111 protein-coding genes, 4 tRNA genes and 1 pseudogene (2 of these 116 running past the window's edge) are annotated in these 111050 nt (G+C 64.3%); 70 read left to right on the top strand and 46 right to left on the bottom strand.

The genetic code is table 11. From position 1 onward, the window contains the following. The 3 genes from GGD66_RS03025 to GGD66_RS03035 form a co-directional block, all read left to right on the top strand. Nucleotides 1-700, top strand: partial view of a 4-hydroxythreonine-4-phosphate dehydrogenase PdxA gene (locus GGD66_RS03025; RefSeq protein WP_183256846.1) — the 3' portion only. Its footprint begins 305 nt before the window's first position; the window shows 700 of its 1005 coding nt (coding positions 306-1005); its start codon lies beyond the left edge, outside the window; its stop codon occupies nucleotides 698-700. Nucleotides 701-832: 132 nt separating this feature from the next. Next, nucleotides 833-1048 (top strand): hypothetical protein, encoded by a 216-nt coding sequence (locus tag GGD66_RS03030; protein WP_092258494.1) that lies wholly within the window; start codon nucleotides 833-835, stop codon nucleotides 1046-1048. 134 nt (nucleotides 1049-1182) lie between these two features. After that, the gene (locus GGD66_RS03035; RefSeq protein ID WP_183256847.1) at nucleotides 1183-2244 is read left to right on the top strand and encodes a glycosyltransferase family 4 protein; all 1062 of its coding nucleotides are present in this window, start codon (nucleotides 1183-1185) and stop codon (nucleotides 2242-2244) included. Nucleotides 2245-2292: 48 nt separating this feature from the next. Here the strand turns inward: GGD66_RS03035 and GGD66_RS03040 are convergent, their stop codons facing one another. The 3 genes from GGD66_RS03040 to GGD66_RS03050 all read right to left on the bottom strand — a co-directional run bounded on the left by GGD66_RS03040 (nucleotide 2293) and on the right by GGD66_RS03050 (nucleotide 4944). Next, nucleotides 2293-2709: a cupin domain-containing protein gene (locus tag GGD66_RS03040; RefSeq protein WP_183256848.1), complete on the bottom strand. Its 417-nt coding sequence runs from the start codon at nucleotides 2707-2709 to the stop codon at nucleotides 2293-2295. A gap of 50 nt (nucleotides 2710-2759) precedes the next feature. Then, entirely contained in the window at nucleotides 2760-3503 is a 744-nt protein-coding gene (locus GGD66_RS03045) for an SDR family oxidoreductase (protein ID WP_183256849.1), read from the bottom strand. Between the two features lie 364 nt (nucleotides 3504-3867). Next, nucleotides 3868-4944, bottom strand: coding sequence for a methyl-accepting chemotaxis protein (locus GGD66_RS03050; protein WP_183256850.1), 1077 nt, complete (start codon nucleotides 4942-4944; stop codon nucleotides 3868-3870). A gap of 280 nt (nucleotides 4945-5224) precedes the next feature. Between GGD66_RS03050 and recJ the strand changes: the two genes are divergently transcribed. The 3 genes from recJ (at nucleotide 5225) to GGD66_RS03065 (ending at nucleotide 8834) form a co-directional block, all read left to right on the top strand. Then, nucleotides 5225-7066: a single-stranded-DNA-specific exonuclease RecJ gene (recJ, locus tag GGD66_RS03055; RefSeq protein WP_092258480.1), complete on the top strand. Its 1842-nt coding sequence runs from the start codon at nucleotides 5225-5227 to the stop codon at nucleotides 7064-7066. Nucleotides 7067-7131: 65 nt separating this feature from the next. Then, entirely contained in the window at nucleotides 7132-7941 is an 810-nt protein-coding gene (locus tag GGD66_RS03060; RefSeq protein WP_177237194.1) for an SDR family NAD(P)-dependent oxidoreductase, read from the top strand. A 95-nt stretch (nucleotides 7942-8036) separates the two neighbouring features. Then, nucleotides 8037-8834 (top strand): aldolase, encoded by a 798-nt coding sequence (locus GGD66_RS03065; RefSeq protein ID WP_092258474.1) that lies wholly within the window; start codon nucleotides 8037-8039, stop codon nucleotides 8832-8834. 110 nt (nucleotides 8835-8944) lie between these two features. Here GGD66_RS03065 and GGD66_RS03070 read toward each other — a convergent pair whose 3' ends face one another. Further along, entirely contained in the window at nucleotides 8945-10174 is a 1230-nt protein-coding gene (locus GGD66_RS03070) for a lytic murein transglycosylase (protein ID WP_183256851.1), read from the bottom strand. Nucleotides 10175-10322: 148 nt separating this feature from the next. Between GGD66_RS03070 and GGD66_RS03075 the strand changes: the two genes are divergently transcribed. The 3 genes from GGD66_RS03075 (at nucleotide 10323) to GGD66_RS03085 (ending at nucleotide 11177) form a co-directional block, all read left to right on the top strand. Then, nucleotides 10323-10583, top strand: coding sequence for a hypothetical protein (locus GGD66_RS03075; protein WP_026202873.1), 261 nt, complete (start codon nucleotides 10323-10325; stop codon nucleotides 10581-10583). A gap of 73 nt (nucleotides 10584-10656) precedes the next feature. Next, nucleotides 10657-10908 carry a hypothetical protein gene (locus GGD66_RS03080; protein ID WP_183234191.1) on the top strand — a complete coding sequence of 84 codons (252 nt, stop codon included), beginning with the start codon at nucleotides 10657-10659 and terminating at the stop codon, nucleotides 10906-10908. A gap of 83 nt (nucleotides 10909-10991) precedes the next feature. Further along, entirely contained in the window at nucleotides 10992-11177 is a 186-nt protein-coding gene (locus tag GGD66_RS03085) for a hypothetical protein (protein ID WP_183234192.1), read from the top strand. 7 nt (nucleotides 11178-11184) lie between these two features. Here the strand turns inward: GGD66_RS03085 and GGD66_RS03090 are convergent, their stop codons facing one another. Next, nucleotides 11185-11712: a MarR family winged helix-turn-helix transcriptional regulator gene (locus GGD66_RS03090; RefSeq protein WP_183256852.1), complete on the bottom strand. Its 528-nt coding sequence runs from the start codon at nucleotides 11710-11712 to the stop codon at nucleotides 11185-11187. Nucleotides 11713-11766: 54 nt separating this feature from the next. Between GGD66_RS03090 and GGD66_RS03095 the strand changes: the two genes are divergently transcribed. Then, complete coding sequence (locus GGD66_RS03095) at nucleotides 11767-12246, top strand: carboxymuconolactone decarboxylase family protein (RefSeq protein ID WP_183256853.1); 480 nt, start codon at nucleotides 11767-11769, stop codon at nucleotides 12244-12246. 20 nt (nucleotides 12247-12266) lie between these two features. After that, a complete protein-coding gene (locus tag GGD66_RS03100) occupies nucleotides 12267-12770 on the top strand; it encodes a cupin domain-containing protein (RefSeq protein WP_183256854.1) in 504 nt (167 codons plus the stop codon). 7 nt (nucleotides 12771-12777) lie between these two features. Here the strand turns inward: GGD66_RS03100 and GGD66_RS03105 are convergent, their stop codons facing one another. From GGD66_RS03105 to efp, 3 genes are all read right to left on the bottom strand, one after another. Continuing rightward, complete coding sequence (locus GGD66_RS03105; protein ID WP_183256855.1) at nucleotides 12778-13770, bottom strand: DUF808 domain-containing protein; 993 nt, start codon at nucleotides 13768-13770, stop codon at nucleotides 12778-12780. An 84-nt stretch (nucleotides 13771-13854) separates the two neighbouring features. After that, nucleotides 13855-15477, bottom strand: coding sequence for a M23 family peptidase (locus GGD66_RS03110; protein WP_183256856.1), 1623 nt, complete (start codon nucleotides 15475-15477; stop codon nucleotides 13855-13857). A gap of 24 nt (nucleotides 15478-15501) precedes the next feature. Continuing rightward, nucleotides 15502-16068, bottom strand: a complete 567-nt coding sequence (efp, locus tag GGD66_RS03115; RefSeq protein ID WP_018323088.1) for an elongation factor P — start codon at nucleotides 16066-16068, stop codon at nucleotides 15502-15504. A 162-nt stretch (nucleotides 16069-16230) separates the two neighbouring features. Between efp and epmA the strand changes: the two genes are divergently transcribed. From epmA to GGD66_RS03130, 3 genes are read left to right on the top strand one after another with little or no spacing between them, the layout of a single operon-like run. Then, nucleotides 16231-17295 (top strand): EF-P lysine aminoacylase EpmA, encoded by a 1065-nt coding sequence (gene epmA / locus GGD66_RS03120; RefSeq protein ID WP_183256857.1) that lies wholly within the window; start codon nucleotides 16231-16233, stop codon nucleotides 17293-17295. Then, entirely contained in the window at nucleotides 17292-18386 is a 1095-nt protein-coding gene (locus GGD66_RS03125) for a lysine-2,3-aminomutase-like protein (RefSeq protein ID WP_092258453.1), read from the top strand. Before epmA ends, GGD66_RS03125 begins: the two co-directional genes overlap by 4 nt. Before the next feature lie 43 nt (nucleotides 18387-18429). Next, on the top strand, nucleotides 18430-18687 hold the full coding sequence (locus tag GGD66_RS03130) for a hypothetical protein (protein ID WP_092258450.1): 258 nt from the start codon (nucleotides 18430-18432) through the stop codon (nucleotides 18685-18687). Nucleotides 18688-18747: 60 nt separating this feature from the next. Here GGD66_RS03130 and GGD66_RS03135 read toward each other — a convergent pair whose 3' ends face one another. The 8 genes from GGD66_RS03135 to GGD66_RS03170 all read right to left on the bottom strand — a co-directional run bounded on the left by GGD66_RS03135 (nucleotide 18748) and on the right by GGD66_RS03170 (nucleotide 25494). Further along, nucleotides 18748-19833, bottom strand: a complete 1086-nt coding sequence (locus GGD66_RS03135; protein ID WP_183256858.1) for a 3-deoxy-7-phosphoheptulonate synthase — start codon at nucleotides 19831-19833, stop codon at nucleotides 18748-18750. A 233-nt stretch (nucleotides 19834-20066) separates the two neighbouring features. After that, a complete protein-coding gene (locus tag GGD66_RS03140) occupies nucleotides 20067-20645 on the bottom strand; it encodes an HdeD family acid-resistance protein (protein WP_018323093.1) in 579 nt (192 codons plus the stop codon). Nucleotides 20646-20714: 69 nt separating this feature from the next. Continuing rightward, complete coding sequence (locus GGD66_RS03145; protein WP_183234200.1) at nucleotides 20715-21755, bottom strand: PrsW family glutamic-type intramembrane protease; 1041 nt, start codon at nucleotides 21753-21755, stop codon at nucleotides 20715-20717. 497 nt (nucleotides 21756-22252) lie between these two features. Then, a complete protein-coding gene (locus GGD66_RS03150) occupies nucleotides 22253-22510 on the bottom strand; it encodes a hypothetical protein (protein WP_018323096.1) in 258 nt (85 codons plus the stop codon). A gap of 137 nt (nucleotides 22511-22647) precedes the next feature. Next, nucleotides 22648-23637 (bottom strand): acyl-CoA desaturase, encoded by a 990-nt coding sequence (locus tag GGD66_RS03155; protein WP_092258438.1) that lies wholly within the window; start codon nucleotides 23635-23637, stop codon nucleotides 22648-22650. A gap of 122 nt (nucleotides 23638-23759) precedes the next feature. Continuing rightward, nucleotides 23760-24386, bottom strand: a complete 627-nt coding sequence (locus tag GGD66_RS03160) for a pilus assembly protein PilZ (RefSeq protein ID WP_092258435.1) — start codon at nucleotides 24384-24386, stop codon at nucleotides 23760-23762. A 215-nt stretch (nucleotides 24387-24601) separates the two neighbouring features. After that, the gene (locus tag GGD66_RS03165; protein ID WP_312014032.1) at nucleotides 24602-25378 is read right to left on the bottom strand and encodes a hypothetical protein; all 777 of its coding nucleotides are present in this window, start codon (nucleotides 25376-25378) and stop codon (nucleotides 24602-24604) included. A 41-nt stretch (nucleotides 25379-25419) separates the two neighbouring features. Beyond that, nucleotides 25420-25494 (bottom strand) — tRNA-Glu (locus GGD66_RS03170). A 227-nt stretch (nucleotides 25495-25721) separates the two neighbouring features. On the opposite strand from GGD66_RS03170, the gene GGD66_RS03175 reads away from it, so the two are divergent. The 3 genes from GGD66_RS03175 to GGD66_RS03185 are packed head-to-tail and all read left to right on the top strand — an operon-like array spanning nucleotide 25722 to nucleotide 26452. Further along, the gene (locus tag GGD66_RS03175) at nucleotides 25722-25976 is read left to right on the top strand and encodes a PilZ domain-containing protein (protein WP_018323099.1); all 255 of its coding nucleotides are present in this window, start codon (nucleotides 25722-25724) and stop codon (nucleotides 25974-25976) included. Nucleotides 25977-26032: 56 nt separating this feature from the next. Next, complete coding sequence (locus GGD66_RS03180; protein ID WP_092258429.1) at nucleotides 26033-26278, top strand: hypothetical protein; 246 nt, start codon at nucleotides 26033-26035, stop codon at nucleotides 26276-26278. Between the two features lie 6 nt (nucleotides 26279-26284). Next, nucleotides 26285-26452: a hypothetical protein gene (locus GGD66_RS03185; protein ID WP_092258426.1), complete on the top strand. Its 168-nt coding sequence runs from the start codon at nucleotides 26285-26287 to the stop codon at nucleotides 26450-26452. 127 nt (nucleotides 26453-26579) lie between these two features. Here GGD66_RS03185 and GGD66_RS03190 read toward each other — a convergent pair whose 3' ends face one another. Then, the gene (locus tag GGD66_RS03190) at nucleotides 26580-27218 is read right to left on the bottom strand and encodes a glutathione S-transferase family protein (protein WP_092258423.1); all 639 of its coding nucleotides are present in this window, start codon (nucleotides 27216-27218) and stop codon (nucleotides 26580-26582) included. Nucleotides 27219-27519: 301 nt separating this feature from the next. Beyond that, a complete protein-coding gene (locus GGD66_RS03195) occupies nucleotides 27520-27972 on the bottom strand; it encodes a VOC family protein (protein ID WP_092258420.1) in 453 nt (150 codons plus the stop codon). Between the two features lie 276 nt (nucleotides 27973-28248). Here GGD66_RS03195 and GGD66_RS03200 point away from each other — a divergent pair, with 276 nt between their 5' ends. Next, a complete protein-coding gene (locus tag GGD66_RS03200) occupies nucleotides 28249-28413 on the top strand; it encodes a hypothetical protein (protein WP_177237193.1) in 165 nt (54 codons plus the stop codon). Between the two features lie 170 nt (nucleotides 28414-28583). Here GGD66_RS03200 and GGD66_RS03205 read toward each other — a convergent pair whose 3' ends face one another. Continuing rightward, nucleotides 28584-28850 carry a hypothetical protein gene (locus GGD66_RS03205; RefSeq protein ID WP_092258660.1) on the bottom strand — a complete coding sequence of 89 codons (267 nt, stop codon included), beginning with the start codon at nucleotides 28848-28850 and terminating at the stop codon, nucleotides 28584-28586. Here GGD66_RS03205 and GGD66_RS03210 point away from each other — a divergent pair. Next, nucleotides 28837-29034: a hypothetical protein gene (locus GGD66_RS03210; RefSeq protein WP_183256859.1), complete on the top strand. Its 198-nt coding sequence runs from the start codon at nucleotides 28837-28839 to the stop codon at nucleotides 29032-29034. The two genes, GGD66_RS03205 and GGD66_RS03210, sit on opposite strands and share 14 nt — an antisense overlap. Here the strand turns inward: GGD66_RS03210 and GGD66_RS03215 are convergent. Both GGD66_RS03215 and GGD66_RS03220 read right to left on the bottom strand, forming a co-directional pair. Continuing rightward, nucleotides 29031-29333 (bottom strand): hypothetical protein, encoded by a 303-nt coding sequence (locus tag GGD66_RS03215; protein ID WP_018323106.1) that lies wholly within the window; start codon nucleotides 29331-29333, stop codon nucleotides 29031-29033. The genes GGD66_RS03210 and GGD66_RS03215 overlap by 4 nt on opposite strands. A gap of 113 nt (nucleotides 29334-29446) precedes the next feature. Then, nucleotides 29447-29938: a hypothetical protein gene (locus tag GGD66_RS03220; protein WP_179730538.1), complete on the bottom strand. Its 492-nt coding sequence runs from the start codon at nucleotides 29936-29938 to the stop codon at nucleotides 29447-29449. Between the two features lie 346 nt (nucleotides 29939-30284). Here GGD66_RS03220 and GGD66_RS03225 point away from each other — a divergent pair, with 346 nt between their 5' ends. The 6 genes from GGD66_RS03225 (at nucleotide 30285) to GGD66_RS03250 (ending at nucleotide 32623) form a co-directional block, all read left to right on the top strand. Further along, the gene (locus GGD66_RS03225; RefSeq protein WP_018323108.1) at nucleotides 30285-30581 is read left to right on the top strand and encodes an HU family DNA-binding protein; all 297 of its coding nucleotides are present in this window, start codon (nucleotides 30285-30287) and stop codon (nucleotides 30579-30581) included. A 44-nt stretch (nucleotides 30582-30625) separates the two neighbouring features. Further along, nucleotides 30626-30988: a hypothetical protein gene (locus GGD66_RS03230; protein WP_092258414.1), complete on the top strand. Its 363-nt coding sequence runs from the start codon at nucleotides 30626-30628 to the stop codon at nucleotides 30986-30988. 268 nt (nucleotides 30989-31256) lie between these two features. Then, nucleotides 31257-31394 carry a hypothetical protein gene (locus tag GGD66_RS03235; RefSeq protein WP_177237192.1) on the top strand — a complete coding sequence of 46 codons (138 nt, stop codon included), beginning with the start codon at nucleotides 31257-31259 and terminating at the stop codon, nucleotides 31392-31394. A 224-nt stretch (nucleotides 31395-31618) separates the two neighbouring features. Next, nucleotides 31619-31768 (top strand): hypothetical protein, encoded by a 150-nt coding sequence (locus GGD66_RS03240; RefSeq protein WP_177237191.1) that lies wholly within the window; start codon nucleotides 31619-31621, stop codon nucleotides 31766-31768. Nucleotides 31769-31951: 183 nt separating this feature from the next. Beyond that, the gene (locus GGD66_RS03245; RefSeq protein ID WP_177237190.1) at nucleotides 31952-32098 is read left to right on the top strand and encodes a hypothetical protein; all 147 of its coding nucleotides are present in this window, start codon (nucleotides 31952-31954) and stop codon (nucleotides 32096-32098) included. Nucleotides 32099-32425: 327 nt separating this feature from the next. Then, nucleotides 32426-32623 carry a hypothetical protein gene (locus GGD66_RS03250; RefSeq protein WP_018323112.1) on the top strand — a complete coding sequence of 66 codons (198 nt, stop codon included), beginning with the start codon at nucleotides 32426-32428 and terminating at the stop codon, nucleotides 32621-32623. 212 nt (nucleotides 32624-32835) lie between these two features. Here GGD66_RS03250 and GGD66_RS03255 read toward each other — a convergent pair whose 3' ends face one another. Further along, nucleotides 32836-33066: a hypothetical protein gene (locus GGD66_RS03255; protein WP_092258405.1), complete on the bottom strand. Its 231-nt coding sequence runs from the start codon at nucleotides 33064-33066 to the stop codon at nucleotides 32836-32838. Nucleotides 33067-33347: 281 nt separating this feature from the next. On the opposite strand from GGD66_RS03255, the gene GGD66_RS03260 reads away from it, so the two are divergent. Further along, nucleotides 33348-33638, top strand: a complete 291-nt coding sequence (locus tag GGD66_RS03260; protein ID WP_183256860.1) for a hypothetical protein — start codon at nucleotides 33348-33350, stop codon at nucleotides 33636-33638. Between the two features lie 68 nt (nucleotides 33639-33706). Here the strand turns inward: GGD66_RS03260 and GGD66_RS03265 are convergent, their stop codons facing one another. Beyond that, nucleotides 33707-33871: a hypothetical protein gene (locus GGD66_RS03265; protein WP_162832225.1), complete on the bottom strand. Its 165-nt coding sequence runs from the start codon at nucleotides 33869-33871 to the stop codon at nucleotides 33707-33709. 237 nt (nucleotides 33872-34108) lie between these two features. Between GGD66_RS03265 and GGD66_RS03270 the strand changes: the two genes are divergently transcribed. From GGD66_RS03270 to GGD66_RS03290, 5 genes are all read left to right on the top strand, one after another. Then, the gene (locus GGD66_RS03270; RefSeq protein ID WP_183256861.1) at nucleotides 34109-34870 is read left to right on the top strand and encodes a Sir2 family NAD-dependent protein deacetylase; all 762 of its coding nucleotides are present in this window, start codon (nucleotides 34109-34111) and stop codon (nucleotides 34868-34870) included. 197 nt (nucleotides 34871-35067) lie between these two features. Further along, nucleotides 35068-35730: a cold-shock protein gene (locus GGD66_RS03275; RefSeq protein ID WP_026202878.1), complete on the top strand. Its 663-nt coding sequence runs from the start codon at nucleotides 35068-35070 to the stop codon at nucleotides 35728-35730. A 169-nt stretch (nucleotides 35731-35899) separates the two neighbouring features. Next, entirely contained in the window at nucleotides 35900-36385 is a 486-nt protein-coding gene (locus tag GGD66_RS03280; protein ID WP_183256862.1) for a DUF192 domain-containing protein, read from the top strand. A 95-nt stretch (nucleotides 36386-36480) separates the two neighbouring features. Next, nucleotides 36481-36557 (top strand) — tRNA-Pro (locus GGD66_RS03285). A gap of 760 nt (nucleotides 36558-37317) precedes the next feature. Continuing rightward, nucleotides 37318-37512, top strand: coding sequence for a hypothetical protein (locus GGD66_RS03290; protein ID WP_018323121.1), 195 nt, complete (start codon nucleotides 37318-37320; stop codon nucleotides 37510-37512). 110 nt (nucleotides 37513-37622) lie between these two features. Here GGD66_RS03290 and GGD66_RS03295 read toward each other — a convergent pair whose 3' ends face one another. Beyond that, entirely contained in the window at nucleotides 37623-38798 is a 1176-nt protein-coding gene (locus GGD66_RS03295; protein ID WP_018323122.1) for an OpgC domain-containing protein, read from the bottom strand. Between the two features lie 254 nt (nucleotides 38799-39052). On the opposite strand from GGD66_RS03295, the gene GGD66_RS03300 reads away from it, so the two are divergent. From GGD66_RS03300 to GGD66_RS03310, 3 genes are all read left to right on the top strand, one after another. Further along, nucleotides 39053-39358, top strand: a complete 306-nt coding sequence (locus tag GGD66_RS03300) for an ETC complex I subunit (protein ID WP_018323123.1) — start codon at nucleotides 39053-39055, stop codon at nucleotides 39356-39358. Nucleotides 39359-39634: 276 nt separating this feature from the next. After that, complete coding sequence (locus tag GGD66_RS03305) at nucleotides 39635-40126, top strand: Lrp/AsnC family transcriptional regulator (protein ID WP_018323124.1); 492 nt, start codon at nucleotides 39635-39637, stop codon at nucleotides 40124-40126. 243 nt (nucleotides 40127-40369) lie between these two features. Then, the gene (locus GGD66_RS03310) at nucleotides 40370-40663 is read left to right on the top strand and encodes a DUF3551 domain-containing protein (RefSeq protein WP_092258394.1); all 294 of its coding nucleotides are present in this window, start codon (nucleotides 40370-40372) and stop codon (nucleotides 40661-40663) included. A gap of 89 nt (nucleotides 40664-40752) precedes the next feature. On the opposite strand, the gene GGD66_RS03315 is transcribed toward GGD66_RS03310, so the two are convergent. Beyond that, nucleotides 40753-41781, bottom strand: a complete 1029-nt coding sequence (locus GGD66_RS03315; protein WP_183256863.1) for an AraC family transcriptional regulator — start codon at nucleotides 41779-41781, stop codon at nucleotides 40753-40755. A 168-nt stretch (nucleotides 41782-41949) separates the two neighbouring features. Here GGD66_RS03315 and GGD66_RS03320 point away from each other — a divergent pair, with 168 nt between their 5' ends. From GGD66_RS03320 to GGD66_RS03335, 4 genes are read left to right on the top strand one after another with little or no spacing between them, the layout of a single operon-like run. Then, entirely contained in the window at nucleotides 41950-43077 is a 1128-nt protein-coding gene (locus GGD66_RS03320; protein WP_283814455.1) for an isovaleryl-CoA dehydrogenase, read from the top strand. A gap of 25 nt (nucleotides 43078-43102) precedes the next feature. Next, entirely contained in the window at nucleotides 43103-44707 is a 1605-nt protein-coding gene (locus tag GGD66_RS03325; protein WP_018323127.1) for a carboxyl transferase domain-containing protein, read from the top strand. A 4-nt stretch (nucleotides 44708-44711) separates the two neighbouring features. Further along, complete coding sequence (locus GGD66_RS03330) at nucleotides 44712-46715, top strand: acetyl/propionyl/methylcrotonyl-CoA carboxylase subunit alpha (RefSeq protein ID WP_183256865.1); 2004 nt, start codon at nucleotides 44712-44714, stop codon at nucleotides 46713-46715. 1 nt (nucleotide 46716) lies between these two features. Continuing rightward, on the top strand, nucleotides 46717-47628 hold the full coding sequence (locus GGD66_RS03335; protein ID WP_183256866.1) for a hydroxymethylglutaryl-CoA lyase: 912 nt from the start codon (nucleotides 46717-46719) through the stop codon (nucleotides 47626-47628). A gap of 160 nt (nucleotides 47629-47788) precedes the next feature. On the opposite strand, the gene GGD66_RS03340 is transcribed toward GGD66_RS03335, so the two are convergent. The 4 genes from GGD66_RS03340 to GGD66_RS03355 all read right to left on the bottom strand — a co-directional run bounded on the left by GGD66_RS03340 (nucleotide 47789) and on the right by GGD66_RS03355 (nucleotide 51686). Then, entirely contained in the window at nucleotides 47789-48715 is a 927-nt protein-coding gene (locus GGD66_RS03340; protein WP_028144741.1) for a dihydrodipicolinate synthase family protein, read from the bottom strand. Nucleotides 48716-48789: 74 nt separating this feature from the next. Then, nucleotides 48790-49773, bottom strand: a complete 984-nt coding sequence (locus GGD66_RS03345; protein ID WP_183232693.1) for a TRAP transporter substrate-binding protein — start codon at nucleotides 49771-49773, stop codon at nucleotides 48790-48792. Nucleotides 49774-49797: 24 nt separating this feature from the next. Then, nucleotides 49798-51063 carry a TRAP transporter large permease gene (locus GGD66_RS03350; RefSeq protein ID WP_028144739.1) on the bottom strand — a complete coding sequence of 422 codons (1266 nt, stop codon included), beginning with the start codon at nucleotides 51061-51063 and terminating at the stop codon, nucleotides 49798-49800. Further along, the gene (locus GGD66_RS03355; protein ID WP_183256867.1) at nucleotides 51063-51686 is read right to left on the bottom strand and encodes a TRAP transporter small permease; all 624 of its coding nucleotides are present in this window, start codon (nucleotides 51684-51686) and stop codon (nucleotides 51063-51065) included. The genes GGD66_RS03350 and GGD66_RS03355 overlap by 1 nt, the downstream gene beginning before the upstream one ends. Nucleotides 51687-51902: 216 nt before the next feature. On the opposite strand from GGD66_RS03355, the gene GGD66_RS03360 reads away from it, so the two are divergent. Then, nucleotides 51903-52595, top strand: coding sequence for a GntR family transcriptional regulator (locus GGD66_RS03360; protein WP_092258379.1), 693 nt, complete (start codon nucleotides 51903-51905; stop codon nucleotides 52593-52595). Nucleotides 52596-52700: 105 nt separating this feature from the next. On the opposite strand, the gene GGD66_RS03365 is transcribed toward GGD66_RS03360, so the two are convergent. From GGD66_RS03365 to dctP, 3 genes are read right to left on the bottom strand one after another with little or no spacing between them, the layout of a single operon-like run. Beyond that, on the bottom strand, nucleotides 52701-54059 hold the full coding sequence (locus GGD66_RS03365) for a TRAP transporter large permease (protein ID WP_183256868.1): 1359 nt from the start codon (nucleotides 54057-54059) through the stop codon (nucleotides 52701-52703). After that, the gene (locus GGD66_RS03370; protein WP_092258376.1) at nucleotides 54056-54610 is read right to left on the bottom strand and encodes a TRAP transporter small permease; all 555 of its coding nucleotides are present in this window, start codon (nucleotides 54608-54610) and stop codon (nucleotides 54056-54058) included. Before GGD66_RS03370 ends, GGD66_RS03365 begins: the two co-directional genes overlap by 4 nt. Continuing rightward, nucleotides 54607-55629: a TRAP transporter substrate-binding protein DctP gene (gene dctP, locus GGD66_RS03375; protein WP_018323137.1), complete on the bottom strand. Its 1023-nt coding sequence runs from the start codon at nucleotides 55627-55629 to the stop codon at nucleotides 54607-54609. The genes GGD66_RS03370 and dctP overlap by 4 nt, the downstream gene beginning before the upstream one ends. A 334-nt stretch (nucleotides 55630-55963) precedes the next feature. Between dctP and GGD66_RS03380 the strand changes: the two genes are divergently transcribed. Beyond that, nucleotides 55964-56209, top strand: a complete 246-nt coding sequence (locus tag GGD66_RS03380; RefSeq protein ID WP_018323138.1) for a pentapeptide MXKDX repeat protein — start codon at nucleotides 55964-55966, stop codon at nucleotides 56207-56209. Nucleotides 56210-56318: 109 nt separating this feature from the next. Here the strand turns inward: GGD66_RS03380 and GGD66_RS03385 are convergent, their stop codons facing one another. After that, nucleotides 56319-56666: a DUF6481 family protein gene (locus GGD66_RS03385; protein WP_018323139.1), complete on the bottom strand. Its 348-nt coding sequence runs from the start codon at nucleotides 56664-56666 to the stop codon at nucleotides 56319-56321. Nucleotides 56667-56931: 265 nt separating this feature from the next. On the opposite strand from GGD66_RS03385, the gene GGD66_RS03390 reads away from it, so the two are divergent. The 3 genes from GGD66_RS03390 (at nucleotide 56932) to GGD66_RS03400 (ending at nucleotide 58433) form a co-directional block, all read left to right on the top strand. Then, nucleotides 56932-57168, top strand: coding sequence for a hypothetical protein (locus tag GGD66_RS03390; protein ID WP_026202882.1), 237 nt, complete (start codon nucleotides 56932-56934; stop codon nucleotides 57166-57168). A gap of 79 nt (nucleotides 57169-57247) precedes the next feature. Further along, nucleotides 57248-57466, top strand: a complete 219-nt coding sequence (locus GGD66_RS03395) for a hypothetical protein (RefSeq protein ID WP_092258373.1) — start codon at nucleotides 57248-57250, stop codon at nucleotides 57464-57466. Nucleotides 57467-57641: 175 nt separating this feature from the next. Continuing rightward, the gene (locus GGD66_RS03400; RefSeq protein ID WP_183256869.1) at nucleotides 57642-58433 is read left to right on the top strand and encodes a hypothetical protein; all 792 of its coding nucleotides are present in this window, start codon (nucleotides 57642-57644) and stop codon (nucleotides 58431-58433) included. A 454-nt stretch (nucleotides 58434-58887) separates the two neighbouring features. Here the strand turns inward: GGD66_RS03400 and GGD66_RS03405 are convergent, their stop codons facing one another. Continuing rightward, nucleotides 58888-59046: a hypothetical protein gene (locus GGD66_RS03405; protein ID WP_018323143.1), complete on the bottom strand. Its 159-nt coding sequence runs from the start codon at nucleotides 59044-59046 to the stop codon at nucleotides 58888-58890. Between the two features lie 699 nt (nucleotides 59047-59745). Between GGD66_RS03405 and GGD66_RS03410 the strand changes: the two genes are divergently transcribed. Beyond that, entirely contained in the window at nucleotides 59746-59964 is a 219-nt protein-coding gene (locus tag GGD66_RS03410; protein ID WP_018323145.1) for a hypothetical protein, read from the top strand. A 139-nt stretch (nucleotides 59965-60103) separates the two neighbouring features. Here the strand turns inward: GGD66_RS03410 and GGD66_RS03415 are convergent, their stop codons facing one another. After that, on the bottom strand, nucleotides 60104-60331 hold the full coding sequence (locus tag GGD66_RS03415; protein WP_018323146.1) for a DUF2171 domain-containing protein: 228 nt from the start codon (nucleotides 60329-60331) through the stop codon (nucleotides 60104-60106). 116 nt (nucleotides 60332-60447) lie between these two features. On the opposite strand from GGD66_RS03415, the gene GGD66_RS03420 reads away from it, so the two are divergent. Further along, the gene (locus GGD66_RS03420; RefSeq protein WP_183256870.1) at nucleotides 60448-61734 is read left to right on the top strand and encodes a hypothetical protein; all 1287 of its coding nucleotides are present in this window, start codon (nucleotides 60448-60450) and stop codon (nucleotides 61732-61734) included. 33 nt (nucleotides 61735-61767) lie between these two features. Here the strand turns inward: GGD66_RS03420 and GGD66_RS03425 are convergent, their stop codons facing one another. Next, the gene (locus GGD66_RS03425) at nucleotides 61768-62019 is read right to left on the bottom strand and encodes a hypothetical protein (RefSeq protein ID WP_018323148.1); all 252 of its coding nucleotides are present in this window, start codon (nucleotides 62017-62019) and stop codon (nucleotides 61768-61770) included. Nucleotides 62020-62136: 117 nt separating this feature from the next. Beyond that, nucleotides 62137-62213 (bottom strand) — tRNA-Arg (locus tag GGD66_RS03430). Between the two features lie 408 nt (nucleotides 62214-62621). Here GGD66_RS03430 and GGD66_RS03435 point away from each other — a divergent pair. The 6 genes from GGD66_RS03435 (at nucleotide 62622) to GGD66_RS03460 (ending at nucleotide 73838) form a co-directional block, all read left to right on the top strand. After that, entirely contained in the window at nucleotides 62622-67826 is a 5205-nt protein-coding gene (locus GGD66_RS03435; protein ID WP_183256872.1) for an alpha-2-macroglobulin, read from the top strand. A 122-nt stretch (nucleotides 67827-67948) separates the two neighbouring features. Beyond that, on the top strand, nucleotides 67949-70057 hold the full coding sequence (gene pbpC / locus GGD66_RS03440) for a penicillin-binding protein 1C (protein WP_183256873.1): 2109 nt from the start codon (nucleotides 67949-67951) through the stop codon (nucleotides 70055-70057). A gap of 50 nt (nucleotides 70058-70107) precedes the next feature. Continuing rightward, on the top strand, nucleotides 70108-71850 hold the full coding sequence (locus tag GGD66_RS03445; protein ID WP_183256874.1) for a glycosyltransferase family 39 protein: 1743 nt from the start codon (nucleotides 70108-70110) through the stop codon (nucleotides 71848-71850). Between the two features lies 1 nt (nucleotide 71851). Beyond that, nucleotides 71852-72697, top strand: coding sequence for a phosphatase PAP2 family protein (locus GGD66_RS03450; RefSeq protein WP_092258353.1), 846 nt, complete (start codon nucleotides 71852-71854; stop codon nucleotides 72695-72697). 68 nt (nucleotides 72698-72765) lie between these two features. Beyond that, entirely contained in the window at nucleotides 72766-73503 is a 738-nt protein-coding gene (locus tag GGD66_RS03455) for a glycosyltransferase family 2 protein (protein ID WP_092258350.1), read from the top strand. Further along, nucleotides 73500-73838: a lipid-A-disaccharide synthase N-terminal domain-containing protein gene (locus GGD66_RS03460; RefSeq protein ID WP_018323154.1), complete on the top strand. Its 339-nt coding sequence runs from the start codon at nucleotides 73500-73502 to the stop codon at nucleotides 73836-73838. The genes GGD66_RS03455 and GGD66_RS03460 overlap by 4 nt, the downstream gene beginning before the upstream one ends. 9 nt (nucleotides 73839-73847) lie before the next feature. Here the strand turns inward: GGD66_RS03460 and GGD66_RS03465 are convergent, their stop codons facing one another. Beyond that, entirely contained in the window at nucleotides 73848-75539 is a 1692-nt protein-coding gene (locus GGD66_RS03465; RefSeq protein WP_183256875.1) for a Na/Pi cotransporter family protein, read from the bottom strand. Nucleotides 75540-75715: 176 nt separating this feature from the next. Beyond that, nucleotides 75716-76900 carry a cystathionine beta-lyase gene (metC, locus tag GGD66_RS03470; RefSeq protein WP_092258344.1) on the bottom strand — a complete coding sequence of 395 codons (1185 nt, stop codon included), beginning with the start codon at nucleotides 76898-76900 and terminating at the stop codon, nucleotides 75716-75718. Nucleotides 76901-77289: 389 nt separating this feature from the next. On the opposite strand from metC, the gene GGD66_RS03475 reads away from it, so the two are divergent. From GGD66_RS03475 to GGD66_RS03510, 8 genes are all read left to right on the top strand, one after another. Further along, nucleotides 77290-78306: an amino acid ABC transporter substrate-binding protein gene (locus GGD66_RS03475; protein ID WP_028144715.1), complete on the top strand. Its 1017-nt coding sequence runs from the start codon at nucleotides 77290-77292 to the stop codon at nucleotides 78304-78306. A 24-nt stretch (nucleotides 78307-78330) separates the two neighbouring features. Beyond that, nucleotides 78331-79536 (top strand): amino acid ABC transporter permease, encoded by a 1206-nt coding sequence (locus GGD66_RS03480; protein WP_183256876.1) that lies wholly within the window; start codon nucleotides 78331-78333, stop codon nucleotides 79534-79536. Beyond that, the gene (locus GGD66_RS03485; protein ID WP_092258651.1) at nucleotides 79533-81053 is read left to right on the top strand and encodes an amino acid ABC transporter permease; all 1521 of its coding nucleotides are present in this window, start codon (nucleotides 79533-79535) and stop codon (nucleotides 81051-81053) included. Before GGD66_RS03480 ends, GGD66_RS03485 begins: the two co-directional genes overlap by 4 nt. Before the next feature lie 11 nt (nucleotides 81054-81064). Then, nucleotides 81065-81802: an amino acid ABC transporter ATP-binding protein gene (locus tag GGD66_RS03490; RefSeq protein WP_018323160.1), complete on the top strand. Its 738-nt coding sequence runs from the start codon at nucleotides 81065-81067 to the stop codon at nucleotides 81800-81802. Nucleotides 81803-81903: 101 nt separating this feature from the next. Then, nucleotides 81904-84099, top strand: coding sequence for a tetratricopeptide repeat protein (locus tag GGD66_RS03495; protein WP_183256877.1), 2196 nt, complete (start codon nucleotides 81904-81906; stop codon nucleotides 84097-84099). Between the two features lie 159 nt (nucleotides 84100-84258). Beyond that, nucleotides 84259-86532, top strand: a complete 2274-nt coding sequence (locus tag GGD66_RS03500; RefSeq protein ID WP_183256878.1) for a tetratricopeptide repeat protein — start codon at nucleotides 84259-84261, stop codon at nucleotides 86530-86532. 115 nt (nucleotides 86533-86647) lie between these two features. Beyond that, on the top strand, nucleotides 86648-88873 hold the full coding sequence (locus GGD66_RS03505) for a tetratricopeptide repeat protein (RefSeq protein ID WP_183256879.1): 2226 nt from the start codon (nucleotides 86648-86650) through the stop codon (nucleotides 88871-88873). Nucleotides 88874-89035: 162 nt separating this feature from the next. Continuing rightward, nucleotides 89036-91276 carry a tetratricopeptide repeat protein gene (locus GGD66_RS03510; protein WP_183256880.1) on the top strand — a complete coding sequence of 747 codons (2241 nt, stop codon included), beginning with the start codon at nucleotides 89036-89038 and terminating at the stop codon, nucleotides 91274-91276. 61 nt (nucleotides 91277-91337) lie between these two features. Here the strand turns inward: GGD66_RS03510 and GGD66_RS03515 are convergent, their stop codons facing one another. After that, a complete protein-coding gene (locus tag GGD66_RS03515) occupies nucleotides 91338-92372 on the bottom strand; it encodes a cysteine synthase A (RefSeq protein WP_092258333.1) in 1035 nt (344 codons plus the stop codon). Between the two features lie 722 nt (nucleotides 92373-93094). On the opposite strand from GGD66_RS03515, the gene GGD66_RS03520 reads away from it, so the two are divergent. From GGD66_RS03520 to GGD66_RS03560, 9 genes and pseudogenes are all read left to right on the top strand, one after another. Then, nucleotides 93095-94579, top strand: coding sequence for an efflux transporter outer membrane subunit (locus tag GGD66_RS03520; RefSeq protein ID WP_092258330.1), 1485 nt, complete (start codon nucleotides 93095-93097; stop codon nucleotides 94577-94579). Beyond that, nucleotides 94569-95963 carry an efflux RND transporter periplasmic adaptor subunit gene (locus GGD66_RS03525; RefSeq protein WP_183256881.1) on the top strand — a complete coding sequence of 465 codons (1395 nt, stop codon included), beginning with the start codon at nucleotides 94569-94571 and terminating at the stop codon, nucleotides 95961-95963. The genes GGD66_RS03520 and GGD66_RS03525 overlap by 11 nt, the downstream gene beginning before the upstream one ends. Before the next feature lie 37 nt (nucleotides 95964-96000). Beyond that, nucleotides 96001-99150, top strand: a complete 3150-nt coding sequence (locus GGD66_RS03530; RefSeq protein ID WP_092258324.1) for an efflux RND transporter permease subunit — start codon at nucleotides 96001-96003, stop codon at nucleotides 99148-99150. After that, nucleotides 99150-102254, top strand: a complete 3105-nt coding sequence (locus GGD66_RS03535) for an efflux RND transporter permease subunit (RefSeq protein WP_183256882.1) — start codon at nucleotides 99150-99152, stop codon at nucleotides 102252-102254. Before GGD66_RS03530 ends, GGD66_RS03535 begins: the two co-directional genes overlap by 1 nt. 37 nt (nucleotides 102255-102291) lie before the next feature. Beyond that, nucleotides 102292-103029: a tRNA-uridine aminocarboxypropyltransferase gene (locus GGD66_RS03540; protein WP_183256883.1), complete on the top strand. Its 738-nt coding sequence runs from the start codon at nucleotides 102292-102294 to the stop codon at nucleotides 103027-103029. Between the two features lie 199 nt (nucleotides 103030-103228). Further along, a complete protein-coding gene (locus tag GGD66_RS03545; protein ID WP_246788760.1) occupies nucleotides 103229-103945 on the top strand; it encodes an ABC transporter permease in 717 nt (238 codons plus the stop codon). Between the two features lie 163 nt (nucleotides 103946-104108). After that, nucleotides 104109-104714 (top strand): annotated as a pseudogene (locus GGD66_RS03550) (ABC transporter ATP-binding protein); the annotation flags it as partial. A gap of 84 nt (nucleotides 104715-104798) precedes the next feature. After that, a tRNA-Cys gene (locus tag GGD66_RS03555) sits at nucleotides 104799-104872 on the top strand. 200 nt (nucleotides 104873-105072) lie between these two features. Beyond that, on the top strand, nucleotides 105073-105219 hold the full coding sequence (locus tag GGD66_RS03560; RefSeq protein WP_018320409.1) for a hypothetical protein: 147 nt from the start codon (nucleotides 105073-105075) through the stop codon (nucleotides 105217-105219). Between the two features lie 83 nt (nucleotides 105220-105302). Here GGD66_RS03560 and GGD66_RS03565 read toward each other — a convergent pair whose 3' ends face one another. Further along, nucleotides 105303-105500: a hypothetical protein gene (locus tag GGD66_RS03565; protein WP_018320410.1), complete on the bottom strand. Its 198-nt coding sequence runs from the start codon at nucleotides 105498-105500 to the stop codon at nucleotides 105303-105305. Nucleotides 105501-105760: 260 nt separating this feature from the next. Between GGD66_RS03565 and GGD66_RS03570 the strand changes: the two genes are divergently transcribed. Next, a complete protein-coding gene (locus GGD66_RS03570) occupies nucleotides 105761-106021 on the top strand; it encodes a hypothetical protein (RefSeq protein ID WP_026202356.1) in 261 nt (86 codons plus the stop codon). 461 nt (nucleotides 106022-106482) lie between these two features. On the opposite strand, the gene GGD66_RS03575 is transcribed toward GGD66_RS03570, so the two are convergent. The 5 genes from GGD66_RS03575 to GGD66_RS03595 are packed head-to-tail and all read right to left on the bottom strand — an operon-like array spanning nucleotide 106483 to nucleotide 109483. Next, nucleotides 106483-107022: an NUDIX hydrolase gene (locus GGD66_RS03575; protein WP_183256885.1), complete on the bottom strand. Its 540-nt coding sequence runs from the start codon at nucleotides 107020-107022 to the stop codon at nucleotides 106483-106485. Beyond that, nucleotides 107015-107644, bottom strand: a complete 630-nt coding sequence (locus GGD66_RS03580) for a histidine phosphatase family protein (protein ID WP_183256886.1) — start codon at nucleotides 107642-107644, stop codon at nucleotides 107015-107017. The genes GGD66_RS03575 and GGD66_RS03580 overlap by 8 nt, the downstream gene beginning before the upstream one ends. After that, the gene (locus GGD66_RS42340) at nucleotides 107641-108282 is read right to left on the bottom strand and encodes an acetyltransferase (RefSeq protein ID WP_183256887.1); all 642 of its coding nucleotides are present in this window, start codon (nucleotides 108280-108282) and stop codon (nucleotides 107641-107643) included. The genes GGD66_RS03580 and GGD66_RS42340 overlap by 4 nt, the downstream gene beginning before the upstream one ends. 9 nt (nucleotides 108283-108291) lie before the next feature. Beyond that, nucleotides 108292-109011, bottom strand: a complete 720-nt coding sequence (locus GGD66_RS03590; RefSeq protein ID WP_183256888.1) for a hypothetical protein — start codon at nucleotides 109009-109011, stop codon at nucleotides 108292-108294. A gap of 25 nt (nucleotides 109012-109036) precedes the next feature. Further along, the gene (locus tag GGD66_RS03595) at nucleotides 109037-109483 is read right to left on the bottom strand and encodes an NUDIX hydrolase (protein ID WP_183256889.1); all 447 of its coding nucleotides are present in this window, start codon (nucleotides 109481-109483) and stop codon (nucleotides 109037-109039) included. 884 nt (nucleotides 109484-110367) lie between these two features. Between GGD66_RS03595 and GGD66_RS03600 the strand changes: the two genes are divergently transcribed. Further along, nucleotides 110368-111050 carry the 5' portion of a PspA/IM30 family protein gene (locus GGD66_RS03600; RefSeq protein WP_018320412.1) on the top strand. 481 nt of this gene lie beyond the right edge of the window, so only the first 683 of its 1164 coding nucleotides appear in the window; it begins with the start codon at nucleotides 110368-110370; its stop codon lies beyond the right edge, outside the window.

Genomic DNA, 111050 nt, shown 5'->3' on the forward strand with positions numbered 1-111050 from the left:
GGCGAACTATCGGCACGCGCTCGAGCTCGGCCGCGACGGCTATGTCGATGCGGTCTGCTTCACCCCCTTTAACAAGCAGGCGATGCGCCTTGCTCGCGCCGAGTACGACGACGAGATCGCGTTTTCGGCCGAAGTGGTCGGCCTCAAGACCGCGGCGAGCGAGTTCAACGTGCTGGACCGGCTCTGGAACGCGCGGGTGACCTCGCACATCCCGCTGAGGGACGTTGCCGCAAACCTGTCCAGCGAACGCATCCATCGTGCGCTCCAGCTGACCGATGCCTGCATGCGCAACGCCGGCTTCGCGCGGCCGCGCATCGCGGTCGCCGGTCTCAATCCACATGCTGGCGATGGCGGCAATTTCGGTCGCGAGGAGATCGATATCATCGCGCCCGTGGTCGCAGCCGGCCAGCGCGAGGGCATAGCCGCAGAGGGGCCGTTCCCGGCCGACACCGTCTTCCTGCGCGCCAAGGGCGGCGCCTTCGATGCGGTGCTGACGATGTATCACGACCAGGGCCAGATCGCGATGAAGCTGATGGGCTTCGATCGCGGCGTGACCATGCTCGGCGGCTTCCCCTTCCCGATCTGCACGCCCGCGCACGGCACCGCCTACGACATTGCCGGGCAGGGAATTGCATCGATCGGCGCCAGTCGCGCCGCGTTGCTCCTCGCCGCGGAGATGGCCGCCCGCCGCGCCGCCTGATCTGCACGCACTGGCAGTGAGCGCTTGCTGCGCTCGCCTTGCGGGCAGGATTAGACTTTCGGGAAAAACTGGAAACTTCCGCCGTCGCGACGAGTTGGCGTCCCATGGATATCTCCAGTGGGAGCTGGGAAGATGGTCGACGACGACCCGTTACGAACGGCGGTCGATACCGCTTGGCGCGTGTACCGCGCCCGCCATCGCGGTGTCGATGCTGCAGACGGCCGTCGCTGCCTGCTCGAGCGTCATTTGCGAGGGAGACGGGAAGCGCGCCAGAGTAATGGCGATGCCCAGGAGCTCACGGGTTTCGGGCTTGCCTATCTCGAGCGGCTTTCGGACGACTCATGCTGAGCCTGATTGAGAGCCTAGTGTGCCGCCTGGCGAGCGCAAGCGCGAGGCCGCAGTGGACGCTGCTCGCGATCTCGAACCTTCTGTCCGCGGCCATCGTGCTGATCGTCCGGTCAGCGGTATAGCGGCGGGCTGTCATGCGCATCGCTCAGCTTGCTCCCCTGGCCGAAAGCGTCCCTCCAAAGCTCTACGGCGGCACCGAGCGGGTGGTGGCCTGGCTGGTCGATGAGCTCGTCAAGCTTGGACACGACGTCACGCTGTTTGCGAGCGGCGACTCCCGCACGACCGGCAAGCTTCACCCGGTATGGCCACGCGCGCTGCGACTCGGCCGAAAGGGCGCGGATCCTGGTGCGGCCAACGCAATGCTGCTGGAAGCGATCGCGAAGCGGGCGAGGGATTTTGATGTGATCCACGCGCATATCGACTGGCTGCAACTGCCGTTGCTCAGTCGGCTTGGTGTGCCGTTCATGACGACCATGCACGGTCGCCTCGACTTGCCTGGGTTGCCCGAATTGGTTCGGCAATTCCCCGAGGCTGGTTTCGTGTCGATCTCCGATCACCAGCGCCTGCCGCTTCCGGATGCGAAGTGGATGGGAACGATCCAGCACGGATTGCCGTCGGAGCTGTTGCGCCCCTCTTATGAGGAGGGAGCCTATCTGGCGTTTCTCGGTCGCCTGACGGCCGAGAAGGGGCCGGAGGACGCAATCCGTATCGCGCACGCGGCCCGGATGCCTCTGCGCATCGCTGCGAAGATTCCGCGCGCCGAGACTGCCTACTTCAGGAAGCACCTCGAGCCTCAAATCGATGGCGAGAAGATCCAGCTTGTCGGCGAAGTCGATGACGTGAAAAAGCAGGCCTTCCTCGACAGGGCCGCCGCGCTGCTATTTCCGATCGATTGGCCGGAGCCTTTCGGGCTCGTCATGATCGAGGCGATGGCCTGCGGAACGCCTGTGATCGCTTACCGCTCCGGCTCCGTCCCTGAGGTGATCGAGCACGGTGTGACCGGCTTCATCGTCGAGAACGAGGATCAGGCGGTCAAGGCGGTCGGCGAATTGAGCAAGCTGGATCGAAAGAGGGTGCGCGCCCGCTTCGAGGAACGCTTCACCGCATGCCGAATGGCGCGACAGTACGAAGATCGGTATCGCGCGCTGATTGCCGCCACAGATCGAGAATTCAACACGCAGCGGACGGAAACATGAAGACCCTCTCGAATAAGAAGCCGACCCTGGCGGGAGTGCGTCTGCAGGCTATTTCGGCATAGGCATTGTCAGCTCCTTGTCGGCCGTATCCACCACGAACACGGCAAGCAGCTTGGCAGGCTCGGTATCGCTGGCGTTCGCGCTGATGCCGTGGCGGTCGCCGGGTCTTTCGGAAAAGTTCTCCCCTTTGCGAAAGACCTTGGCCGGGCCGTCATTGACCTGACTGCGGATCGCGCCTTCCAGGACGGTGGCATAGATGAAGGCGGAGGGCGCGTGGATGTGGGCCGGCGACGAGCCCCCAGGACCATACTCGACCAGCACGCCCTTCATGCTCTTGCCGGGGACATTGGGCAGCGTTTGGTCAAATACGACGGTCACCTTAGCCGATGGTGCTGCCGTCTCGGCCGCATGGACCGTCAGGACAGACGCGGCGTAAACCGCCGTTGCGATCAGCAATCTGCGCATGGGATTTCCTTCATTGCCGTTTCTGTGTTGATTGCGGGGCTGGCGGGCCCTCAGAGGCGCGCGAGCCATGTTGCGAGCGGCGTCTTCCCGAGCCGAGCCTCGCCGAGCGGGTTCAGCGATGTGTCCTGAATGGAAGCGCCGTAATATTGCGCTTTTGGGTCGCCGACCACCGTACGGCTGTCGCCGGAGGCTTTCTGGCGGCGCGCGACGAACTCATTGAAGGGAGCCTTCTCGGGGCCTGCGATGTCGATGGTGCCATTCAGCGGCCGCCCCGTCGCGATCTCTGCGAGGCAATCGACCACGTCGTCGGCGGCGATCGGCTGAAACAGCGCCGACGGAACGACGATCTTGTCGCCGGCCGCTCCGGCCTCGCCAATGGCGCCGAGGAATTCGAAGAACTGCGTGGCGCGGACGATGGAGTAGGGGACCGCGGAGGCCTTTACGATGGTCTCCTGGGCGAGCTTGGCACGGAAATACGCGATGTCGGGCGAACGATCGGTCCCCACGATCGAGAGCGCGACGTGATGCTTGACGGCTGCGGCGGCCTCGGTCGCGGCGAGATTTCGGCTTGAGCGCTCGAAGAATTCGAGCACGGCGGCGGGCTCCCAGGACGGCGCGTTGGCCACGTCGACCACGACATCCGCGCCGGCCAGCGCCGCCGCGAGGCCTTCTCCGGTCACGGCGTTCACGCCTGATTTCGGTGAGGCCGCTATCGCGTCATGGCCCTGCTGTTTGAGCTTCGCCACGAGCTTGGATCCGATCAATCCGGTTCCGCCGATCACGACGATCTTCATGGCATGTCTCCTTGGCATGTGACGAGCGCGAGATGATTAGCCAGGGCGGACTCGCGCGCTCACGTCGATCAACGTGATGCGAAGCGACTCTATCGATCAAGGGCGCGGGGCTCTTGCCTGTTACGGGCGCGGCTTGCCGGAAAATGCTTCAGAAGCCGGGGTGCGATTTCACAAACCCGCTAGGGTCATTCCCTCGTGCCGCAAACACACTCTCTGCGATGATCGCAGAGTGCCAGTGTTTTGCCCGACTTGTCAAAATGTTTGAGAGAACGAGGACGCAAGCCCGGCTGAAAACACCAATGAAAGCAGCCCTTTGGCTACTGTGCATGGGGTTGTTTTCGGGTTTTTGAATCGGCCGGCTGTCTCACGCCCCGCAGACGATCACGCCGTACCAGCCGAGCCCGCGATAGGTCTCATAGCCCGGCGTTGCATGGAACGCGACCAGGGCACCCGAGCGGTCATGGTAGAAGCCGGAGCGCTGGCCGTTCAGCGAGATCGAGATGCGCTCGCTGAGAATGCCCTGGCCGTCGGACGCCGCGATGATGCGGAAATTCGAATCGACCAGCAGCACGCGGGCCTTGTCGCTGTCGCCGACGCGCACGCCCTGCACGATAGCGCGGGCCTGCGCCTCCCAGTCGAAGTGGATGGCGAGCACGCCGATCGGGGCGCCGTGGGCCTGGCCGCCGGCGCGGACGCTGGCGCAATAGGTCGCCACCTGCGCGTTGCCGAGCAGCGGCTGGTTCTCGACGTCGCCGGCGACGTAGTCGTCACCGGAGCGCAAGGTTCGCGCCTCGCGAAACCATTTGGTGTGGGCGACGTTCTGGCCGACGACGCGGAAGCGGTCGGCGCGGCCGTTGGCGATGACGTTGCCGTCGAGGTCGCAGAGCCAGAGATCGAGATAGACGGTGTAGGCGCCGAGGATCACGCCCAGGCGCTGCGAGGCGTGCGACACCGCTGCGGCGGCCGGCGAGGCCGCGCAATCGACCACGGCGGAATCGGTCGCCCACCAGCGCACGTCGCAGGTGCGCTCATAGAGGTTGCGGTCGATCAGCTCGATAGCGTTGAGCGACAGGTCGACCATGCGCTCGCCGCGCGAGCGCTGGCTCATGCGGTCGATCGAGGCGACGAGATCGCCGGTGCGTTTGGTCAATTGGCTTTCGAGCTCGCGCGCGATGGTCTCGACCTGCTGGCCGACGCCGCGTACCTCCTGTGCCACCACCGCGAAGCCTGCGCCTTGCGCGCCGGCGCGCGAGCTCTCGATCAGCGCGTTCAGTGCCAGCATCTTCATCTGGTTGGTGATCTGCTGGATTGACTTGGTCTTGTCGACCGCGATCTGGTTGACCTCCGCGGTGAGGCGGTTGATCAGCGCCGAGATGTCGGAATCGTCGTCAGCGGGTTCGGTGGCGATCGGCTTGGCCTTCAGACCCAGCGCAGCAGACATCGGGGATTTCCCTTGGCAATGAGGTCTGATCTGCAATGAACCCGGAACAATCGCTTACAGATCGAATACGATTCTTTTTCGAGGATTCCGCCTAACGCCTGCTTAATTTGCTGTTCCGCCGAATGCCCAAATGATAGTCAGTCGGCGCAGCAAATCGGCAATCCACCGCTTTGTGCGACGCGGAGATTGCAAATCCCAGGCGATTCCGGGTCAATCGTCGTCGCCAGCCGAACCGATGCGACAGCTCCGACTTCCGGGTCCCTCTAGCCAGCCCCTCATCATGACGCCGCCCGCCACTGCCTTGCCTGTCGAAGCGCCCCAGGCCTTTCTCGGCGTCGCCCGCTCGCTGACCGACAAGCTCTGGCGCGACCGGCTGGATCCCCGCGGGGCTGCCCAGGCGCTCGCCATGGTGCAGCGGCACCAGCTTCCCGAATTGCTGGCGCGGGTGCTGGCCGGCCGCGGCGTCGATATCGACGCGGTGCCCGACTTTCTCGATCCGACCATCCGCAAGCTCATGCCGGACCCGTTCACGGTGACGGAGATGGAGGCGGCGGCGAAGCGGATCGCGGATGCGGCGGCGAAGGGCGAGAAGGTCGCGATTTTCGGCGATTACGACGTCGACGGCGCGACCTCGGCGGCGCTGCTGGCCTGGCACCTGCGCCATTGCGGACTCGATCCGCTGATCCACATTCCCGACCGCATTTTCGAAGGCTATGGGCCCAATGTCGAAGCGGTTCGTGGGCTGGCGGCCAAGGGCGCCACGCTGCTCGTCACCGTCGATTGCGGCACCACCAGCATCGAGCCGCTCGCCGAAGCCAGGCGGCTCGGCATGTCCGTGGTCGTGATCGACCATCACCAGGCCGGCACCGAGCTGCCGGAGGTTGACGCGCTGGTCAATCCGAACCGGCTCGACGATCTCTCCGGCCTCGGCCATCTCGCCGCTGTAGGTCTCGTGCTGGTGACGCTCGTTGCGGTCAACCGCGAGCTGCGTCAGCGCGGCTTCTGGAGTGCGGAGATGCCGGAGCCCGATCTGCTCGGCATGCTGCATCACGTCGCGCTCGGGACCGTTGCCGACGTCGCGCCCCTGATCGGCCTCAACCGCGCTTTCGTCGCCAAGGGGCTGATCGCGATGCGGCGGCGCGACCATGTCGGTCATACCGCGCTGATGGACGTGGCGCGGCTCAACGGGCCGCCGGAGGCCTGGCATCTCGGCTTCATGCTGGGGCCTCGCATCAATGCCGGCGGCCGCATCGGCCGCGCCGATCTCGGCGTGCGGCTATTGCTGGAAGGCGACGGCGTCGAGGCCGCGCGGATCGCCGCCGAGCTCGACCGCCTCAACGGCGAGCGCCGCGTCATCGAGCAGGCGGCCGAAGCGCAAGCCGAAGCCGAGGCGCTGGCCTCGATCGGGCTCGAGGACAAGCTCGGCGTCATCGTCACGGCGTCCGAAGGCTGGCATCCCGGCGTAGTCGGCCTCGTTGCCTCCCGGCTGAAGGAAAAGTTTTCGCGGCCCGCTTTCGCCATAGCTCTGGAGCCCGGCGGCATCGGTACCGGATCGGGCCGCTCGATCGCGGGCGTCGACATCGGCAAGGCGGTGCGGCAGGCGGTCACTGACGGCATTCTGCTGAAGGGCGGCGGCCACGCGATGGCCGCGGGCGTGACGTTGCGGAAAGAGAAGCTCGCCGAGTTTCGCGCCTATCTCGAGAACGCGCTGGCGCAGGACGTCGCCGAGGCGCGCCACGTCAACGAGCTCTATATCGACGGCGCGGTCTCCGCGCGCGCCGTGACGACGGAGCTTGCGGCGACGCTGAACCGTGCCGGTCCGTTCGGCAGCGGCAATCCGGAAGCCGTGCTGGCGCTGCCGGCGCACCAGCTGGTCTTTGCCGACGAGGTCGGGCAGGCGCATCTGCGTCTGCGCTTCAAGTCGGGCGATGGCGCCATCGTCAACGGCATCGCGTTCCGCTCGGTCGGCCAGAAGCTCGGCAACGCGCTGCTGGCCAACCGCGGCCAGCAGCTGCATGTCGCCGGCTCGCTCTCGGTCGATCGCTACCAGGGCGTCGAGCGGGTGCAATTCCGCGTCATCGACGTCGCGCTACCGGACCAGGGGCCATCCGTGATTAGATAACGCAAGATCTGACCAGCTCAGACGACATAAAATACGTCGCTCAAACAACAAAAAAGGGAGTGAACATGGCAGGGCAGGTTGAGGGCAAGGTCGCGCTGGTGACCGGCGGCGCCTCGGGTATCGGCGAGGCCATCGTCGAGCTGTTCGCGCGCGAGGGCGCGACTGTTGTCATCACCGATATTGACGAGCTGCGCGGGCCCGAGCTCGCCAAGCGCGTGACGAAAGCCGGCGGCAAGGCGATGTTCCTGGAGCAGGACGTCACCAGCGAGGAGCGCTGGATCGATATCGTCGCCGAAATCGCCAAGCGCCATGGTCGGCTCGATATTCTCGTCTCCAATGCAGGCATCGGCATCTCCGTGCCATCGATCGTCGACATGACCCTCGCCGACTGGCGCAAGCAGAATGCGATTAACCTCGACGGCGTGTTTCTCTCGGTCAAGCATTGCCTGCCGCTGATGCGAAAGCATGGCGGCGGTTCGATCGTCATGATGTCCTCGCTCGCGGGCCTGCGCGGCGCGCCGGGCCTGTCGGCCTATTCGGCGACCAAGGGCGGCGTGCGGCTATTCGCCAAATCGATTGCAATGGAATGCGCGGCGGCCGGCGACGGCATCCGGGTCAATTCCGTGCATCCCGGCATCATCGATACCCCGATCTGGGGCAAGATCCCGACGGGGGCGACCGGCGCCGGCCAGAACGCGCCGATCGATCCCGAGGAGCGTGCCAAGGTCGTCACGCCGCTCGCCCGCGCGGGGCAGGCGGCGGAGATCGCCTCAGGCGTGCTGTATCTGGCCTCCGATGCCTCGCGCTACGTCACCGGCAGCGAGCTCGTCATCGACGGCGGCATGAATGCCGGCGGCGTGCCGCGGCGGGCCTGAGCCGCGCAGGGCAGGGTGGCGGTCGCAGGGGCTGACGCGCAGGCGGCGCCCCTGTACAAGACGGCAGCTTTCGACCGACAGAGGTGTCCTTCGCCATGGCGCACAGCCTTCACGCTTCCTCACCCGCGTCAGCGCCATTCCGCTCGAACCGGCCGGACCTCGCCACCGATGCAATCCGCACCGCGCGCGAGGACCTCGCCGCCTGCTTCCGCATGGCGGCGCGCAACGGTTTTGAGGAAGGCATCTGCAACCACTTCTCGGCCGTGGTGCCTGGGCACGACGATCTGTTTCTCGTCAATCCCTATGGCTATGCCTTTCGCGAGATCACGGCCTCAAAGCTGCTGATCTGCGATTTCCACGGCAATGTGCTCGACGGCGAGGGCGTGCCGGAGGCGACCGCGTTCTACATCCATGCCGAGATGCACAAGCGCCTGCCGCGCGCCAAGGTCGCATTCCACACCCACATGCCCTATGCGACGGCGCTGTCGATGACCGAAGGCGATCCCTTGATCTGGGCCGGCCAGACCGCGCTGAAATTCTACGGCCGCACCGCGGTCGACCGCGACTACAACGGCCTTGCGCTCGACAACCAGGAAGGTGCGCGCATCGCATCCGCCGTCGGCGATGCCGACATCGTCTTCATGAAGCACCACGGCGTGATGGTGCTGGCCCCGACCATCGCGGAAGCCTGGGACGATCTCTATTACCTCGAGCGCGCCGCCGAGGTGCAGGTGCTGGCGATGTCGACGGGACGGAAGGTGCTGCCCGTCGATCCCGCGATCGCGGCCGAGACCTACAGGCAGATGCGCGAAGGCGATTCCGAATCCGCCCGGCTCCATCTCGCCGCGATCCGCAGGCAGCTCGACGCGGAAGAGCCGCAGTACCGGCATTAGCGATGAGTGCGTAGCCCGGATGGAGCGCAGCGAAATCCGGGGGCTTCAACAGCGGAGGTATTGTCCCGGATTACGCTGCGCTCCATCCGGGCTACGGGCCAACGCGAGGCCTACGACCCCTGCCGCAGCTTCGCCAGCACCTTCAACCCGCCGTAGCCATCCGCCGGCGTGATCCCCGCGCGCTGCTGGAAATCCTTGATTGCCTTCATGGTGTCGTTGCCGACGCGGCCGTCGGTGCCGCCGGTGTCGAAACCGGCTTTCGTCAAGCGCGTCTGCATCTCCTGCACCTCGGCAAGCGTCAGCGCGCGCTCGGAGCCGGGGAAGGGCTGGATGAAGGGCGGCGCCCCGAGGCAGCGGTCGCCGAGATGGCAGATCGCAAGCGCATAGTTCATGGAAGGGTTGTAGCTCTTCACCGAGTAGAAATTCGGTCCGAGCAGGAAGGTCGGTCCGCCCGCAACCGGCGTCCACATTTGTGCGGATGCGTTCGGCTGCGGGAACGGCTGGCCGTCGGCGCGGGTGACGCCGGCTGACGCCCAGGCCGCATAGGTGCGGCTGCCGCTCATATTGCCGGCGGCGCGCACCTCATAGCCCCAATGCTCGCCGCGATGCCATTTGCCGCGGTTGACGAGATATTTTGCGGTCGAACCCAGCGCGTCGTCGGGCTTGCCGAAGGGTGAGACCTTGCCGTCGCCGTCATAATCGATGCCGACATTGAGCCAGACTTCCGGCATCCATTGCGAATGGCCCATCGCGCCGGCCCAGGATCCCTGCATCTGCTCGGGCGTGCTCCAGCCCTTGTCGACGATGCGCAGCGCATTGATCAGCTCGGTCTCCCAATAGGCCTTGCGGCGCGGCTCGTTCCAGGCGAGCGCGGCGAGCGAGGGAAACACCGGCGTCATGTGGTTCTGCTGCACCAGGGGATCGCCATAAGCGGACTCGACGCCCCACAGCGCCAGCAGCGTGCCCCGCTCGACACCGAAATCCCGCTCAATGCGCGCCAGCAGCGCCTCGTTGTTCTTCAGCGCGATCTTGCCGTTGATGATGCGCCAGTCGGAGACGCGGCGGTTGATATATTGCCAGACCTGCTCGTGGAATTCGGGCTGGCTGCGCATCTGCTTGAACACGCTCATGTCGGGCTCGACCCGTCCCATCGCGCGTTGCCAGGTCGCGGCCGAGATGCCCTTGGCCATCGCGCGTGCGCGAAAGCTCTCGCGCCATTCGTCGAAGCCTGGAGGCGCGGCGAGCACGCGTGTCGGGTATGCGAGCAAAGCGGCTGCACCGAACGTCGATTGCAGCAGGCTGCGGCGAGTCGGATGGAGGGAGGAATCAGCGTGCGTCATGGGCACATTGTAGCCCGAAACATGGCCGGTGTGCGTCGGTTCCTGGAACAGCCGCGCGGCTGATTCTGCGCGGCCCGGGATCATGCTTCTGTCGGAACAAACTGTCGCAGTCCTGCATTCCCTCCGTATCCGGAAGGAGGAAGAGATGATGAGGACATATCTGTTTGCCGCCGCCATGATCACCGCCGTTGCGACGCCCGCGTTCGCTGATGAAGTCGGCGTTCACGTCGGCCCGGTCGGCGCCGGCGTGACGGTCGGTCAGTCCCACGAGTATCGTGAGCGGGATCGCGATCGCGACCGCACCACCGTCATCAGGGAGCGCGAGCCCTCTGATCGCACCACGGTGATCAAGAAGCAGGATGAATTCGGCAATCGCAGCAAGACCGTGATTCATCACGACAACGACTGACGGAGCAGGGCCCCGGCGGAGCGTCGGGGCCCGCCTTGCGCATGCAATCCGTTCATCGAACATTCGGGGTGGAATGAAGATACACACGCATGCGGAAAGCCATGTCGTCGAACTCGACGACGGATCGCAATGGCAGATCTTTCCCGGCGATCTCGCAACCACGCTGAGTTGGAAGCCCGAGACCGATTTGCACCTCGAGCAAAGCGCCGACCGCGTGAGCTCGCATGTGCTGGTGAATGCTGCCGACAACAGCCGCGTACGGGTGATCGCGGCGGACGAGACCTGGGTCGATGGTGAGGTTAAGAAACTGTTGAAAGGCGGGTAGTCGGCTCCCGCGCTTCCCGATATCCCTGACTTTTAGGCCTGTCGTTTTACGGTCGGTTCGCTTCCGTCTGCGTAAGATGCGGCATGCGGGAGCTGTTCGACATCATCCGTGCCAATCCCTGGCCCTTCGGTGCCGGGCTCTTCGTCGTCGTTCTGATGATCATCGCCGAGAACTTTGGCCGCGGTATTCAGGGCGGCGACGGCGGTGCGGGTGGCGATTTCTGGGATGCCGCCGGCTGTGACGGCGGCGACGGGGGAGGCGGCGACTAGGCCTCGCCTAGTCCCCCTGCAGCTCGGTCGCGACGTTGGCGAGCCAGCGGCGAATGCTCACCTCGGCCTTGGCATCGAGGCCATCGGCAAGACGCTTCTCCAGCGCCATCACCCGTTCCCGGCACGCCTTCAACAACGTCGTTCCGCGCTTGGTCAGTGTCCATTGCTGGATGCGGCCATGGACGGGATGAGGCGTCATCAGAATCGCGCCGTCGCGTTCGAGATTGCGGATGATGACCCCGACTGTTTGCGGCGTGAGGAAGGTGAGGCGGGCGACATCGGCGCCTGATAGTCCCGGATAGGCATTCAGCATCGTCAGCACCGCGAATTGCGGCGAGGTTACACCGAGATCGGCGAGCGTCCGCTCGGTCGTCAGACGGACTGCGGCGTGAGCCTGGCGCAGCAGATAACCGAGATAGCCCTGCTCGCCGCGCTTGCCCTCGCCGGGAGCGGGAACACGCACCGCCGCGTCGCCGGCAGGTTCGGGCACCGGGCGGGTTTTCGATCTGGTGACGGCATCGGTCTTGCGTGACATGTCAGAGCTCTTATAAGATGTAAGCACACTTATAATAAGACGAGGTGAACCGCAATGTCACATGCCCGTAGCGAATACGAGGATTTCAAGAAGATCGCGCCCGACGCTTATGATCTGGTGCTGGCGCTGGGTCAGCTTGCGGCCAAGGCCGGCCTCGACAAGCAGCTTCTCGAGCTCGTCAAGTTGCGCGCCTCGCAGATCAACGGCTGCGCCTTCTGCGTGCAGCATCATGTCCTGCTGTCGGAGCGGATCGGCGTTCCCATCGACAAGCTCCATTTGGTCGCGGTCTGGCGCGAGGCGCCGATCTTTTCGCCGCGTGAGCGTGCCGCGCTGGCCTGGGCTGAGGCGCTGACCGTCCTGCCCGACGGCGTCAGCGAGGACGTCTATGCCGAAGCGGCCCGGGAGTTCTCCGAGACCGAACTGATGTACCTGACCTCGGCGGTCGCCTCGATCAATGTCTGGAATCGCTTTGGGGCTGCGTTTCGCTGGACGCCGGCGCCGCGGCCGGTGGCCGCGAATGCTGCGGCATCCTGATCGGCACAAGGGAGGTCATGATGACAGCAATGAGCTTATCTGCCGTACAGCGTCCGGGGCCGTCACGTTCAACGGCGCTCGCCGTCGTCGCAGGGCTGGCCTGTGCGCTGGCGATCGGCAAGGCGCTGCCGGTGACGATGGATGCCGTCTCCGGCGCGCTGGCGCCGCTCTGCGCCACGGCGGCGGAGAGTTCGCCGCTCGACAAGGTCGAACCGATCGGCTCCTACGCATTGCCGAACGTGCCGGGCAAGCGCGTCACCATCGTGCGCGTCACCTATGGTCCGGGCGGATTCTCGCGCCCGCATCGTCACGCAGGATCCGTGACCGCCTACATCACCAAGGGCGAGATCCGCTCCCAGCTTGGCGGCGGTCCTGTCGCGACGTTTGGCGTTGGCCAGTCCTTCTTCGAGCCGCCGGGCTCGACGCATCTGGTCTCGGCCAATGCCAGCCTGACGGAGCCTGCGGAATTGATCGCGGTGTTCGTGGCGGACGAGGGCGCGCAGCTCACAACGTTCTTGGAGTAGAGCACGGCTAGGAGGCGCGATCCCGCGATCGCCTCAGCCGTTTCCATGCCGGCGAGAGACCGTATTGGACTGCCGGAATCGCAACTGCGCCGACAAGAAGTCCAAGCACGCCTGAGATGGCTGCCTCGACCGACCATTCGATGATGCCGGCAATGGATGGAAGGGCGTGTGCGGCCGCCTCGGTTGCGGCATGGACCGTGCGGCCGACCACGGGCGGGCCGTATTTTTCGATGCCGTGCAGGATGATGCCGCCGCCAACCCAGATCATGGCGGCGGTGCCGATGGTGCTCAGCACCGTCAGGAACGTGGGCATACCGCGGACCAGCGCGCGTCCAAGCGAGCGGATCGCGGCGCCAATGACTGAGGCGCCGTCGTAGCCCGCAAGGGCTACGCCGGCATCGTCAGCCTTCACGATCAGGGCTACCACGCCGTAGACCCCGACCGTGATACCGAAGCCGACCAGCGCCAGCACCAGCGCCTGCGTCCAGATGCTGCCTGCCGGAAGGGCCGCCAGCGTGATCGCCATGATCTCTGCCGACAGGATGAAATCCGTCTTGATGGCGCTCGCGACCTTCTCGTCCTCGACCGACCGGGCATTCAGCGCGATCGGTTCGAGCTGGGCTTCATGGTGGTGCGCATGATGCGGCATTACGGCTTCGAGCACCTTCTCGGTACCCTCGTAGCAGAGAAAGGTTCCGCCCAGCATGAGCAGCGGCGTCACCGCGGCGGGAAGGAAATAACCAAGCAGCAGGGCAGCGGGAAGCAAAATCAGCAATTTGTTGCGCAGAGATCCGACTGCAATCTTGCCGACGATCGGCAGTTCGCGCTTCGAGGCAAAACCGATGACGTAGTTCGGCGTGACGGCCGCGTCGTCGATGACCACGCCAGCCGCCTTTGCGCCTGCTTTGGCAGCCTGGCTCGCCACATCGTCGAGCGAGGCCGCTGCCACCTTTGCAATCGCCGCGATATCGTCGAGAAGACCGATCAGTCCGACACTCATCACCCCGATCCCTGTTTTTGTTTGAGCCGGCGGTGCGCGCGACAACAAGCTCTTGCACCGCCCTTCATTGGAGCGAGCAAGCCTTCAATTCTCCTCGCCGCTCGATCCCTCGCGCAGATCCGGCTTGATGACGTCGTCCGGCAGCGCATGGGCGACCGGCTGCGACGTGACGGCGATCTCCGGGCCGACCTCGCGGCCGCGGGCGTGGATCAGGCGTTCGTAGGCGGAGACCAGGGTGACGTAGGGGCTGACCCAGATCCAGCCGTCGCGTGTGAACACCTGCACGTCGAAATGCAGATGCATCGAGGTACCGGCGGGATGGTCGAGATAATTCGAGATCACGCCGATCTTCTCGCCTTCGGTGACGATGCGGCCATTGAGCACGCCATCGGCGTTCATTGCGTGCGGATTCATGTGCATGTAGCGGAAGCGGATGTGCTCGGTGCGGCTGTTGACTTGAAGCGTCGCGGCCTGGTCCCTGGACGCGCGGATTACGATGGCATCGCGCACCGCGACGACACCGCGCTGCTTGGGATCGCAGGGCTCGCGGCCTTCGCCGGGCGGTGGGCAGTCGGCGGCGCGGATGTCCTCGCCCTGGTGGCCGTAACCGCCCGCGCATTGCCAGACCTCGAAACTGCGGGACTCGCAGAAATTGTCGCGCCAGGGATAGGCAGTCGTGCTCTCCGTCCTGTCCCGCTTGGCATAGGATTGCGAGCGGACGAAGGCGGGGGTCTTTTCGAGCGGAAAGCGGATCTGTGCATAGGCCATTGCGTCGGGATGGCCGCCCTGCTTGCGGTAGCCGGTGTTCGGGATGATATCGCCGCTCGGCCGGTAGCTGAAATCCGGTGAACGGCCCGTCGGGCGATCGAGGATGTTGGAGGCGATGTCCGTCAATGGTCGCATGCGCTGACCGCCGGCGACGCGCAGGGCCTTCAGGAAGCGCTCGGCGACCGGATAGGCTTCCTTGCAGGCCAGCCGCCGCGGCTTGGCGACGCTGTCGAGGCACTGGATCGACACCACATAGGCGACGCCGAAACGGGTAAAAGCGTAGCGTACATAGCCTTCCCGGATAAACCTGCGCAGGTCCGGATAGAGCGCTATGAGCGGTTTGATCTGCTCGCCCTTGCCGCCGGTGGGATCGGCGATGTCGTAGACCAGCGCCGATCCCGTGATCTGCACTTCGACCGGCCTTGTGAACACCCGGCTCGGCATGCCGTCGCCGGCGCCGGGCTCGAGCGAGAAGGTCGCGCTGTAACCGGCGGGGCCGGCATCGAACATGTCGACGGGATTGAAGTCCGCCTGATAGCGCGACAGCGCGAGCGTCGCCGTCGCGCCGCTGCGCTGCGCCTCGAGGTAAGCGGCGGCGTCGAACGGCAGCAGCACCGGTACGGGACTGCGGGTGATGCCGGTGAAGAATCGCGAGGATACCGCGTTGAGCTGCACCAATGCGGGCATCGCGCGGGGATCGTAGCGCGGCACCGAACGGCGAGGGGCGAAGATGAAATCGTCCGCGACCCGGGGGCGGCTGTTGATCTCGGTGCGGAGCTGGTCGAGCGCTGCGCGCCAGTCGACGCGCAGGGCCGTGAGCGAGGGGCTGCGGAATTCATCCGCAGCGAGCGGAGTGGCAATGAGGAGCGAAAGCGACGCCAAAAGAAGCGAGACGAAGCGGAAACCCTTCCCAACCACTGTCTCGCCCCCCGGCGGCACCTGCTGCGATTGCTCTGTTCCCCGTCAGTCCTTGGCGCGTTCTGAGTAGGAGCCGTCCTCCGTCATGACGACGATGCGGGTGCCGACTGCGATGTGCGGCGGCACGGTGGTGCGCACGCCGTTGGAAAGCACCGCCGGCTTGTAGGAGGACGAGGCCGTCTGGCCCTTGGTCACCGGCTCGGTCTCGACCACTTCCAGCGTCACGCGCTGGGGCAGCGCGAGCGAGACCACGTTGACGTCGTGGGTCGACAGCTTGACGGTCATGTCCGGTTGAAGATACGAGGCCGCGTCGCCGACGACGTCCTTGGAGACCTGGACCTGGTCGTAGGTCTCCGGGTTCATGAAGTGGAAGCCGTCGCCATCTTCATACAGGAAGGTGTAGTTGCGCTCCTCGATGGTGGCCTTTTCGACCTGGTCGGTGGTCTTGTAGCGCTCGGAGATCTTTACCCCGTCCGAGATTCGGCGCATCTCGATCTGGCTGACCGGGGTGCCCTTGCCGGGGTGGATGTTTTCGGCGCTGACGACGACATAGAGCTTGCCGTCTTGCTCGATCACGTTGCCTTTGCGAATAGAACTGGCGATGACTCTCAAAGCTGTATTTCCTGCTTGCTTGGCCCGGCACCGGCCAGGACGTGATCAATTCGATGGGGGACTTGGGGCCTCAAATCGGACCTCGGCGCCCGTTTCGGGCCGCAACATACTGATTTTGCCGTTAGATGCCAGCATTTTGCTCGGCTGTGGGGCGGTCAGGTAATGGCTGGGGACAAGCCCGTCTCACCGTTCTGGTCGCCCGGGCGGCATCTCGACCGTCGGCCATTCCTCCAGGCCAGGGGGGCCATTACCGGGTCTCTACGGGGCTTTTTCGCCGAGCAGGGGTTCGTGGAGGTCGAAACCTCCGTTCTCCAGGTCTCCCCGGGCAATGAGACCCATCTGCACGCCCCCCGGACCGAGATCGTGCGGCCGGACGGCAGCCGAGCCCTCCGGTATCTGCGGACTTCGCCCGAATTCGCCTGCAAGAAGCTGCTGGCGGCGGGCGAGACGCGGATTTTCGAGCTCGCCCGGGTGTTCCGGGACCGTGAGCGCGGCGACCTGCACCTGCCCGAATTCACCATGCTGGAATGGTATCGGGCAGGCGCCTCCTATGACGCCATCATGGCCGATTGCGTCGTCGTCATCGCCCGTGCGGCGCAGGCGACCGGCATCGGGACCTTCTCGTTCCGGGGGCGGACCGCCGATCCCTTCGCCGAGCCCGAGCTGCTGACCGTAGCGGGCGCCTTCGAACGGTTCGCCGGCATCGACCTGCTGTCGACAATCAGGGACGGCGAGGGTAACCGTGCCGCTCTGGCCGAGGCGGCGAGTAGCAAGGTCCGTGTGGCCGGGGACGACACCTGGTCCGACATCTTCAGCAAGGTGCTCGTCGAGCACATCGAGCCGCATCTGGGGCAGGGGCGTTTGACCATTTTGTTCGAATACCCATCTTCAGAGGCGGCGCTGGCACGGGTGAAGGCTGACGATCCCAGGGTTGCCGAGCGGTTCGAGGTCTACGCCTGCGGCGTCGAGCTCGCCAACGGCTTTGGGGAACTGACCGATGCCGAGGAGCAGCGAAAACGCTTCACGGAATCGATGACGGAGAAGCAGCGCCGCTACGGCGAGGCCTATCCGCTCGACGAGGACTTTCTGGCCGCAGTTGCGGCAATGCCGGAGGCCAGCGGCGTCGCCCTCGGCCTCGACCGGCTGGTGATGCTGGCAAGCGGCGCATCGCGGATCGATCAAGTAGTTTGGACGCCACCTGCAAATCAAGCGTCTAGTGAGACATGACGAAAACGAACCTTGCACGCACTTTGCGCGAGCCGGCTGAGCTCGTCGCCGAAGGTCTGGCGCCTGCAGCAGCGCTGCCGGCGCTCGAACGCGTTGCCGCACGCTATGCTGTGGCGATCACGCCGGCGCTGGTCGAACTGATCGATACATCCGACCCCGACGATCCCATCGCACGGCAATTCGTTCCGAGCGCCGCGGAGCTTGAGATGCAGCCGGGCGAGGACGCCGATCCGATCGGCGATCATCCGCACTCGCCGGTCGCAGGGATCGTGCATCGCTATCCCGATCGAGTGCTGTTCAAGCTCGTTCACGTCTGCGCGGTCTATTGCCGCTTCTGCTTCCGCCGCGAGATGGTGGGCCCCGGCAAGGACAGCGCGCTGTCGGACGGCGCCTATCGCGCGGCGATCGATTACATCCGTTCGCATCACGAGATCTGGGAAGTGATCCTGACCGGTGGCGATCCCCTGATGCTGTCGCCGCGCCGGATGGGCGAGATCATGGCCGAACTCGCGGCAATCGATCACGTCAAGATCATCCGCCTTCACACCCGCGTGCCCGTGGCCGATCCCGCGCGCATCAGCGACGAGTTGGTTGCGGCGCTCAAGGTCGAGGGCGCGGCCACCTGGGTGGCGCTGCATGCCAATCATGCGCGCGAACTGACGGGACCGGTGCGCGCCGCGTGCGCGCGGCTCGTCGATTCCGGAATTCCCCTGGTGAGCCAGTCCGTGCTGTTGCGCGGGGTCAATGACAACATTGCCGCTCTGTCGGATTTGATGCGAGCTTTCGTCGAATGCCGGATCAAGCCCTATTATCTGCATCACGGCGACCTCGCGCCGGGCACGGCGCATCTGCGCACGACGCTGGCGGAGGGGCAGGAGTTGATGCGGCAGTTGCGCGGGCGGGTGTCAGGGCTATGTCAGCCGGACTATGTCATCGACATTCCCGGGGGCGCCGGCAAATCCCCGGTGGGGCCGAGCTACGTCCTGGCGCCGCATAATACCGCACCCCATGCGGGTGATGCGGAAGCCGAAACGCGCTATCGTATCGTGGACTATTGCGGCGACGTTCATCTCTATCCGCCCGAGACGTGAGCGGTGTTGGAGAGCGCGCCGGTTCGAGAACGGAGAAGCAAGAATGAAGAAGATCATGGTGGCAGCATCGCTCGTGGTCTTGCTTGGCGGCACGGCGGCAGCACAGACCGGCGGTTCCAAGGGATCGACATCCGGCGGCAGCGGCGGAACCTCTGGGGTGTTGCCGGCACCGGTCGGTCACCGCCAGCCGCGCGCGGCTGACGTGCCGAGCGAGAAGAATTTGAGCAATCCGAACACCCCCGCGAACAAGGAAGATGCGGAGCTCGATCGGAAGATCAAGAGCATCTGCCGCGGCTGCTGATCCTTTCACCTCTCCCCGTTGGGGGAGAAGTGAGGAGAGCGAACGCGCGTGCGCTCTGAACTAGGCCGAGCGCTCCTGCAGTCCGGCGCGCCGGGCGTTGCGGCGGATTTCCACCGCGTCGGCGAGCTGCTCGAGCGCGGTCGCCGTAGTCGGCCAATCGATGCAGCCGTCGGTGATGCTCTGGCCGTAGGTGAGCGGCTTGCCCGGCACGACGTCCTGGCGGCCGGCAACGAGGTTGCTCTCGATCATCACGCCCATGATGCGGCCTTCGCCGCCTGAGATCTGGCCGGCGATGTCGGCCGCCACCAGCGGCTGGTTCTCGGGCTTCTTGCTCGAATTGGCGTGACTGGCATCCACCATCACCAGCGGCGCGACCCCGGATTTGGTCAGCTCGTTGCAGGCGGCCGCGACGCTTGCCGCATCATAGTTCGGCTTGCTGCCGCCACGCAGGATGATGTGGCAGTCCTCGTTGCCCGCGGTCGAAGCGATCGCCGAGCGGCCGAGCTTCGTCACCGCCATGAAGTGATGCGGATGCGAGGCCGACTTCACGGCGTCCGCCGCGATCCGCACATTGCCATCGGTGCCGTTCTTGAAGCCGACCGGGCAGGACAGGCCCGAGGCCAGCTCGCGATGGATCTGGCTCTCGGTCGTGCGCGCGCCGATCGCGGCCCAGGACACGAGGTCGGCGATGTATTGCGGCGTCGTCATGTCGAGGAATTCCGTGCCGGCGGGCAGGCCGAGATTGTTCACCGCCGACAGCACGTTGCGCGCCAGCCGCAGGCCCTTGTTGATGTCGAAGCTGCCATCCAGATCGGGATCGTTGATCAGGCCCTTCCAGCCGACTGTGGTGCGCGGCTTCTCGAAATAGACCCGCATCACGATTTCGAGCTGGTCGGCGAGCTCTTCGCGCAAGCTCGCGAGGCGCTCGGCATATTCCAGCGCGGCCTTAGGGTCATGCACCGAGCAGGGGCCGACCACGACCAGCAGGCGGTCGTCCTGGCCGGCGAGAATGGCGTGGATGGCGTTGCGCGCCGCCATCACGACGCGCGTCGCGGTGAGCGTGCGCGGGACTTCCCGCATCACCTCTTCCGGCGTGCTCAGCTCTTTCAATTCGCGGATACGAAGATCGTCGGTCGTGCTCAGCACGGCGGGCTCCTGTTTGTTTCGAACCTGCCGGCCAATAAAAAAGCCGCCAGGTCTGGCGGCTTGTTCGGACGTTTGCTTCAATATTCAGATTGAGCGCGATCCTCCTGCCGCCAGCGAGCTGTCGTAGCTAAAGTACCAAAAATAGCTGGTGGCGACGGTGATCATGGAGGGGCATATAGCGCGCCATCAGCGGATTGTCACCCCCCAATCGGCGCGGCAGGCGACGAGGCAGGTCAGGTGTTGCTGTTGCGTGCCGCCAGCGCCAGGCCGATCAGGCTGGCGCCGCCGAACAGGAGGTTGATACCGACGAGGACGCCGATGGCCCATTCAGCCGAGCTCGGCAGTCCCGTGATCACCATGAAGGAGATCGCGATGTCGACGAGGCCCGAGATCAGCAGCCACGACCAGCGGCCGCTGAGCTCGCGGCGGTGCTCCAGTGCGTACATGATGGTGGCGACGCCCTCGGCCAGGAAGTAGGCGCCGACCACGATGGTCAGCGTCAGCACGGCCTGCATCGGCCGGGCCAGCAGCAGCATGCCGGCGAGCACGGCGAGCGCAGCCGAGATCAGCGACCACCAGAAGCCCGGCGTGCTGCGCGCCCAATAGGTCACGATCAGCCCGCCAATGCCGCTGATCAAGAACATCCAGCCGAGGAAGATCGTGATCGCAAGACTTGCCAGCGGCGGCAGGATCAGCGCCGCGACGCCGAGAATTGCGAGCAGGATGCCCTCGAACAGAAAGGCCTTCCAGTGCGCCTTGACCGTCTGGCTCATCATGGATTGCAGCCGTGAAAAATCCTCGGGCGACGTCATCGGCAGGCTCCAGATCGAAAGGTCAGCGCTCAATCTAGTATGCACGCGGCGCGCTCGCCATCCCGCGGCTCACCCGCCGCCGGGCGCCGAGGAAAAACCTTCCGCGCTGGTGCGGATGCGGTTGCGGCCGAGAACATAGATCGCCGTTGTGACAATCAGAAGCGCCAGGCCGAGCAGGATCGAGACGAAGCCGATCGGGATCAGGGCCAGCGTCAGATTGCGCTCGGGGTTGATGAGCCAGTGATGGATCGAGGTCAGCACGAAGGCGAGCCCGAGAAAGCCGACTCCGCCGCCGGCGAGCAGCAGCGCCCACATCCGGCGGAGCTGGCTGAGCCGCTCCCGCGCGATATCGGTCCGAGGTGCGTGGTGGCGGGCGACGCGCCGGACCAGGCGGATCGCGAAGGCGATCGAGCTGAAGCCGATCAAGAGGCTGGAAGCGCCCAGCCACATCCGCAGCGTCGGATCGAGGTCGGGCATTCTTTGCAGGGTCAGCAGCGGAAAGTCGAAGGCAGAATGCAGCGCGAGCGGGCCGGCCAGCATCAGGAGGCGGCTGGAGAGGCGGGCCCAGTCGCGATGGTGCCGGTTTGCGCCCAGCGCCGTGCCGGCGCGCGCGATCGTCAGGTAGGCGCCCGCGATGATGCCGAGCGCGCCGTGGAACGGCACGGTCAGCACGCTGCGCAAGGCGGCCAGCGAGCGCCACATCTCGGCGTGCTGGACCAGATAGGCCAAGTTCTCGTAAGCGGCGAAGCCGAGGCCGACCGCGGCGCCATAGACCACGGTGTCCATCGGATTGGCAAAGGTCCGCCGCTTGGTCGAGGAGATCGCCACGATGGCGATCACCTTGACGGCTTCCTCAGGCAGCGCGACGCCGAAGATCGAATGCATCGCCAGCGCCGCCCAGGGGTCGTCGGGCGCGGCGACCATCTTGGCGAAGGGGGCGCGGGCGAGGCCCAGCAGCGAGATGCTGGCCGCGCCTAACAGGAACGCGGTCCAGACCTGGGCCGGCGGTCCCGGACGCTCCTCGGCGGCGATGACAAGCCACAGCATCAGCAGCGCCGGGGCGATGGCGGCCGTTCCGATGACGGTGGGCAATGCTTCAATCAGGTACATCGGCGCCGAAAATAGGTTCCCTTGATCCGCTTATCTACATTCACCGATGCGACCATGTGTCATGCGCTTGCTGTCGGCTCGCTTAACGAGTGCGACAGCCTTCGTTCATCTGCCGTCGCCCGCCGCGCCGTAGAATGCAAGCGTAATCAATTGCATGACAGAACGTGCTCGTCATCCATGATAACGCCCGTGCCGCCGAGCTGAGGCGCGATTGGCAAGCCGTATCAAGGAAATGCGTGAGTTTCTTCGATTCACGGCGTAGCCGTGCGCCGGGGCAGGCCAGCTAGCTGCGCTTCGTTGGGCCCTCGCGGGGCGGCGAGGCGATCCGGCGCGCCCGCGACTGCTCGAGCTCCCAGAAGGCGCGGACGAGGCACGCGCCGAGACAGACGACGATGAGCAACAACAGGAAAGCCTGGTCGACCGCGGGGACATGTAGCATGGCGATGATAAAGCAACGCCCATGCCATGCGTTCCGCAACGGCCGGCGCTTTCCGCCCTCAGTGCGTGGTGAACGGCAGCGGCGCCCCGGGAGCCACGTCGAAGGCGCCGAGATGGAATTCCTCGCCGACGGATGTGTCAGCCTCGCCCGGTTGCGCCAGCAGCGTGAACGCGGCCTGCGGGTAGATCTTCCAGATCTCCAGATCGCCGGCGGTGATGGTGAGCCAGCCGAACGTGTACATGTAGCGTCCGGGCTCGGTGACCCGGCCGACCCTGTCCCAGGTGATCTTGTCCACCGTAACTTTGTCGACTGCCATTCGGTCCCCCGATCGCAAGTCTGCAAATAACGCCCGGCCTGGAGGCACGGACGTTCAAAAGCTGATCCCGCAATGGGGCCGCGATAGGGCGGCGATGCGGAGGCAAGACGGCCTGTCGGAGGCCGCTGCCTGCCGATTCAGCGCGCCGTCGAGGCCGCCTCTGCTTCGGCCGCCCGCTCCAATTGACGGTGCGAGGCGTGGAAGACGTCGTGGACGAGGCCGATCTTTTCCAGGCCCAGGATGATCAGGCCGTTGAGATCGATCTCCCACCAGGCGTGCGAGATGTAGGCGTCCCGCGGGAAGCGGTGATGGTTGTTGTGCAGACCCTCGCCGAAGGTGAGGATCGTGGTCACGAACTCGTTGGTCGAGGCGTCTTCGACGTCGAAGCGGCGATAGCCGTAGGCGTGGCAGACCGACCCGGTGAGCTGGCTGGTGAGGATCAGCAGATAGGCGCGGAGCAGGCCGGAGAACAGCACGCAGCCGATCATGGCGTGCACGCCGCCGAATGTGTAGCCGATCACGCCGGGGATGAAGACTGCCGACATCCCGTACCAGACCCAGCGCGTGCGCACGAAGAACATCGCGATCGGATCGGCCAGGATGTCCTTGGCATAGTATTCGTTGTCGGTGGTCGCCTGGTCGAACACCCAGCTGCCCTGGGCGTGCAGGAAGCCCTTGAACGCGCTGACATAGCGATTGCCGAAGCCGTCGAATTGCGGGCTGTGAGGGTCGCCGACGTCATCGGCGTAGAGATGGTGGCGGCGGTGGTTGGCGACCCACTTGGCGATCGAGCCCTGCACAGCCATCTGGGCGATGGCGCAGAAGAAGACACGCATGATCGGGCCGGTACGGAAGCTGCGATGGACGAACAGGCGGTGCATGCCGGCACCGATGCCGAACGTCGTCAGCGCGAACATCCAAGCGAACGTGAACAGCTCGACCTTGCCGACGCCTTGCGTCACGGCCCAGATGATGCCGGCGACCGCGCCGACATAGAGGATGCCGAGCAGGAGATAACTCTCGCGCAGCTTGGCCTGGACCAGCGGCCCTTCGGTGACGACGCCGGGTGGAAGCTGCGGCTTCAGCGCGATCTCTGCCGGGGCGAACTCGGCGTCGGCGATGGACATTCCGGGGCTTCCAATACTCAAGGCCCGCAGTGATTGCGGACGTACCGGGTCACACCCTACCGCGCAGGGGTCGCCATCTCCAGTATTTAGTTAAAAAAGAGTTAAGATTGATCGGGCCGGCTTCAGGCCGACTGCAGCAAGGGCGTGCGGACGATCAGGCGGACGAGATCATCGCGTGCCTGTTTTTCGGCGAATTTGACCGCAAAACCGTGCTCGAACTTGCGGATCACGCGCCCGACGCAGGCGCCGACCGCTAGCGGGGTTCCGACCGGCGGATCGTATTCGCAGGAGATCGCGACGCCAGCCGTGGAGACGTCGATGATGAAGCACGGATGGCTGCTGCCGTTGGCGAGCGTCAGGAACGTGTGCGAGACCTGCGGTACGAAACGCGCGTCGTTCCGCAGCTCCTGGACGCTGGCATCCTTCTGCTTCTTCTCGAGCCAGGTCAGCTTTTCCGACATCCAGGCGCGCCGCGCCCGCGTCATGTCGAGCTCCATCAGGAAGCCCGATTTAAGCGTCGCGCTGATCGTGCACTGGAATTCGCCGAAATCCTGGAAGTAGGAGGTGAGGCGCTCGCCGACCTTGCCGACGACGGGCACGTCCACGATCATGCGGAAGGGCGAGACGCGCTTGGTGCGGCAGGCGAAGCTGCGCAGCTTGCCCTCGCAATCATACCAGCGGGGCAGCGAGTAGCTGCCGCTGACCGTGACGTCCACTGCACGCTGCCTGAGGAACTCTGCGACGGACATGAGGTGCCAATGATGTTCGGGATTGCTTCCGTAATTCCACGGTAGCGGTCAAATTCTAAGCAAATGATACTGGCGCGCAGGAGCAGGGGTAAATTTCCGGTAAATGCGCGCCTCGCTCGCCCGGCTGAAAGCGCGGCATAAGGACCCGTTATGCTGCAGGCCGTCTCACAACAACGTCATTGATGGCACAGTGAAGCAACGACGCGCCGCGGCGCCTAGATTGATCCGAACAGCACCAGCAAAGCCAGCGAGCCCATGGCCATGGCGAACTGGATCGTCGTCCAGACCAGTCCGTTCGGGCTGATCTCCAATCCTAACGGCGGCAACGCGCGCCGCATCGCCAGCGCCGTGAAGGCTTCGACAATGGCGAGCAGGAGGGCGATGCCGGCGATGAAAGACCAAGACTCGGCCGGCGGCATCCATGGCGCGAGCCAGGCGGGGACGGAGCCTTTCAAGGCGGCGAGCAACGCGAACCAGCCGAACCAGAATGCCGAGCGCTTGACGATGTCGGGGCCGATCGTTTCGGGTTCGAGGCGAATACCGAATGTTGCCAGCGCGCTTTCGATGCGCTCGCCGTCGGTCAGGACGACGAACGCGCCGAGATAGAGCGGAATGCGCGACTGGAAGAGCAGGGCGAGGATACCGAACAGGATTACGTGGCCGATGACGTCGCCGAGAATATCGCTGATTGCGTTCTTGGCGCTGCTGCTTGATGGCACGAGCGCCGCCGGCGCAGAATCTGCGTGACGCTGCGGCAGCGATCTGTCGCGCGCCATGTGCTCCAGCATTTTGGCGCGCCGGTCCGATGGATGCTGGCGAGGATGGCTTAGCCACGGCGGAAGGCGCGGCGTCATTGCGGACGCGGCGGACGAACGTTCTATCTCGGGGTTACACTGCGCCATGGGCCTGGACCGGTTCCAACTGACGTTGGTCGGTGGCGAGCAGCGGGGAGGTTCATGCGGGAGCGGGGGAAATTGCAGCCGGGCTGTCATTGGCGGCCCATTGCGGCGCCATCTATCGCCGTCGCGTGCACTGGCGCTCCCTAGCGGAATCGAACCGCTCTCTCCACCGTGAAAGGGTGGCGTCCTAACCGATAGACGAAGGGAGCAAACGCAGGGCCCTGCCGTTGTTCCCGGCACGGCCGCTGGCCGGCCGAGTCGGGCCCGGCGGCTTGCAGCGGGCGAACGTATAGTGGCCTTTCCGGCTCCCGGCAAGCCGTCCGGGGCCGGTCTTTTGGCCCCGGTGGACAGCGCCGGCCCCCGGGGTGATCCGGAGGCGATTTCAACGGTTTCTTAGGGTTCCCTGAGTAGCGCTGGAATAGGAGATCTTTCGCCAATGCCACCGCCGAAAAAGCGCGCAGCCCGCAAGCTGCTGTCGCAGCATGCCTGGATCACGCTCGACGGTGGCTTCGCCGCACGGCATTGCCTGGTCCAGGACATCTCGGATTCGGGCGCCAAGATCACGCTGGACGAGGATGCGAGTCAGCTCCCGGGCGTGATCCGGCTCGCCTTCGCACGCGACGCGCGCACCGGGCGGAGCTGCCAGGTGGTCTGGCGCCGCGGCAAATCAGCCGGCATCAAGTTCATCTGATCGCGGCCGCGGCCGCCCCGATGGCGCCCGGCACCGCTCCGGGCTAGAACGCCGCCATGCGCACGCCGCTCCTCATCCTGATCTCCTTGCTCGCCACATCCGCCGCCGCGGCAGAGGCCTTGCGTCTGCCGCCAGCGGAGCGGCCGCAGGCCGGCAAGGCCCTGTCGCTGAAAGGCGCGGCCGGGAAGGCACGGGCGGGCTCCTGCGCCACTTTCGGCCCGCGCTTCGTCATGGTCGAGGGCACCGGGACCTGCGTGAAGATCGGTGGCTCGATCAGCATCGACACCACCGTGAGGCGCTAGAGGCCCATGCCGGTGGACCTGCTGCGCCTCGACCTCATCGTTCCCCTGCTGATGTACTGCGCGCTGCTCTGGTGGGTCGGCCGCGGCTTGAGCTGGACGGCGCGGCTGGCGACCGCGGCGGTGACCCTGGTGCTGATCGTTTGCGTGCTGATGGTTGAGCGCGGCTGGCGGTAAAGCCAAAACTAAAAAACGCGAAAACAACCCCATGCACAGTAGCGTCAAGTGCTGAGCTGACGCCGCAGAATTGCGCCAAAACGCGGATTCATCGCGCTCTCGCCGCAGCTTGCGCAGCGCTGCCGGTTCACGACATCGGTGGTGCGACATGCTGTGCAAAACCGGGCCGTTTGCCGAGCTCGGCGAGCCAGCGCGTCAGATGCGGCTGCGCCGGCCGGGTGATGCCCTCGACGCCGAGCCAGCGCCGTGCATAGGAGCCGAGCGCGATGTCCGCGAGCGTGAACGCATCGCCCTCAATGAAGCGGCGCGAGGAGAGCAGGCGGTCGGCGATCGCCCAGACCTCGGCGGCGGCATCGGCATCGCGCTGCACCTGGATCATGTCGCGCTCGGCGGGGGCCGTGCGCACGATGCCCCAGAACACCGGGCGGTCGACCGGCTGCAACGTCGACAATGTCCAGTCGAGCCAGCGATCGACCGATGCGCGGCTCTTCGGCGCCTCCGGATAGATCGGCGTGCCGCTTCCATGCGCGAGGCAGAGATAGCGCATGATCGAGTTGGACTCCCACAGCACGAAGTCGCCCTCGACCAGCGTCGGGATCCGTGCATTGGGGTTCATCGCGAGATAATCGGCCTCGCGGGTCCGGCCGTAACTCATGCCGGCGTCGATACGCTCATAGGGTAAAGCGAGCTCGGTGAGGCACCACAGCACCTTCTGCACGTTGACCGAATTGGCACGGCCCCAGATCGTCAGCTTGGTGTCAGGCATGAGGCGTCTCCCGCGGCGTTGTCGCTTGCCGCGGGTGATAGCGGAATTCGCCGTTCGGAGCGATGCGCGATTGCGGCGCGCCTCTCATGCAAAAAGCTCCGCCCGAGGCGAAGCTTTCGTTGCAAAACAACTCGCAAACTTGAACCCGTCGTCAGCGGCCGAAGAACAGCCACAACAGAATGATCACCGGGATCGGCACGCCAAGCATCCACAGCAACAGCCCTCTCGCCATCACATCCTCCTCCAATCGGCTTCGTTGAAGAGAGAACGTCGGGCGCGAAAGCTTGTTCCTGCCGGGGCCTTACCAATGGCCGGTATTGGGCATCGATGCCCAGGGCTCCTGCGGCGGCTTCGGCTCGCCCTTCTGCAGCAGCTCGATCGAGTGCAGGTCCGGCGAGCGGACGAAGGCCATGTTGCCGTCGCGCGGCGGACGGTTGATGGTGACGCCGGCCTTCATCAACTGCGCGCAGGTGGCGTAGATGTCGTCGACCTCATAGGCGAGATGGCCGAAGAAGCGATCCTCGCCGTACTTCTCCTCGTCCCAATTCCAGGTGAGCTCGACCAGCGGCGCACCGCGCGTCTGCGGCTGCGTCTTCAGCGCCTCGAGATCGTCCGCCGAGCACAGGAACACCAGCGTGAACCGCCCCTTGTCGTTCTCGATCCGCCGCACCTCCTTCAACCCGAAAGCATCAACATAGAATTTCAGCGCGACATCGAGATTGCGCACGCGCAGCATGGTGTGGAGGTATCGCATGGTTGTTGCTCCCTAACGTTCGGAGGGTTTTGCTTTGGGCCGGGGCGGCGGGAGTAGGAGATAGCAGGAAAGTGGGAGGAGGGGCAGGGGGCGGGGCAAATGTGTGCGAAGGGGAAAGGTTGGTGAACCGAGCCAGCCGAGCATGGACTGGAGCCGCGGAGTAGGCGGGCTAGCGATGGCAAATGACCTGAGCAGCCCTATCGCGGCCAAGGTCCCTCTGGACTGCTCTGCGACGGTTGCGGTTGAACCCCAACTCCGCCGGCGCGACCCATCCATATGCTCCAAGCCGTGCTCAGCGCGATCGTGGATATCCTCCTGTCTGCCGCATGGAGCGCCGTCGTCAGATTCTTCGGTCTGGAAAACGTCGTCGAGATCGTGACGGCGATCTTCGGCTTTGGCTGTATTGTGATCGGCACTGCGGTCTTGTTGCTCGGGCACTGACGAGGGCAATCGTGAGAGATCACCGCAGGCGAGCTTCTCGCCACGTTGATCTTCGGATGCGATTGCCCTGCCTCGACAGGACTCGACCGCAACGGCCGCTGAAGCAATCGGTACGAGATGGCCGCGCCGTTCCGTGGGGAGCGACGCAGTCAGCCGTGCCGAACGCCGGCTTACTTCACGTTGCTGCGGGTCTTCGTGCCGCCCTGGTCGCTACCCGGGCCGGAGCCGCCCTGGCCGGAGGCGTCGGGCTTCACCATTCCGCCCTTGCTCATGCCGTCCTTGCTCATCCCGGTCGTGCCCTTGGTCATCGAGCCCTTGTTCGGGTTTTTCATGCCGGGCTTCTGCATGTTGTCGGACTGCGGGGCGGGGCCGGTCTGGGCAAAGGCGGAGCCGCACATGAGACCGAGTGCGGCGGTCGCGATCATGAACTTCTTCATCGCAAGCTCCTCGTTGGTTGCATGGGCCAACGGGAACGCGGAAGCCATGTTCCTCGGTTTGACGTTCAGGAGGAAAGAATTCTCCGACGCCGGAAGTCGCCGCCCGCGATATGTCGGCGGGCGTGCGTTCTTGCGCGGGGGCGAGCTGCCTGGGGCCGCCGACGTCGTCGCCGCCTGCAACTAGGCCGCAATCCGTTGTTCGACCGGGGCCGTCAGCAGCTTGAGCGCTTGTGCGTGTTGCAGGTCGGGGACCGCGATCGCCGTGTGGCTGTAGATCGCATGGCTGCGCGATTTTGCAATCTTGTCCAGGATCTGGCTGCCCTTGATAACGTGAAGGCCCATGCCCTCGTCAGTGGGGAAGATCGCCAGCACCACGTCATAGGCCGCGATGACGGCCCTGAGTGCTTCGGCCTTGTCCTCGGCGACGTCGACGAAAACACGAACATCAGCCGCGAGTTCACGCAGCTCGTCAAAATCCAGCACTGTGGGGATACTCCAAACGCAACGAGACTGAATGGAGCTTGGCGGCGTTGGGTTACTGAAGTGTCAACAAGGCGTGCCGAGCCACAAGTTTCACGACGAGGTGACTTCACGCTCTAGCGCTTTGCTTCCTCCTTGCGAAGCCGGGCCTCCGCGGCCTCGTCCACGAGGTTCAAGGCGAGGCCGTCATAACTCAGCTTGAGCCCGCGGCCGACGATCCATGTCCATCCCTCTCGCTCCTTGATGGGTTGCGCGTTGAACTGATCGGAGATCGATTTGACGGCAGCGTCCTGCGCCCCCGGATTGTTCAACTCCGCCTTGACGCGCCAGATCGGGTGCCTGGCGTCGACCTCCTCGCTGTCGACCGTGACCTTGGCGCCGTTGATGTCGCATTCGAAGGTGTAGGAGTCGCGGCTCCGGCGGCAGAGATAGCGGCGTTGACTGACGAGCTTGCTGGTCTCGTCGAATGTCATCCCGGGCGAGAAGCCGAAGATGTCGGACTTCTTCACGAGGGCGAGGGACGCAGGCTTCAGGAAGCTCGGCTGGATCGCGACGAGGGCAGCGACGGCGACAACGATCAAACCTGCGATGACGATAGCGACCTTCATGAGCACCCCACGAGCAACCTTCAGACCATTATAGGCAGCCGGGCCGTTCTACCATGCCCCCAAAAGCGAAAACCCCGCCTGGGGGAAGCGGGGCTCTCTGTGGGGTGAAGCTTAGGGACTTCAATGATATGACGCGCCAGCCGTAAAATGGTTCAAACGGAAATCGGAAGGTCCTGCGGCATCTTCACAGGAAGTAGGGAACCCCGCAGAAGCCCTGCTTGCGTTTTCGGCCTCGATGGGTTCTAAGCCCCGTCACTTCATGACCTCTGGCATGAAATCAGCGCGCCCCCGCGCTTCAGGCCGCGTCCCCAGCAGAGTTGCTCGCGCGCACAAAAGGAATTCAGACATGGCGAAGATGACGAAGACTCAATTGATTGATGCAATTGCCGAGGGCACGCAGCTTTCGAAGAACGACGTGAAGTCGGTGATCGAGTACATGGCGACGGTCGGTTACAAGGAGCTCAACGAGTCCGGTGAGTTCGTCATTCCCGGTTTCGTGAAGATGTCGGTCGTGAACAAGCCGGCGACCGAAGCCCGCATGGGCGTCAATCCCTTCACCAAGGAGCCGATGCAGTTCGCGGCCAAGCCGGCGAGCAAGTCGGTCAAGGCCTCGCCGCTGAAGGTTGCCAAGGACGCCGTCTAAGGTGCCGGCGATGTCGTTGCGGCGGAGCGATGCCGCAACGATCAATGGCTGAAGACAAGGTGATGCTCGGCGACGGCGATGCCGAACATCACCACGACGATCAGGACGAACCACAAAGCGCGCCGGTCGGTTTGTCCCGGCGCGCTCTGCGGTTTCCCGCAAGCCGGGCAGACCGCGAAAGGCCGATCGGGATCTCGGTCTCACAGAACTCGCAGATCATCGGCGCCTCGATGATGAAGAGCACCGGCTCCGGAGTCGGACGTGGTAACGCGGGACACCGCCTCATTCGGCCGGTCAATGCGAAGGTTGGAAGATTCGTTCCCGTGGCTACGACCCGCTGCACCTGGCAGGCAGCCGTTGCCTTCAAAGAAAAACCCCGCGCTTTCGCACGGGGCTCTTCTGGCTGACGGCGTTGGGATTTCAGCGCCTGGCCGCCAGCCGTATTTCTAACTTAAAGTTGAAAGTCCAAAAAGCAACAGCGCCGCGATGACGGAATATGTTCGTTCACCGCAGCGCTGCCATATGACTGGGCGCTGAAATCCCCAGCTTCAATGGGTCCAGGCGGCGTTGAAAAGGTTCAACGCGATAGGGCGGGAAATCGCACGCGACCGGCTGGACTTTTTGTTCTCATTTTGTTCTAGTGAGCCGCCTTAAGGTCCGCTTGGGAGGTGACTCATGACCGTCGAAAAACAGCGCGAAGTGATCAGGCTCTGGAACGAGCTCAGGAAGCTCGAGGGCCCGGCCGCGGAAGAGCTCCGGATCCAGATCCTGGAATGCTTCTCGGAAAAGGAAAAAGTGAAGCGGCCGGCTTGATCTGCTCCGGCGGACGCCGACAACGCCAGGGATACGGCAGGCGCCGTCTGGTCTGACGGCTCGCGCTTGGTCGGGCGGCTTCGTAGGGGCGACGAGGCGACCAACTTGAAGTCCGTCTTGGCGGGGTGTGGTCGCTGCTGCGAGCATTCGCCGCTGATGATTCAGGAACGAACATGTGCCGTCAGCGTTCGGCCTGCATGACTTGCCCGCGATGCGCCAAGCCGATGATGGCGACTTCCGCCAACAGCTTTCGATGCGAACCTTGCCGCGAGATCGTCATCGTGTTTGCGGTCGTGTCGAAATTCCTGCCGCCGAAGATTGTGCCGAGCTACATCGCTGAAGAGGTTGCGTCGCGCGCTTTCATCGATCGTTAGGAATCGCTTCGCACTGATTTTTCCGACTCCGATTCGTTCTTTGAGAACGAAATGGAGTCGGATGCAGAACATGTCGCGCCTGACGCACGCGATGCGGCCACACGCATCAAAACGAGACAGCGTGATGCTTCGCACAGTCGCGTCCGCGCCTTCTCCGTAAGGAGTGAGGCGAGGGAGAGCGAGATGAATGCGTGCTGGTTTCTCGCCGAGATCGCGAAAGTGTTCTGGTACGATCGGCACCCGCGCTTGCGCAAAGGCAAACCGTCAGTGCCGCAAGTGCCGCCGCCGGGATCGAAATCTCCCGAGGCCTCGTCTCCTGATGCGCCGTGAGCCGATCATCGTGCCTGCGCGCACGTTTTGTTAAGAGTTGCTCCGCGCCGATTTCTTCGATTCCGAGTCATTCTTCGAGAACGAAATGGTGTCGAAGCTGGAACAAAGCCGGTCGCCAGGCTGCGGTCGCTTCGGCTTCCTGCGATATGGCAAGCGGCTCGCTGGAAATCCCAGGCACTCCGCAAACTCCTAACGATCATTTGCGCGGAAGCCGATAACCCTATTCGGTTAGGTTAAAAGCCTAATCGCGTTGCGATTGGCGCTCGTTGCGGTAGGTGTCTGGCAAGGACAAGCAAGAAACGACCTTTGCCAAGAAGCATTTTTATCATGACACCTTTTTCAGAGCCGTCCTTTTACCAAGGCGACCGACAGACCTACCGGCGCGTCGCCATCGTCGGCGCGCTGTTCTGTCTCGCTTTCGTGGTGATCAGCTTCTCGCTGCGGCCGCAGCTCGAGGACACGCGCGTCGCGGTCAAGGCCGACCGGTTGGTGCGCACGGCGGGCCAGGCGGCGCACGCCAATTAAAGGCGGCGCTAGCGATCGTCGCTGTGGATGCGATCGTCGGCCGGCACCTGCGGTGCCGCGCGAGGCGAGCGCCACGAAACCGGCATAGCCGGACAGATTGAGCAAAACTTCGAGCCACGCGGGCATGTCGGGCCTCTTCCGCTCTCCGAAGAGGGATTCAACGTCCGCGCGCATTCCTGGTTCCCTGCTCCCGGGAAGGAACTCGAAGGAACTCAGAGCGGAGAAGAGGGGTCGAGCCGGCGGCCGAGGGTCGCGACGGATTCGCTCGACGGCTGCTCTTTCAGGAACTCCGCGATCGCCCGCGCCAGCTCGCCGTCGCTCATCGGCGTCGGCGGCGGGTGCAGCGCGCCGACACCGAAGCTGCGAACGATCTCGTCGTAGTGCTGATCTTCGGATCGGGGAACCAGCCTGCGGATACGGGCCAGCAAAGCAGATAACGGCAAACTCTCCTCCTCGATCGTTCGCCCCGCTGGCAGCAATCCTCGTCTGCTGCCATCTGCTCCCGTGAAACTGAAAACCCCGCCAGCATCGCGGAGATGCTGACGGGGCTTCGTGCTGTTGCCTCTACCCGGATGGCGGAGGCTCCCGCACTTGAGGAGGCAATCCCCGGCCGGCGATTTCGTTCCGCCCGCATCGGCTTTTTTTGCCCCGCCCGGTTCCGCGCCCTGCGCGCAACCATCGCTGGCGCTCGTCGTTATCTCCGCGAGACGCGAAGGAGGAGAGCATGAAGAAAACACTGGCAGTTCTGGCCACCGTCGCAGCCGTTGGCGTGACCGCGATTGCGGCCCCTGCGCCTGCCGAGGCGCGCGGGCGCGGCATCGGCCCGGGCCTCGCATTCGGCCTCGCCGCCGGCGCGATCACCGCGGGTGCGGTCGCAGCGTCCCATCCCTACGGCTATTACGGCCCGCGCTACGGCTATTATGACGGCCCCGACTATTATTACGGGCCGGGCTCCTACGCCTATTACGGCGGCGGACCGTACTACCGGCGCCATCACCACTGGCGCCATTGGTAGCCACTCTCAAGCGAAAAGCCCGGAGCGATGCTCCGGGCTTTTTTCACGTGCATTGATCGGGACGTGAACTACGGCCAAAGCGAGGGCCGTTCGACCTTGCGGGCATTCTCCAGGGTCGACACGAAATATTCTTCGCGCTCGCGCTTGAATTTTTCCTGCGTGGCACGGAAGGCGGCGACACGGGCTGCGATTTCATCGCGCTCACGAGCTTTGCGTTCTTCGTCTTCGGTCATGACCATCCCCTCGGGTTTACTTAACTCAAGCACTGCCGCCGCATCATCTTGAGTCGCATTGACACATCCATTGGGGCTCCTGAATGGGGCGTCAATGGGGAGGAGGCATTGCAGGATTGTGATATGCGAGGGTCGGAAAAAATTGCCGAGCGCTTCGCGTTGGCACTTGATAAGAGCGTCAACAGTCTTGCCGCTTGCGCATGATGCTGTCAGGCAGGACGAATCGGGAGGCCGCGATTGATTGCATCGGATCTTCAAAGCGGCGTTGAACGGCTCGGCGACATGATTGCCGAGGCGAGGGTCATCGTGCCGTTCACCGGCGCCGGCATCTCGACCGAATGCGGCATTCCCGACTTCCGCTCGCCGGGCGGAATTTGGACACGCAACCGTCCGATCCCGTTCGACGAATTCGTCGCGAGCCAGTCAGCGCGGGACGAATCCTGGCGCCGCCGTTTTGCGATGGAGGAGGTCTTCGCGGCGGCGAAACCCGGCCGCGGCCATCGGGCGCTGGCCTCGCTCTACCGTGCCGGCAAGGTTCCCGCCGTCATCACCCAGAACATCGACAATCTGCACCAGGCCTCCGGCTTCGCCGGCGAGGACGTAGTTGAACTTCACGGCAATACTACTTATGCGCGCTGCATTGGATGCGGGCAGGCCTATCCGCTCGATTGGGTGAGGCGTCGCTGCGACGACGACGGCCTCGCGCCTAATTGCACCGCGTGCGACGAGCCGGTGAAAACCGCCACGATCTCATTCGGCCAGATGATGCCCGATGATGAAATGCAGCGCGCGACCGCATTGTCGCAGGCCTGCGACCTCTTCATCGCGATCGGTTCCTCGCTCGTGGTCTGGCCCGCGGCGGGCTTTCCGATGATGGCAAAGAACGCCGGAGCACGCCTGGTGATCATCAATCGCGAGGCGACCGAACAGGACGACATTGCCGATCTCGTCATCCATCACGACATCGGCGAAGCACTCGGGCCCTTTGTCGCCAATTGAGGCATCAATTTGATTCGCGGCTGTGCAAGCTGTTCATAGGTTCCGGCGAATCTCTTTTTTGTCTATGCCTCGCAACCGGGAGTGTTATCTTTTGAGTCGAAAGATTCGCGTCGCGTCCAGTTGAGAAGGTTCTCGAAAGACGCGTGATTCGATGCCGCTGCTGAGGCGGGTCGCATGACAGTGTGGGGTCCGGGGTTATGGGGTCGTCGGACGGATTTGAGTCCAAGAAGCTCGGGGTTCCCGGGCAGGGGGCATCGCCCGGGCGGATTACGCCGGGCGAGCACGGCAGCGCCGGTCGCGAGAGCGGGCTCAGTCCGTTCAGCGGGCTCGGCGAGACCAGCGCCAATCTCGTCGAAGTCCACGGCGTCATCAAATGGTTCGACGCCTCCAAGGGCTATGGCTTCATCGTTCCCGACAATGGTTGGCCGGACGTGCTGCTGCACGTCACCGTGCTCAGGCGCGACGGCTTCCAGACCGCCTATGAGGGCGCCCGCATCGTCGTCGAGTGCATCCAGCGCGCCAAGGGTTACCAGGCGTTCCGCGTGGTCTCGATGGACGAGTCGACCGCGATCCATCCGGCGCAGATGCTGCCGCCGCGTACCCATGTCACCGTCACCGCGACCAGCGGGCTGGAACGGGCCCAGGTCAAATGGTTCAATCGGCTGCGTGGCTTCGGCTTCCTGACCTGCGGCGAGGGCACGCCCGATATCTTCGTGCACATGGAGACCTTGCGACGCTTCGGCATGACCGAGCTCAGGCCCGGCCAGTATGTCCTGGTCCGCTTCGGGCCCGGCTCGAAGGGCATGATGGCGGCCGAGATCCATCCCGAGACCGGATCGCCGGGATTGCAGTCGCACTAAGCGCGAGAAGACTCGCGCTCTAGCCTCCAAGTCCCTGCAAGCTTCAAATCGCCCAAGCTTCCCCTTCCCGCAATCGTGAGCAGGGCCGCGTCGGCAGACCGGTGCGCCTCTGGCTTTTCCGGCGGCCGCCGCGTAAGGACTGCTCCAGTCCCACGCCTCGAGTGCCCCCATGAATCCTGATCGTAAGGCTGTCTGGTCCGCTCTGAAGGGCTGGCTCGCCGCCGTCCTCGTTATCGCCGGCTGTGTCGTTGCCGGCGCGCCCGCCGGCGCCGCCAGCTTCCAGCCGCTCGAGATCGTCACCAAGAACGGCGTGCAGGTGTTCTCGGTGGAAGTAGCCACGACCGAGGAGGACAAGCAGACCGGCCTGATGTACCGCAAGGAGCTGGCGGACGGCAAAGGCATGCTGTTCGACTTCAATCCCGAGCAGGAGGTGTCGATGTGGATGAAGAACACCTATGTCTCGCTCGACATGATCTTCATCCGCGCCGACGGCCGCATCCTGCGCATCGCCGAGAATACCGAACCGATGTCGACCAAGATCATCTCGTCCCGGGGGCCCGCCAGGGCCGTGCTGGAGGTGGTGGCGGGAACGGCGCAGAAATACGGCATCCGCCCCGGCGACCGCGTCGGCCATCCGCTGTTCGGCAGCAAATAGGCGGGCAGGCGGCGGGGCGCCTCGGGGCTTGACGGCGCCTTGGAAGCCTTGCTGGCGCCTTGGGAAGCGTGTATCGACGGGGCTCGCCGGACATTCGGGGTATAGCGCAGCCTGGTAGCGCGGCAGTTTTGGGTACTGCAGGTCGTTGGTTCGAATCCAGCTGCCCCGACCAGTTCTGGGGGTGAATCTCCTAGGCTTTTCCCTGCGACCTCCGACGTGATCTGACAGGCAGGGCTTACGGCGTCCCCGCGATTTCTTCGCGATGTTTCAGGCCACTGCGCCCTCGCGGACCGGGTCAGAATTGCCGACGCCGGATCGAACCTTTGGCTGTCGCCATAGACATAAGTGTGTTGGGGATTTCAGCGCCCAATGTCTAAACGGACGCCGCCAAGCGATGATATTCCGCTTGCGCGGCGTTGCGCTTTTCAGGTGTCGCCTTTCGGATCCGACCCCTCAGCTCGAGGCGTACCAGCCGAGCGGAAACGGCAGCAGGGGCCAAATCCCGTGGTTGTCGTTGGCGGCTTTCGGCAGCTCATGCGCCGGCATCCTTGCGATTGGCGCAGGAGGCGTCGATCGCAGCGCCAGGCGCAGACGTTCACACTGCAAATTCATTGTGGTCGCCCTGACGAGATTCTCGAAATTTCAATTCACAAAATTGGACGTCAGCTCAATCAAATCGCCACGCGCCCAAGATGGCGCGGTCATTCTCAAATCGCGCGCGTATTGTAGATAAATCGGCGCCGGCTTTCAACCGATCTCGGCCCTAGGCCGCGCGAAGTAAGGTTGACTGGTTAGGTTAAGGATGAGCGCTTGTTGCGGCCGCTTCGGCGATCGTTATCAGATCGATTCCGGCTCGCGACGGGCTGCCTGCAAGTCGTGCTCACACATGGTCACGGTTCGTCGCAGCGCGCATATCCTGTGAGTTCTGCGTCATGTCTTTCGATCGCAACTTCAAAACCGCCGGTCCGCAATCGAGCTGGAGCGAGATCTGGCACCTCTGGACCGTGATCGTGCCCCGTCGCTCGATCAACGGGCAGCTCGTGGTCGGCAAGGTCTGGCGCCGCCATGACGGCCGCGACTGGATCTACAAGAAATTCACCGAGTTCGACGGCGAAGAAGCCGCCTGACGCGCGACGCGCTCGGAATGAACCATCATCGCGCCTTGGGCCATTGCTGAAGCCGTCGATCTCGGCCATGGCGGTTGAAGGTCGCGCTTCAACCGCCAGGCGTTCCCGGATCAGGCCGCTTTCGCCGGGGCTGCCGCCGGCTTGGGCGGCGGTGGCTTCAGCGGCTTGTCCTGCTTCTTCGACCACGAGATGTAATAGGCCACCGTCGTCATGATCGCGATGCCGGCAACGCTGACGAAGATCTGTGCGAGCAGCGAGCCCGAGCTCATCGACAGCTCGAAATGGCCGACGAAGGACAGGAACACGCCGACGCAGAACACGGCGAGCGACTGCTGGCCGCAGACGATCAGGGGATCGAACACCTTCCATTCCAGCCCCGGCCATTCCTTCGGCACGAAGCGGATCACCAGGATCACGATCACGACGAAGTGGATGAAGCGGTAGGGCGCAAGGTTGGTCTTGTCGTTCGGGTTGAAGGCCGAGAACAGCCACTCCGGGAACATGCCGCCGAATGTGGGGAAGCGGCCGGCCATGGTCATGACCAGCGCGAACAAGAGATAGCCGAGACAGAGATAGAGCGTGATCGGCGCGTTGATCAGCGTCATCGAGCGCCGCGCGCCGCCCATCGCGCACCAGGCGCCGAACACGAACAGCACCTGCCAGCAATACGGGTTGAAGTACCACTGGCCGGCCGGATAGGCGTTCAGATTCCAGCCGAAGTGACGCGCCGCCAGCCACAGCACGATCGCCAGCACCATCGTCAAATCGGGCTTGCGCAGCATGAACCACAGCACCGGCGGGAACAGGCCCATCAGCACGATGTAGAGCGGCAGCACGTCGAGATTGAGCGGCTTGAAGCGAAGGAACAGGCCCTGGCGTAGCGTCTCGGTGGCGTTGTCGACCAGGCCGGCGACGTTGAACTCGTTGATCATCTCGCTATCACCGAAGCGCAGCGCCAGATAGCTGATCGAGGCGATATAGATCACGAACAGGATGATGTGGGCGACGTAGAGCTGCCAGACCCGCTTGGTCAGCCGGGTGGCGCCGACCAGGAAGCCGCGCTCCAGCATCATCCGCGCATAGACGAACGAGGCGGTATAGCCGGAGATGAACACGAACAAGTCGGCGGCGTCGGAAAAGCCGTAATTGCGCGTCGTGACCCAGTTCACGACATTGTCGGGGATGTGGTCGAGGAAGATCGCCCAGTTCGCGACCCCGCGAAACAGGTCGAGCCTGAGGTCGCGGCCTTTTTCAGGGAGCGTGGCGTTGATGTTCAGGAAGGCCATGCGACGGGAGCTTTCGGGAGGGGCGGTTACGCTGATGTCGTCGAAGCAGTGCCGCCGGGCGGGCCCCCAGCGCGAAAGGTGGGTACGCAATTGTCACGGTGCAGCATAATGACTATACCGGTGGTGAGGGGTGCCCCGGGGCCGGAATCACCGATCAGTTCCCAATCGGTGTCTGTATACTATCCCTGAGGTTTCCACCAACTGCTACCGTGACGCATCGAAATCGAACGAAAGACGAAGAGGCCGGACCGCCAATGACCGCACGCATTTTCAAGCCCGCCAAGAACGCGATGCAATCCGGCCGGTCCAAGACGAAGGAATGGCAGCTCGACTACGAGCCGGAGCAGCCCCGCGCGGTCGAGCCGCTGATGGGCTGGACCTCGTCGGGCGACATGAAGCAGCAGATCACGCTGCGCTTCCACAGCAAGGAAGAGGCGGTCGCCTATTGCGAGCGCAAGGGCATCGCCTACCAGGTGATCGAACCGCAGGATTCAATCCGCCGCCCAGTCGCCTATGCCGACAACTTCTCGTTCCGTCGCGGCGAGCCCTGGACGCATTGAGAAGGCGGCTGCTTCGACTTCAAACGACGTGTGTTCTCGTCATGCCCGGGCTCGTCCCGCCTGCGCGGCCGAAGCCGCTTCGGCGAGGCAGGCCCGGGCATCCACGTTTTGGGTGGGCGTGAACGAACGTGGATCGCCGGGTCAACCCGGCCATGACGGTCGTGGGAGGCATTCCTCCCGAACGCGATAGCGCCGCGCCCCGGGGTTCGGACCCTTGGCACCAATTCCGCCACGTGCTTCGCTGGTTCTGACATCGGGACCACGACGGGGTGGGGTATGGCGGGGCGTGACCAGCTCGACGGCGTCGATCTGAAGATATTATCCGAGCTGCAGCAGGACGGGCGTATCCGCAACAACGAGCTGGCGCTGCGCGTCGGCGTGTCCGCGCCCAACTGCCTGCGGCGGCTGAAATCGCTGTTCAGCCGCGGCGTGATCCGGGCGGTGCGGGCCGTCATCGACGAGCGGCGGCTCGGCTATGAGGTGGTCTCGTTCGTCTCGATCCAGCTCGGCAGCCAAGCCCAGCCGGTGCTGGAGGCGTTCGAGAGTTCGATCGCTGCGATCCCGCGCATCCAGCAGTGCTGGCGGATTTCGGGCGACACCGACTATCTCCTGAGATGCGTGGCGCCGAGCGTCGAGAGCATGCGCCAGCAGCTGCTGCATTTCGCGGCAATGCCTGACGTGAAGAACGTCCGCAGCTTTCCGGTGTTGGGCGTCGCGAAGGATGTGCCGCTGCCTCTGCAGGACGTCGCGGCGGTATCGGCGGGATAGGGGAACGTTCCAGGCGCCGTTACTCCAAGATCGCGAAAAATCAGACGGCGCTACGCGTCGTCGACGTCAGCACTATAATGCTGATTAACTCACATAACTGTGACATGTGATTTCGGAAGTCCTGCGATGCGCTGAGACGTGATTGCCGGTCTCGGTGCGCCGCCTAGATGCAAGGGGTGAACCTCAGCCTGCGTCGCATCCTGAGGACTCTTTTGTGGGACCCCTGAAGCTGGAAAAGACACCATGACCTCGACCTCGAAGACGATTGTCGCATCCGCTGCGACGCTGTTTGCATCGGCGTTTCTCATGATGACCGCACCCGCCGCGCAGGCGGAAGAGTACTGCATCACCAACGGCGCCCAGGCCGCTCATGGCTGCGGCTATCCGACGATGGAAGCCTGCCGGGCTGCGGCGGGCGGGATCGGGGGCACCTGCTCGCAGAGCGGCGGTGCGAAGACCTCGAACGACGCGCTGGCCTATCAGCCGAAGCAGTCGCGCACCAAGCTTCGCCCGGGCGCGCAGACCAACTCGAATTAACGCCTGAATACGGGTTTCGAGACTGCGGCCTCCGAGAGTTCATCTCGGAGGCCGCAGATTCTTGACAGTGATGCGACAGCGGGCGTGTCTCAGCGATACCGGCTGCGAAACTCGCGCGGCGAGGCACCGGTCCAGGTGCGGAAGGCGCGGGAAAAGCTCTTCTCGTTGCGGAAGCCCGCGATCTCGGCGATGCGCTTGATCGGCGTGCGGCCTCGCATCAGCTCCTGTTTTGCCAGTTCGAATTTTGCCTCTTCCTTGAGATCGCGCAACGAGGTGGCTTCCTCCCGCAGGCGCCGGTGCATGGTGCGGGTGGAGAGCGCAAGCTCGCTCGCGACGTCCTCGGCACCAAGACTGCGTCCGCGCGCATTGCGGAGCACGCGGCGGACACGCTCGACCAGCAGCCGGTCGCGCCGATAAGGCAGCACGGTCAGCCTGAGCGCGCCCTTGAGCATGTTGTCGAGATCGGCGGCGCTGCGCGTCAGCGGCAGCGAGAGATAATGCTTGTCGAAGATGATAGCGGCGCGGTCCGCATCGAAGCGGACGGTCCGGCAAAAGATGGTCGGATAGACCGAGACATGGCCGGGCTCCGCGTACGGGAACTCCGCCGCGCGGAGCGCGATCTGGGAATCGACGGCCCAGCAGGAGAAGCCGAGCACGTAGCGGAGCAGGGTGACCAGGCAGAATTCACGCAGCGGCCCGAGATCGCGCAGCTCCCGGATGGAGACCACGGCGGTCTCCTCACTGAGCTCGAGATCGAGCAGCACGTCCTCGGTGAGCAGGCGGTGATGCCGGCACCACCGCTTGAGCGCCACCTCCAGCGTAGGCGCTGTGATTGAGGCGCGGCACAGCATGCCGTAGGTGCCGAAGGGCAGGCGGCGCGAGAACCAGCCGAGCGCCTCGTCGTCGAGCTCGCGCATGGCATGGCCCGCCAGGGCCTCGAACTGGGCGGCCGTGACCCGCCCGTCCGGAGAATTGACAAGGTCTGGCGCTACCTGGCCCCGCTGCAACGCCTCGGCCGGATCCCGTCCGTATCGCGCATAGGCGGCAACCACGCCCCGCACGAAGGCGGCGGGGGTGACGGCGCGGCGCGGGATCGCGGTTGCGGCTTGAAAGGGCATTGCGAACCTTTGGGAATTCCCTCGGGAAAATCCTCGCCAAGTTTGGCGGAAAATGCAACCTTTTCGACCGCAAGAGGGCCCTGACCCCGCTAGGTTCGGTCCCCAAAATACGGAGGAATCGCCTTGAACATCCCGAGCATCGACTTCGATCTGGGCGAAGACGTCGGCATGTTGCGCGACACGCTTCGCCCCTTCGTGGAGGCCGAGATCACCCCGCGCGCGGCCGACATCGAGAAGGCCAATCTGTTCCCCGCAGACCTCTGGAAGCGCTTCGGCGATCTTGGCCTGCTCGGCATGACCGCGCCGGAGCAATATGGCGGCTCGAACATGGGCTATCTCGCCCACATCGTCGCCATGGAGGAGATTTCGCGCGGCTCCGCTGCCGTGGGGCTGTCCTACGGCGCCCATTCCAACCTCTGCGTCAACCAGATCCGCCGCAACGGCAATGACGCGCAGCGCCAGCGCTATTTGCCGAAGCTGATCTCCGGCGACTATGTCGGCGCGCTCGCGATGTCCGAGCCGGGCGCCGGCTCCGACGTGGTCTCGATGAAGCTGCGCGCCGACAAGCGCGGCGACCGCTACGTCCTCAACGGCTCGAAGATGTGGATCACCAATGGCGGCGACGCCGACGTGCTGGTGGTCTACGCCAAGACCGATCCGGAGGCCGGCCCGCGCGGCATGACGGCTTTCCTCGTCGAGAAGGGCTTCAAGGGTTTCACCCACGGCCAGCATCTCGACAAGCTCGGCATGCGCGGCTCCAACACCTATCCCTTGTTCTTCGACGATTGCGAGGTGCCGGAGGAGAATGTGATGGGCAAGGTGGGTGAGGGCGTCGAGGTGCTGATGTCCGGCCTCGACTATGAGCGCGCGGTGCTGTCGGGCGGCCCGCTCGGGATCATGGCGGCGTGCATGGACGCGGTCGTGCCCTACATGCACGAGCGCAAGCAGTTCGGCCAGCCGATCGGCGATTTCCAGCTGATGCAGGGCAAGCTCGCCGACATGTACGCGACGTGGCAGGCCACGCGCGCCTATGTCTATGCGGTGGGACGCGCTTGCGACCGCGCCGACCACGCCCGCAGCTTGCGCAAGGATGCGGCCGCGGCGATCCTCTATTCCGCGGAGAAGGCAACGTGGATGGCCGGCGAGGCGATCCAGGCGCTCGGGGGGGTCGGCTATACCAGTGAATTCCCTGTGGGTCGTCTGTGGCGTGACGCCAAGCTCTACGAGATCGGCGCGGGGACGTCCGAAGTTCGCCGCATGCTGATCGGCCGCGAACTGATGTCCGAGACGGCTTAAAAACCTTCACCTCATTGGAATCAACATGCCGCTCCATTCCAGCATCGATCCGTCTTCATCCGACTTTGCGCGCAATTCCGAGGCCATGCGCACCCTGGTCGCGGACTTGCGTGAAAAGCTCAGCCAGGTCGCCGGCGGTGGCGGCGAGGTCTCGCGCAACCGCCACACCTCGCGCGGCAAGATGCTGGCACGCGAGCGCGTCGACCTCCTGGTCGATCCCGGCACCTCGTTCCTGGAGCTGTCACCGCTCGCGGCCTACGGCCTCTATGGCGGCGATGTGCATTCGGCGAGCGTCGTGACGGGCGTGGGGCGCATTTCGGGGCGCGAATGCATGATCGTCGCCAACGACGCCACGATCAAGGGTGGCACCTATTACCCCATGACCGTGAAGAAGCATCTGCGTGCGCAGGACGTGGCGCGGCAGAACAATCTGCCCTGCGTCTACATGGTCGATTCCGGCGGCGCCTTCCTGCCGCTGCAGGATGAGATCTTCCCGGACGAGCGGCATTTCGGCCGCATCTTCTACAACCAGGCGCAGATGTCCTCCCAGGGCATTCCGCAGATCGCGATCGTGATGGGCTCCTGCACCGCCGGCGGCGCCTATGTCCCCGCGATGTCGGACGAGAGCATCATCGTGCGCAACCAAGGCACCATCTTCCTCGGCGGCCCGCCGCTGGTGAAGGCCGCGACCGGCGAGGTCGTCAGCGCCGAGGAGCTCGGCGGCGCCGACGTGCATTCGCGCCAGTCGGGCGTGACGGACCATTACGCACAGAACGATGCGCACGCGATCGGCATCGCCCGGCGCATCGTCGGCACGCTGAAGCCGTCGGTGCGGCCGAACCTCAATATGCATCCGGCGCGTGAGCCGCTGTTTGCTGCGGAGGAGATTTACGGCGTGGTGCCGGTCGACGGCCGCAAGCCGTTCGACGTGCGCGACATCATCGCGCGCGTCGTGGATGGCTCCGAGTTTGACGAATTCAAGAAGCTCTACGGCACGACGCTGGTCTGCGGCTTTGCCCATATCTGGGGCTATCCGGTCGGCATCATCGCCAACAACGGCATTCTCTTCAGTGAGAGTTCCCTGAAAGGCGCCCATTTCATCGAGCTGTGCTGCCAGCGCGGCATTCCGCTGGTGTTCCTGCAGAACATCACTGGCTTCATGGTCGGCAAGAAATATGAGGCCGGCGGCATCGCGCGCGACGGCGCCAAGCTGGTGACGGCGGTCGCGACCGCCTCGGTGCCGAAATTCACCGTGGTGATCGGCGGCTCCTACGGCGCCGGCAATTACGGCATGTGCGGCCGGGCGTACTCACCGCGCTTCCTCTGGATGTGGCCGAACGCGCGCATCTCGGTGATGGGCGGCGAGCAGGCCTCGATGGTGCTGAGCCAGGTCCGCCGCGACAATATCGAGGCCAAGGGCGATAGCTGGTCGAAGGAAGAGGAAGACAAATTCCGCGAGCCCATCCGCGCGCAATATGAGAGCCAGGGGCACCCATATTATGCCACGGCGCGGCTGTGGGACGACGGCGTCATCGACCCGGCCGATACTCGCCTCGTGCTCGGCCTTGGCCTCTCGGCGGCGTCGAATGCGCCGATCGAGCCGACAAAATTCGGCCTGTTCAGGATGTGATGCGATGGACCGCTCAAAGCTCTACCGCCGTTTTCGCACCCTCCTGATCGCCAACCGCGGCGAGATCGCCTGCCGCGTCATCCGCACCGCACGCGCCATGGGCCTGCGCACGGTCGCGGTCTATTCCGAGGCCGATCGCGATGCGATGCATGTCGCGCTCGCCGACGAGGCCGTGCTGCTCGGGCCGGCGCGGGCCCGCGACAGCTATCTCAATGTCGAGCGGCTGATCGAGGCCGCGCGCAAGACCGGCGCCGAGGCCGTGCATCCCGGCTACGGCTTCCTGTCGGAGAATGCCGAATTCGCACGGGCCTGCTTCGATGCAGGGCTGGTGTTCGTCGGCCCGACCGCCGGGATGATGACGGCGATGGGCTCGAAGTCCGGCTCGAAAGAGCTGATGGAGAAGGCCGGCGTGCCGCTGGTGCCGGGCTATCACGGCGAGGCCCAGGACGAGGCGACGCTTTCGAAGGCGGCCGACAAGATCGGCTTTCCCATCCTGGTGAAGGCCTCCGCCGGCGGCGGCGGCCGCGGCATGCGGATCGTGCGCTCGGCCGATGAGCTTGCGCCCGCGATCGTCAGCGCCAAGCGAGAGGCCAAGGCCGCGTTCGGCGACGACCGCATGCTGATCGAGAAATATGTCGACAATCCCCGGCATATCGAGGTGCAGATCATCGGCGACAGCCACGGCAATCTGCTCTCGCTGTTCGAGCGCGAATGCACGTTGCAGCGCCGGCACCAGAAGGTGATCGAGGAGGCGCCGTCGCCGACGCTCAATCCAGCGCAGCGCGAGGCGGTTTGTGCCGCCGCGCGAAAGGCCGCAGGCGCGGTGAACTATGTCGGTGCCGGCACCATCGAGTTCGTCTCCGACGGCAAGGACGTTTTCTTCATCGAGATGAACACGCGTCTGCAGGTCGAGCATCCCGTGACCGAGCTGATATCAGGCGTCGACCTCGTCGAATGGCAGCTGCGCGTCGCCTTCGGCGAGGCGCTGCCGTTGAAGCAGGACGAGATCAAGCTCAACGGCCACGCGGTCGAGGCGCGCGTCTACGCGGAGAATCCGACCAAGAACTTCATGCCGTCGGTCGGCAGGATCTCGACCTGGCGGCTGCCCGCCGAGACCGGTGGCCTGCGCATCGACGCCGGCTACCGCGAGGGCGATAGCGTCTCGCCGTATTACGACGCCATGCTCGCAAAGATGATCGCATGGGCGCCAACGCGGGACGTTGCGATCGAGCGCCTGAACCGCGGGCTGGAAGAGTCCGACGTCCGCGGCATCGTCACCAACATCCCGTTCCTGTCGGCGCTGATGACGCATCCGAAGGTACGGACGAATGCGATCGACACCGGCTTCATCGAGCGTGAGCTGGCGGTGCTGACACAGGCCGCGCCGGCGCCGGGTGAGCTCGAGCTGTGCGCCGCGGTTGCCGCTATTATCGACGACGAACGACACGCGGCGCAGGCGGAGGCGAATTCGCCCTGGCGGACCTTTGGCTGGCAGCCGGTCGGCCGCCGCCAGCGCAGCTTTGCCTTTCGTGTCGGGCACGGGCCCGAGCAGAAGATCGTGCTGAACTACGGCAGCGGTCCGTCGACGCTGATCATCGGCGAACGCGAATTGGCATTTGCGATCGCGCCGCGCGACGGCGGCTTCGACCTGACGCTTGACGGCGTCAAATCGTCGGTCGCCGCGGTCGTCGCCGGCCATGAGCTTTACCTGCGCACGCGCAACGGCCGCTTCGACCTGCATTGGGTCGATCCGTTCGGCGGCGAGAGCGAGGAGCATATCGGCGAGGACAAGATCGCAGCGCCGCTGCCGGGCACCGTCGTCGCCGTGCTGGCCGAGGAGGGGGCCAAGCTCGAGAAGGGCGCGCCGATCCTGACGCTGGAAGTGATGAAGATGGAGCAGACGCTGCGCGCGCCCTATGCCGGCGTCTTGAAGTCCATCAAGTGCAAGGTCGGCGACATCGTGCAGGAGGGCGTCGAGCTCGCGGTGGTCGAACCTGCGGGAGAGTGACATGAGCGACCCAGTCCGCATCATCGAAATGGGGCCGCGCGACGGCCTCCAGAACGAGAAGACGCCCGTCAGCGTCGAAGCCCGTATCGCCTTCGTCGAGGCGCTGGTCGCGGCCGGCCTCGATACGGTCGAGGTCGGGGCGTTCGTCTCGCCCAAGGCGATCCCGCAAATGGCGAGCTCGGATGCCGTGCTGCGCGGCGTGAACCACATCAAGGGTGCCGAATTCCACGTGCTGGTGCCCAACGAGAAAGGCTATGACGCAGCGCGCGCCGCGGGCGCGAGAGTGGTCTCGGTGTTCGCCGCGGCCTCCGAGGGTTTTTCCCGGGCCAACATCAATTGCACCGTTGCGGAGTCCATCGATCGGTTCAAGCCGGTGCTGGCTCGTGCCAAGGCTGATGGCGTCAAGGTGCGCGGCTATATCTCCTGCGTGCTCGGCTGTCCGTTCGACGGTGAAATCAAACCGAAGGCCGTCGCCGATCTCGCCAAGACGCTGTGGGATCTCGGCTGCTACGAGGTCTCCCTCGGCGACACCATCGGCGTCGGCACGCCTGATAAGGCCAAGACGATGCTGCGCGCGGTTGCCGCCAACATTCCCGCCGCCAATCTCGCAATGCATTTCCACGACACCTACGGACAGGCGCTCGCCAATCTCTATGCCGGCCTGGAGGAGGGCGTCCGCGTCATCGACGCTGCCGCCGGCGGCCTCGGCGGCTGCCCCTACGCGCCGGGAGCGACCGGCAATGTCGCGACCGAGGACGTCGTCTACATGCTCGAGGGCATGGGCGTCAGGACCGGCATCGACATGGACAAGCTGCTGGCCGCGACGAACGAGATGAGCCGCGTGCTGGGCAAGCCGCCGGTGAGCCGGGTGGCGTCCGCGCTGAATGCGAAGAGGAAGCGGGCGGCGACGTAGGTCTTCGCCATGGTAAGCGCAGGTGCCGTAGGGTGGGCAAAGGCGCGTAGCGCGGTGCCCACCATCTTTTTATGATCGAGACAGGTGGTGGGCACGCTTCCGCCTTCGCTCTTCGAGCTACGGCGGACAAGTCGCTTTGCCCACCCTACGAGACCTGCTTTCAGGCCGCCTTCAGGCCCACATCCGGCAGGCGCGGCCGGCTCTTGAGTGCCTTGGCCATCATGGCCTCGACCTCGGCCTTCTCCTGCGGCAGCAGCGCGAGGCGCGGCGGGCGGGTCAGTGCGGTACCACGGCCCATGATGTGCTCGCACAGCTTGATGCACTGGACGAGGTCGGGGCGCGCATCGAGATGCAGCAGCGGCATGAACCATTCGTAGATCGGCATCGCCTCAGCGAGGCGGCCGGCCTTGGCCAAACGGAACAGCGTCTCGCCTTCGCGCGGGAAGGCGTTCGACATGCCGGAGACCCAGCCCACGGCGCCCATGGCGATGCTCTCGACGATGACGTCGTCGAGGCCTGCGAACAGCACGAAGCGGTCGCCCACCATGTTCCTGGTGTCGATGAAGCGCCGTGTGTCTCCGGACGAATCCTTGAAGCAGACCACGGTCTCGACGTCGGCGAGCGTGGCGAGAATGTCCGGCGTGACGTCGTTCTTGTAGATCGGCGGATTGTTGTAGAGCATCACGGGCAGGTCGGTCGCGGAGGCGACGGCGCGGAAATGCGCGGCGGTTTCGTGCGGCTTGGACGAATAAACCAAGGCCGGCATCACCATCACGCCGTCGATGCCGACGCGCGCGGCTTCCTTCGCCGTCTCGACCGCAAACGCCGTGGTGAATTCGGCGATGCCGCACAATACGGGCACGCGGCCGGCGGCGACCGACTTCGCCGTCTCCATGATCGCGACCTTCTCCTTGCGCTCCAGCGAGGTGTTCTCGCCGACCGAGCCGCAGACGATCAGGCCCGAGACGCCATCGCGGATCAGACCGTCCATCACCTTCGCGGTTGCATCGATGTCGAGCGAAAGATCGTCATGGAATTGCGTGGTGACGGCCGGGAAGACGCCTTCCCAGGAAACGCGGCGGCTCATTGATTTGACTCCAAGTAAGATTGCCGGCGGGGGGCTGGATCCGCCGGGCGTGGTGAAGAGGATGGCGGGTGGGATCAGAGCGTCGCGCCGACCTTGCGCAGCTCGGCGAGAATCGGTGCCTTGGGCAGCCAGATCTTGTCGAATTCGGCGATGACGGCCTCGGTGTCGCCCGCCGGGACCTGGCGGATCGGGATCGGCGCGTTCTTGAAGTTCTCGATCAGCGCGGGCTCGTTGCCGGCGAGTTCGTCGATCTGCGCATCCAGAGTCGCCTTGACAGTCTTGGCGATCAGCTCGCGGTCGGCAGCGGGGAGCGACTGCCAGACCCGGCCGGAAACGACGGCCGCCATCGGCATGAAGACGGCATTCATCTGCAGGATCACCTTCGACACCTTGTCGAAACGCTGGTTCCAGGAGAATTCGAGATCGGCCTCGAGGCCGTCGACCTGGCCGTTGGCCATCGCGTCGAACACCTGCGGCGTCGGGATCGGTGTCGGCGCTGCGCCGAGGGACGAATAGAAATCACGATAGACCGGCGTCGGGTTGATGCGCAGCTTCATGCCCTTGATGTCGGCGAGCGTCGTCAAATCCTTCGACGAGAACACCGCGCGCATGCCGGTGATGCCCCAGCCGAGGCCGATGGTGCCGGTCTCCTGCGGCAGCACCTCGAACAGCTTCACGGCCGCCGGATGCCGCACAAATTTCGCCACCGCCGGCGTCGAGCGCACGATGTAGGGCGCGTTGATCGCGGCGATGTGCGGCACGCGCGAGCCGAGCTCGGCGGCCTGGATGAAGCCCATGTCGAGCGCGCCGGATTGCAATTGCTGCATCATCGCGGGCTCGTTGCCGAGCTGGCCGGAGTGGAAGACGGTCAAGGTCAGGCGGCCGTTGGTTGCGGCCTTGAGATCGTCACCGAATTTTAGCGCGGCCTTGTTCCAGGAATGGCCGTTCGGAGTGATCAGGCCGAGGCGGAATTCCTTGGCCTGGGCGAGCGCTAGCGACGGCGCGAACACCGATGCGGCGGCACTGGCGGCGAGAAAGCGGCGGCGTGTAAGCGGCATGGTCGGGCTTCCTTTTGAACGGGCCTATTTGATGAGGATCAGCGAGAGCGACGGATAGAGCGAGAGCAGCACGAGGAGGACGCAGGAGATGACGAAGAAGGGCAGCGTCACCATGAACATCTTGCCGGGCTTGGCGCCGGTGACGGCGGCCGCGACGAAGAAGCAGAGCCCGACCGGCGGCGACAGCAGGCCGAGCACGAGATTGATCACCACCACGACGCCGAAATGCCGGGGATCGATGTGATAGACCTCGGTCGCAACAGGCAGCAGGATTGGCACCGTCATGATCAGGCCGGGAATGCCGTCGATGACAGTGCCGATCACCAGCAGGATGACGTTGCAGATCAGCATGAAGCTGACCGGGTCCTTGGCGGCCGTCTGGATCCAGGCAGCCGTCTCCTGCGGCACCTTGCCGAAGATCAGGACCCAGGAGAACACCGCGGCGGCCGCGACCAGGAACAGCACGATCGCCGAATAGATCGCGCTGCGCAGCATCATCTGCGGCAGCTGCGAGAACTCGAACTCCCTGGTCCAGTATTTTCCGACGAGTGCGGCGGCCACAGCGCCGACCGCGGCGGATTCCGTCGCATTGGCGAGACCGCTCAGAATCGTGCCGACGATGACGACCGGGATCAGCAGCGTCGGCGACGTCCGCAGGATCGTCATGACGCGCTGGCGCGGCGTCTGATAATCCGCGCGCGGATAATTGTAGACATAGCCCATCAAGGCGATGACGAGGCAGAACATCACCGTGAGGATGACGCCCGGCACGATGCCTGCGATCAGCATGTCGCTGACCGAGACCTGCGCGAGCACGCTGTAGACCACGAACATCACCGAGGGCGGGATGATGGGCCCGAGCATGCCGCCATAGGCGGTCAGTCCTGCCGCAAACGTCTTGTCGTAACCCTTCTTCTCCATCTCCGGCACCATGATCTGGGCCATGATCGCGACCTGCGCGGTCGCCGATCCCAGGATCGAGGAGATGAACATGTTGGCGAGGATGTTGACGTAGGCGAGCCCGCCTTTGAGCGAGCCGACGAAGGCCATCGCCATGTCGACGATGCGCCGTGTGATGCCGCCGCCATTCATGATCTCGCCGATCAGGATGAAGAGGGGAATCGCGATCAGGCCGTAGCTGTCGACGCCGCCGAACAGCTGCAGCGGATAGGACTGGAACAGCACGGGATTGCCGGATGCCGCAATGTAGACGAGGCCGGCGAGGCACAGGCAGAGGCCGATCGGCACGCCGACCAGCATGAAAACCATAAAGGCCGCCGACGTGATCATCAGTTGACCCCGTCGAGCTCGGAGAGCTGGAAGCCCTTTGGCGGCATGCGCGGCACCAGCCCGAGATCTTCCAGCAAATTGGCGAGGCCGTGAACGGTCATCGACACCGCGAAGATCGGCAGCGTCAGGTAGAGCACCCAGGTCGGCCAGTTCAGCGTCTGGGTGTGCTCGGTGTAGAGGAAGTTGAAGGTTTCGGCCGCGAGCTTGCGCCCGTCGAAGCCGGCGCGGGCAAGGCCGATCGGATCCATCCAGAGCACGCAGGTGACGATCAGGGCGGCGCCGAACACCACGACGAGGCCAGTCGAGATCATCTTTGCGATCTTCTGGTGTCGCGCCGAAAGACGCTCCGTCAGCATGGTGACCGCGAAGTCGAGCCGCAGCCGCGTCATCGCGGAGGCGCCGATGAAGGTCAGCCAGACCACGCAATAAACAGCGGATTCATCGATCCAGTAGATCGGAAAGCGCGCGTAGCGGGTGACGACGTTCACCAGGATCAGGCCGGTCAGCACGTACATCAGGCCCATCAGCGCCAGGCGCTCCACGGCGAGCAGGGCGCTGGAGGCGCGAATGACCATCCGTCGAACGCTGAACGCGCGGCTGGCCGGGATCGTCTGCTCGATCATGAAAGAGGCCCCACACCCCGAAAATTGTCGTGCTATCGACAAATGTATAATTTATACAATTTGGGTGTCAAACGGAGATTGCGGTCATTTCTGCGGCAGGCCGCGCTTTTGCTGGGCACGCTGCTTTGTGGGACGCCCGGCTTTTGCTGGAGCGCCCGACATGCAAGAGAGAGACCGCTTCGGCCGGACGAGTCGGGAAGGACAACAGAAGGTCAGATGAAACAGCCTCTGAAGCATCGCACCCTGTCGGCCGCGATCGTCGACCAGCTCAGGCAGGCGATCCTCGACGGTACTTATCGGGCCGGATCACAGTTGCGGCAGGATGCGCTTGGCGAGGCCTATGGCGTCAGCCGCATTCCTGTCCGCGAGGCGCTATTCCAGCTCGAGGCTGAAGGCCTGGTGCGGATCGTGCCGCAGAAGGGCGCCATCGTCTCGGAGCTGTCGCTGGACGAGATCAACGACGTGTTCGATCTGCGCTGCATCCTGGAGCCGCGGCTGCTGGCGCAGTCGGCGCCGCGTTTCAGCGCTGACGATTTCGACGGGCTCGACGACATCCACAAGCGCTTCGAGAAGGCGATCAAGGCGAAGAACGTCAGTGAATGGGGACAGCTCAACGCCGACTTCCACATGGCGCTTTACGTTCACGCTCCGCAGCCGCGCACGCGGGCGATCGTGCTGTCGCTGCTCCAGACCAGCGACCGCTACACTCGGCTGCAGCTCTCCAACACCAAAGCGATGGGGACGGCCGAAAAGGAGCACGCCCATATGATCGCGCTCTGCCGCGCACAGAAGGTCGAGGAAGCCTGCCGCTTCCTGGAGCGGCACATCGAAGCCGTGCGCAAGGATCTATTGCAGGTGGTGGCCGGCAGCGTGGTCGCGCCGAAGGTGCGACGGAAAGAGCAGTCGTAGGGTAGGCAAAGGCGCATAGCGCCGTGCCCACCATCTCTCCGTGACCGCAATCGCGAATGGTGGGCACGCTTCGCTTTGCCCACCCTACGGCAGCCGTGATTGCCGTTACCTGCTCCCGTCCGGCCCCATCACCAGATCCGGCAGCCCGGTCGAAATCGCCGGAAAGAAGCACAGCAGCAGCACTGCCAGCATCATCAGCAGCACGAACGGTAGCGTGCCCCAGATCACCTCGCGCAGGGAAATGTCCGGCGCAACGTTGCGGATGACGAAGATGTTGAGGCCGACGGGCGGATGGATCAGCCCCATCTCCATCACGATGGTCATCACCACGCCGAACCAGATGATGTCGAAATTGGCGGCACGCAGCGGCGGTAGGATGATCGGCGCCGTCATCAGGATGATCGAGACCGGCGGCAGGAAGAAGCCGAGCACGACGACCATGACGAGGATCGCGAACAGCAGCTCCCAGCGCGGCAGGTGCATCGCGACGATGGATTCGGCGACCGATTGCGAGATGTGCAGATAGCTCATCACGTAGGAATAGAGCAGCGACATGCCGATGATCATCATCAGCATGGTCGATTCCCGGATCGTCGACTTCATGATCGGCGCAAGGTCGCTCGGCCGCCACACGCTGTAGATCGCCGCGATCAGCGCCAGCGCCAGCAGGCCGCCGAGGCCGGCGGTCTCTGACGGCGTGGCATAGCCGCCATAGAGCGCGATCATGACGCCGGTGAGCAGCAGCACGAATGGAATCACCCGCGGCAGCACGCTGAAGCGTTCGGCGAGCGTGTATTCGTCGCGGGCGAGGATCGCCGCTTCCGGGCCGCCGTTCTTGTAGATCGCTTCTGCGGCGGCGTATTCCTGACGGAAGCGGATCACGGCGTAGGCGCCGAACAGCGAGACCAGCAGCAGGCCCGGTCCGATGCCGGCGAGGAAGAGCCGTCCGAGCGATTTTTCGGCGGCGACCGCGAACAGGATCATGGTGATCGAAGGCGGCAGCAGGATGCCGAGCGTGCCGCCGGCAGCGATGATGCCTGCGGCAAAGCCGCCGGAATAGCCGCGCTTGCGCATCTCGGGGATGCCGGCCGAACCGATCGCCGAGCAAGTCGCAGGCGAGGAGCCCGCCATCGCCGCGAACAGCGCGCAGGCGAAAACGTTGGCGACGCCGAGCCCGCCGGGCACGCGATGCAGCCAGGCATGCAGGGCCGAATAGAGATCCTGGCCGGCGCGCGACTTGCCGATCGCGGCGCCCTTCAGGATGAAGAGCGGGATCGACAACAGCGTGATCGAGGCCATTTCCTCGTAGACGTTTTGCGTCACCGTATCGAGGGACGCCGCCGGCATGTAGATGCCCATGAACACGACCGCGACCGCGCCGAGCGCGAACGCAATGGGCATGCCCGAGAACATCACGAGCAGCGTCGCAACGCCGTAGGCAACGCCGATACCGAACACGCTCATGAACGCTTGGCTCCGGTAAACGGCAGCGCAAGCTGCACGAGGATCTGGATGCAGAGCAGGCTCATGCCGAACGCCATCAGCGAATAGGGAATGGCGAGTGGCGGCGACCACATCGAGTTGGAGACCTGGCCGTCGACATAGGCCTCATGGGCCAGCGTCCAGGACTTCCAGGTGAAGAAGGCGCAGAACAGGAACGTGAAGGCGTCGACCAGCCAGAGCCTGATCCGGTTCGCGAGCGGCGAGAGCAGGCCGACAAAGGCCTCGATGCCGATATGGCCGCGGTTCTGCTGCACATAGGCGGCCGTCATGAAGGTCGCGCCGACCAGCAGGAACACGGCGGCCTCGTCCTGCCAGTAATTGGCGGCCTTGAATAAGGCGCGGCTGAGCACGCTGTAGCTCAGGATGGCGCAGGCCGCGACCAGTGCGATCGCGGCGAACACGACGATGATGCTGTTGAGGATGGCAAGACCGCGATCGATCGCCGCCGCAAGGCCGGTCCCTGCGGCAGCGATGGTTTGATCGTCACGATCCGGAAGCGGACCATGGCTCATGCGGCGACGTCGATGGCGAGCTTGAGCAGGTTCGCCGAGGTCGCGGTCTTGGCGCTGTAGTCCTTCCAGGCGGTGTCGCGGGCGATGTCACGCCACTTGCCGACGGTCGCGGCGTCGAGCACCGAGACCTTGGCGCCGGCCTTCTCGTAGACCTTGGCGACCTCGACGTCGTCGTCCTGCGCGCCCTTGCGGCCGAATGCCTCGAGCTCGGTGCCGACCGCGAGCAGGATGTCCTGCTGGTTCTTCGGCAGCTTGTCGAAGATCGCCTTCGACATCATCAGCGGCTCGAGCATGAACCAGTAGGAGGCACCCGCGCCCGAGGTCAGGGACTTTGCGACCTCTTCCAGACGGAACGAGATCAGGCTGGTCGAGGAGGTGATGCCGGCATCGCAGGCGCCGGTCTGCATCGCCGCGTAGATTTCGTTCGAGGGCACCGACAGCACCGAGGCGCCGGCGGTCTGCAGCACCATGTCCATCTCGCGCGAGCCGCCGCGTACCTTCAGGCCCTTGGCATCTTCCGGCGCGACGATCGGCTTGGAGCGGCTGGCGACGCCGCCGGCCTGCCACACCCAGGAGAGCAGGATGATGCCCTTGTCGGCGAGGAAGTCGGTCAGCGCCTTGCCGACCGGCTCCTTCTTCCAGCGCAGGCCCTGGTCGTAGGTGGTCACGAGGCCGGGCATCAGGCCGATATTGGTCTCCGGCAGCTCGCCGCCGGCGTAGGGCATCGGATAGAGGCTGATGTCGAGCGCGCCCTTGCGCATCGCGGAGAACTGCGCGTTGGTCTTGATCAGCGAAGAGTTCGGATAGATCTCGGCGGCGATGTCGCCGTTGCTGCGCTTAGCGACTTCAGCAGCGAACATACGGCAAAGCCGGTCCCGGAAATCACCCTTGTCGATGGTACCGCCCGGGAACTGGTGCGAGATCTTCAGCGTGGTCGCGGCCTGCGCGGTGCCGGTGCCGAAGCGGAGAATGGCGGGTGCGGCGACCGCGGTCGCGAGCAGATGGCGGCGCGTGAGCATGGTGTGATCCCTCTGAGCGTTTCTTCGAACGGTTCTTGTTGGCGTGATTTGGGCGGGTCATCTGACCGGCACGTAGGCCCATCCTAGCCGGTCTTTCACCCGATATTCTCTCATCTGATAGTTCGAGACCGAATGCCGCGGCAAGGGGGGTGACCGTGCTGCGCTGCACACATCCGCTTTCCACCGCAGGCCCCGGCCTCCCTAGAACGGCGGATCGCAGCAGGCTCGTCAAAAATTTATCTCGCGGCGAGGTAACAATGCGGGGCGTCCATCCGTCGAGATTGAATAGCGGCGTCCGTCGCTGACAAACACCATCTCGAAGGAAAGATGATCCATGACCATTCGCACCCGTATCGTGCTCGGCGTCTCCGCTGCCGCTCTCTCGCTCGGCCTCGCGCTCGCGCCGGCCGCTTTTGCTCAGGACAAGATGGGCAAGGATGACGGCATGATGAAAAAGGACACGATGTCCAAGGACGGCATGATGAAGAAGGACACCATGTCCAAGGACGACGGCATGAAGAAAGATCACATGTCGAAGGACGGGATGAAGAAGGACGACGGGATGATGAAGAAGAACTGATCTTCGACTGTCGTCCGCAGCAGACGGACGTGCGTCGAAAATCCAGGGGCGGTCACGTCGACCGCCCCGGAATAGTCAGTTCAACTTCAGTTGAACGCGACCGGGAATGCTACTTGCGCTTGGCCTTGCGGGCGGCGTAGCGGGCGTCGCGCTTGGCCTTCTGCTCGGCCTCGATTTCAGCCTGCTTGGCGATCGCTTCCTCCGCCTCGCGGGCGATCCGGGCAGCCTCTGCCGCTGCGGCCTCTTCCGCGATACGCTTCTGCTCGGCCTTTTCGGCCTCGCGCGCTGCCTTTGTCTCGGCGCGCTTGGCCGCGAGGGCCTCGCGCTCGGCGCGTCGTGCCGCGACCGCCGGATCGTCGTGACCGGGCTGCGACTTGAATTTGTTCAAAAGATTTTTGCGTGCTTCCTGCGCCGCCTTTTGTCGGTCGGAGAAGCCTGGTTCCCTGAATCCACTCATCGAACGAACCTTGTCTTCCTCACTTTCAGCCCTACATCACTGCGTGTTGGTACGTCGGCTGGGCATAGCGGGCGCCACGCGACGCAGAAGCGTGTACATCGGCGCGCGTCGCGAAGCCACCCATAATCGCAGCCGATCAGGTAGACGAAAAATCGCCGCCCCGACGATCTCGTAGCCCGGAAAAACTGCCGAATTGTGATGTCCCTCATAAGGGAGCACGCGGGCGACGCCTAGCGTCCGCCCCGATACGAGACGGAGCACGGGCATGACGTTCTTCCGCTTCCACCAAAAGGCGCTCGCAATCGCCTTGGCCCTGATAGCCGTTGCCGGCGCGGCGCTGCTGCTCGCTCGTCCGCAGCCCATCGAGAGTGCCGTCCTGGGTGCCGACTGGGAATGTACCCAGACCGCGTTCGTGCTCACGACCTGTGCACCGCGGCTCCAACAGGCGATCCCGGCGGTCGAAACCTCGCGCAAGGATGCGATCCGGGCGACCCGAGGCTGAACCCGACGAACTGGGCTGATCGGGATGTGACGGGACGTCGCAGAGGTGGTAAGCCGGCACGCCCGCGCGGTAGGTAGCCATGTCCACGTCCAAGCTCGAGTCCAAGCCCGAACGGGGCGAAAAGCCGAAATCCCAACCCGGTGATAACCGCCGTGGCGCGATCGCCGGCTTGATCATCGCGATCCTGATCCTCGGTGTCGGCTGGTGGCTCGCGCGGGACCTCACCGCGGCCAGCAAGATGCAGGACTGCCTGATGTCCGGGCGGAGCAATTGCAACGTGATCGAGCCGGCCCGCTAGAAGCGGTCCAGCACGGCCCGTCGAGCCGAAAAAATGCCGTGATCTTAACCATTTGTAACGCGACATAGCTGACCAAAGCAGGTCAGCTATGTCAGTCGGCATCAAGCCGAGCGCGATCCGAATCGTCTATCGCGCCAGGCACCACGGCATTCGAGAGAGTAGGGGTCAAGCACGCATGAGTGCGTCCAGCCGCATGAAGATCATCATTTCCCTGGTTTCGGCCACGTCGTTGCTCGCGCTTTCGGCACAGGCCCAGGACGCCGGGCCGTCGAGGGACGCAAGGCTACCAAGGGACGCCGGCCAGCCTCCGGCCCGCCCGGGCGCAGGGGCACCGCCTCCGGACGGTCAGAACATGCGCAGGGGCCCGGCGCCGCAGCAGGCGGCCCGACCCGCGCCGCAGCCCGGTGGCCAGCCTCATGCTGGTCCCGGTCCGCATGGCGCCGGCGGTCCGCCGCCAGGACGCCATGTCGCCCGTGGTCCCGCTCCGACGCGCGACTGGGGCGGACAGGCCTATCGTGGCAATCGCTCCTGGGACGGTGGGCGCTGGCGCCACGAAGTCCACAACGGTCGCTCCGGCTGGTGGTGGGACGTTGGCGGCGTCTGGTATTATTATCCGCAGCGGATGGCCGGTCCGCCCGCCTACATCTCCGAGGAGTATTACGACGACGTGCCGGTGGCCTATGCCCCGCCGCCGCCTCCGGTCGCCTATGCACCGCCACCTCCGCCGCCGCCGGCTGATCCCGGCGCGAGCGCGCTTGGCGGCGCCATCGTAGGCGGCGTGCTGGGCGGACTGATCTCGGGTAACGCCACAGGGGCTGCCGCGGGCGCGGTTCTCGGCGGCGCGACCGGAGCCATCGCCGGTGCCACCGCCGCCTCTCAGCCCGGCTACTACTGGGCGCAGGGCAATTGCTACTACCGCTATCCTGACGGGCAGTACGTGGCGACCGATCCGCGAGCGTGCCGCTAAGGCACCGGTCGCGTCCTGACCTGAAAGAGGCGGGCGAAAGCCCGCCTCTTTTGTTCTGGCGCCGCCAACCGATTGTCTCGATGCGCATGTCGGCGCGACGTTCGGCGGCGCACAACAACTGCCTCAAAATAGCACTGGCTCCCGGTGCCGCTTCACGCGATTCTCAAAAGAAAAAACGTTGGGAAAACGATTCGCGGGGACGTGGGACATGCTGGATGCAATCCAGATCAGCCTGGCGCTTTGGGCCATGATCGTTTGCGGCGGGATCAAGCTGGGGCAGGTGGTGCACTGCCTGTTCTAAAGCGCGATGAGATTTGGATGAATCGTCATCGCTCTTTCGGTTGTTGTTTGCGCATGCTCTTTCCGGAAAACCGCTTCGCACGTTTCCGGATCATGCTTTAGCGCACGATCGCTGCCGCGAGCCTTGCTCGCCAGCGCGACGGATCGGCCTGCGTCACACGAGCCAGTTGAAGAACGCAATCGCGCCCCAGACCAGGCCGGCGATCCAGGCCAGCATCACGATGCCGATGGTCCCGAGATAGGCGATGCCGAGCAGGTCGGTCCTTTGTCGTTGCGTCGGGACGTTGGCCGGAGCTGCTGCTTCTTGTGTCATGACGGGAAATACCATCGATGCCTTCGCGGGCTGCTGGAGCGTCGAGATATGGTCTAACCGAGATGCAGGTCGCTGACTGTGACACAATTCACAGATCGCCTGGATGAAAGCCCAGCCAAATGGCTTCGCAATCGGCGCATGCATGCAGTGAAGCAGTCGTGCCGGCCGTTTGCCTCAGTCCGGCAGACGCGACGTTACCCCGCAATCATACGGACGAAATTGCCATGGGCTTGTCCAGATGGCCGGCTAGAGTCGGTCTCATGTGTACCAAGTACGACCCACAGCACGAAGCGGAGGCCGCGATGAAGCGGGCCGCGGCATCGGAAGGCGCCGATCGGCAACGGCTGATCCAGTTGGCGCTGGCCTGGCACGAGCTGGCCCGCGAGCGGCGCGACGAGCGGGCGGACTGAAGGCAAACGCAGGGGAATTTCGCGTCAGACGATGACGGGCCGAGCCCGGCCGATAGGTTGATCTGCATGAGAAAGCCCCGTGCTCGGGGGACAAGCACGGGGCTCTTCAAAGCCGACCGGGGCTGGCAGGTCGGCACCACCTGATTTCAAGCCATCCAACGTCCAGGTCGTGATCTCGTTCCACGCCGCTGCTCATTTTGTTGTGCTCTGCTTGATACGCCTGGCGTTGCGCGGGGCAACGCCTCGCTCACGCTCAGGAACCTCCGTTCCCCGCGGACGTTGGCCGTCCATGACCGACCCTGAGTTACGCGCACAGTCCTTCGACATTGCCTGGAAATATCTCGACCGATCCGGCCTGCTCACAGGCGAACACGAGGACTCCGCTCGCTTCATCTTGAACCGGATCGATCGGTTGATGCTGCGAGGAGAGCGCCGCAGGCTGTTGTTGTCGAACGCTGCGATCGACGCGTACCTGCTGCGGCCGACGCTCGTGCCCATGGCTACGTGATCGATGGCTACGTGATCGATCCGACGAAACGCGATGTTAAGAAAAGCGCAGCGCCGATTTTGCGATTACGATTCGTGCTTTTGGAACGAAGCGGAGTCGGATCGTGAACAAACAAAAAGCCCCCGAAGGGGCTCAATGTTCAGGCGGCTTCCGTCTTCGGCACGGCGTCGGCATTCATTGAGAGCTTGACGACATCGCCTTCGACGGCACCCACATATTTCGTGTCGATGTAGTGATGATGGTCCTTGTGACCTTCCGGGCTGTCCTTCCGCGTCAGCTTGATGCGATTGCCCTCGACGCGGTCGACCGTGCCGACATGTGCGCCGTCCTTGCCGATGATCTTCATGTGCTCTCTGATCTCAGACATGTTGTCCTCCTTGCACCGTCTCAACGGCCAGGATGGACGTTCGTTGCAGCGGGCGCGCGTTGGACCCAAGGCGATTTCCGCACGTTGTCATCCGATCGGATCTGCCCAAGACGCGCATGGAGACCATTCAGGCCTATCTCGAACGGAAGCACTGGGAACTCGGGCTGTTGAATGACTGCCTGAGGCATCGGCTCGATTTGACGCGTCCGCGATCGGTCGACGAGGTCGTCAGGTCCAAATTCCAGATCACTGCGGCGCTCAGGGCAGAGCACGAGCTGCACGAGTGGAAGGCAACGGAAACAGCCTGGTCGCACACCGCCGATCCCGTCAGCGGGCCCTTCAAGTTCAGTTACGATTACCAGCGTGCCGATCTTACGGTGCGCGGTCCTTCCTTCTATGAGCTCGACGGCGGCTGCATGAGCGCGGCGATCTATACTGCCTCAGGCATGGCTGCGATCTCCGCCGTGCTGCTCGCCTCCGCGCAAATCGTCGAGAAGGCTGATTTGCTGGTGCTTCCCGGCTCCTATGGCGAGACACTGGAGCTGATCCGGGGTCTTGTTCCTCATCTGCGGCTCGTGGCTTTGAGTCTGCCGCTGAGCGATGCGTTTGCTTCGGCGAATTCCCCTAAAATTCTTCTGTTGGATTCCTGCTCCCGCGCCGGCGCTTTTGAGGCAGCGATCCGAAGCGACGGCTCGGGTCTCGATCTCGTGATTTTCGATACGACATGCTTCGCGGGCAGCTCGGGCCGGATCCGGCGCGTCCTGAGCTGGGCCCGGCGATACGGAACTCCACTGGTGCTGGTGCGAAGTCACAACAAGCTCGATTCGCTCGGGGCGGAATATGGCCGCCTCGGCTCGGCGGTTTTCGTGCAGGGGAATGAGAACCGGCAGCGGGCAGGGCGGCCTGATTGGACACGTCTCGCAGCCGAAACCCGGAACGCGGTGCGGCTTCTCGGCGGCGCGGCGTTGCCGGCGCACTTCCCGCCCTTTGTCGGTAGCGCGGTCTACTGGGCCCTCACGAAACGGCGTGTTGCGGCGATCCTGCGCAACGGCCGAAGCATGGCACGCCATTTCGCTGCAAAGCTCCCGGCGCTCTCGGCCGAGCTCCATTTCGCCCACGGTCTCTACGTCACCTTGCGGGGTAGGCGCCCTCTCGACGAGGCGAGCGCGCGGCAGGCCGCCGAGGACATGAGCAACGAACTGCGCGCCGAGGGCCTCCCGATTCGCCATGCCGGCAGCTTCGGTTTCGACTTTGCTGCGACCGAGTGGTTTCACGACGCGACCACGGATCAATATAGTGTGCGGGTGGCCGTGTCGGACTTGCCGACGGAGGTCTGGGGCGATCTCACCTCAGCGATTGCGCGCTGGTGGCAGATTCGTCAGTCGACAGGTGGCGGAGGATGAATCTCGTCGCTTGCGCGGACGAGGGCGCCTCGATCAGTCGATCGCCAGGCAATGCTCCAGGGCCGGCTTTTCGTTGTTGTCGCGGCTGGGACGCGCCCACTCCTGAACGGCGAAGGCAAGGTGATGCTGGCCCATTCCAGCGCCAACGATCGATGCCTGAGCTACCTTGATGGGCCTTGTGACCACACTGGTGTTCACCACGCCTGCGTCGATTGCCAGATACGACATCGCGACGATTGCCACCGCAGATGCGATAGCCATTCTCGTCCATTCGGTAGGAAGCATCGGAGTCCTTAACGCGGGCGCAACCCGCCCGGCGCATACATAGGGCTGATCTGCGCCGTTCAAAGGCCGGCGTATGGTTACCCACGCGTTCGTGAAGGGCGGTGGATTTAATGAGACTGGCGATCCCAGCAGGACTCGAACCTGCAACCCGCGGAGTAGAAATCCGCTACTCTATCCAGTTGAGCTATGGGACCGTCGCTACGCCAGCCTCCGTTGGGAGGCCGGCTGGTTCATCTACCATGCCAAATATGAAAAATATCGTCTTTCGCCAAGTCTGAACCGAACCCTTTTCCTCAGAGCCGCGACAAAGCGAGACGGTGGCATGTCAGGGTGCCGGGTTGAGCGGCCGCGGACTGGACGATGGATCACATCGCCGGGAACGCTGGCCAGCTTCCGGGATGTGGCCGCCGGTCGACGGGTCGGGTATCGCTGCGCCATCAGGACGGCGTGAGCGGCGGTATCTTGATCGGTCTCCTCTGGGCTTGCCTTTCCATGGCGAATGCGACGATTTGCACCTTTGGTTCCATCGCCTTGAGTCCGTCACCTTTCCGCGCATTTCATGCTGCCAGCGGGCGGCTGTCCGCGATTTCCGGGAGTCCACCATGATCGGTCTTGTTCGCGCCGTCACAATTTGCGCCACGCTGGCGCTCGGCTTCAGCGCAACACACGCTGCCGACAAGGCGTTCAAGCGCGACGACCTCGCTGATTCCGCCATCAAGCTGGAGGCCCAGATCAAGAGCGAGGCGGGGCCCGTCGCCAAGTCCAACGTGACGCTGAAGACGGACGCCGATGCCGCCTTCCGGCGCAATGATTACCGCACCGGCCTGTCGGTGCTCGGCCAGATCGCGGCGACCACGCCGGAAGACGCCGGCAACTGGCTGCGGCTTGCCAAAGTCATCTTCCAGATATCGCCGAAGAGCTCGAGCGAGCAGATCTTCCTGCTGGAACGCGCCTCGACCGCGGCCTACATCGCCTACCTGCGGGCCGGCAATCCGGGCGAGGAGGCCGATGCGCTTGCGGTGCTCGGCAAGTCGCTGTCGGAGCGCAAGCTGTGGCGGCCGGCGCTGGATTCGCTGCGGCTGTCGCTCGACCTGCGCGAGGTCGCCGACGTCCGCGGCCAATATGAGAAGATGCGCGACGAGCACGGCTTCCGGCTGCTCGACTACACCGTCGACTCGGATTCGGCGAGCCCGCGCGCCTGCTTCCAGTTCTCCGAGGAATTGGCAAAACGCACCGACTTCGCGCCGTACCTCGCGCTGGCGGGGCAGGACAAGCCGGCGCTGTCGGCCGAAGGCAAGCAGCTCTGCGTCGACGGGCTGAAGCACGGCGAGCGCTACAACATCAATCTGCGCGCCGGCCTGCCGTCCACCGTGAAGGAGGGGCTGCCGAAATCGGCCGAGTTCAACGTCTATGTGCGCGACCGCAAGCCGTTCGTGCGCTTCACCAGCCGGGCTTATGTGCTGCCCCGAACCGGCCAGCGCGGCATTCCCGTGGTCAGCGTCAACACGCCTGCGGTCAATATCAACGTGTTCCGGATCGGCGACCGCAATCTGATCAACACGGTGGTCGACAGCGATTTCCAGAAGACGCTGTCGAAATACCAGCTCTCCGATCTCGGCGATGAGCGCGGCGTGAAGGTCTGGACCGGCGAGCTCGCGACCGCGATGACGCTGAACCAGGACGTCACCACGGCATTCCCGGTCGACCAGGCGCTCGGCGAGCTTCAGCCGGGCGTCTACGTGATGACGGCCGCCGCCAAGGGCCCGGGCTCGGACGACGATTACCAGCTCGCCACGCAATGGTTCATCGTCTCCGATCTCGGGGTGTCCGCCTATTCCGGCAATGACGGTATCCACGTGTTCGTGAACTCGCTGGCCTCGACCGATCCGGTCGGCAAGGCTGAGGTCCGGCTGGTTGCCCGCAACAACGAGATCCTGGCGACCCGCAAGACCGACGACAGTGGCCACGTGCTGTTCGAGGCGGGGCTTGCGCGCGGCGAGGGCGGCCTGTCGCCGGCGATGCTGACGGTCACGGGCGAGAAGGCCGATTATGCCTTCCTAAGCCTGAAGTCCTCCGCCTTCGATCTGTCCGATCGCGGCGTCTCCGGCCGCGTGGTGCCCGCAGGCGCCGATGCCTTCGTCTATGCCGAGCGTGGCGTCTACCGATCCAGCGAGACCGTCTATCTCACCGCGCTGTTGCGCGACGGGCAGGGCAATGCCGTCAGCGGCGGACCGCTGACGCTGGTGATCGAACGTCCTGACGGCGTCGAATACCGACGTGCCGCGCTCGCCGACCAGGGCGCCAGCGGCCGTACGCTGTCCGTGCCGCTCAACTCGGCCGTTCCGACCGGGACGTGGCGGGTGCGCGCCTTCACCGACCCGAAGGGCTCCTCGGTCGGCGAGACCACCTTCATGGTCGAGGACTATGTTCCCGATCGGATCGAATTCGACTTGTCCGCCAAGGACAAGCTGATCAAAGCTAACGCTCCAGTGGAGCTTAAGGCGGACGGCCATTTCCTCTATGGCGCGCCCGCGTCCGGCCTGCAGCTTGAAGGCGACATGCTGGTCGCGCCCGCAAGCGAACGTCCGGGCTTTGCCGGCTACCACTTCGGCGTCGCCGACGAGGAGACCACCTCCAACGAGCGCACGCCGCTAGAGAACCTGCCCGAGGCCGACGCCAACGGCGTTGCGACCTTCCCGGTGACGCTGGACAAGCAGCCGGCCTCGACCCGTCCGCAGGAGGCACAGATCTTCGTCCGCATGGTGGAGACCGGCGGCCGCGCCGTCGAGCGCAAGATCGTGCTGCCGGTTGCGCCCGCGACCGCCCTGATCGGCGTCAAGCCGCTGTTCGGTGACAAGAACGTCGCCGAGGGCGACAAGGCCGAGTTCGATGTCGTGTTCGTCTCGCCTGAGGGCGAGAAGCTGCGCCGCGACGGCCTGCGCTACGAGCTCCTGAAGATGGAGTCGCGCTACCAATGGTACCGCCAGAACAATTACTGGGAGTACGAGCCGGTCAAGTCGACCTCGCGCGTCGCCGACGGTGATGTGACGGTTGCCGCCGACAAGCCGGCGCGGATTTCGCTCACCCCCCAGCCGGGCCGCTACCGGCTCGATGTGAAGTCGAACGATGCCGATGGCCCGGTGACCTCGGTGCAGTTCGACGTCGGCTGGTATTCCGACGGCAGCGCCGACACGCCGGACCTCCTGGAGACCTCGATCGACAAGCCGCAATATTCCTCCGGCGACACCATAACGGTGTCGGTCAATGTCCGCAGTGCCGGCAAGCTCACCATCAACGTGCTCGGCGACCGCCTGCTGACGACGCAGACGATCGACGTCAAGGAAGGCACTGCTCAGGTGAAGCTCCCGGTCGGCAAGGACTGGGGCACCGGCGCTTACGTGGTGGCGACGCTGCGTCGCCCGCTCGACGCCGCGGCCCAGCGCATGCCGGGCCGGGCGATCGGCCTGAAATGGTTCGGCATCGACAAGCAGGCCCGCACCTTGCAGGTCAAGCTGTCGCCGCCGGCGCTGATCCGGCCGAACGCAGCGTTGACAATCCCGGTCAAGCTCGACGGGCTCAATCCGGGCGAGGACGCCAAGATCGTCATCGCCGCGGTCGATGTCGGCATCCTCAACCTCACCAATTACAAGCCGCCGGCGCCGGACGATTACTATCTCGGCCAGCGCCGCCTGAGCGCCGAAATCCGCGACCTCTACGGGCAGCTGATCGACGGCATGTCCGGCACGCGCGGCCAGATCAAGTCCGGCGGTGACGCCGGCGCTGGCGAGCTGCAGGGTTCGCCGCCCGCGCAAAAGCCGCTGGCGCTCTATTCCGGCATCGTCACGGTTGGCGCCGATGGCAGTGCGGAAGTCAGCTTCGACATTCCGGAGTTCGCCGGCACCGCACGCGTGATGGCGGTGGCGTGGACCGCGACCAAGCTGGGCCGCGCCAACACCGACGTCGTGATCCGCGACCCCGTCGTGCTGACCACGACGCTGCCGCGCTTCCTGCTCAACGGCGACCACGGCACGGTCAACCTCGAGATCGACAATGTCGAGGGCCAGGCCGGCGACTACGTCATCAACGTGAAAACGGGTGGACCGGTGAAGATGACCGGCAATCCCGCGACCACGGTCAAGCTCGCCGCCAAGCAGCGCAACTCGTTCACGCTCGCGATCGACGCGACCGCGGCCGGGCAGGCGACGCTCGACGTCGACATCAAGGGACCGAACGGGCTGACGCTGGCGCGCCACTACGCGTTCGACGTAAAGGCGGCGACGCAAGTGCTGGCGCGGCGTTCGATCCGGACGCTGGCGAAGGGCGAGAGCCTGACGCTGACCTCGGACATGTTCTCCGACCTGGTGCCGGGCACCGGCAGCGTCTCGGTCTCGGCGAGCCTGTCGACCGCGCTCGATGCGGCGACGATCCTGAAGGCGCTCGACCGCTATCCCTATGGCTGCTCGGAACAGATCACGAGCCGCGCGATGCCGCTGCTCTACGTCAACGACCTCGCGGCCGGCGCGCACCTCGCCATGGATACCGAGGTCGACCAGCGCATCCGCGATGCGATCGAGCGGCTATTGGCCCGCCAGGGCTCGAACGGCTCGTTCGGCCTGTGGTCGGCCGGCGGCGACGATGCCTGGCTCGACGCCTACGTGACGGACTTCCTGACCCGAGCCCGTGAGAAGGGTTTTGCGGTGCCTGATGTCCTGTTCAAGAACGCGCTCGACCGCATCCGCAATTCCGTCGTCAACGGCAACGAGCCGGAGAAGGACGGCGGGCGCGATCTCGCTTATGGCCTCTATGTGCTCGCACGCAACGGCGCAGCGCCGATCGGCGATCTCCGCTATCTCGCCGACACCAAGCTGAACAACCTCGCGACGCCGATCGCGAAGTCGCAGCTTGCGGCGGCTCTCGCCCTTGTTGGCGACCGCAATCGCGCCGAGCGGGTCTATGGCGCCGCCCTCGACAGCCTCGCGCCGAAGCCTGTCCTGGAGTTCGGCCGCACCGACTACGGCTCGCAGCTTCGCGATGCCGCAGCTTTGGTCTCGCTTGCCAGCGAAGGCAATGCGCCGAAGGCGACGCTGACGCAGGCGGTGTCGCGGGTCGAGACCGCGCGCGGGCTGACGCCCTACACCTCCACGCAGGAGAATGCGTGGCTGGTGCTGGCGGCGCGGGCGCTGGCCAAGGAGAACCTGTCGATGGAGGTGGATGGCCAGCCGGTCAAGACCGCGCTCTATCGCAGCTACAAGGCGGACACGTTGAGCGGCAAGCCGCTGAAGATCACCAACACCGGCGATGCGCCGGTGCAGGCGGTGGTCTCGGTGTCGGGCTCGCCGGTGACGCCGGAGCCGGCAGCGTCCAACGGCTTCAAGATCGAGCGCAACTACTTCACGCTCGACGGCAAGCCGGCCGACATCAGCAAGGTCAAGCAGAACCAGCGCTTTGCCGTGGTGCTGAAGATCACCGAGGCCAAGCCCGAGTACGGCCACATCATGGTGTCCGACTATCTGCCGGCGGGCCTGGAGATCGACAATCCGAAGCTGGTCTCATCGGGCGACAGCGGCACGCTGGACTGGATCGAGGACGGCGAGGAGCCTGAGGATACCGAGTTCCGCGACGATCGCTTCACGGCGGCGGTCGATCGCGCCTCGGATTCGAAGTCGGTCTTCACCGTCGCCTATATCGTGCGCGTGGTCGCGCCCGGCAAATACGTGCTGCCGCAAGCCTATGTCGAGGACATGTACAATCCCTCGCGCTACGGCCGGACCGGCACGGGCACCGTCGAGGTGCGGGCGGCGAAGTGAGTGCTGATTGAATGAGCGCAGCGGAGCCACATACTCAGTCGTCATGCCCGGGCAAAAGCGCGAAGCGCGTCTTCGCGCAAATGTCCCGGGCATCCACGAACTGTGGCGCAGCGGGCAAGAACGTGGATGGCCTGGACAAGCCCGGCCATGACGCAGCAAGGGGCCGCGGCCTTCGTATCCTCTCCGCCCTCGCACTCTCTTTCATCCTCGCCATCGTCGGCTTCGTCGGCTGGGTCTACTCGCTCGGACCTCTCCCGCTCGACGAGGCCCGGCATGTCTCCACCACCATCGTCGACCGCAACGGCAAGCTGCTGCGGGCCTACGCCATGGCCGACGGCCGCTGGCGGCTGCCGGTCGATGCCAAGTCCAACGTCGACCCGACCTATCTCAAGCTGCTGTTCGCCTATGAGGACCAGCGCTTCTACGCCCACAACGGTCTCGACCCGCTCGCACTCGGGCGCGCCGCGTTGCAGCTTGCGACGCGCGGCCACATCGTCTCTGGCGGCTCGACCGTCAGCATGCAGCTGGCGCGGCTGATGGAGCCGCGGCGGCAGCGCTCGCTCTACGCCAAGCTGCGGCAGATGGTGCGCGCGATCGAGATCGAGCGCAGCATGAGCAAGGAGCAGATCCTCGACCTCTATCTCGCGCTGGCGCCTTATGGCGGCAATCTCGAGGGCATCCGCGCCGCCTCGATCGGCTATCTCGGCAAGGAGCCGAAGCGGTTGTCGCTGGCCGAAGCCGCGCTGCTGGTCGCGCTGCCGCAGTCACCGGAGACGCGCCGCCTCGACCGCCATCCCGAGGCCGCGCGCAAGGCGCGCGACCGCGTGCTCGATCGCATGGTCGAGGAGCATGTGGTCAGCGCAGACGACGCAAGGCAGGCCAAGGCCGTGCCCGTGCCAAAACTGCGCAAGCCGATGCCGATCCTGGCCCCGCATGCGTCCGATACCGCGCTGTCGACGCTCAAGGATAAGCCGGTCATCAAGCTGACGCTGGATGCGAACCTGCAGAAGGTGCTGGAGCCGCTGGCGCGCGACCGCGCCATTGCGCTCGGGCCGAACATCTCGGTCGGCATCATCGTGGTCGACAATGAGAGCGGCGACGTGCTGGCACGCGTCGGTTCGGCCGATTATTTCGACGAGAGCCGGGCAGGGCAGGTCGACATGACCCGTGCGATCCGCTCGCCGGGCTCGACGCTGAAACCCTTCATCTACGGGCTCGCCTTCGAGGACGGTTTCGTCCATCCGGAGAGCCTGATCGACGATCGGCCGGTCCGCTTCGGCTCCTACGCGCCGGAAAATTTCGACATGACCTTCCAGGGCACGGTGCCCGTGAGGAAGGCGCTGCAACTCTCGCTGAACGTGCCCGCGATCGTGCTGCTCGACCGTGTCGGCTCGAGCCGGCTGGCGTCGCGACTGCGGCAGGCCGGCGGCAATCTGGTCCTGCCCAAGGACGAAGCGCCGGGGCTTGCCATGGGGCTCGGAGGCGTCGGCGTGACGCTGCAGGATCTCGCCCAGCTCTATACGGGCTTTGCCCGCCTCGGCACCACCAAGCCGCTGCGCGAGGTGATCGCTGACAAGGACGACCGCGAGCCACTCCGGCTGCTGGATCAGGTCGCGGCCTGGCAGGTCGGCAACGTGCTGCTGGGAACGCCGCCGCCGGAGAACGCCGCCCACAACCGCATCGCCTTCAAGACCGGCACCTCGTACGGCTATCGCGACGCCTGGTCGGTCGGGTTCGACGGCCGGATGACCATCGGGGTCTGGGTCGGCCGGCCCGACGGTGCGCCGGTTCCCGGCCTGATCGGGCGCGTCGCCGCAGCACCGATCCTGTTCGATGCCTTCGCCCGCAGCGGCAAGACGCTGACCGCATTGCCGAAGCCGCCAAGGGGAACCCTGGTTGCCAGCAACGCCAAGCTGCCGTTGCCGCTGAAGCGGTTCCGGCCGGTGGGGGAACTGGTGCGGACCGGCCGCGAGCAGGCGCTGCATATCCAGTTTCCGCTGAACGGCTCGCGGATCGACGTCGATCGCTCCGGGGGGCAGGAGAGCGGCGCGATGCCGGTCAAGGTCGCGGGCGGCGTGCTTCCCATGACCGTCATGGTTAACGGTACGGCGCTCGGCGAGATCGACGGACGTCGCCAGCGCCTGATCGATCCGCCCGGTCCGGGCTTTGCTCGGCTCACCGTGATCGACGCCACGGGCGCCGCGGACACAGTCGTCATTCGAATTCAATGACCCTGCCTTAAGCGGTTGTGGCGATGGCGGTTTCAGCGTAAGCGGAACCAATGGCCGAGACCTACCCAACTCCCCGTTTTGGAGCGCCCCGCGAGCCAAAATCGCCTGCAAATCCGGGCAGCGGGCTCGTGCGCATACTCGATGTCGCCACGGCCAGCCATGCCCGCGCCGTTGCCTTCCTGCTCGTGTGCGCGCTGCTGTTGTTCCTGCCGGGCTTCTTCACGATCCCGCCGATCGATCGCGACGAGGCGCGGTTCGCCCAGGCCACCAAGCAGATGGTCGAGAGCGGCGACTATGTCGATATCCGCTTTCAGGAGGACGTCCGCTACAAGAAGCCGGTCGGCATCTATTGGTTGCAATCGGCGACGGTCGAAGCCGCCTCGATGCTCAAGCTGCCGAAGGCCGAATTGCGGATCTGGGTCTACCGGCTGCCGTCCCTGTTCGGAGCGATCGGCGCCGTGCTCATGACCTATTGGGCCGCGCTCGGCTTCGTCACGCGGCGTGCCGCGGTGCTGGCGGCGCTGATGATGTGCGCTTCGGTGCTGCTCGGCGTCGAGGCGCGGCTCGCCAAGACCGACGCGATGCTGCTGTTCTGCGTGACCGCCGCGATGGGTGCGATGGCGCGGGCCTATCTGTCCTGGCAGCGCGCCGAGGACGAGACGCATCCGCCCTGGAGCTGGCCCGCGATCTTCTGGACCGCGCTTGCGGTGGGCATCCTGATCAAGGGCCCGCTGATCCTGATGTTCGCAGGGCTGACCATAGCCGCGCTCGCGATCCAGGACCGCGATGCCTCCTGGCTGTGGAAGCTGCGCCCGGTCTGGGGCCTGATGTGGATGCTGGTGCTGGTGCTGCCCTGGTTCGTCGCGATCTTCTGGCGCGCGGGCGATGCCTTCTTTGCCGATTCCGTCGGCGGCGACATGCTGAGCAAGATCGGCGCCCAGGAATCCCATGGTGCGCCGCCTGGACTTTACCTGGCGCTGTTCTGGATCACGTTCTGGCCGGGCGCACCGCTCGCGGCGATGGCGGCACCCGCGGTGTGGCGGGCGCGGCGTGAGCCCGGCGCGCAGTTTCTGCTGGCCTGGCTGATCCCGTCCTGGATCGTGTTCGAGGCGGTGCTGACCAAGCTGCCGCATTACGTGCTGCCGCTGTACCCGGCGATCGCCATCCTCACCGCCGGTGCGGTGGAGCGGCGCGTGCTGTCGCGCTCCTGGCTGATGCGCGGTTCGGCCTGGTGGTTCGCGATCCCCGCGGCCACCTCGATCATCGCGGTGGTCGGCGCCGTGATGCTGACGCGGCAGCCCGCTTTTGTGGCTTGGCCGTTTATCGCGGCATCGCTGATTTTCGGCCTGTTCGCCTGGTGGCTCTACGACAACAACCGCGCCGAGCGCTCGCTGCTCAACGCGCTGGTTGCGGCCTTGATGCTGGCGGTGGTGGTGTATGGCATCGTGCTGCCGTCGCTGACGCCGCTGTTTCCGAGCATCGAGATCGCGCGCGCCTTGCGTAACGTCACCTGCGTCGGGCCGAAGGCGGCGGCGGCCGGCTATCACGAGCCGAGCCTCGTCTTCCTGACGGGCACCCAGACCCTGCTCACCGACGGGTCGGGCGCGGCCGACTTCCTGAGGCAGGGCAGCTGCCGCTTTGCGCTGATCGAGCAGCGTTCGGAGCGGAGCTTCGTGCAGCGCGCCGAGGCGATCGGGCTGCGCTACAAGGTTGGCACCCGCATCGACGGCTACAATTTCTCGCAAGGGCGCGCGATCTCGATCTCGATCTTCCGCTCGGAAGGCACCGAATAGGATGCCTGTTACGACCAGCCCCGCGCCCCGTCCGGGCTATCCCGCGCAATTGCTCGCCGTGTCCCGGAGCGCGCTGGCGCAGCTCGTCCGCACGCCCTCGCATTCGCGCCGCGCAGAGGCCGCGCGAAAGCTGGCGCGGCATTCGCTGTGGCTCAGTGCGACGGGCGCGGCTCTCGTCATCGCGCTGATGCTCGCGTTCGACCAGACCGAGATCCAGCTGATGCCGGCGCGCGGCACGCCAAGCCTGTGGCCGATCCGCATCCTCACCGATTTCGGCAAGGACGAGTACCTGCTCTCGGTGCTCGGGGGCTTGCTGGTGGTGTTGGCGCTCGTTGCGGCCGGGCTTCACGGCACAAGCCGCGCGCTGCTCCTCGGTCTCGGCACACGGCTGCAATTTGTGTTTCTGTCGATTGCCGTGTCGGCGTTCGTTGCCGAGGTCCTGAAATATGTCATCGGCCGCGGACGTCCGTTTGTCGGCGGCAAAGCCAATCCCTTCAACTTCGTGCCGTTCGAGGGCACGGGGGCCTACGCCAGTCTGCCTTCGGGCCATGCCGTGGCGGCGTTCGCGCTGGCGTTTGCCGTGTCGGCATTGTGGCCGCGCCTGCGCGTGTTCATGTTCACTTACGCAATCGTGATCCTGTTGACGCGGCTGGTGCTGGTCGCGCATCACCCGAGCGACGTCGTTGCCGGCGCCCTGGTCGGCACGGTCGGCGCCATGGCGGTCCGCTATTGGTTCGCGGCCAGGCGGCTGGGTTTTGCCATCCGCGCGGATGGCACCATTGTGCCTCTTCCGGGGGCGGTCTCGGGCCATCTCAAAAGGGTTGCCCGCGGGGCATCCGCCCCATAAAAGCGGCTGCCTGCCGGGACCGCCGGTTCCCAGGGGTCCCCAGGCCCACTTCCAACCACGAGCCGCCTTTGTCGACGTCCCAGCCCTCGGTTTCCATCGTCGTTCCCGTGCGCAACGAAGCCGACAACATCGCGCCGCTGATCGCGGAGATCGGCGCGGCGCTCGATGGCCGCTGGGCCTATGAGATCATCTACGTCAACGACGGCTCGACCGATGCGACCGGCGAACGGCTCGCGGCGATCATGGCGCAGCGGAGCAATCTGCGCCAACTGCGCCACGCCAGATCAGGCGGCCAGTCCGCGGCCGTGCGCAGCGGCGTGCGCGCGGCGCGCGGAGCGATCGTGGCGACCCTCGATGGCGACGGCCAGAACAATCCAGCCTTCCTGCCCGACCTGATCTCGGCGGTCGAGAAGGGCACAGGGCGCGTCGGCCTCGCTGCGGGGCAGCGTGTCGGACGCAAGGATACCGGCTTCAAGAAATTCCAGTCGCGCATAGCGAACGGCGTCCGCAACGCCATCTTGAAGGACGGCACGCGGGATACCGGCTGCGGGCTCAAGGCATTCCGCCGCGAGGTCTTCCTGATGATGCCCTATTTCGACGGGCTGCATCGCTTCCTGCCGGCGCTGGTCCGCCGCGAAGGCTACGACATCGCCTATGTCGACGTGATCGACCGGCCGCGCCATTCCGGCGTGTCCAACTACGGCTTCTTCGACCGGCTGTGGATCGGCATCATGGATCTCGCCGGCGTATGGTGGCTGATCCGCCGCAAGAAGCCGACACCAGATGTGACTGAGGTGAACGCATGATCATTCAATACGGTCAGGCGCTGAGCAATTATCTCTACGACGTCTTCGTCGCCAAGTTCGATTTCTGGCTGGCATTCGGCCTCGTCGCGCAGCTGTTCTTCACCGCGCGCTTCCTGGTGCAGTGGATCGCGAGCGAGCGCGCAGGCAACAGCGTGGTGCCGATGGCGTTCTGGTTCTGCTCGATGGGCGGCGGACTGATGACGCTGGTCTACGGCGTCGTGAAGCGCGAGCCGGTGATCATCCTCGGACAATCGCTCGCGACCATCATCTATATCCGCAACATCATGCTGATCATCAAGAACCGCGGCCGCGCCTCGAAGACGCTCGATCGCTGAGCCCAGGTTTTAGTGCGGCAAGGCCGAGGCCGCGCCTGAGGTTGGCAGGGCCGCTGTCTCCGCCTCCGTCCTGCGATAGGGCACGCCGGCCGCGTCGAGCACGGGATAGGCGACCGAGCAGATATGCGAGTGGATGCGCCTGAGGTCGCGCAGCACGTCCAGATGCAGCGACGTCGTTTCGATGGTTTCGGGGCGGCCCTCGCGCAGGCGGTCGAGATGTCGCTCGACCGCGGCGAGCTCGGTGTTGCGCAGCGCGGTTTTCTCCACCAGCAGCTTGCGCGCCTCGTTGGCATCACCGGACATGAAGACCCCGAAGGCGATCCGCAGCGAGTCCATCGTGCGCTTGTGGAAGGCGGCGAGTTCATCGGCGCCTTCCGCCGAGAACTGGAAGCGACGCTTGATCTTCTTGGTGGCGAGCTCGCTCAGGCTCTTGTCGATGATGTCGCCGATATGTTCGAGGTTGATGGCGAAGGAGATGATCTCCATCGCACGCCGTCCTTCGCTCTCGTCGAGGCTGCCCCGCATCAGCTTGGTCACGTAGAGCTTGATGGCCTCGTCGAGACCGTCGACGAAATTGTCCATCTTGGAGACCTGGTCGACCAGGGCACGGTCGCCTGTCATCATCGCCGCCATCACCTTGCGCAGCATGACCTCGACGAGATCGCCCATCCGCAACGTCTCGCGCGCGGCGTCGGCGAGCGCCAGTGACGGCGTCTCCAGCGCGGTCTCGTCGAGATAGCGCGGCCGGGCTGGGTCGGCCTCCTGCATGCGATCCGGCAGGAGACGCGTCAACAGGCGCGACATGGTGTCGAGCAGGCCGATGAAGACGACGGCGGTGCCGACATTGAAGGCGATGTGGAAAGCCGCCGTCATCCTGGCGAGATCGGGCTGCCAGGCGTGCATGTGCTCGGCGATCGCGCCGAGGAAGGGCAGGACGAGGGCAATCCCGATCACGCGGTTGACGAGATTCCCGACCGGCAGGCGGTAGCTCGCGGGGTCGTCACGCCTGGCGCCCTCGAACACGGGATTGATGGCACTGCCGAGATTGGCCCCGAGCACCAGCGCCAGCGCCGCGTCGGGCGTGATGAACTGCGAATAGGCCAGCGACATGATCAGCAGCACGCTGGCGACGCTTGAATGCACGGCCCAGGTGACGAGGGCGGCGATGACGATGCACAATATGGGATCGCCCGTGATGGCCGACATCACGATGCGGACGCCCGGTGCGTTCTCAGCCGGCGCCAGCGTGTCGAGCAGGATGTGCAGCGAGAGCAGCATCAGGCCGAGGCCGATGCAGACGCGGCCGATGTCCTTGATCCGCGATCGCGGGCCGGAGCGGAAGGCGACGAGGCCGAGCACGAACAGGACCGGCGCAACGGCTGCGATGTTGAACGACAGCACCTGCACGATCAGCGTCGTGCCGACATTGGCCCCGAGCATGATGGCGAGCGCCGCGGCGAGGCTGACGAGCCCCTCGGCTGCGAACGAGCTCGTGATCAGGGCGGTCGCGGTGCTGCTCTGGAGCAGCGCGGTGAGGCCAAGGCCGGCGGCGAAAGCGCTGGCGCGGTTGCTCAGCGCCTTGCCGAGCAGGCGCCTGAGGTCGGGACCGAAGGCGCGCAAGATCCCGCTGTGGACCATATGCAGGCCCCACAGCAACAGCGCAACGCCGCCCATCAGATCGAGCAGAACCAACGTTCCCATGCTCCGTGTCCGGATTGGAGTCGATTGGTGAGGCTAGCGCCAAATGCTTGAGGTTCAAACCTTTTGTTGGCGCGTCGACGTTAACGTTTACGCCAACTGCACGTTCCCGCGGCGCGTTGAGCGTCCGCCGCGGCGCGCGTTGGCGCGTCCGCAGTCGAGATGCCTTGTGAGCAGGCTCACATTGCCGCTTTGAGGGCAGCGAAGCCGCGGTCGAGATCGGCCTTGAGGTCGTCGACGCTCTCCAGACCGATGTGGAGACGCAGCGTCGGGCCGCCCGGCGACCACTTGGTCGCGGTGCGATAGGCATCGCAGTCGAAGGGAATCGCAAGGCTCTCGAAGCCGCCCCACGAAAAACCCATGCCGAACAGCTTGAGCGTGTTCAGCATGGTGTCGACCGCTTTCTGCGGGGCCGGCTTCAGCACGATGCTGAACAGGCCCGAGGCGCCAGTGAAGTCACGCTTCCAGATCGCGTGACCGGGATCGGTCTCCAAGCCGGGATGCAGCACGCGCGCGACCTCGGGCCGGCTAGCCAGCCAGCGCGCCATGTCGAGCCCGGAACGGTGATGCTGCGCCAGCCGCACCGACAGCGTGCGCAGGCCGCGTAGCGCCAGGAAGACATCGTCGGGCCCGGCACAGACGCCGAGCAGGCGGATGCCTTCAGTGACCATCGGCCAGGCCTTGGCATTGGCCGAGATGGTGCCGAACATGATGTCGGAATGGCCGCCGATATATTTGGTGGCGGCCTGCATGCTGATGTCGACGCCCTGTTCGAGCGAGCGGTGATAAAGCGGCGTTGCCCAGGTGTTGTCGTCGATGACGAGCGCGCCGCGCCCATGCGCGACCTCGGCGATGGCGCGAATGTCCGGCATCTCGAACGACTGCGAGCCTGGCGCCTCCACCAGCACGGCCCGGGTGTTGGGCTTGAACAGCTTGTCGATGCCGGCGCCGATCATCGGATCGAAATAGCTGGTCTCGACGCCAAAGCGGGTGAGCATGCCGTTGCAGAAATTGCGCGAGGGCCGATAGACGTTGTCGCAGACCAGGAGATGGTCTCCGGCCTTGAGCACCGAGAGCAGGGTGGTCGAGATCGCCGACAGCCCCGACGGCACGATGCCGACGCCGGCGCATTGCGGTCCCTCCAGCGCCATCAGCGTCTCCTGGAACGCCTTGGTGGTGGGGGAACCATGACGGCCATAGGTGAACTCGCCGCGATGGGCGTGCAGGTCCTCGGCGGTCGGGTAGAGCACGGTCGAGCCGTGAAAGACCGGCGGATTGACGAACCCCTTCTGCGCCTTGGTGTCGCGGCCGGAGGTGACCAGCCGGGTCTCGGCCTGCTGCTCTTGGGGGTGCGAGGAATCCATGCGTCTGCTTTCAAAACCGCGTTTCCGCTCGGGCTTGGCGCCTGACGGGCTGGCCGAAAGGCCGCTGTCGTTAATAACAGAACACAGAAGAGTCCCGTCAACCCCTTGACCCGGCACGCCAGTCGTTCTGTGATGCGCAGGTGCTATTCAGTCGCCGCATGTTGAGGGGCCTGCCGCGACCTTCGATCCATCGTCTGACCGGACCTTGCGCCACAGCCATATCGGCGGGCGCCTGCGGCGGGGATTAAGGTATGGCCTCCCGGGATCGGCGGGTGTTCGGCAAGGTTTTCCAGCATGACTCTTGCAGGGCTGGCCTTGATACGCCTGGCCCTGGCAGCGATGATCCTGAGACAACGTTCCTTGAGACGACTTTGAAAGGCCCAAAGCCCATGAAACGCGTAACCCTGGCTCTCACCCTTGCTCTCGCCGCCGGCCTCTCCGCCCAAGCCGCCGACGCGCAAACGCTCAAGACGGTCAAGGACCGGGGCATGCTGTCCTGCGGCGTCAGTCAGGGCCTGCCGGGCTTCTCCTCGCCCGACGACAAGGGCAACTGGACCGGCCTCGACGTCGACGTCTGCAAGGCGATCGCCGGGGCGATCTTCAACGATGCGACCAAGGTCAAGTACGTGCCGCTGTCCGCCAAGGACCGTTTCACCGCGCTGCAATCCGGCGAAATCGACGTGCTCTCGCGCAACACCACCTGGACCATCTCGCGTGATACCTCGCTCGGCGCCAATTTTACCGGCGTGACCTATTATGACGGGCAGGGCTTCATGGTGAAGAAGTCGCTCAAGGTGAATTCGGCGCTCGAGCTCAACAGCGCCTCGGTCTGCGTGCAGACCGGCACTACCACCGAGCAGAATCTGGCCGACTACTTCAAAGCCAATAACATGAAGTACGAGGTGATCGCGTTCGGCACCAACGACGAAACGGTCAAGGCCTATGAGGCCGGACGCTGCGACGTCTTCACCACCGACCAGTCGGGCCTGTACGCCAATCGCCTGAAGCTTGCCAATCCCAACGACCACATGGTGCTTCCCGAGATCATCTCGAAGGAGCCGCTCGGCCCCATGGTGCGCCACGGCGACGATCAGTGGTTCGACATCGTGAAGTGGACCCTGTTCGCGATGGTCACCGCTGAAGAGCTTGGCGTGAGCTCGAAGAACGTCGACGAGAAAGCGAAGCTGGAAAATCCCGAGTTGAAGCGCGTCCTCGGCACCGACGGCAATTTCGGCGAACAACTCGGCCTGACCAAGGACTGGGTGGTGCGGATCGTGAAGGCGGTCGGCAATTACGGCGAGGTGTTCGATCGCAATGTCGGCGCGGGCTCGCCGCTCGCCATCAATCGCGGTCTCAACAATCTCTGGAACAAGGGCGGTCTTCAGTACGCGCCGCCGATCCGCTGATCATCCTGATCCGCTGGCAGCGGCATGAGCACCGAGGCCCGAAAACCGCCACCCCAGATCGCGCTGAAGATCAGGCGCGTTCTGGGTGGCAAGGCAGGCTGGAACGGCATTGCCGTCCAGTTTGCCTTCGCGGCGATCCTGGGCTGGATCGGCTATGAGATCGTCTCCAATGCCCGCGCCAATCTCGAAAACCAGCACATCGCCGCCGGTTTCGGCTTCCTCAGGAATAATGCCGGCTTCGACGTCAACCAGACCCTGATCTCCTATACCGGTTCGGACACGTTCCTGCGCGTGTTCGTGGTCGGGCTCTTGAACACGCTCGTGGTCTCGGTGGTGGGCATCGTCTTCGCCACCTCGATCGGCTTCATCGTCGCGCTGTGCCGGCTGTCGCCCAATTGGCTGTTGTCGCGCGTCGGCGAGATCTATGTCGAGATCATCCGCAACCTGCCGCTGCTGTTCCAGATCCTGTTCTGGTACCTCGCGGTGCTGGCTGCCTTGCCCAATCCTCGGCAGAGCATCTCGCTGCTCGGCGTTGCCTTCATCAGCAATCGCGGCCTCGTCATTCCTAGCCCGATCGGCGGGAGCGGCCTCGCGCCATTCCTGGCGATGCTGGCGCTCGGTATCGCCGCATCACTGGCCTTGCGCTTCTATGCGCGGCGCGCGCTGTTTCAGGAAGGGCGGATGATCCGGATCTGGCCCACCGTATTGGCCCTGCTGTTCGGGCTGCCGCTTGCCACGATGTTGGTGTTCGGTCTGCCCTTCACCTTCGAGCTGCCGCAGCTGAAGGGCTTCAATTTTGCCGGCGGATCGCGGATCATCCCGGAGTTCGTGGCGCTAACGCTGGCGCTGTCGACCTATACCGCCGCCTTCATCGCCGAGATTGTGCGCGCCGGAATCTTGTCCGTCCACAAGGGGCAGATGGAGGCGGGGGCCTCGCTCGGCCTCAGCCGCGGCAACACGCTGCGGCTGATCGTGGTGCCGCAGGCCATGCGGGTCATCGTGCCGCCGCTGACCAATCAGTACCTCAATCTCACCAAGAACTCGTCGCTGGCGGTCGCGATCGGCTATCCCGACCTCGTCTCGGTGTTCGCCGGCACGTCGCTGAGCCAGACCGGGCAGGCGATCGAGATCATCGCGATGACCATGGGCATCTATCTCCTGATCTCGCTGCTCACCAGCGCGATCATGAGCGTCTACGGGTGGCGCGTCAGCCGGAGTCTGGGCGCATGAGCGATATCGCCTCGAGCAGCTTCGTCCGCCGCGACCTGCTCACCGAGCGTCCCGCACCGATGAAGACCACGGGCTTTGTCGGGCTGATGCGCACGCGCCTGTTCAACTCGCCCACCAACATCCTGCTCACGATCGTCGGCGCCCTGCTGCTGTGGTTCACCATCGTTCCCTCGGTCAGGTTCTTGATGGTCGATGCGGTCTGGAGCGGCAAGGACCGCACGGCGTGCCTCGCGGAGAACGCCGGCTTTGCGGTCGGCGCCTGCTGGCCCTACATCCAGGCCAAGCTGCCGCAATTGATCTACGGTTTTTATCCCGAGGCCGAGCGCTGGCGGGTCAACCTCGCGTTTGTCCTTGCGGCGGTCCTGCTCGTGCCACTGCTCGTGCCGCGTCTGCCGGCAAAGGGGCTCAACGCCAGTCTGTTCTTCTTCGCATTTCCAGTGGTCGCGTTCTTTCTGCTGCACGGTGGCGGCATCAAGGGCTTTGGCCTCAGTTGGACCGCCGGCCTGCTGGAATTGTTCGACGAGAGCATCATCGGCGCCGGGCAGGCCGTGCTCGGTTTCAGCAAGACGTCCGCCGTTGCGCCGCTGTTGTGGGCGGTCGGGAATTTCATCGTGCTGTTCGGCACGGCGATCTCCTGGCTGATCCTTCCGCTGACCTGGTTGCGCGATCAGATCCAGGGAGCGGGTCAGTCGGTCTGGGCCGATTTTGCCGTCACGACCGTAGTCGTGTCGTTGATCGCCTTCGGCCTCGGCGGCGGCTTGCGCACGGGTTGGCGCGCTCTGGCCTCGAGCATTGCTGCCTTCGTCGCCATCGCCGCGGTGATCAAGCTGATGGGTCTCGATCGCGGTGGACTGCCGGTCGTGACGACGAATTTGTGGGGCGGCCTCCTGGTGACGCTGGTGGTCTCCGTCACCGGCATCGTCACCTCGCTGCCGATCGGCATCGCGCTGGCGCTCGGCCGCCGCTCCACCATTCCGCTGATCCGGATCTTCTCGATCGCCTTCATCGAGTTCTGGCGCGGCGTGCCGCTGATCACGGTGCTGTTCTTCGCCACCTACATGCTGCCCCTGTTCCTGCCCGGCAATTTCACCGTCGACGGTCTCGTCCGCGCGCTGATCGGCATCGCGCTGTTCACGGGCGCCTATCAGGCCGAAAACGTCCGCGGCGGGCTCGCAGCGATCCCGCGCGGGCAGGGCGAGGCGGCCGCGGCCCTGGGGCTGTCCTGGTGGAAGACGACCTCGCTGATCGTGCTGCCGCAGGCGCTGCGTCACGTCATTCCGAACCTCGTCAACAGCTTCATCTCGTTGTTCAAGGACACTTCGCTGGTCTCGATCGTGGCGCTGTTCGACCTGTTGGGCTCGCTCAGGGCCTCGTTCTCGGACCCGAAATGGTCGACGCCTTCGACCGCGTTCACCGGCTTCGCCTTCGCCGGGATCATCTACTTCATCTTCTGCTTTGGAATGTCGCGCTACTCGCTGTTCGTCGAGCACCGCCTCAACGCCCACCGTCGCAACTGATCGAGGTCACCATGTCCGACCCCATCGTAAAGATTTCCGGCCTCAACAAATGGTACGGCGACTTTCACGTGCTGCGCGACATCGACCTTGCGGTCGAGAAGGGCGAGCGCATCGTGATCTGCGGACCCTCGGGCTCCGGCAAGTCGACATTGATCCGCTGCATCAACGCGCTGGAGGAATTCCAGGAGGGCGAGATCGTCGTCGACGGCATCGCGCTCGGGCCCAACCTCAAGCACATCGACGCGGTGCGCCGCGAGGTCGGCATGGTGTTCCAGAGCTTCAACCTGTTCCCGCATCTGACCGTGCTGGAGAACTGCACGCTGGCGCCAATCTGGGTGCGCAACATCCCGAAGAAGGACGCCGAGATCAACGCGATGAAGTTCCTGGAGCGGGTCAAGATCCCGCATCAGGCCAACAAGTTTCCGGGGCAGATGTCCGGCGGCCAGCAGCAGCGCGTCGCGATCGCGCGGGCCCTGACGATGAACCCGAAGGTCATGCTGTTCGACGAGCCGACCTCGGCGCTCGACCCCGAGATGGTCAAGGAGGTGCTGGACACCATGGTGGACCTCGCCGAGGAGGGCATGACCATGCTGGTCGTCACCCATGAAATGGGCTTTGCCCGCGAGGTTGCCAACCGCGTGGTCTTCATGGATGCCGGCCAGATCATCGAGGCCAACACGCCGAACGAATTCTTTGCGGCGCCCCAGCACGCCCGCACGAAACTGTTCCTGAGCCAGATCCTGCGCTGAGCACCTGCCATCCGGCGGCCTCGCCGGTCTGACCGGGCCGCCAGCCTGGCACCATCCGAATCAGCTGTGCCTCGTTCCGGGCCAACTTCCGGAGAGAGACCTTGCAGAGCAGTGTCGGCGCGCGCGCATTCCAGAATGCGCGATTGCAAAAGAAGTTGAGGAAGCAGGCGGACGCCGTCATGTCGCTCGCGGTCGAGGCGCTCCGGCAGGGCAGATTTGCCGAGGCCGAGACGCTCTGCCGCGGCATTGTGGAGGAGGTTCCGGATCATTTCCATGCCACGCACCTGCTTGGCCTTCGCGCCTATGAAGGCGGGCGGCTGGAGGAGGCGCAACAGCTGTTCGAGCGTGCGATTGCGCTCGATCCGCGCTCGCCCGATGCCCATGGAAATCTCGGCGCCGTGTATTTCGATCTCCAGAAATTCCAGGACGCCCGCGCATGCCAGGAGAAGGCCATTGCACTGAAGCCGAATTGTCCGATCACCCTCACCAATCTCGGCAATACGCTCCTGAACGTCGGCCTCGGCGAACAGGCGATCAGGCTGCACGAACGCGCTATCGGGCTGCGGCCCGACTACGCCGATGCATTTTGCAACCGCGGCATGGCGGAGCTGATGATCGGCCGGTCCGAGCGCGCCAAGGAGAGTTTCGATCGCGCCCTGTCGTTTCAGCCGCGTCATGCTGAAGCGATCGCCGGCAAGGGCATGGTGTGCATCGAGCTCCGGCATTACGAGGAGGCGGAAGCCGCCCTCGCGGCAGGCTTGGCAATCAAGCCGGATTCACCGAGGATTCTGGCCCAGCGCGGACGGCTCAACTTCGATCTGCATCGGCTGGAGCAGGCGGCGGCGGACTTCGATGCGGCGCTGGCGCAATCGCCGCGGCTCGAGCTCGCGCTGCGTGGCAAGGCGCAGGTCAATCTTCTCTTGGGAAACACGACGCAGGCGATTGCGGCCGTCAAGACCCTGCTCGAGGACAATCCGCGGTCCGATTATGCAATCGTGCTTCTCGGGGCCTGCTACGCGAACCAGGGAGACGTCGCGACGGCGCTCGAGCACCTCGACGCGGCGCTCGAGATATCACCTGACTATGCGGATGCGATCGCACGCAAGATCTTCATCCTGGATTATCTGCCCGAGGCCGATTTCGCGGTCCAGCAGGCGGCGCGAAAATCCTGGTGGGATGCGATCGGCGTCAGGCTGCCGCAACGGACACTGCCGCCCCGGGCGCTCGATCCGGACAGGCGGATCGTCGTCGGCTATGTCGCGTCGGAATTCAGGAACCACTCGGCCGCGTTCGCGCTGTTGCCGGTGCTGCGCCAACACGATCACACGAGGTTCGAGATCGTCTGCTATTCCTGCTGGCCTCTGCAGGACGAGATTACCGAGAGATTCAAGCCTCTCGCGGACGTCTGGGTCGACGCCGCGCAGCTTTCGGACGACGAGCTGGCCGATCGCATCCAGGCGGACAAGATCGACATCCTGATCGACGTATCCGGGCATACGGCCGGCAACAGGCTGCCTGTCTTTGCCCGCAAGCCGGCCCCGATCCAGGTCACGGGTTTCGGACACGCCACGGGCACCGGCCTTCAGACCATGGATTACGTGCTCGCCGATCCCATCTTCATTCCGCAATCGGCGCGCCATTTGCTGGCCGAAAAAGTCCATGATCTGCCCTGCCTGATCACGATCGATCCCATCCTGGACGTGCCGCCCTCGGAGCTTCCCATGCTCCGGAACGGCCATGTGACCTTCGGCGTGTTCAACCGCATCTACAAGATCTCGGATGAGGCGATCCGGGTGTGGTCGAAGGTGATGCGTGAGTTGAGGGGATCGAAGATCATCGTCAAGCACGGGCTGCTCGACGATCCCTTGCTGCGCGACGGCCTGATCGCGCGGTTCGTGGCCCAGGGCATTGCCGAAGACAATATCACCTGCCTGGGCTCGACCACGCGCCACGAGCATCTGCTGGCCTTTGCGCAAGTCGACATCTCTCTCGACACCTTCCCGCAAAATGGCGGCATCAGCACCTGGGAATCGCTCTATGCGGGCGTTCCGGTCGTCGCCAAGCTCGGCATTGGCTCTTCGGCACGCGCCGGTGGCTCCATCGTGGCGGCCGTCGGCCTCGACGACTGGGTCGCCGAGGACGACGAGGGTTACGCCGCGATCGCGTGCAAATATGCGGCACAGCCCGCTCATCTGGCGAAATTGCGGGCGGAACTGCCGGCTCGGATCGCAGCCTCGCCTGCCGGCAACGTCGAACTTTACACGTGTGAGGTCGAAGCGGCCTATCGCCGGTTCTAGCACGATCATTGTGCCGCGGCCTCGGAACGCGGCGAGGTGGCGTAGCCCGACCTTGCGTTGCCCCCCGGGAAATCCCGGAGTCGCTGCCGGCCGGGTGACCGGCCGGCCATGGCTGCGAATCAGTTAGACTCGCCTCAGGGCATCCTCCGGAGAGACACCTTGCAGAACAGCGGCGGCGGCGCGCGCGCATTCCAGAATGCGCGATTGCAGAAAAAATTGATGAAGCAGGCCGATGCCGTCATCGCCGCTGCGGCGAACGCCTATGGCCAGTGCCGATATGCCGAGACCGAGGCGCTGTGCCGCGAAATCCTGAAAGCCCTTCCGGATCACGTCGACGCCATCCACCTGCTCGGCATGTGCGCCCACGACGGACGGCGCTTCGAGGAGGCGCAGCAGCTGCTGGAGCGCGTGATTGCGCTCGATCCGCGCCTGCACGATGCCCATAACAACCTCGCGACCGTGCATTTCGACCTCGGCAATTACGAGGACGCGCGGCGCTGCCAGGAGAGGGCGATCGCGCTGAAGCCGAATTTCGCGGTGGCGCTGACCAATCTCGGCAACACGCTGATGCATATGGGGCTGTACGAGCAGGCGCTCGAAATGCACGAGCGCGCCATCAAGGTCAAACCGGATTATGCCGACGCGCTCTGCAATCGCGGCATGGTCGAGATCGTGCTTGGGCAGATCATGCGCGCCAAGGAGAGCTTCGATCGCGCCCTGCTGTTTCAGCCGCGTCACGCCGAGGCCATCGTCGGCAGCGGCATGGTCAGCATGGAGCTGCGGCACCACGAGGAGGCGGCAGCCAAGTTAGCCACGGCGCTTGCGATCAAGCCCGGCGCGCCGAGGATCCTGGCCCAGCGCGGGCGGCTCAGTTACGAGCTGCAGCGCCTCCACGAGGCGCTGGCGGATTTCGATGCGGCGCTTGCGATTTCGCCCAAGCTCGAACTGGCCCTTCGGGGCAAGGCGCAGGTCTGCCTGGTCATGGGAAAGACCGCGCAGGCGATGGCGGCGGCGGCGACCTTGATCGAGCGCAACCCGCGCTCCGAGATGGGGTTGGCGCTGATGGGCTTTGCTTATTCAAACCAAGGAGAGATGGACGCTGCGATCGAATATCTCGATCGTGCGCTGGCGCTCCGGCCGGACTATGGAGACGCGATCAGAGGCAAGATCTTCCTGCTGGACTACCTCGCGGATGCCGATTTCGCGGTCCAGCAGGCTGTACGAAAGTCATGGTGGGATGCGATCGGCTCGAAGATTCCGCAAAGGACGCTGCCGAAGCGGCCGCTGGATCCGGACAAGCAGATCGTGGTCGGATATGTCGCGGCCGAATTCCGGCAACACTCGGCAGGGCTCACCTTGCTGCCGGTGTTGCGCCATCATGATCACGCCAAGTTCAAGATCATCTGCTACTACTCCTGGCCGGGAGCGGACGAGTACACCGCTATGTTCAAGCAAATGGCGGACGTCTGGGTCGACGCTTGGCAGATGTCGGACGACGAACTCGCCGATCGCATTCAGGCCGACAATGTCGACATCCTGATCGACGTTTCGGGCCACACGACCGGCAACCGGCTGCAATGCTTCGCGCGGAAGCCGGCTCCGATCCAGGCAACCGGCTTCGGACACGCGACGGGCACGGGCATGCAGACCATGGACTACGTGCTCGCGGATCCCATTTTCATTCCGCCATCGGCTCGACATTTGTTTCCGGAAAAGATCTACGATCTGCCGTGCCTGATCACGATGGAGCCGGTCACCAATCTGCAGCCTTCCGAGCTGCCAATGCTCCGCAATGGCTACGTCACCTTCGGCGTGTTCAACCGCATCTACAAGATCTCGGATGATGCGATCCGTGTGTGGTCGCGCATCATGCGGGAGGTGCCGGGATCAAAGATCATCCTCAAGCATGGTTTGCTCGATGATGCCTTGCTGCGCGATAGCCTGATCGCACGCTTCATCGCGCAGGGCATTGCCGAGGAGGACATCACGTGCCTCGGCACCACCTCGCGCGACGATCACCTGATGGCCTTTGACAAGATCGATATTTCGCTCGACACGTTCCCGCAGAATGGCGGCATCAGCACCTGGGAATCCCTCTACAAGGGCGTTCCCGTCGTCGCCAAGCTCGGCATTGGAGCTTCTTCGCGTGCCGGCGCCTCCATCGTGGCCGCCGTCGGTCTCGGCGACTGGGTCGCCGAGGATGACGACGGCTATGTCGAGATCGCCCGCAAATATGCGTCGCAGCCCGAGCATCTGGTGAAGTTGCGCGCGGGCTTGCCGGCTCAGATCGCAGCCTCGCCCGCCGGCAATGTCGAGATCTATACGCGTGAGCTCGAAGCTGGTTACCGTCAGTTCTGGCGCGACTATTGTGCCGCAGCCGCGGAAAGCGGCGACGCTGCGGTAAGCGGGGCAGACGCATCCGGCGGTTCCTGAGCCGGATCCTGCAACACGCCCCGGAACGCCCGGAGGGATTTCGGCTCCGGCCGACCGGCCGGCCCGGAACGCGAATCAGTTAGACTCGCCGCGGGCCATCTTCCGGAGAGACATCTTGCAGAGCAGCGCCGGCGCGCGCGCATTCCAGAATGCGCGGTTGCAGAAGAAATTGAAGAAGCAGGTCGACGCCATCATCGCTGCCGCGGCAAGCGCCTATGGCCAGGGCAGATATGCGGAGACCGAGGCGCTCTGCCGTCAGATCCTGCAAGCCATTCCGGATCATTTCGACGCGACGCATCTGCTCGGCCTGAGCGCGCAACACGGCGGGCGCCTGGAGGAGGCGCAACAATTGCTCGAGCGCGCGATCGCGATTGATCCGCGTTCGCACGAGGCCCATAACAATCTCGCGGCTGTGCACTTGGCCCTTCAGAAATTCGAGGCCGCCCGTGCATGTCAGGAGAAGGCGATCGCGCTGAAGCCGAATTTTCTGCCGGCTCTGGTAGGCCTCGGCAATACCTTGCTTCAGATGAACCTGCCCGAACCGGCGATCGAAATGTACGATCGCGCCATCAAGCTGAAGCCCGATTATACCGATGCGCTCTGCAATCGTGGTCTGGCCGAGCTGGCGCTGGGCCGGTTTGCCCCTGCCATACAAAGCTTCGAGCGTGCGCTGTTGTTTCAGCCGCGCCATGTCGAGGCGCTCGTCGGCAAGGCGGTGGTCGGCCTCGAGCTCAAGCATTACGATGATGCGGAAGCTGCTCTCGCAGCGGCGCTCGCGATCAGGCCCGGTTCGGCGAAGATATTGGCGCAACGCGGGCGGCTCAATTACGAGCTGCAGCGCATGGAACCGGCGGTCGCCGATTTCGAGGCGGCGCTTGCGATTTCGCCCAAGCTCGAGCTGGCTCTCCGAGGCAAGGCACAGGCTTGCCTCGTGATGGGAAAGACAGCGCAGGCGATGGCGGCCGCTGCGGCCTTGATCGAGCGAAATCCGCGCTCGGAGACAGGGCTGGCGCTGATGGGCTTTGCTCATTCGAACCAGGGAGACATGGACGCCGCGATCGAATATCTCGATCGCGCCCTGGCGATCCGGCCGGACTATGAAGATGCGATCCGGGGAAAGATCTTCTTGCAGGACTTCCGTGCCGAGGCCGATTTCGCGCTCCAGCAGGCGGTGCGACGGGATTGGTGGGACGTCATCGGCTCCAGGATACCGCGGCGGACGCTGCCGAAGCGGCCGCTCGATCCGGACAAGCAGATTGTGGTCGGCTATGTCGCTACCGAATTCCGACAGCACTCGGCGGGGCTGACTTTGCTGCCGGTGCTGCGCCATCATGATCACACCAACTTCAAGATCATCTGCTATTCGTGCTCGCCGTCACGAGACGAGATGACCGCCAAATTCAAGTCGCTGGCGGACGTCTGGGTCGATGCGTGGCAGCTCTCGGACGACGAGCTCGCCGATCGCATCCAGGCCGACGATGTCGACATTCTGATCGACGTTTCGGGCCACACGACCGGCAACAGGCTGCAGGTCTTCGCGCGGAAGCCGGCTCCGATCCAGGCCACCGGATTTGGACACGCGACGGGCACGGGCATGCAGACCATGGACTATGTGCTCGCGGACCCCGTCTTCATTCCGCAATCGGCACGGCATCTGCTGGCCGAAAAGGTGTTTGACCTGCCGTGCCTCAACACCATCGATCCGATCCTGGATGTGCCGCCGTTGGACCTTCCCATGCTCCGCAACGGCCATGTGACCTTCGGCGTGTTCAACCGTGTCAACAAGATCTCGGACGAGGCGATCCGGGTGTGGTCGAGCGTGATGCACGAGGTGATCGGATCGAAGATCATCTTCAAACATACGCTGCTTGACGATCCCATGATCCGCGACGGCCTGTTTGCGCGACTCGTGAACCAGGGCATCCCCGAACAGAACATCACCTGCCTGGGCTCGTCAGGGCGGGCGGATCATCTGCGGACCTTCGCGCAAGTCGATATTTCGCTCGATCCATTCCCGCAGAATGGCGGCATCAGCACTTGGGAATCCCTCTATGCGGGCGTTCCTGTCGTGGCCAAGCTCGGTCATGGCGCCTCATCGCGCGCCGGCGGCGCCATCGTGGCGGCGGTCGGGCTTAACGACTGGGTCGCCGAGGATGACGACGGCTATGTCGAGATCGCCCGCAAATTTGCCTCGCAGCCCGAGCATCTGGCGAAATTGCGCGCGGGCCTACCGGCTCGGATCGCAGCTTCGCCAGCCGGCAATGTCGAGATCTACACGCGTGAGCTCGAAGCGGGTTATCGTCAGTTCTGGCGCGACCATTGTGCCGCCGCTGCGGGGTGAGGCAACGCCGTCGCCGGCGAGGCGGGCGCGCCCAGCGGTTCCTGAGCCAGGACAGTCCAGCGCGGGCCCGGGATATCCCGGGTAATTTCCGGTCTCGCCGACCGGCAGGCTAACTGCGCGAATCAGCTAGACTCGCCGAGCACCATCTCCCGGAGAGACATCTTGCAGAGCAGCGCCGGCGCGCGCGCATTCCAGAATGCGCGGTTGCAGAAGAAATTGAAGAAGCAGGCCGACGGTATCATCTCCGCAGCGGCGAGCGCCTATGGCCAGGGTAGATATGCGGAGAGCGAGGCGCTTTGCCGCCAGATCGTGCAAGCCGTTCCGGATCATTTCGACGCTACGCATTTGCTCGGCTTGAGCGTGCAACAAAGCGGGCGCCTGCAGGAGGCGCAGCAGCTGCTGGAGCGCGCAATCGCGATCGAGCCACGCTCGCACGAGGCCCACAACAATCTCGCGGCAGTGCATCTGGCCCTTCAGAAATTTGACGCCGCTCGCGCCTGTCAGGAAAAGGCGATCGCGCTGAAGCCGAACTTTGCGCCGGCCTTGGCCGGCCTTGGCAATAGCTTGCTTCAGATGAACCTGCCCGAACAGGCCATCGAGCTGTACGACCGCGCCATCGTCCTGAAGCCCGACAATGCCGATGCGCTCTGCAATCGTGGCCTCGCCGAGCTGGCGCTGGGCCGATTTGACCGCGCCAGGCAGAGTTTCGAGCGCGCTCTGTTGTTTCAGCCGCGTCACGCCGAAGCCCTTATCGGCAAGGGCGTGGTCGGGATCGAGCTCAAGCATTACGACGAGGCGGAAGCCGCGCTCGCAGCGGCGTTCGCGATCAGGCCAGGTTCGGCGAAGCTCGTGGCGCACCGCGGACGGCTCAATCTTGCGCTGTCGCGGCTGGAACAGGCGGCGGCGGATTTTGACGCAGCCCTTGCGCTTTCACCGAAGCTCGAAGTTGCGTTGCGGGGGAAGGCGGAAGTCGCGTTGAGCATGGGTAATACCGCGCAGGCGATCCTGGCCTGCACGGCTTTGCTCGAAGAAAATCCGTGCTCGGCGATCGCATTGGCGCTGCTGAGCTCCTGTTTTGCCAACCAGGGCGAAATCGCAGCCGCAATCGAACATCTCGACGCCGCGCTCGCAATCGCGCCGGACCAGCCGGACCTGCTCGCGCGGAAGATCTATTTTCTGGACTTTCTCTCCGACGCCGATTTCGCGATCCAGCAAGCGGCGCGCAAATCCTGGGGGGATGCGATCGGCGCCAGATTGGCGCAGAAGACGCACGCACCCCGGCAACTCGATCCTGACAGGCGGATCGTGGTCGGGTATGTCGCGGCCGAGTTCTGGTACCACTCGGCGGCGTTCGGCCTGTTACCGGTGCTGCGCCACCATGATCACGCCAAGTTCGAGATCGTCTGCTATTCGTGCTCGCCGGTACGAGATGAGATGACCGCCAAGTTCAAGTCGCTGGCGGACGTCTGGGTCGACGCTTGGCAGCTTTCGGACGACGAACTGGCCGATCGTATCGAGGCTGACAAGATCGATATCCTGATCGACGTGTCAGGGCATACGACTGGCAACAGGCTCCCGGTCTTCGCCCGCAAGCCCGCTCCGATCCAGGTCACGGGCTTCGGACATGCCACGGGCACCGGCCTTCAGACCATGGACTACGTGCTCGCCGATCCGATCTTCATTCCGGAATCGGTCCGTGGTCTACTGGCTGAAAAGGTCTGCGATCTACCTTGCCTGATCACGATCGATCCCATCCTGGATGTGCCTGCTTCGGAGCTTCCCATGCTCCGCAACGGCCATGTGACCTTTGGCGTTTTCAATCGCATCTCCAAGATCTCGGATGAGGCCATCCGCATGTGGTCGAAGGTGATGCGCGAGGTGCCCGGATCCAGGATCATCATCAAACATACGCTGCTTGACGATCCCATGCTGCGCGACGGCCTTCTTGCGCGGCTCGTGAACCAGGGCATCCCCGAACAGAACATCACCTGCCTGGGCTCGTCAGCGCGCGAGGAACATCTGCGGGCCTTCGCGCGAGTCGATATTTCGCTCGATACGTTCCCGCAAAATGGCGGCGTGAGCACCTGGGAATCCCTTTATGCGGGCGTTCCTGTCGTGGCCAAGCTCGGTCACGGCGCCTCGTCGCGCGCCGGCGGCGCCATCGTGGCGGCGGTCGGGCTTAACGACTGGGTCGCCGAGGATGACGACGGCTATGTCGAGATCGCCCGCAAATTCGCGTCGCAGCCCGACTATCTGGCGAAGTTGCGCGCGGGCCTGCCGGCCCGGATTGCAGCTTCGCCCGCCGGCAATGTCGAGATTTACACGCGCAGGGTCGAGGAGGGGTACCGCCGGTTCTGGCACGACTATTGTGCCGCTGCTGCGGAGCGCGGCGAGGTCATATAAGCCGGACGAACCGCGCTGAGCTTTGTGACGCGCGTCCCCGACCCGAGGGGGCGCGTGACGATCACACGAAGGGCGGCTTGATGTTGCTGCGCTTCTCCAGCCATTCCGGCACCGGCAGGTTCTTGGCGCGCATGAAGTCCGCGTTGAACAGCTTCGACTGATAACGGCTGCCGGAATCGCACAGCACGGTGACGATGGTCTTGCCGGGCCCGAGCTGCCTGGCGAGGCGCATTGCGCCCACGATGTTGACACCGGTCGAGCCGCCGAGGCACAGGCCCTCGTGCTGCAGCAGCTCGTAGATCACGCCAACGGCTTCGGCATCGGGAATGAGATAGGCATCATCGACCTTCGCGGTCTCCACGATGGCGGTCGCCCGGTTGAGGCCGATGCCCTCGGTGATCGAGCCACCCGGCGTCGCCTTGGGATCGCCGGTCCTGAAGTATTCATACATGCCGGCGCCGTGCGGATCGGCGCATGCGATCCGCACGTTCTTGTTCTGCTCTTTCAAGTAACGGCTGACACCAGCCAGCGTGCCGCCGCTGCCGACCGAGCAGACGAAGCCGTCGACCTTACCGCCGGTCTGCTCCCAGATTTCGGGTCCGGTGGACTCGTAATGCGCCTTGGCATTGTCGAGGTTGTTCCACTGGTCGGCGAACAGCACACCATTGGGTTCGGTCTTGCGCAGCTCGTCGGCGAGGCGGCGGCCGACATGCTGGTAGCTGTTGGGGTTGGCGTAGGGCAGGGCCGGCACCTCGATCAGCTCGGCGCCGCACAGCTTCAGGAAGTCTTTCTTCTCCTGGCTCTGCGTTTCCGGGATCACGATCAGGGTGCGATAGCCGCGCGCGCTGGCGACGACCGCAAGGCCGATGCCGGTATTGCCGGCGGTCGATTCCACCACGAGACCGCCCGGCTTGAGCTCGCCGCGCTTCTCGGCCTCCAGGATCATCCATTTGCCGGCGCGGTCCTTGACCGACTGGCCGGGATTCATGAACTCGGCCTTGCCGAGAATGGTGCAGCCGGTCAGTTCCGAGGCGCGCTTCAGCTTGATCAGCGGGGTGTTGCCGATGGCTTCGACAACGTCATTTCGAATGGTCATGTCAGGGAAATCGCTACCAAGGGGGTTGATCTGGTTGGCGAGAACGTAGTGCTTGGGAGGCCAAAGGGGAAGGCTTTTGCGTTGCGGCGAAACCGAGCGAAACCTCTGCTCAAACAGCAATATTCCCAAGAGGCGCGCCCGGCGGCGATGCGCTCGGCCGCAAGCCGGGATATCGATAGGAGGAAACGCCTGCGCTCCGTCAGGCCAGGGAAGATGACAGTCGTGACCAGCCAACTCGCGACAAACTTTTTCCAAGGCCGAGGCTTCTCGCCATCGAGGGCCGTGGATGACGCCCGGATGGTCGAATCATATCGGCCCGAGGAACGGCTTTCTATTCGGCGATTGACGGGCTTGTGAGATTACTCAGCCAGGGCGCGACTGAGGCGGGGCGTGGTGCGGTCGGATGGAAACGCCCAAGTGCCGCTGTGGCAGCAATATCACATGAAATCTTGGTAAGCTTGATCGTGTATCCCAACGTTTCAAAATGAGAAAACTCCCTGCGAGACAGCCGTCTTTTGAATTTCGAGCGGTTCGTTTCCACTTCGTCGGCGTGGCCATCTCGCAACTGCGGGACTGTCCCGCAGTTCAGCGCCCGGCTAGTATGATTTTCGAGGTTCCGCAGAAAGCATCGCCGCTGTGAACGAGTTGTCCAAAGCCCCCCGACTGTCGCGCCGCGAATCGGCTAATCCGGCTGCGCGGCGGTTCGATCTGCCCGGCGGGGGATGGATGTGACAGAGGATGTTCCTGCGATCGCCATGCGGCGGTCTGAAGGTCCTGCATCCCGGACGCTGCGCGCGGCGCGCTGGATTGCGGTGATGTGCCTTGCCGCCGGTTCGGGGGCTTGCGTGCTGACCCAGGATCTTCCCGATCCCGCCCTCGACGTTCCCACGCAGTACAAATACGCGGGCAAGGGTGATGCGCCGCCGTCACTGGATTGGTGGCGCGGGTTCCGCTCCGCGGAGCTAACGCAGCTGATGGAGGAGGCGCAAACCGTCAACCTCGACATCGCCGCCGCCGTTGCGCGCATCGTCCAGGCCGACGCCCAGGCGCGGCAGGCGGGGGCTGCGCTGCTGCCGACCGTCTCGACCGGCGGATCGGAAACCTATTCGCGCACCTCGGGCTCCAGCGCGTCCGGCCTCTCCATCGGCGGCCGCGAAGTCGTCAATTATTCGGCCTCGCTGAGCGCGAGCTACCAGCTCGACTTCTGGGGCCAGAATCGCGATGCGCTGCAATCGGCGGAAGAGACGGCGAACGCCAATCGCTTTGACCGCGACACCGTCGCGCTGACGACGCTGGCGGCCGTCGCCAACGCCTATTTCCAGGTGCTGGCCTCGCAGGACCGCATCAGGACCTCACAGCGCAACATTGCGAGCGCGCAGCGCATCCTCGATGCGGTCAGGGAGCGGCGCAGGGCCGGCACTGGCACCGATCTCGACGTCGCCCAGCAGGAGAGCGTGCTTGCCAACCAGAAAGCCCTGGTGCCGCCGCTGCGCCAGACGCTGGACCAGAACGTCAACGCGCTCGCCGTGCTGGTTTCGCGCCCGCCGGAAAGCGTGCGCGTGCTCGGCGGCTCGCTGGACCGGATCGCGATCCCGCGCGTCACGCCCGGCCTGCCTTCGGAGCTGCTGACGCAGCGGCCCGACATCCGCCGACAGGAGGCGCAGCTTGCCTCGGCGACGGCGAATATCGGCAATGCCCGTGCTCAGTTCTTTCCGACCATTCAGCTCACCGGCAATGGCGGCTATCAGAGCTCGGCTTTGGTCTCGCTGTTCCAGCCGCATGCGGCCTTCTTCCAGCTCGTCGGCAGCGCCACGCAGCCGATCTTCGACGGCGGCAAGATCCTCGGCAATTTCGAGTTGGCCAAGGCGCGGCAGGACGAATTGCTCCAGACCTACCGCAAGACCATCATCCAGTCGTTCGCCGACGTCGACAATGCGCTGTTCTCGATCAAGCAGACCACGATCAAGCTGCAATTGCAGCGCGACGTCGTCGTCGCCTCACGCCGCGCCTTCGATCTCTCCGAGCAGCAACTGCGCGCCGGCACCGCCGACATCGTGACTGTACTCAACACTCAACTGACCCTGTTCCAGGCGGAAGACGCGCTGTCACAGGCGCAACTGGCCCGCTTGCTCGCCATCGTCAGCCTGTATCAGGCGCTCGGCGGCGGCTGGGAGCCGCGAATGGAGAAACCGGTCAATGCTCTTTAAGCCGGATACCAAGCAGGACGCGAAGGAGGGGACGGCGAAGAAGTCGCGCGGCCGCGGTTTCGTCATGACCCTGATCACGCTCGCGATCCTTGGTGGCCTCGGCTATCTCGGCTGGAACGCGATGCACCAGAAGCCGGCTGCCGACCGCAACGCGCGGCCGGACCTGCCGGTGCCCGTGCTGGCGGCGACGCCCCGCGTTCAGGACGTTCCGGTCTATCTCGACGGCGTCGGCGCGATCCGCGCGCTCAACACCGTGACTGTGCGCTCGCAGGTCGACGGCAAGCTGATCGCCGTGAATTTTACTGAAGGGCAGGACGTCAAAAAGGGCGACGTGCTCGGCGAGATCGATCCCGCGCTCTACCAAGCCACCTACGACCAGGCGGTCGCCAAGAAGGCGCAGGATCAGGCCCAACTCGCCAACCAGCGCATCGACCTGACACGGTACGAGCAGCTCGCTGCCTCCAACGCCGGCTCCAAGCAGCAGGCCGACACCCAGCGCGCGCTGGTCGCGCAGACCGAGGCGCTGGTCAAGGCCGACCAGGCTGCGATCGACAACGCGGCGGCGACGCTGAGCTACACCAAGATCGTGGCGCCGCTCTCAGGGCGAGCCGGCCTGCGCCAGGTCGACCAGGGCAACATCATCCACGCCGCCGACACCACGGGCCTCGTGGTGATCACGCAATTGCAGCCGATCGCGGTATGGTTCAGCCTGCCGCAGCAACAAATCATGCGCGTCAACGCCGCGGCGTCGAAGGGTACGCTGGCGGTCGACGTGTTCGGCAATGACGGCATCACCGTGATCGATACCGGCAAGCTCACCGGCATCGACAACCAGGTCGACCAGACCACCGGCACGCTCAAGCTCAAGGCCGAGTTTCCCAACGCCAACTACCAGCTCTGGCCGGGCCAGTTCGTCAATGTCCGTCTCAAGGTCGAGACGCTGACTCAGGCGCTGGTGGTGCCGACCTCGGCCGTGCAGCGCGGCCCGATCGGGACGTTCAGCTATGTCATCGGCGAGGACAATATCGTCTCGGCCAAGCCCGTGACCGTGACCCAGCAGAACGAGCATGACGCGGTGATCGCCAGCGGCCTGTCGGCGACCGACAGGGTCGTCACCACGGGCTTTGCCAATCTGTCCGACGGCTCCAAGGTGACCATCGGCCGCGACGACCAGACCCCGTCGGCCGATCTCGCCCCGCGCAAGCGGTCGCGCGGGCCTGACGCCCAGAAGAAGGATGGTGCCAAGGAAGGGCAGAAGGAGCACGGACAGGGTAAGGACGGCGAGTTCCGCGCCAAGCGCAAGAGCAGCGAGGGCGACCAGAAGGGGCAGACCGGGCCGGCCCCGGGGCCGGGGGCAGCGGGAAGTGGAGCCAAGCAGCCATGATCCCGACAACAGCCGCTTGAAGCGGCAGGCAGATCCCATGGGTGTCTCCGAACCCTTCATCCGCCGTCCGATCGCGACCTCACTGCTCGGCATCGCGCTGCTGATCGGCGGGCTGCTGGGCTATTTCGCGCTGCCGGTCTCGGCGCTGCCGCAGGTCGATTTCCCGACCGTGCAGGTGACCACGCAGCTTCCGGGCGCGAGCCCCGACGTGATCGCCTCGCTGATCACCGCGCCTTTGGAGCGGCAGCTTGGCCAGATCCCGTCGCTGTCGGCGATGAACTCGACGAGCTCGTTCGGTGTCAGCCAGATCTCGCTCCAGTTCGATCTCAACCGTGACATCGACGGCGCGACCCAGGACGTGCAGGCCGCGATCAACGCAGCGGCGGGCGTGCTGCCCAAGACGCTGCCTTATCCGCCGACCTACGCCAAGGTGAACCCGGCGGACGCCCCCGTGATGACGCTGGCGCTGCGCTCCGACACCATCTCGCTGAGGGCGATGAGCGACATCGCCGACACGCTCCTGGCGCAACGGCTGAGCCAGATCTCCGGCGTCGGACGGGTCTCGGTGCTGGGCGGGCTGAAGCCGGCCGTACGCATCCAGGCCGATCTGGCGCGGCTCGCCGCCTATGGCATCGCCATGGAAGATCTGCGCACTGCGATCGCCAATGCCAACGTCTCGGGGCCGAAAGGCTCGCTCGACGGCGCGCAGCAATCCTACATCATCGCGGCCAACGACCAGATCGCCGCCGCCGATGCCTACAAGCCGGTCATCATCGCTTACCGCAACGGCTCGCCGGTCACCATCGCCGACGTCGCGCAGATCGTCGATGGCCTCGAGAACGACCGCACCGGCGGCTGGTACCAGGGCACGCCCGCCGTCATCATCGACATCCAGCGCCAGCCCGGCGCCAACGTCATCGACGTCGTCAGCCAGATCCGCGCCGAAATCCCCAAGGTGCAGCGCGCGATCCCGGCCGGGGTGAACCTCACCATCGTCTCCGACCGCACCGTCACGATCCGCGCCTCGGTCCACGACGTGCAGTTCACGCTGGTTCTCAGCGTCGTGCTGGTGACGCTGGTGGTGCTGCTGTTTCTGCGCTCGCTGCGGGCCACCCTGATCGCCGGCGTGGCGCTGCCGCTGTCGCTGATCACCAGCTTCGGCATCATGTATTTCGCCGGCTTCAGCCTCGACAATCTGTCGCTGATGGCGCTGACGATCGGCACCGGCTTCGTCGTCGACGACGCCATCGTCATGATCGAGAATATCGTCCGCCACATGGAGAACGGCGACGGGCCGATGGAGGCCTCGCTGAAGGGTGCCAGCGAGATCGGCTTCACCGTGATCTCGCTGACGGTGTCGCTGATCGCGGTCTTCATCCCGCTGCTGTTCATGTCCGGCCTCGTCGGGCGCATGTTCCGTGAATTCGCGTTGACCTTGACGATCGCGGTGGTGACCTCGGCCGTGGTCTCGCTGACGCTGACGCCGATGATGTGCTCACGGCTGCTCAAGCACGCCCATGAGGAGCTGGCGGTGCCGGGCCTCGCCGCCATCAGTCGCTTCATCGACCGCACCGTGGAGGCCTATCACCGGACGCTGCTCTGGGTGCTGGAGCGCCAGCGCGCCACGCTGGTCGTGACCTTCGCCACGCTGATTGCGACCCTCGTCCTCTACGTCGTTGCGCCAAAAGGCTTCCTGCCGCTGCAGGACACTGCCTCGATCACGGCGGTGACGGAGGCGGGGCCGGACGTGTCGTTCGCGGAGATGCAGAAGCGGCAGGGCGAGGTCGCCGACACCATCAAGGCGGATCCTGACGTGGTCGGCGTGGTCTCGGTGATCGGCGCCGGCTCGGTCAATCCGACCACCAATGTCGGCCGGCTCGTCATGACCTTGAAGCCGCGCGGCGAGCGGCGCGATGATGTCAGCGTGGTCGTGAGCCGGTTGAAGCAGCGGGTGGCGGGCATTCCCGGCATGACCGTCTATTTCCAGCCGGTGCAGGACGTGCAGATCTCGACCCAGTCGAGCCGCTCGCAATACCAGTACACGCTCACCGGCACCGATGCGGCGCTGGTGTCGGAATGGGCGCGCAAGCTGGTTACGGAGATGCGGCGCGATCCCCTGTTCCGCGACGTCTCCTCGGAGGCGCAGGAAGGCGGCCTGCGGGCGCAGCTCGACGTCGATCGCACCCGCGCGGGCCAGCTCGGCGTCAGCCTGCAAGGCATCACCGATACGCTCAACGATGCCTTCGCGCAGCGCCAGATCTCGACCATCTACGGCCAGGCCAACCAGTACCGTGTGGTGCTGGAGGCGCTGCCGATGTACCAGCGCGATCCCTCGATCCTGTCAAAACTCTATCTGCCGGGCGCCGCGAGCACTACAGTCGGCGCGCCCAATGCCCAGGTGCCGCTGTCGGCCGTGGCGACGCTGAAGCGCACCACGGCCCCGCTCGCGATCTCACACCAGGCGCAATTCCCGTCCGTGTCGCTCAGCTTCAATCTCGCGCCGGGCGCCGCGCTCGGCGATGCCGTCGAGGCCGTGAAAGCGATCGAGACCCGGATCGAAATGCCCAACAGCATCGTCGGCGTCTATGCCGGCGATGCCGCTGAGTTCGCCAAGGCGCTGGCGGGACAACCCTGGCTGCTGCTTGCGGCCGTGATCACGATCTACATCGTGCTCGGCGTGCTCTATGAGAGCTACATCCATCCGATCACGATCCTGTCGACGCTGCCCTCGGCCGGCGTCGGGGCGATCCTGGCGCTGGTGTTGTGCGGGCAGGACCTGTCGGTGATCGGCCTGATCGGCATCATTCTCTTGATGGGCATCGTCAAGAAGAACGCGATCATGATGATCGACTTCGCGCTCGAGGCCGAGCGCGGGCAGGGCATGTCGCCGAACGAGGCGATCGTGCAGGCCTGCCTGTTGCGCTTCCGTCCCATCATGATGACGACGCTGGCAGCGCTGTTCGGCGCCTTGCCGCTGGCGATCGAGAGCGGCACCGGCGCCGAGCTGCGGTTTCCGCTCGGCATCTCCATCATCGGCGGGCTGTTGCTCAGCCAATTGCTGACGCTCTACACCACGCCCGTGATCTACCTCGCGCTCGACCGCATCAACCGCCGCCTCGAGCAGGCGCTGCCGCCGGCCGAATCCGGCGGCCCGCCGGTCGCGGGCGCGACCGAGGGGATGCAGTGATGGCATCGATCTCGGAGCCCTTCATCCGCCGCCCGGTTGCTACCACGCTGCTGTCGATCGGGTTGTTCCTGCTGGGTGTGGTCGCCTACGATTTCCTTCCCGTCGCCTCGGTCCCGAACGTCGACTTCCCCGCCATCTTCGTCTCGGCCAGCCGGCCCGGCGCCGACCCGTCGGTTATGGCGGCCACGGTGGCTTCACCACTCGAGCGGCGGCTCGGCGAGATCTCGGGCATCAATCAGATCACCTCGACCTCGACGCTCGGCAACACCAGCATCCAGCTCCAGTTCGACATCGGCCGCAACATCGACAAGGCCGCGCGCGACGTGCAGGCGGCGATCAACGCCGCGATGGTCGATTTGCCGAGCGACCTGCCGACGCTGCCGCGTTTCCGCAAGGCCAACACGGCCGGCGCGCCCGTCTTCGTCCTGGCGCTGACCTCGAAGACGCTGTCCGCCAGCGCGATTTACGATGTCGCCGACACGGTACTGGCGCAGCGCATCTCGCAGGTGCCTGGAGTCGGCGACGTCACGGTATCAGGCGCCGACCAGCCGGCTGTGCGGGTCCAGCTCAACCCCGTCGCGCTGTCGAACGCCGGCATCGCCACCGACGACGTCAGGACCGCGATCGTCAACGCCAACCCGCTCGGTCCCGTCGGCATCTTCAACGGCGAGCGCCAGAGCGAGACGCTGGCGCTCAACAAGCAGATGCGCACGGCGAAAGAGTTCCGCGACATCGTCATCAAGAGCGCCAACGGCAATTTCGTGCGGCTGTCCGACGTCGCCGACATCGAGGATTCCGTCCGTAACGCCCGCTCGATCGCCTGGTTCAACAAGCAGCCGGCAGTGCTGATCCAGATCACCAAGCAGGGCGATGCCAACGTCATCGACACCGTTGACAGGGTGAAGGCGCTGGTCCCCCAGCTGAAGCAGTGGATTCCGGCCGGCGTCGAGATCTCCACCCTGGTCGACCGCACCGGCACGATCCGCGCCAGCGTGCTCGATATGCAATGGACGTTGCTGGCGACCGCGGTCCTGGTGATGGTCGTGGTGTTCGTGTTCCTGCGCAGGCTGACGCCGACCATCGCGGCCGGCATCTCGGTGCCGCTGGCGCTGGCCGGCACCTGCGCCGGCATGTGGGTCGCGGGCTTCTCGATCGACAATCTGTCGCTGATGGCGCTCGCGATCTCCGTCGGCTTCGTGGTCGACGACGCCATCGTCATGATCGAGAACATGTACCGCAATCTCGAGCACGGCATGCGGCCGTTCCGGGCGGCGCAGGAGGGCGCGAAGCAGATCGGCTTCACCGTGGTCTCGATCAGCCTGTCGCTGATCGCGGCATTCACGCCGCTGATCTTCATGGACGGTATTGTCGGCCGCCTGCTGCGCGAATTCTCGCTGACGCTGACCTTCGCTATCCTGGTCTCGACGCTGGTGTCGCTCACGGTCACGCCGATGATCTGCGCCCATTACATCCGGCAGGCCACGTCCGGCACGGCGACGCTGTTCGATCGGGTGATCGAGGGCTCGCTGTCGCGCATCGTCGCCTTCTACGCCCGGACCTTGCGCACCGTGCTGGACTATCCGCTGGCGACGCTGCTGGTGTTCTTCGCCACCATCGGCCTCACGGTGACGCTCTACATCAAGGTCCCCAAGGGCTATTTTCCGACCGACGATTCCGGCTTCGTGATCGGAGCGACGCGTGCCTCGGCCGACATCTCGTTCCAGTCGATGCTCGGCCTCCAGCAGCGGCTTGCCGACATCGTGATGCAGGATCCGGCCGTGGCCGGCATCGGCTCGACCGTCGGCGCCGGAGGCGGGCCGGGGGGAGCAACCTCGAACCGCGGCATCATGTATATCAGCCTGAAGCCGCCGGAGGAGCGCGACCACGTCTCGACGCAGGTCGTGATCGACCGTCTGAGGCGCGCGCTGTACCCCGTGCCAGGTATCCGCCTCTTCATGTTCGCTGCCCAGGACGTCCGTGCCGGCGGGCGGCAGAGTGATTCCGACTTCCAGTACACGCTGACCAGCACCGACCTCGGTCTGCTGCAAAAGTGGGCGCCGATCGTGGCCAAGCGCATGGAGAGCGTCGAGGGCATCACCGACATCTCCAGCGACCGCGATCCCGGCGGGCTTCAGCTGACCCTGAACATCGATCGCCAGAAGGCCTCGGCACTCGGCGTCAGGGTTCAGGACATCGACAACGCGCTGAACAACGCGTTCTCGCAGCGGCAGATCTCGATCATCTACACCCAGCGCAACCAGTACATGACCGTGCTGGAGATCGATCCCAAGTTCCAGGTCGATCCCTCCAACCTCGAGCGCATCTACGTTGCCGGCGCGAACGACGCGCAGGTGCCGCTGTCGGCCGTGGTGCATGCGACGCGTGGGTTGGCCGCGCTCGCGGTTTATCACTCGCAGTCGTTTCCCTCGACGACGGTGTCGTTCAACCTGCTGCCGGACGTGCAGCTTCAGGCAGCGACCCAGAACATCCAGCGGGCGGTGGAGGAACTGCACATGCCCGAAGGCATCCGCGGCAGCTTCGACGGCAATGCCGGCGACTTCGCCAAGACCAGCGGCCGCCAGCCGCTCCTGATCCTCGGCGCGCTCGTGGCGATGTATATCGTGCTCGGGGTGCTCTATGAGAGTCTCGCCCATCCGCTCACGATCATCTCGACGCTGCCCTCGGCGGGGTTAGGCGCGCTGCTCGCCTTGCAACTCACCAACACGCCGCTGACGGTGATCGCCTTCGTCGGCATCATCCTCTTGATCGGCATCGTCAAGAAGAACGGCATCATGATGGTGGATTTCGCGCTCGACGCCGAACGCCAGCGCGGCCTGTCCTCGGCGGAAGCGATCTTCGAGGCCTGCCAGGCGCGCTTCCGGCCGATCCTGATGACGACCATGGCGGCGCTGTTCGCCGGCATCCCGCTGGTGGTGGCGACCGGCCCCGGCACGGAGCTGCGCCGTCCGCTCGGCATCACCATCATCGGCGGCCTGTTCGTCTCGCAGATCCTGACGCTCTACACCACGCCGGTAATCTACCTCTTGATCGACCGCCTGCGGCGGCGGTCCGCGCCGCGCCCGGTGCCTGCGCCGGCGGAATAGGTTGTTGAAGCGCCGCATCAAGCGTATAGCGGCGCCCATGTCGAACCCGCCAGACACGGCCGCCGCGCCGGCCGATCCGATCCCCGAGTGCCCGCATTGCCAGAAGCCGATGCCGCTGTGCATCTGCGACAGCGTCACGCCAATCGAAAATCGCCTCTCACTCCTGATCCTCCAGCACCCGCAGGAGCAGGACAGGGCGCTCGGCACCGCGCGCCTGCTTGCCAGGCATTTTGCCGATGCCACGGTGCGGGTCGGCCTGTCCTGGCCGAGCCTGTCCAAGGCGTTGGGACGGCCGGTCGAGAATGCCGCGCGTTGGGCCGTGCTCTATCTCGGCTCGGCCCGCGCCACCGATCTCGAAGCGGAAGGCGAGATCGTCGCGCTCAACCGCAAGGGCGAGGTCGCGGAGAACCAGCGCGCGATCCTCGGCAAGCTCGAAGGCGTCGTGCTGCTCGACGGCACCTGGAGCCAGGCCAAAGCGCTGTGGTGGCGCAATCCCTGGATGCTGAAATGCCAGCGCGTCATCCTCAACCCGGCGCACCCCTCGCGCTATGGCCGTCTGCGCAAGGAGCCGCGCAAGGACGGGCTCTCCACAATCGAGGCCGCGGCGACGATTCTCGCCGGGCTCGAGCGGCGTCCCGACATCGCCGAGACGCTGAATGCGAGCTTTGAACGCCTGTTAACACGCTACCGCGAGGTCCAGGCCGAGATGCCGGAATTGGCGCCAAAACCTGCCCCGAAGGGCCGGCGCGACTTCCGGCGGCGCAAACGAGCCTGACTTCGGCCCGCATCATCTGTACGGTCGATTGCACCGCGAGAGGCGGGCGTTTAGAGACGATCGGCCGACATCGGTCGCGATCTGCTCTCCTGTTGCGGCATCGGAGAGCGAGAACCTGAGGGGCAGTCGAATTCAGCTCGCAGCGAAGGAAATCCTGGCACAGGCGGCGCGGCCCGATCGTTGGGGCACGCTCGCGCTGATGGACATTTCGCTGCGCTACCGCCGGACCGTGATCGGCCCGCTCTGGATCACGCTGACGCTGGCCGCGACGATCGCAAGCGTCGGCACCGTCTATGCGGCCCTGTTCAAGCAGGACATCGCCACTTTCCTGCCGTCCTTCGCGGTCGGCCTGATCGTCTGGACCCTGATCGCCACCACGCTCCAGGAAGGCTCCAACATCTTCGTGGCGTCCGGCCATCTCATCAAGGCGGTGCCAGCGCCGCTGATCGTTCATGTCCTCCAGATGATCGCGCGCAACGTCCTCATCTTCGCGCATCATTTGGTGATCGTCGTGCTGCTCTACGTCGTGATGCCCTGGCCGCTGCGCTGGAGCATGCTGCTCGCGCTGCCCGGCTTTGCGATCCTGTTCCTCGCGCTGCTCGGCGGCTCGGTCGCACTCGGCATGCTCTGCGCGCGCTTTCGCGACATTGGTTCGGCGATCGTCAGCGGCCTGCAATTCGTGTTCTTTCTCACGCCGATCATCTGGACCGAGGACAGCGCGCGCGGCACCTCGTTTCACTGGCTGACGCGGATCAATCCGTTCGCGACACTGCTCGATCTGGTGCGGCGGCCGCTGTTGTCGCAGCCGACCGATGCGGAGCAATGGCTGTTAGGGGCACTCTATGCGATCGTCGTGGCCGTCATCGGCCTCGGCTGCTACGCAAAACACCGCCATCGTGTGGCGTATTGGCTGTGATGCGCGCATGACGACCACGGCCCACATCGTGCTTCGCGACGTCTCGGTCACGTTTCCCGTGCTGTCGTTTCGCGACCGCTCGCTGCGCAGCCGGTTCGTCAGCGCCGTGACGCTACGGCGGAAGGCGGCGGTATCGCACCTCATCACGGCGTTGAACGAGGTCAGCCTCGACATCCGCGCCGGCGACCGCCTCGCCATCATCGGCGCCAACGGCGCCGGCAAGACCACGCTGCTGCGGGTTCTCGCCGGCATCTACCATCCGACGGCGGGGAGCATCGACGTACGCGGCCGCTGCCTGTCGCTGTTCGATTTGCAGGCCGGCTTCGACGAGGAAGCAACCGGATACGAGAACATCATGCGGCGGGGCCTCGTGATCGGCGCGCGGCGCGCCGAGATCGACGCGCGGCGGGCGGAGATTGCCGAGTTCACCGAGCTCGGCGACCGCCTCGACCTGCCGCTGCGCACCTATTCCAGCGGCATGATGCTGCGCCTGATCTTCGCGGTCGCAACCGCGGTCGAGGGCGAGATCGTGCTGCTCGACGAATGGATCGGCGTCGGCGACCAGCAGTTCCGCAAGAAGGCGCGGCAGCGGCTGGATGAAATCGTCTCCCGCGCCGGCATCCTGGTGCTCGCCTCGCATGACATCGAGCTGATCCAGAGCACCTGCAACCGGGCGATCCTGCTGGAGCAGGGGAAGATCATCGCGGCCGGCGCAACCGATACGATTCTCGCGCAATATCTGGCGGGGTCCGGCGGGAGGAACGCGTAGCGGTTCGAAGGTCCCCTGACGGCCAAAATCGGACGAAGGCGGTTGCCTAAACCCTTCATCCCCTATATTGCTCCGGCCTTACGGGGCCACGTGGCGGAGTGGTTACGCAACGGTCTGCAAAACCGTGTACACCAGTTCAATTCTGGTCGTGGCCTCCATCATATCCCTCTGATTTCCCAGCACAATTCGATCTCGCCGCCGGCTCCGCTGATGCTGCGCGCAACGTTCTGCCGACCTCAGAGGCGGATCGATCTCCGGATTTGTCCGGAGCTCGCTGGCCCCCCCGATTCAGTCTCGTTGGCATAGACTTCGCATCTGCGAAGCGATGCGACTGACATCAACGAGCGCTGGAGCACCCGTGGGCGACATCGTCCGATTTGTCCCGAAATCCGAGCTGGAGCGGGCCCGCCTCATTCGCGAGGCTCGCGCGATCTATGACAGCATCTTTCCATCGGCCGCACCCGACCGGGTGCCGCAGGATGGCGAGGATCGCATCAAGACCTGATCGGCGCAGCGCCAAGTTTTACGCCCAGTGCCTATGGCAAAACGCCCGCGAAGCGGGCTCTCGGGCTCAGGGTGAAAGCAGCTTCAGCAGGCCGCGTACCAGCCGTCGGGGAACGGCAGAAGGGGCCAGGCGCCCTCATTGTCATTGGCGGCTTTGGGCGTCGCGTGAAAACTCCACGAGCGGGGCACGAATTCCTCCTCCGGCGCGGGAGCAAAGTCTTCAATGACCATGGCGTCCCGGACGGCATCCAGCAACAAGTTGAATTCGGCTTCGCTTCTCATCGCACCCTCGCAGAACGCGGACGGCGCAATGTCGCAAAGCCGGTTTGTTACCCGGTTGAGCGGATCGTTCGCATTTTAACGATCCGGCGATCGGGTCCCGATTGGTTAGCGGTTTGTGAAAATCCCCTGGGAAACTCTAGGTTCCTCCGCTGCGCCGGCAGTGTGAAAGAGATCACATCCTCGGCGGTTTATTTCTCTTAACCCGTTCGCCTACCGGCCCAATGCAGGCCGGAGCGGGCAGGGCGAACGGGAGACTGGTCATGAAGGCGAGGTTCTTGCGGTTTGCGGGTGTAAAGAGCCGGGCCCGCCGCGCCTCCACGGTCGGGCTGTTCCTGACGTTGTTTGCTTCCACCGCCCACGCGCAGGGGACAGCCGAGCAGCGCCGGGCCTGCACGCCCGACGTCTACCGGCTCTGCGCCGGCGAAATCCCCAACGTCCGCGCCATCACGGCGTGCCTGCGGCGCAACCGCTCGAGCCTGAGCGAAGCCTGCCGCAGCGTGTTCGATCAGGCCGGCGGTTAAGGGCCTGTGGATGTGTGCGCAGCAAGTGGCTCGCGTCGGCTGACGAATTCGCGATAGCGGTTCTGTGGATATGCTGCGGACAGGCTGTGGATAGCCGCGGCGTCGGTGCGCAGATGCGTCCGGCGTCCATCGTCAAGTGGCGTCGCTGAGTGATTCCTTGATCGCGCTGATCAGTGCCCAATTCGAAACCCATTAGCTGCTCCGAATTCGACAATTGCGTATCTCCCCACCTCGCGCCCCAGAACGGTTTTGGGCAACCACCTGCCCAGATCGCAGGCTCCCCCCATCCAGTTTTTGTACGCTCGCGGACAAGTCTTCTACTTGGCTCTCCCCCAGCCTCACCGGGCTCGTTCACGACGCGCTAATCAAGATCGATCTGATCTGGCGGCAGCCGTGAGACCAATCTGCGCAGTATTGACAACCTTTACAGATGCAAATCCTGCAAAGAGGGACCTATAGGTTCAACCAAAGAATAGATTACAAAGATTCTGCACGTGCGAATCTCCTTGCATTTGAAGGGCTAAAATCATTGACGTGGTCATAAGAGAATGCTGAAGCAAAAGTTGCTTCCATTCCGCTCGGAATGTTAGGGCGCTTGCGAGGATAAGCTCGCATCCACTTTCAGGATGAGTGTCCGAGCGGTATGCCGAGTGACAAACATAAGTGTAGCACCAATTGTTCTGTAGTGCAGGATTAGGTCTGTATCTGCCGGCTAACTGCCAGTTCTCTGACACAAAACCCGTTTCTTCCAAGACCTCGAGTTTGGCATCGTCAAGGGGCGAATTGTTCTTCTCGGCTATGCCGCCAGGGAACTCGACGGTGTAGTCGCCGATGCCGTGACGGTATTGCCTAACTAGAGCTAGCTTTCCGTCGGTAGTAAAGACGATAGCATTTACCCAATCGGGGCAGAGTAGCGTTTTAAAGCGAGCGGTCTTTCCATCATCGCCAATTACGTCAAAAGCGCGCACAGCGAAAACGCCGAAATCGTGTGTTTCAGACAATGGCATGCTTCTTAGCCTGTGCCTTGAGCCAGTCAATTTTCGAAGAAGAGAACTCCAACTCAACTAACCGACCATTTCCATAGTCTCTGGTGCGGTACCCTTCACCGGGGCTGGCCCCCTTCATCTCATTCAGGTTTTGCATCAGAATCAGTATGGATGTAGTCGCAATTATAAGTTCAGTTTCTTGTCGTTGAATGTAGTCCAATACGTATTTGACACCGCGGCAATAAAAGGAAACCGGATCCTCCATGTCCTCTACCTGTAAGTCGCACAGTTCGATAGTGCCGGCCCGCCACTCATCCATGGAGAAACTAGATGCGGGATGGAGCAGACGAGCTTGCGAAATGGGTAATCCCGCAAGTACACCAAGATGAATTGATCTTAGATCCGCGCTCTCTACTACGGGTACTTGGATTTCATCTGAAACAATTTGCGCTGTTTCAATTGTCTGAATCGTAGGACAAGCAACGATCAGGGCAGGGCGGAGGCCAAGTAAACCAACTTCCCGAGCGAGGACTTGTGCTTGATTCCTTCCAACTTGAGTTAGCGCGGCGCCTGATCCACCTGGGATTCCAATCAAGTTCTTCTCGCACTCCGCGTGCCGCGCCAGAAAAAGCTTCACGTGCGCCTCTCCGAGATCCGCGCCGGTATCCCGACCACAACAGCACCAGCCGGCGCATCCTGACGGACGAAAGAGAGTGCTCCGACAGTACACCAATCTCCGACCCGCGTCTGTTGAGCTATCGCAGCTCCCATCCCTAGATAGACCCCCTTTCCCAAAACGGAATCAGAACCCACGTTCGCTGCTGGTGCCATAGAGACAAACTCGCCAAGCCTCGCCCCGGCTCCGACGGTTCCGTTGGCGTTTATCACACTGGCTCGGCCGACATCGGAGCCAGGGCCAAGAACAACGCCAGGAAAGACGATACAACCGTCGCCAATCGTTACATCGCCGAGCAGCGTTGCCTGGGGATGGAGCAATGTTGCTAGCCGAATACCAGGCAGACTTCCAATGATCCGGTCGTACACTTGTGATCGCGTTCGTGGATCGCCAATCGCAATGACCACCTCAACTTGGTCTGTTCTTTCAAATAAGGACGACAGTACTTCGATGCTACCGAGAAAAAGCGCTCCATCGATATTCGACGTGGTCAAAGGTCTATCATCAACGACACCAAGCACGTCGGATCGCCGCTGAGCGCGAGCAATTCCGAGTGCACTCCTTCCCAGGGCCGAAGCGCCCACGATAACTAAGCCCATCAATCGCTCTTAAGGTATCGCGTCAGCGCCAACCACTTTGCACCCCACGGGCTCATGGTTGGCAAATTCAAACATGAGAAAGGCAAACAGATCTTGGTTGATGTACGGCTCTAACTTTACCGACAGGTCATGATGTTCATTAATCGCTTTGACTGCTTGCCCTGTACCATGGCCATGCAGGCCGAATACGATCAGAGCAGATTTCGAATCCGGACGGCTCTTATCCATTTTCAATAGACGAATGATCAGACCATAGTCCCGGGTCACAAACCCAGATTGATCGTAAGCTGCGCTGAACACGGATCCGCCATACTCAAACGTTCCCGCAGTCGCGTCGTAGCGTACCGGGAGGCGTTGCCCAAGCCGCGACAATACCTGCTCAGATATTCCGTTTGCCTTCGGCCCCCCCAGCGAAACGAAGCTGTCTTTTTCAAGTTGTCCCAGGGTGGCAGAAGAACGCACCTTGATCTCGACTTCACGACCGAGCGAAGACAGTGCACTACGTACGTCAGAGAACGCCTGAACGTCGGTTAGACTGATTTTCCGAGGGCTCCTGGTTTCCGTACCTGGCTTGTCGGTCAGCACCACAGCGAGGGGATTCTTGCCGCGCAAGAAGGGGCGCCAAAATCGCCTAATTCCCCGCGTTTTGAACAGTTGCACCGTCTTTGTTGTGCCCAATCCCAGGACGTACCCAATGGCACTCCAAATGGCGCTGGCTACCAAATTCAACCCGATCTCCCCCAAGCGCTCCCCCTTAGTATTCAGCAATAATTGACAGAATGGCCGCCACTGTTGGCGCGTGTGTAATTGCTCCGCTTTGAACCATATCCATCGCCTGCGGAGGAGGAATGCGTTTGACTCTAAACTCGGGGGTTCGCAGTGGGGTTGGATCCCGGGTTAGCGCTGCAAAGACGTGTGTTCGGTGGACTGCGGTAGAGAGATCGAGGTCAAGCGTGAAGAGGAGCCGGCAATTTCCACTAGCCAAGCCTGTCTCTTCGGTGAACTCTCGCACTGCACATGCAAGTGGTGTCTCATCCTTTCTCAAGATGCCGCCGGGTAGCTCAAGTGTCCTTCGAGCGGTTGGCTGACGAAATTGCTCAACCAAAATGAGTGCGTCGTGATCATCTCTTGCCGCGATGCACGCAGACTCTGGAAAGACATAGGTGGTTCCTTTGCGGACAATGACGTTGTCTTGACTCAAGGATCACTTCCTTCCATGTCGACGACAACGCCGAAGCTGTGAGCTGATCGAGTTGCAGATGCCGACTTTGTACTTTGCGCGAATTGCGCGGGCGTTGCAACCGATCCAATGGGATGCGTCAAGTCTTGCGGTGATGTGTGGTGCCCGACCGGGTGCGCGCATCAGCAATCTACAAGGCGACGGGGGAATAGTGCATCGCTCCCCGGGGAGAGTTCGGCATAAGCCGTCAAACCACTGCGCAGGGAAGGCGGGGTTATCCTGGCTACACCTGTATGCCGCTGTGCAACTTGTTGTCACGCAGGATTCGTATAGTGGACCGCGGCTGCAGCCGGCACCCGCCTTCCCTGTGCCCTCTGACATCTGAAGGCGATGAAGCAAAGCTCGGGCGAAGCAAGCCGCGAGGACAGTTGCCCATGTCTGCAATCTCAGACGCGAGTTGATGAAAGCCGCGTTTCCTCTTGCTCCGTCATTGCTTCGTCGCAAGGGCTCCTCGCAATGACGTGGAGAGGGCGGTACACGCATCAACCCGGGCCTCGTGCCCCGGACGCCGCGCAACACGAAGTGATGCGCTGCAGAGCCGGGGCCCATGCAACGGCACATCACGCGGCTTGCTGGGTCCCGGCTCTGCGCAGCAGCGTGAGAACGCTGCAGCGCGTCCGGGACATGAGAGCGGAGCAACTGGCAACCCTTGTTGGCCGAGCGCTCTCTGCATTTCGCCTCAAATTGCAACCCGCGCGTGCAAGAAGTCTTGATCGGGTGTGATCTAGGGGTGAACGCCCGGCTTGAACGTGCGTCCCGGGCACAACGACTAATAGTAAGCGTGCATGAGGATCAGGGAAACGTGATCAGGCCTCCTCTTCCTAAAGCACCAAAATGGTGCTTTAGTGCTTTCCATGAGCCAGTCGCCCCGAAACGCGCCGTCCGCGCTGCGTTACAGGCTTGCCCCCGACCCGGCCGCCAAGGCTGCACTGGAGGCGACCTTCCAGGCCTATGACCGCATGATGGAGATCCTCGATGAGGTCGCGCGGAGCCACAATGTCGGCTCCAACGTCGTCCTGCTGCATGCCCACGCCTATGACCCGATCCGCAAACAGACCGCGCTGCCCTCGCGCCTGGTGACGCTGGGCCTGCGTGACCGCGCCGAGTATCGCGCGGCACAGGGCCGCCGTCTGCCGCTCGACGACAAGCTCGCCAAGATCAAGGGCCCGGCCACCATTTCGATCGCGACCGTGCAAGGGCGCTTCAGCGTGCCCTTCGATTATGCCGGCTATGCCGAGGGCTGGGGGCAGAGCGTGCCCGCTCGCCTCATCCGCACCGACGACGGCTTTGAAGTTCACTACGGCGTCACGCCGAACAATCTGCCAGAGGAGGAGAACGCCATGGATACCATCGCTGCCGCTCCCGAAAACTTCCTGTCCCGGGTCGGGCGCCTGATCGCCGGGATCGCCTATGACGCGATCGAGCAGGCCGAAGGCAAGAACAAGCTGAAAGTGGTCAGCCAGGCCATCCGCGAGATCGAACGCGCCGAGAGCGAAGCGCGCGACGCGCTCGCCGCTGCGCGTGCCGA

It is taken from the genome of Bradyrhizobium sp. CIR48, assembly GCF_014198315.1.
Taxonomy (GTDB): Bacteria; Pseudomonadota; Alphaproteobacteria; order Rhizobiales; family Xanthobacteraceae; genus Bradyrhizobium.

Excerpts from the sequence above, each read along its gene's own strand:
- GGD66_RS03570 (WP_026202356.1), top strand. The coding sequence starts at position 105,761 with ATGAAGGCGAGGTTCTTGCGGTTTGCGGGTGTAAAGAGCCGGGCCCGC.
- GGD66_RS03190 (WP_092258423.1), bottom strand. The coding sequence starts at position 27,218 with ATGCCTGACACCAAGCTGACGATCTGGGGCCGTGCCAATTCGGTCAAC.
- GGD66_RS03155 (WP_092258438.1), bottom strand. The coding sequence starts at position 23,637 with ATGTCCATCGCCGACGCCGAGTTCGCCCCGGCAGAGATCGCGCTGAAG.
- GGD66_RS03350 (WP_028144739.1), bottom strand. The coding sequence starts at position 51,063 with ATGATCACGTCGGCGGCCTTTATGGTTTTCATGCTGGTCGGCGTGCCG.
- GGD66_RS03540 (WP_183256883.1), top strand. The coding sequence starts at position 102,292 with ATGTCGAACCCGCCAGACACGGCCGCCGCGCCGGCCGATCCGATCCCC.
- GGD66_RS03080 (WP_183234191.1), top strand. The coding sequence starts at position 10,657 with ATGAAGATACACACGCATGCGGAAAGCCATGTCGTCGAACTCGACGAC.
- GGD66_RS03090 (WP_183256852.1), bottom strand. The coding sequence starts at position 11,712 with ATGTCACGCAAGACCGATGCCGTCACCAGATCGAAAACCCGCCCGGTG.
- GGD66_RS03380 (WP_018323138.1), top strand. The coding sequence starts at position 55,964 with ATGACCATTCGCACCCGTATCGTGCTCGGCGTCTCCGCTGCCGCTCTC.
- GGD66_RS03280 (WP_183256862.1), top strand. The coding sequence starts at position 35,900 with ATGAATCCTGATCGTAAGGCTGTCTGGTCCGCTCTGAAGGGCTGGCTC.
- GGD66_RS42340 (WP_183256887.1), bottom strand. The coding sequence starts at position 108,282 with ATGGGCTTAGTTATCGTGGGCGCTTCGGCCCTGGGAAGGAGTGCACTC.
- GGD66_RS03425 (WP_018323148.1), bottom strand. The coding sequence starts at position 62,019 with ATGCTTCCTACCGAATGGACGAGAATGGCTATCGCATCTGCGGTGGCA.
- GGD66_RS03475 (WP_028144715.1), top strand. The coding sequence starts at position 77,290 with ATGAAACGCGTAACCCTGGCTCTCACCCTTGCTCTCGCCGCCGGCCTC.
- GGD66_RS03530 (WP_092258324.1), top strand. The coding sequence starts at position 96,001 with ATGGGTGTCTCCGAACCCTTCATCCGCCGTCCGATCGCGACCTCACTG.
- GGD66_RS03370 (WP_092258376.1), bottom strand. The coding sequence starts at position 54,610 with ATGAGCCATGGTCCGCTTCCGGATCGTGACGATCAAACCATCGCTGCC.
- GGD66_RS03300 (WP_018323123.1), top strand. The coding sequence starts at position 39,053 with ATGACCGCACGCATTTTCAAGCCCGCCAAGAACGCGATGCAATCCGGC.
- recJ (WP_092258480.1), top strand. The coding sequence starts at position 5,225 with ATGACGCCGCCCGCCACTGCCTTGCCTGTCGAAGCGCCCCAGGCCTTT.
- GGD66_RS03185 (WP_092258426.1), top strand. The coding sequence starts at position 26,285 with ATGCCGGTGGACCTGCTGCGCCTCGACCTCATCGTTCCCCTGCTGATG.
- GGD66_RS03565 (WP_018320410.1), bottom strand. The coding sequence starts at position 105,500 with ATGAGAAGCGAAGCCGAATTCAACTTGTTGCTGGATGCCGTCCGGGAC.
- GGD66_RS03125 (WP_092258453.1), top strand. The coding sequence starts at position 17,292 with ATGACGAAAACGAACCTTGCACGCACTTTGCGCGAGCCGGCTGAGCTC.
- GGD66_RS03390 (WP_026202882.1), top strand. The coding sequence starts at position 56,932 with ATGACGTTCTTCCGCTTCCACCAAAAGGCGCTCGCAATCGCCTTGGCC.
- GGD66_RS03095 (WP_183256853.1), top strand. The coding sequence starts at position 11,767 with ATGTCACATGCCCGTAGCGAATACGAGGATTTCAAGAAGATCGCGCCC.
- GGD66_RS03145 (WP_183234200.1), bottom strand. The coding sequence starts at position 21,755 with ATGTACCTGATTGAAGCATTGCCCACCGTCATCGGAACGGCCGCCATC.
- GGD66_RS03480 (WP_183256876.1), top strand. The coding sequence starts at position 78,331 with ATGAGCACCGAGGCCCGAAAACCGCCACCCCAGATCGCGCTGAAGATC.
- GGD66_RS03075 (WP_026202873.1), top strand. The coding sequence starts at position 10,323 with ATGAGGACATATCTGTTTGCCGCCGCCATGATCACCGCCGTTGCGACG.
- metC (WP_092258344.1), bottom strand. The coding sequence starts at position 76,900 with ATGGATTCCTCGCACCCCCAAGAGCAGCAGGCCGAGACCCGGCTGGTC.
- GGD66_RS03130 (WP_092258450.1), top strand. The coding sequence starts at position 18,430 with ATGAAGAAGATCATGGTGGCAGCATCGCTCGTGGTCTTGCTTGGCGGC.
- GGD66_RS03180 (WP_092258429.1), top strand. The coding sequence starts at position 26,033 with ATGCGCACGCCGCTCCTCATCCTGATCTCCTTGCTCGCCACATCCGCC.
- GGD66_RS03515 (WP_092258333.1), bottom strand. The coding sequence starts at position 92,372 with ATGACCATTCGAAATGACGTTGTCGAAGCCATCGGCAACACCCCGCTG.
- epmA (WP_183256857.1), top strand. The coding sequence starts at position 16,231 with ATGGCTGGGGACAAGCCCGTCTCACCGTTCTGGTCGCCCGGGCGGCAT.
- GGD66_RS03310 (WP_092258394.1), top strand. The coding sequence starts at position 40,370 with ATGACCTCGACCTCGAAGACGATTGTCGCATCCGCTGCGACGCTGTTT.
- GGD66_RS03040 (WP_183256848.1), bottom strand. The coding sequence starts at position 2,709 with ATGCGCAGATTGCTGATCGCAACGGCGGTTTACGCCGCGTCTGTCCTG.
- GGD66_RS03465 (WP_183256875.1), bottom strand. The coding sequence starts at position 75,539 with ATGGGAACGTTGGTTCTGCTCGATCTGATGGGCGGCGTTGCGCTGTTG.
- GGD66_RS03195 (WP_092258420.1), bottom strand. The coding sequence starts at position 27,972 with ATGCGATACCTCCACACCATGCTGCGCGTGCGCAATCTCGATGTCGCG.
- GGD66_RS03400 (WP_183256869.1), top strand. The coding sequence starts at position 57,642 with ATGAGTGCGTCCAGCCGCATGAAGATCATCATTTCCCTGGTTTCGGCC.
- dctP (WP_018323137.1), bottom strand. The coding sequence starts at position 55,629 with ATGCTCACGCGCCGCCATCTGCTCGCGACCGCGGTCGCCGCACCCGCC.
- GGD66_RS03410 (WP_018323145.1), top strand. The coding sequence starts at position 59,746 with ATGACCGACCCTGAGTTACGCGCACAGTCCTTCGACATTGCCTGGAAA.
- GGD66_RS03345 (WP_183232693.1), bottom strand. The coding sequence starts at position 49,773 with ATGCCGCTTACACGCCGCCGCTTTCTCGCCGCCAGTGCCGCCGCATCG.
- GGD66_RS03275 (WP_026202878.1), top strand. The coding sequence starts at position 35,068 with ATGGGGTCGTCGGACGGATTTGAGTCCAAGAAGCTCGGGGTTCCCGGG.
- GGD66_RS03085 (WP_183234192.1), top strand. The coding sequence starts at position 10,992 with ATGCGGGAGCTGTTCGACATCATCCGTGCCAATCCCTGGCCCTTCGGT.
- GGD66_RS03445 (WP_183256874.1), top strand. The coding sequence starts at position 70,108 with ATGGCCGAGACCTACCCAACTCCCCGTTTTGGAGCGCCCCGCGAGCCA.
- GGD66_RS03240 (WP_177237191.1), top strand. The coding sequence starts at position 31,619 with ATGATGGCGACTTCCGCCAACAGCTTTCGATGCGAACCTTGCCGCGAG.
- GGD66_RS03305 (WP_018323124.1), top strand. The coding sequence starts at position 39,635 with ATGGCGGGGCGTGACCAGCTCGACGGCGTCGATCTGAAGATATTATCC.
- GGD66_RS03420 (WP_183256870.1), top strand. The coding sequence starts at position 60,448 with ATGGAGACCATTCAGGCCTATCTCGAACGGAAGCACTGGGAACTCGGG.
- GGD66_RS03295 (WP_018323122.1), bottom strand. The coding sequence starts at position 38,798 with ATGGCCTTCCTGAACATCAACGCCACGCTCCCTGAAAAAGGCCGCGAC.
- GGD66_RS03105 (WP_183256855.1), bottom strand. The coding sequence starts at position 13,770 with ATGAGTGTCGGACTGATCGGTCTTCTCGACGATATCGCGGCGATTGCA.
- GGD66_RS03150 (WP_018323096.1), bottom strand. The coding sequence starts at position 22,510 with ATGGCAGTCGACAAAGTTACGGTGGACAAGATCACCTGGGACAGGGTC.
- GGD66_RS03385 (WP_018323139.1), bottom strand. The coding sequence starts at position 56,666 with ATGAGTGGATTCAGGGAACCAGGCTTCTCCGACCGACAAAAGGCGGCG.
- GGD66_RS03030 (WP_092258494.1), top strand. The coding sequence starts at position 833 with ATGGTCGACGACGACCCGTTACGAACGGCGGTCGATACCGCTTGGCGC.
- GGD66_RS03065 (WP_092258474.1), top strand. The coding sequence starts at position 8,037 with ATGGCGCACAGCCTTCACGCTTCCTCACCCGCGTCAGCGCCATTCCGC.
- GGD66_RS03365 (WP_183256868.1), bottom strand. The coding sequence starts at position 54,059 with ATGAGCGTGTTCGGTATCGGCGTTGCCTACGGCGTTGCGACGCTGCTC.
- GGD66_RS03315 (WP_183256863.1), bottom strand. The coding sequence starts at position 41,781 with ATGCCCTTTCAAGCCGCAACCGCGATCCCGCGCCGCGCCGTCACCCCC.
- GGD66_RS03235 (WP_177237192.1), top strand. The coding sequence starts at position 31,257 with ATGACCGTCGAAAAACAGCGCGAAGTGATCAGGCTCTGGAACGAGCTC.
- GGD66_RS03535 (WP_183256882.1), top strand. The coding sequence starts at position 99,150 with ATGGCATCGATCTCGGAGCCCTTCATCCGCCGCCCGGTTGCTACCACG.
- GGD66_RS03230 (WP_092258414.1), top strand. The coding sequence starts at position 30,626 with ATGGCTGAAGACAAGGTGATGCTCGGCGACGGCGATGCCGAACATCAC.
- GGD66_RS03100 (WP_183256854.1), top strand. The coding sequence starts at position 12,267 with ATGACAGCAATGAGCTTATCTGCCGTACAGCGTCCGGGGCCGTCACGT.
- GGD66_RS03220 (WP_179730538.1), bottom strand. The coding sequence starts at position 29,938 with ATGAAGGTCGCTATCGTCATCGCAGGTTTGATCGTTGTCGCCGTCGCT.
- GGD66_RS03160 (WP_092258435.1), bottom strand. The coding sequence starts at position 24,386 with ATGTCCGTCGCAGAGTTCCTCAGGCAGCGTGCAGTGGACGTCACGGTC.
- GGD66_RS03050 (WP_183256850.1), bottom strand. The coding sequence starts at position 4,944 with ATGTCTGCTGCGCTGGGTCTGAAGGCCAAGCCGATCGCCACCGAACCC.
- GGD66_RS03140 (WP_018323093.1), bottom strand. The coding sequence starts at position 20,645 with ATGACGTCGCCCGAGGATTTTTCACGGCTGCAATCCATGATGAGCCAG.
- GGD66_RS03545 (WP_246788760.1), top strand. The coding sequence starts at position 103,229 with ATGGACATTTCGCTGCGCTACCGCCGGACCGTGATCGGCCCGCTCTGG.
- GGD66_RS03395 (WP_092258373.1), top strand. The coding sequence starts at position 57,248 with ATGTCCACGTCCAAGCTCGAGTCCAAGCCCGAACGGGGCGAAAAGCCG.
- GGD66_RS03355 (WP_183256867.1), bottom strand. The coding sequence starts at position 51,686 with ATGATCGAGCAGACGATCCCGGCCAGCCGCGCGTTCAGCGTTCGACGG.
- GGD66_RS03070 (WP_183256851.1), bottom strand. The coding sequence starts at position 10,174 with ATGACGCACGCTGATTCCTCCCTCCATCCGACTCGCCGCAGCCTGCTG.
- GGD66_RS03415 (WP_018323146.1), bottom strand. The coding sequence starts at position 60,331 with ATGTCTGAGATCAGAGAGCACATGAAGATCATCGGCAAGGACGGCGCA.
- GGD66_RS03525 (WP_183256881.1), top strand. The coding sequence starts at position 94,569 with ATGCTCTTTAAGCCGGATACCAAGCAGGACGCGAAGGAGGGGACGGCG.
- GGD66_RS03265 (WP_162832225.1), bottom strand. The coding sequence starts at position 33,871 with ATGACCGAAGACGAAGAACGCAAAGCTCGTGAGCGCGATGAAATCGCA.
- GGD66_RS03210 (WP_183256859.1), top strand. The coding sequence starts at position 28,837 with ATGAACTTCTTCATCGCAAGCTCCTCGTTGGTTGCATGGGCCAACGGG.
- GGD66_RS03205 (WP_092258660.1), bottom strand. The coding sequence starts at position 28,850 with ATGAAGAAGTTCATGATCGCGACCGCCGCACTCGGTCTCATGTGCGGC.
- GGD66_RS03035 (WP_183256847.1), top strand. The coding sequence starts at position 1,183 with ATGCGCATCGCTCAGCTTGCTCCCCTGGCCGAAAGCGTCCCTCCAAAG.
- GGD66_RS03290 (WP_018323121.1), top strand. The coding sequence starts at position 37,318 with ATGTCTTTCGATCGCAACTTCAAAACCGCCGGTCCGCAATCGAGCTGG.
- GGD66_RS03250 (WP_018323112.1), top strand. The coding sequence starts at position 32,426 with ATGACACCTTTTTCAGAGCCGTCCTTTTACCAAGGCGACCGACAGACC.
- GGD66_RS03245 (WP_177237190.1), top strand. The coding sequence starts at position 31,952 with ATGAATGCGTGCTGGTTTCTCGCCGAGATCGCGAAAGTGTTCTGGTAC.
- GGD66_RS03225 (WP_018323108.1), top strand. The coding sequence starts at position 30,285 with ATGGCGAAGATGACGAAGACTCAATTGATTGATGCAATTGCCGAGGGC.
- GGD66_RS03450 (WP_092258353.1), top strand. The coding sequence starts at position 71,852 with ATGCCTGTTACGACCAGCCCCGCGCCCCGTCCGGGCTATCCCGCGCAA.
- GGD66_RS03320 (WP_283814455.1), top strand. The coding sequence starts at position 41,950 with ATGTTGCGCGACACGCTTCGCCCCTTCGTGGAGGCCGAGATCACCCCG.
- GGD66_RS03360 (WP_092258379.1), top strand. The coding sequence starts at position 51,903 with ATGAAACAGCCTCTGAAGCATCGCACCCTGTCGGCCGCGATCGTCGAC.
- GGD66_RS03520 (WP_092258330.1), top strand. The coding sequence starts at position 93,095 with ATGGATGTGACAGAGGATGTTCCTGCGATCGCCATGCGGCGGTCTGAA.
- GGD66_RS03060 (WP_177237194.1), top strand. The coding sequence starts at position 7,132 with ATGGCAGGGCAGGTTGAGGGCAAGGTCGCGCTGGTGACCGGCGGCGCC.
- GGD66_RS03435 (WP_183256872.1), top strand. The coding sequence starts at position 62,622 with ATGATCGGTCTTGTTCGCGCCGTCACAATTTGCGCCACGCTGGCGCTC.
- GGD66_RS03490 (WP_018323160.1), top strand. The coding sequence starts at position 81,065 with ATGTCCGACCCCATCGTAAAGATTTCCGGCCTCAACAAATGGTACGGC.
- GGD66_RS03485 (WP_092258651.1), top strand. The coding sequence starts at position 79,533 with ATGAGCGATATCGCCTCGAGCAGCTTCGTCCGCCGCGACCTGCTCACC.
- GGD66_RS03200 (WP_177237193.1), top strand. The coding sequence starts at position 28,249 with ATGCTCCAAGCCGTGCTCAGCGCGATCGTGGATATCCTCCTGTCTGCC.
- GGD66_RS03325 (WP_018323127.1), top strand. The coding sequence starts at position 43,103 with ATGCCGCTCCATTCCAGCATCGATCCGTCTTCATCCGACTTTGCGCGC.
- GGD66_RS03460 (WP_018323154.1), top strand. The coding sequence starts at position 73,500 with ATGATCATTCAATACGGTCAGGCGCTGAGCAATTATCTCTACGACGTC.
- GGD66_RS03045 (WP_183256849.1), bottom strand. The coding sequence starts at position 3,503 with ATGAAGATCGTCGTGATCGGCGGAACCGGATTGATCGGATCCAAGCTC.
- GGD66_RS03335 (WP_183256866.1), top strand. The coding sequence starts at position 46,717 with ATGAGCGACCCAGTCCGCATCATCGAAATGGGGCCGCGCGACGGCCTC.
- GGD66_RS03340 (WP_028144741.1), bottom strand. The coding sequence starts at position 48,715 with ATGAGCCGCCGCGTTTCCTGGGAAGGCGTCTTCCCGGCCGTCACCACG.
- GGD66_RS03260 (WP_183256860.1), top strand. The coding sequence starts at position 33,348 with ATGAAGAAAACACTGGCAGTTCTGGCCACCGTCGCAGCCGTTGGCGTG.
- GGD66_RS03175 (WP_018323099.1), top strand. The coding sequence starts at position 25,722 with ATGCCACCGCCGAAAAAGCGCGCAGCCCGCAAGCTGCTGTCGCAGCAT.
- GGD66_RS03405 (WP_018323143.1), bottom strand. The coding sequence starts at position 59,046 with ATGACACAAGAAGCAGCAGCTCCGGCCAACGTCCCGACGCAACGACAA.
- GGD66_RS03165 (WP_312014032.1), bottom strand. The coding sequence starts at position 25,378 with ATGACAGCCCGGCTGCAATTTCCCCCGCTCCCGCATGAACCTCCCCGC.
- GGD66_RS03330 (WP_183256865.1), top strand. The coding sequence starts at position 44,712 with ATGGACCGCTCAAAGCTCTACCGCCGTTTTCGCACCCTCCTGATCGCC.